This is a genomic window from Pontibacter rufus (assembly GCF_015694705.1).
Classification (GTDB): domain Bacteria; phylum Bacteroidota; class Bacteroidia; order Cytophagales; family Hymenobacteraceae; genus Pontibacter; species Pontibacter rufus.
Map to the genome: position 1 here is coordinate 403,701 of NZ_JADQDR010000001.1, position 115,343 is coordinate 519,043.

Sequence of the window (115,343 nt, forward strand, 5' to 3'; positions counted from 1 at the left end):
AATACTTGCGGATGCTGTAACCCAGGCTGCCCAGCAGCAGTGTATTGTCCTGAAAGTTGTTGGTGGGGGTGGTATGATAATCCGTATCTACCACCCGCAGGCCCGCTATTACCCGGCCCCTGGATTCGTAGCCCAGGTTGTAAGACTTAAACTGAAAGGCCCTGCCCAGCCAGGCGTCGTGACGGGTATAACTGAGATCGCCGTAGCGGGCCACTGTGTCTTCGGCCATAGCGGGCAGCAAGAGGCGTTCTTTAACAGAAATAAACCCGGCAGCACCGGCATACTTGGTGTTGGTCGAGTAAAAGTCGCGGCGCAGAAAAGCGCTTTTCTCTTTATAATAATTTTCGTTTATATAATTGATGTCCGCAGAAATGTAACTTTTGCCGATGTTTTCGATGGCATAGGCGCCGGAAAGTTCCCAGGGCCTTGGCCGGTCCATGTTAAAGCGGTAGGAGGTGCGCAACTGATGTCCCTGACCCAGAAAGTTAAGCTCGCGCAGCGATATCCGGCCTGACCCGGAAGATGCGGAAAAAGAGCCGGAACCGCCCAGCGAAAAGATGTCCTTCGTGATGACGAACACATCCACGCTGTCGTCGGTGGTGGTTTGTTCGTTTACGATAATACGCGCATCGAGCAGGTAACTGGTCTGGCGCAGCAAACGCTCGGATTCTACCAGCGCCAGGGGCTCCAGCGGCTCCATGGCTTCAAAAAGCAGCTTGTTGCGGATAAGGCCGCGTCCGGTTTTTACGTGTAGTGCGTTGCCGGCTTTCTCAAAAAAGTTCTGCGGCACGCGCGCCGTGTCGCTGATAGAGTAGCCGAAAGGATCGAGGCTCAGGATGTCGATGTGGCGGACTATTTTATAGTTGTGCTTTTCATATTCCTGCCGGATAAGCTCGGCGTCCATTCCCTCAAAATTCTCATCTACCCGATCAAACACCAGGATAGCCTTCAGCAGCTTGCCCATAATGGTTTTACGCTCCGACATCTGGCGGAGGTTGTTCATGATGCGCTCATCAAACTTCTGTGTGGTATCGGTGGCGGCAGGCAGCAGGGTGGTGTCGGGTTTAACTTTAGGCGGATTGCTTTCCTGCGCCCGGCACACTCCCGCCCAGAGGCACAGCATGCCGAGAAAGCACACAAAAGTATAGCGGGTGACAGAGGAGTATGAAAGCAACATGAAGTATGGCCGGTATTGGAAGCGCCTGGTTAAGCCTACTAATATAACGGATTAAGCTGACAGATGTGATAAGAGCGCAGGCAAAATAGGTGATACGCAGACAGAGGCTGCATTTTGAATCTGAATTATACTTTTTAGTACTAATATATTTAGCTTATACCAAGATGTTGATAACCTTGTGTATAAATAAATGCTAATTTAGTTGGGTATATTTAGCCAAACACCGTATCTTTAAAGCAATAAAAGTATTCAGACAGTAGAAATGGACAGCAGGATAACAGATAAACTAACTATTTTAGCAGATGCCGCTAAATACGATGTGTCCTGCTCCTCCAGCGGTGGTAAGCGGAAAAACGAGAACAAAGGCTTGGGGAATGCCGAAGGAATGGGCATTTGCCACAGCTATACGGAGGATGGCCGTTGCGTATCGCTGCTTAAAATCCTGCTGACGAACTACTGTATTTACGACTGTGCCTACTGCGTTACCCGCCGCAGCAACGATGTGAAGCGGGCGGCCTTTACGGTGCAGGAAGTGGTGGATCTGACCATTAACTTTTACCGCCGCAACTATATAGAAGGGCTGTTTCTGAGCTCAGGTATTTTTAAGAATTCGGATTATACCATGGAGCGCCTGGTGCGTGTGGCCAAAAAGCTGCGGCAGGAGCATAAGTTTAACGGCTACATACACCTGAAAACGATTCCGGGTGCCAGCGAAGAACTGATAAAGGAAGCAGGCCTGTATGCCGACAGGCTGAGCGTGAACATTGAACTGCCAACGGAGAGAAGCCTGCAGCAACTGGCGCCGGAGAAAAATTACGCAGAGATACTGCTGCCGATGGATACGATTAAACAGCAGGTAGTGCAAGCCATGGAAGAAAAGAAACTGTTTAAATCGGCTCCGGTATTTGCGCCCGCCGGGCAAAGCACCCAGTTGATCGTGGGCGCAAGCGCCGAGAACGATCACCAGATTCTGCAGTTATCGAACCAACTGTACCAGGACTATAACTTAAAGCGCGTGTATTATTCGGGCTATGTGCCGGTGAGCAGCGACAGCCGTATGCCCATCATTACAGCGCCGCCCATTATCCGGGAAAACCGCATTTACCAGGCCGACTGGCTGATGCGCTTCTACGGCTTTAGTGTGCAGGAACTGGTGGATGAACAGCAGCCGAACCTAGAACCCGATATAGACCCAAAGCTGGCATGGGCGCTGCGCAACCGTTTTATCTTTCCGGTGGAGCTGAACACAGCTGATTACGAGCTGATTTTGCGGGTGCCGGGCATCGGAGTGAAATCTGCACAGAAAATTGTGTCGGCGCGCAGGTTTGCACAGCTCAACTTCGACCACCTGCGCCAGATGGGCGTGGTTCTGAAGCGGGCAAAATACTTTATTACCTGCCAGACCAAAAGCATGCTGCGCCAGGAATTCGACTCGCTGCAAATCAGAAATAAGATTTTGTTCGGAGACGGCGCCAAACCAAGCGCTTTGCTCAGGCAGCAGCTCGACCTGTTCCGGCAGGCCGGCTAAGCTGCCCGCATCTTTTGTCTTATATTTTTCTTTAAAGCTATGGCTTCAGCTAAACAGAAAGCAGTTATCGCAAATCATACTTCTTTATCTACCCAACCTAAAAAAGTAACAGTCATGAGAAAGAACCAGAAAGTTGCCCACGTATCGCTTTATTGCAAACTGAACATGCTGGTACCGCAACTGCAACGCCTGCAGGGCGAGAGCATCGACAAAAACCGCAGCAGCAGCCAGAGTAAGCAGTAACACGGGCTGCACGAATGTACTCTTATACTTATGATGGCTCTTTTGAAGGGCTGCTGACGGTGGTGTTTGAGGCTTATGAGCGCAATGCCTGGCCCACCGGCATTGCGCAGGAGCAGTTTGCCCAGCCCGGTATATTCGGCGAAACCATTGCCGTGGTAACTAGCGAGCAGAAGGCAAACCGTGTGTGGCATGGCCTCCGGAAAAAGCTGTCGGTAACGGCACAGCAGGCCTTATACCATACTTACCTGTGGGAGCAACCCGGTTTCGAACAACTTATTTTCGATTATATCCGGCTGGCATTTGCGCAGGAGGCAAGTATAGAGGGCAACTATGCCGCGCCCTGCGTACTGCAGGTGCAGCAGGCCGCCAGGCAGGTGTACCGCGAAAAGCACCGGATGGAAGCCTTTGTGCGCTTCCGGAAAACGGCAGATGACTTATTTTACGCCACTATCTCGCCCGACTATAATGTATTGCCGCTTATTGTACAACATTTCGAAAAGCGTTATGCAGATCAGCGCTGGGCCATTTACGATACCCGACGCCGCTATGGCGCCTATTATGACCTTACAGCCACATCCCTGATAGAGCTGGAATTGCCGCACCAGCGGCATGCCACATTGCACGCAGCAGCTCTGCATGGCGAAGAGGATAAATACAGGCAACTATGGCAGGTATACTTTGATCAGGTGAACATACCCGAGCGCCGCAACCCAAAGCTGCACTTGCGCCACATACCCCGGCGTTATTGGAAATATCTCTCCGAAAAGCAGCCGCGTACCGCACATTAACAGCGTGTTTTATACCAGTATACAACGCAACCGCTTAGATACGCGGAAAAATCATTTTAATATGAAACTTTTTCCTGTTTAAATACGTTAAAAACTGTATATATAGCTTTTTTAGTGTTTCAAAAAGCACTGCCATAAAGTTAAAATCATCAGGCAAGATAATTTATTATAGAAAAACTCTTATGAACACACGCGTACGGAAAAAACTGATACAAGTAGCTCGCGGAAGAGCGCATCTGATGACATTCCAGAACCTGATTTATGAGGCTGAGCTGGGACTTAACCTTGAAAATCCTTATGAGAAATCGAGATTAACCGAAGTAATTGATGAAATATCGGAGCAGGAGCATTCTGCCGGTCGCCCGTTGCTGAGTGCGCTTGTGCGGGTAAAAGGCCAGAAAAACCAGGGAGATAACTTTTTCAGGCTCTGCGAGCGCCTGGGTTATGGCCCTTGGAAAGACCTGAAACGCGATAACAAATTTATAGAAGACCAGCGCGAAGCCTGTCGTGAGTTCTGGCAGGATACCAGCAACTTTAGTTCTTACCTGTAAGATTTACACTCTGTAACATTGGCCGGAGCGGCACGCTACTTGATTTAGCTGTCGCTCCGTTTTGTTTCCGTTTTATACAACTTTACGCCCGTGGGTTGTACAGGAGGCTTGCCATACTTGTATCCATCAGCCTTGCACTTTCATTTAAATAAAGGCCCATAGTCTCCATTATCACCTTTCATCTATTTACGCCTACCTTGTTCGCTTCATAACTTTTGGTCTCACAATACTATTCTATAGCCTGTTATACTTGCCTGTAGCTATTTTCAGCTTGATCAGCAATCGGCAGCTGGTGCAGGAATTGTTATGGAAGAGCTTCTTATAATTATTTATAAAAAATATTTAATATTTAATTTAATATATAGAAAATTATTGTTTTATTTGTACTTTCGGAACAATAAGAAGATCTAAGTAAATCAGTAACAAGAAGTTGGGTTTAGGAGCATTGCGCGTTGAAGGCAAGGGCAGCGTTTAACATGCCTGCGTGTCTATTTCCGAACCTATCTATAAAGCTATCATGGTAATTCCTCAAAGTGCCGGAACAGGCTGCGCAGGTATAAATTACACGCAACAGCTAAGTCAAACCATTTTGTCAACAACGTAAATTAACAACTAAACAGGTTTTATGAGAACATTAACTTCTACCCTGACATTATTTCTTCTTTTTGCCTGCGCGGTTGGCGCCTCCCGGGTGCAGGGCCAGGCAGCTAAATTTGGGAAGATAAGCGACGAAGAGCTGAAAATGCGTGTGTACGAAAAAGACACCAGTGCCGCAGCCGTTATACTTTCAGATGTAGGTTATTCGCATTTCCAGTATTCAGATGGTTTTAAGCTGGTGTTTGAGCGCGAAATGCGCATCAAAATCCTTAAGAAATCGGGCTACAACTGGGCTGATATAGAGGTGCCCTATTATGAGCGCGGCTCCGACAGAGAAAATGTGACCAGTATAAGAGGTTATACTTACAACCTGGTAGACGGAAAGGTGCAGAAAGATAAGCTCGAATCCAAAGCTGTTTTTGATGAGCAGATGACTGAAAACTGGTCTGCCAAAAAATTTACGATGCCGAACGTAAAAGAAGGTTCTGTAATCGACGTAAAATACACCATCTACTCCGATTTTTTTCAGAACATGCGCGAATGGGAGTTTCAGAAGACAATACCGGTGGCATGGAGCGAATATAAAGTGCAGATTCCGGAATATTTTGACTACAAACTCCTGCAGCAGGGTTATTTGCCCTTTTACAATTCAACAAGCAGCAAAACACAGGATAGTTTTAATGTAAAGCGCAGCGGAAGTACTGAAGGAGGCGGCTTTAACACCAGGCGCGAGCCCGCAAGTGTGGATAAAGTGGATGCCCCAAGTTCAGCCAACAGCTGGGCTATGAAGGATGTGCCGGCCCTGCGCCCCGAAAAATACATTACCACCCTAAGCGACTACCAGGCCAAAATAGAGTTTGAGTTGCAGAAAGTACAGTTTCCGGGACAATCAGCGCAAATAGTGGTAGGAGAGTGGGAGCAGGTAACACGCGACCTGTTGGAGGAAGAAAAATTTGGCGTACAGCTGAACCGTAACGGCTTTTTTAAGGAAGAACTCGCAGCGCTGATGGCCAAGTATAAAACTCCTGAAAGCCAGATGGAAGCCATCCATAGCCTGGTAAAGAACAGGGTTGAGTGGGACGGCAAGTACGGTAAGTTTGCAATGACGCCTATCCGCAAAGTATACGATAACAAAAAGGGCTCTGCTGCCGAAATAAACCTGCTGATGACTTCTATGTTGCTGGAAGCCGGTTTAGATGCTGCGCCTGTGCTGTTAAGCACCCGCGAAAATGGCCGTGTGTACAAAGGCTCTCCTATGCTGAGCAAGTTTAATTACGTAATCTCGCATGTGCGCATCGGAGACACGGAGTATCTGCTGGATGCTACAGAACCGCTGCTGGCGGCAGGTAACCTGCCGGTAAGATGCCTGAACGGCGAAGGCCGCCTGATTAAAAAGGATGATCAACGCTGGGTGGCACTGAAACCGGCCTTTATTTATTCAAAGCTTTTTAGTGGGAACATCAGCATCAGCAGCAACGGCGATATGAAGGGCACAGCCACGGAATCGATAGGAGGCTACAATGCCCTGTACACCCGCAAATCTATACTGGAAGACGGAGAAGATAAGTTTTTAGAGAGCTTTGCCAAGGAAACAGGCGACATGAAGATACTGAAGCCTAAAATTAAAAACCTGAACGACGAAGCCCATCCGCTTGATATTACTTATGAGATAGCCGCTAGCGGAAGCGGACAGGAGAACAGCGTTATCTACCTGGACCCGATGCTGGGCCGTGGGGAGAAAGAAAATCCTTTTAAACTGGAGGAACGTGCCTACCCTGTAGATTTTGCAGCCCCGCAGGACGAAACCTATATCTGTAATTTTACACTTCCGGAAGGATATGAAATGGAGGAAGTGCCCCAGAGCAAAGTGCTGTCGATGCCTGATAATGGTGGTAAATTTATGTATGTGGTGAAGCAGGAAGGAAACGTGGTGCAGATAATGAGTAAAGTTAACATCAACAAGCCTGTATTTTATGCGCCGGAATACGCTTACCTGAAAGAGTTCTTTAATCAGATCATCACAAAGCAATCTGAGCAAATTGTACTCAAAAAAGTAACAGCGGGTAATACACAACAGGAACAGGCTGCAGGCAACGCCGGAAAATAAGAGCTAAACAGCCAGATAATAACTCATATTTATACTTCAGGAAACGCTACTGTAAAGTGCCATACCCTGTATAAAGCTGGAAACGGCCTTTGCAGTAGCGTTATTCCGCTTAAATCATTTATCCGCATTTTAAATTTTCAGATCATGCGTTTTTTATACCTGTTTTATGCCTGGCTTGGCCTTATTGCCTGCCACCAGGTACAGGCGCGCCCAGCCAATGACCTTACCAAGGGGGCAAACGTGCTTATCCGCTCCGAAGAAACCGTGTTCACCGTTAATTCTGTGAGCAGCAGCACCACGTATTTTAAAACCACCATTGCCATCCTGAACGAAAATGGCAGCGACCGGGCCAAACTGTATGTGCCCTACGACAAACTGAAGAAGGTAGATTATATTAATGCTACTTCCTACGACAGCTTCGGCAAGAAGATAAAATCGCTGCGCAAGTCTGATATTGTGGATGTAAGCGCTGTTTCCGACGGGAATCTTTTTCAGGACAACCGTGTGAAGATTGCTGATCTGACGCATTCGGTTTATCCTTACACGGTGGAATTCGAATATCAGGTTACCTCGGGCAACATGTTGTTTTACCCATTATGGATGCCCCTGGATGAGGAAAATCTGGCTGTGGAGAAATCTACTTTCCGGGTATTGTCGCCCTTGGGTATGCCATTGCGCTATCTGGAGAAGAACCTGCCTGTGCCGCTCAAAAAAGAAAAAACCGCTACCCATGAAGTGTATACCTGGCAGGTACAAGATCTGGCGCCGGTGGAGCAGGAACCATTTGGCCCTATGTTTTCGGAGCTGGTGCCGTTTGTGCGCACCGCACCCGGTACATTCGAAGTGGAGGGTTACCAGGGCAGTATGCAAAACTGGAAAGATTACGGCCTGTGGGTAGGCAAACTGAACAGCGGCCGCGATGTGCTGCCGGAGGCTACCAGACAGAAACTGCAAAGCATGGTGGCAGGCGCTAAAACATCCGAAGAAAAAGTACGGAAAATTTATAGTTACCTGCAGGGCAACACCCGCTATGTTTCTATCCAGCTGGGTATCGGCGGCTGGCAGCCCTTTGAAGCTTCTTTTGTGGACGGCAAGGGTTATGGCGATTGCAAAGCGCTGACTAACTATACACAGGCCATGCTGAAAGCTGTAGGCATCAACTCATACCAGGCCCTTATCCGCGCCGGCGACGGTGCATCCGACATCCTGACAGAGTTTCCGAGTCAGCAGTTTAACCATGTGGTGTTGTGCGTGCCATTGGAGCGCGACAGCCTGTGGCTGGAATGCACCAACCAGAATCAGGCTGCTGGGTATGCCGGTAGTTTTACGGGCAACCGCCATGCTTTGCTTATTACGCCCGAGGGAGGCAAACTGGTGAAAACACCCATGTATGGCGCTTCCGACAATACCCAGATCCGAAGTATAAGCGTGCAACTGGACGAAAAAGGCAACGGCACGGCTAGTGTGAGGACGGTTTTTAGCGGAGAGCAATCAGAAGCGCGAAGTATAGCCTTGCACAACGTAAAGCCCGACGAGCAGAAAAAATGGCTTTACGAGCATGTGGAGGTACCAGCCTTCGATATCAACAGCTATACCTGGAAAGAGCAGAAAGATGCCGTGCCTTCTGTTACGGAAGATCTGGAATTGCGCCTGCGGCAGTACGCTACCGTAAGTGGCAAGCGCCTTTTCCTGAAGCCGAACCTGATGAACAAGTGGACGTATTCGCCTGTAGCCAAAGAAAAGCGGCTGACAGACGTAGTAATGCGGGGCATGGCGTTTAAAGATGTGGATACCGTATCGTTTCAGCTGCCGGCAGGATTTGCGCTGGAGTTTCAGCCGCAGGATATGGACCTGCGTACTGCCTTTGGCCAGTACAAAACCACCATTAAGGTAGACGGGCAACAGGTAACCTATATCCGCAGCCTGCAGATGCCCATTGGCCGCTTTAAGCCGGAAACATACGCCCAATTGGTCGAATTTATGAACAAGCTGGTATCGGCCGACAACCAGCAACTGGTGTTCGTGAAAAATATTCCATAATTCATTTTTATACTTAAATGATAGAAGAGGAATTGGTTGCGGGGCTGCCGTTGGTAGAAGAACTGCCTGAACCAACAGGAAAACTGTACCACGCAAAAGCGGTAGCTGCCTGTGCGTTTGTAGGAGGTCCGTTGGGAGCAGCCTATTTGCTGGCTCATAATTATTTCAGCGTCGGAGAAGAAGAAGCCGGTCGCAAAGCCATCTTGTGGGGAATTGCGGCTACTGTTATTTTAATGTTGCTCCTGCTGCTGTTGCCCTTGCAGGTTATAGATAAGCTCCCCACTTATTTGTTGCCGGCAATAGAATCGGGCGCTTGTTATTTATTGGCGCAGCGGCTGCAGGCGGTGTACGTGCAGGACCATGTCGGGCTAAATGGAAAGCTGCAATCGAGGTGGCGGGCAGCCGGTGTAGGCTTAGTAAGTGCTGCTTTAACGATAGTTATTGCTATCGCCTTGCTGCCCTTTCTGCCGTAGCAGGAGGAGCCTGTTCCCTGGATTCGGCGCAGTGTGGAAAGCCCGTAAAGCTGGCGCTGTGCTACCGGAAAGAGGGCAAAGCGCAGCATATCAAAAATATTTATTAAATTTTTTCGGAAACCTGCGTCTTTTCAGAAGTCCTGCCGTCATCAGCGTGTATTTCAAAAACACACTTAAACTGCAAAGCCATGAAAAGATTTCACGTAAACGTACGCGTTAAAAACCTGCAGGAATCTGTTGCCTTTTACAACGCCCTTTTTGCTGCAGCGCCAACTGTCCTGAAAGCGGATTATGCCAAGTGGATGCTGGAAGATCCGCGCATTAACTTTGCCATTTCGCTGCACCCCGAAAACGCCGGCATCGAGCACCTGGGCATACAGGCAGAGAGCGCGGAGGAACTGACAGAAGTATACGGCAACCTGAAAAAGGCAAAGGGCGCTATCCGCGAAGAAGGAAAATGCACCTGCTGCTACGCCAAATCTGAAAAGTCGTGGATTACGGACCCGCAGGGCGTGGACTGGGAAGCTTTTTATACTTTCGGAGAAGCCACTATTTATGGTGAAGGTAACAATGCCCGGTCAGCCAAAGAACAAGCTATTGCCATTTAGTACAAAATAAAAGGCTGATACCCGGGCAGTAGCACTAGTTTGCGCCTGAATGCTTTTCGGACTATAGCTGCCTGAGCGGGAATGTATACAAGATGAGTTGTTGAGAAAATTTTATATTTTCAACGGATGAAAAATAGATCAGCCTTATCGGATTGCAATTCTTTAAATGCGGGTATGCCGGCTGGAGATTGCTGTGCGGCTGTGGCTCCTGTTTTTCTGGCTTATGAGGCGCAATTAAAAGGTTTTGTGCAGAAGCGCATAGCCGATAAAGCCGAAGCTGACGATATGCTGCAGCAGCTCTACCTGAAAGTGTATAAAAACTGTGAGCAGCTGCAAAATGTACAGAACGTTAAAGCTTGGCTTTACCAGATTACACGCAACGCCATCATCGATTTTTACCGCGAGAACAGCCGTCGCAGTAGCATAGAAGTAGCAGGCGAGTTGCCGGAGGAAGAAGCATTTCCGGAGCAGTCCCGGCAAGAGGTAGAGGCGCTGGTAGCGCCACTTATTGCGTTGTTGCCACCAGAGTATGCCGGGCCGCTTCGTTTGAGCGAACTGGAAGGCATCAGCCAGAAAGAGATTGCCACCCGACTAGGGATTTCATACTCCGGTGCTAAATCCCGTATCCAGCGTGGCCGCGAAAAGCTGAAAGCCCTGTTTCTGGAGTGCTGCCACCTCGAATTCAGCCCGGATGGTAGCGTACTGCATGCACAAGTGAAAGATAGTTGTAAGTCGCTGCAAAGTACCTGAGAAATGGTATGCCTGCGGGAGCCGGTAGGCAGCTTCACGCCACCGCGCGAATTGCAAGGACGAGCCCTCGCGGGCCAGAGCGCACCAAAGCCAGAAATGAAACATGCCAAGTATAAAACTGAGCAAGAGCGGATGCTGGTAAGTATAACAGAAAGTATGAGCTGAAAACTAAAGTTACTATCATCCAAAATCAAAACTGATACCGCATCTGCACTGTCGCATCCGACCGGCGGGAGCCTTCAATTAAATCCAGCCCGGAACCAATGGTATCTTGGTGGCGGTAATGCGTGAGGCCATACTTTACCCACACATCCAAATCGCGGAGGGGGCTGACCTGTAGCAAGGCGTACACGCGTGTGCCTGTGCCGCTGAAGGCAGGGATGGAGAAGGCACCCAGCACATCGCGCTCATACACATACTGACGGGTATCGTAATTGTCGGTGTCGAAAATGGCGTAACGGGTGCTGAGCCGTATTCGCCGAAAAATGAAATTAACATCCTGCGCGATAAGGTAGCCTGTGGTTTGAGGCGACTCCTGCGCGTAGCTGCTAAACTGCACCCGCGATTTCAGGGTGAGTGCTTTGGTAGGGACAAACTCATAATAGAACAGGTAGTTCCGGCGGAGCGCCTGGGAAACGTAGTCGATGGGCGTAAGGTTGTTGGCAGCGTTCAGGCCTTTGCTTTCGGTGCGGAACTGGGCGTAGAAGGAAGTTTGCTTGTTGGGTTTAAAGTATAACCGCAGTAAATACTCGTAGCCCTGCGAGGGTGCATCCACGCGGTAGCGCAGCCACGGAAACCGGAACCGGTCGTAGTATGCTGTTAGCTCCCACTTGCGGAAAGGCTTTATCTTGATGCCGGTATACAGGCCGCGTTCGTTGATGCTGCGCGTTGCCTCGCTAAAAGCGCTGCCGTAAAAGCTGTGAAAATTACGGGCATAGGAGCGGTACAACATCGCCAGTTCTACCTTGTTCGAGAGGTTGGCCACGAAGCCATTCACCGTACCCAGTCCGCCGCTCTTGCTAATAGCCGTTTCGCCAAACAGGTATATGTTCTGCCAGGTATAACTATAGTTTGCTCCCAGGTTGTAGTTGTTTTTGCCGCTAAATTCAAAGCGCTGGTATGGCGCGCCTGCTTTCTGAATGGGCGAACCATAGTGCAGCCCCAGCGCCGTAACACCGACCAAAAGCGTTTTAGCACGGCTCTGGTAGGTAGCGTTGGCGCCGTATACCTGCTCCCGCGCACCGCCTCTGTTGTTCAGTTCGGTAGGGGTGCGGTGGAAGCCGGTCGTCTGAATACCGCTGAAGAAATCGCTTTCATTGCGCAAGGTATCGAGCTGCGTTTGCAGGTTGGCATCTACGCGTTTGTTGGAGTAAAAGCCCGTAATATCAACCTTACCCAAAGTATAAGTAGCGGCTGCGCCCCTAAAGTAGGCATACTCCAGTACGGAGCTATACGGCCGGATGCCCAGGTTCGGGCGACTCACGGTCGTGATGGTTTCGCTGCCCTTGCCCACGCTGTAGCCCGACGAGAGCAACAAGCCTTGCCCGAGCTGCAACTGGTAATCACCCAACGCAATTGCTTTAAACTTGCCTTCGTTGTAAAACTGTAGGTGTGCCGTGTAGTAATCGAAACCATAACGGTGCGTGTGGCCATCCCAGGTAAATTGCTCGCCGGCATCTTTCTCGGCGGTAAACCCGAAGCTGTAATCGCGGGCATGGCTGATGCGGTAGCGCAGGTATAGTTTGTCCGGAGAGCCAAGGTAGCGGCTGGTGGCGCGACTGTCGGGAGCCACCGGAGTATAGCCGCGCTGCTGTTGCAGGGTGCGCTCGTACCGAAGTATAAGGGCGTTGTTGTCCTCGCCTGCCATGCGCTGCCACAGCGTGCGCTGGTCGGCCTGCAGGCCAGCATCAGCTACGCGCACAAACGGGACTAACTGGTAAATGGTAGGTAAATCGAAATCAGGGATGGCCTGCAGTTCATAAATACTCAACAAGTCGCCATTCTCCGCTTTATACTTCAGAAACGAGGCAATCTGTGGGCGCGAAAGTATAAACAGCGATGCCAGTTCTTCGGGAGTGGCGCGGTTCAGGTCGAGTGGGCGCTGGTAGTACTGGAACAGCGTTTCGTAGAAATCTTCGTAGGGCACATTCTCGTCTTCCTGCTGCGCGAAAAGCTCCTGCACCAGCAAATCAAAATCGATGTTCTGGCGCGGATACTCCTGCGCGTGCAGCGGCAGCGTTAAACAAAGTATAAACCAGCAAAGCAATAAACTTCGTACCATAGGCAGGTAATTAGTTGGTTGTTCGCTGCTGCCTCTCCTCGGAAGATTTATACATACAAGCGGCAACAAGTACACTACTATATTTTAGCTAAAAATAGTTACATGGAGTTCTTTCATATCTTCTCGGTTATACTTGTTATCTCGGCCATTTTCGCCTACATCAACCACAAGCACTTCCGGCTGCCTACGGCTATTGCGCTGCTATTGGCAGGTTTGCTGGTGTCGGTGCTGGTGCAGGGACTTGGTGCCCTTTCGCCGGACTTTGAAATGTTGGTGGAAGCCCGGCTGCGCGACATTGATTTCTCGGAGGTGTTACTGGAATTTATGCTGAGCTTTCTGCTATTTGCCGGTTCCCTGCACATCGATTTAGATAAACTGGCCGAATCGAAATGGCCAGTCATGATTTTTGCCACTTTGGGCGTACTGATTTCGACCGTGCTGACGGGTACGCTATTTTATTACCTGCTGCAGCTGATCGGCCAACCTATCAACTATACTTATTGCCTGCTTTTCGGTGCGCTTATCTCCCCAACCGACCCGATTGCGGTGCTGGGCATCCTGAAAAAAGCCAACATACCGGAGCAACTCGAAATGAATATTTCGGGCGAGTCGCTGTTTAACGATGGTGTGGGCGTGGTGGTCTTTATTTCGATTTTCGAGATAGCGCAGCGGGGTTTTGGCAACATTGAGGGCTCATTTATACTGGAGTTGTTTGTGAGAGAAGTGGGCGGCGGCATCGGGCTGGGGCTACTGGTCGGCTATATTGCTTATTTCTTTATGAAGCGCATCGACCATTACCAGACGGAGGTGCTGATATCGCTGGCCGTGGTGATGGGCGGTTATAGTATGGCGCACTTCCTGCATTTTTCGGGGCCGCTGGCGATGGTGGCAGCCGGGCTTTTAATCGGAAACCAGGGCACTGAAAAAGCTATGAGCAAGCAAACTGCCGATTACCTGACCAAATTTTGGGAGATGATAGATGAAATACTGAACGCCGCGCTTTTCGTGCTGATTGGTCTGGAACTGATGGTGGTGCCGTTTCACCGCTCTTATATTTTAATCGGTTTGATAACCACGTGCATTGTGCTGGTGGTGCGCTATCTGTCGCTCGCAATACCCTCGTACGGCCTCAGGCTTCACAAAACGTTTGCACCGCACACCCTTTCCATCATGACCTGGGGCGGCCTGCGGGGCGGCATTTCCATTGCGCTGGCCCTGTCCTTAGCCCCTGAAATGCACCGCGATTTTATCGCCGCCATTACGTATGCCGTGGTGTTGCTGTCGCTCACCGTGCAGGGACTCACGATTGAGCCTTTTATTAAACGGCTGAAGAAGAAGAGCAGAGCGTAACCAGGCAAAAGACCTCGCAGCGTGCGCAGCTCCTGCGAGTGTCTGAATCAGGATTTTCAGGATTAAGAAGGATTTTCAGGAAGTTCGAAGTATAGCTTTTTGGATTTGTCCCTCCAATTAATTCAAAGGATAATCAATCCTGCCAATTCAAGAATCCTGTAAATTCTGATTCAGATAACAACCAAACTTACTTCGATTTTTCGAACTGGTAAGAAAGGGAAAGATGGTGGCTCTGGCCAAGTAAGGTGGTGGAGCCGAAGGCATAGTCTACCTGCAATTGCCGGGCGCGAAAACCTATGCCGAAAGTGGCTTTGTTGGTGAGCGTGCTGAAGCCGGTGCGGAGCACCAAATTATCATCCAGCAACGTGTATTCCAGGCCTGCTTTAAAATCTGCATCATAGTCGATGTTCTTTTCTGTTTCAATAGCCAGTAACAGCTTTTTGTAGGGCCGGTAAGCCAGACCGGCTTTCATGATAGTAGGCAGGCGTTCATCTTCAAAGTCAGCTAATTTGGCCTGGTTGAGATTATAGGCGTAAGCGCCAAAGTATAAATCAGGTATCACTTCTGCCTGCAAACCTGCCGAAAGCGTAACAGCCTTGCGGCTGCCGTATCCTTTTACCGCTATCTGCCATACTTCTGCTTTTGCACCCAGGCTAAACTGCCCCAGCTTGTGCGCCACACCCAAACCCACCGATTGCCGGCTATACAACTCATCGCCAAACCTGCTCAGGCTTAGACCATAGCTGCCATACTTGCCCGTGGGGTAAACAGCCTCTAACGCCACAGTGGTAAAAGCCCGCACACCAAAACGGTTCTCCACATAAGCGCCCACTTCTGGTTGCTTCAAATCAGCGATGCCGGCTATGTTGTTGCTCAAAGCCCACAAGTCATGGAGCGTAACGGCGGCGTTACCCAAGGCCGCCGCGCGTGCACCCACCGGCACATCGGCCTGCGCCTGCGCCACGCAGGGGAGGAGTAGAAACAGCAAGTATAAACTGAAGCGTAAAGGTAGCCTCATGCAGCTGGGGTTTGGTTTGTACTTTTAGAAGTATACTTGTACGGAAGCCGCTGATAAAATATACAAATTAATGTATAAGGTACATTGCAGGATTAAGGCGCTTAACTCTAAGCGCTTTAGCACGTTCTTTCAATATCTTCTACCTATAAATCTTATCTATGGAAATTGACCTCAGAAACAAAGTAGCCCTGGTAACCGGCGGCAGTAAAGGCATTGGCAAGGGAGCAGCACAGGCACTGTCAGAGGCCGGGGCCACCGTTATTATCTGTGCCCGCGACCAGAAAGAACTGGAAGAAACCGCCCGTGAGATTTCTGGAAAGACGGGGAACAAAGTGCTGCCGATACCTGCCGATGTAACAAATGCGGAAGAGGTGGAGCAGCTCATCGCAAAAGCTAAAAGCGGAGCAGGTGATATCGACATTCTGGTGAATAATGCAGGCGGCATAGGCGAAACCGGCGACTTTGAGGATATTGCAGAAGAAGTATATATGCGCCTCTACGACCTGAATGTAGTGGCCATGGTGCGGCTGATAAAAGCGGTGCTGCCTGATATGAAAGAAAAGAAGTGGGGCCGCATCATCAATATGTCGTCTGAAAATGGCCTGCAGCCCTACCCCGATATGATTCCGTACGACCTCACCAAAGCGGCTATCCTGAACCTGAGCAAAGCGCTTTCGAAGGCGCTGGGCAAGTATAACATCCTGGTGAATTCCGTGTCGCCGGCTTTTATACTTACTCCCTTGGTCGATGGCATGATGCAGGGGCAGGCGCAGCAGAAAGGCATCTCGAAAGAGAAAGCGGAAAAAGAGTTTCTGGCACAGAACCGCCCGGACATTGTGTTGCAACGGCCGGGTACCATTGCGGAAGTAGGCGCAGCGGTGGTTTTCCTGGCATCGGAGCAGGCGTCGTTTATTACGGGTACTAATTTGCGGGTGGATGGGGGTTCGGTTGCGTCGATTTGATGGTTACCAGTGAAGCCCGTGTATCTGACTTCTCCTTTCTCAAAGGGTATGATTCTAAAACAGGAGCGGGTGCTTGGGTTTGGTTTTATAGCCCAGCATTTGAGGCTTTTGAAGTTCCGGGTCCAACCACCCCTACCCCTCCTTGTCTAAGGAGGGGAGTTCTGGTACTGCTGCTTTAGAAGAATGTGCATTGTAGCTTCTGAGTTTGTGGAACCCACCCCTTGCCCCTCCGAGGAGGGGAATTCGGCTGTTGGAGGATGAGAATAAAAAGGGTTGTAGCGTCTGTGGTTTCGAAACATCCCCCTACGCCTTCAAAGTGGGACTTGGTTCTAGTTGCATAGCAAAGAGCAGCAGCTATCTGAATGATTCCAGTCCTTGGGTTGAGCGCCTGGGGGTAGGGGCCCTCTATTGGTGTGTTGCGGTGCCGCGCATGCGGCAGCCCGCTAGGGCAGCTTCACGCCACAGCGCGATGCCCGAGGACGAGGCCTCCCGGCCTGAGGGCACCAAAGCTAGAGATGAAACAAGCTGCCTGTTACTTCTACAGCATCAAACGCCAACTAGTAAGGATAGCCTTCTTGATAAACAGATGAGCAGCAGCTAAGAGGTAAGCTAAAAGTATAACTATCAAATTTAATGAAACAAAAACGGCGCTGAGGATTTCCCCAGCGCCGTTTCTATACTTTTAAAAAGCGAACTTGCTTAGTCTTTCACCTGAAGTTTTACTTTCACATCGCCTTTTTTCTTCTCAATCTTAAACTCCTCTTTGCCGCTGCGAAGCATTTCTTTGGCTTCCTGCACAGTAGCGTTTAAGAGTTCGGCTTGTGGGGTTTCAGCTTTAGCCTCGGCTGCGTCACCGGCGCCGGGGTTACCGTTGTCTACCAGCGTCATCTCCTGTATCAGGTTGGTAGCACCGGCATACTTGTCGATGATGAACAGCACGTAACGGATGTCTACGTTGATGCAGCGCTTGTATTCCGGGTCGTATACTAAGTCGCCCGTCATGGCTTCCCAGTTGCCGTCGAAAGCAAGGCCCATCAACTCACCACGACCATTGATAACCGGCGAACCGGAGTTACCTCCTGTAATGTCGTTGTCGGTGATGAAGTCGGTGACCAGTTCGCCTTTGGAGTTCGCATAGCGGCCGTAATCTTTGGCCTGGTAGAGTTGCTTCAGTTTAGCCGGCACCACAAATTCTGGGTTGGTCGGGTCTTCTTTGGCCATCACACCATCCAGTGTTGTATAGTAGTTGTACAACACGCCATCCTGCGGGCTATAATCTTTTACCGTTCCGTAGCTCAGGCGCAGCGTAGAGTTAGCATCCGGGTAATATACTTTGTCCGGGTTCATCAGGCGCAGACCGGCTACATACAGGCGGTTGGCCTTATCCAGCTTCGCGTTGCTTTCAGCCATTTTCGGTGCTATGTTATTCACATAGTTCATCAGAATGGAATTTACTATCTGGAAAGCCGGGTCGTTTTCCAGCTTCTTCTGCGACGGATTCTGAAGGAAGTCATTCACTTTCTGCTCTGAAACAAGGAAGGAGTTGCTGTACACATAGTCGGCCAGCTTCTCGAAATTGCCGTTATACTTCTGCACCATATTTTTGAACTCCTCTGGTTGCTGGTCTTTCGGGATGTCCTCGTAGTAGTACTTCATCATGGCCGCAAATACCTTCTTGTCGGTTGGCATGTTGTAGTCTTTGAAGTGGGCATCCACACGGGGTTTCAGGTCTTCGATGGCTTTTTGCGTAGCGGCCGCGTTATTCGCTTTCAGGGTGTTGTAAAGCGGAATAAAGCGGTAGCCCAGCATCATCGATTCGGTTCCTAAAACAGCTTCATTCAGATAAATGCTGCCCAGGTTATACTTCTCGATGTTGGCGTAAGCGTCGGCAATATTACTTAGCACATCGCCATAAGTGGCTTTGCGTTGCGCATCAGCGTTGGCCCAGGCCTGGAACTTGTCTTCGTCGGCAATTTTACCTTCGATGGTGTGCATGCGCTTGATGCCTTCGTTCTGGCCGATAGAGTATTTGTAGTAGTTGGAAGTGGAGGCATACTTAGACGCATACTTGATGCGGGTGGCAGCATCTTTGTCCATGTCTTCTTTCCAGAGGCCCAGCTTTTTATCGCGCAGCTTGATACGGGATTTGTTCAGTTGGTTTACTTCCAGTTTCAGGCCATGCGAGGTCATAAATCGCTTGGTGCGGCCCGGAAAGCCGAATACCATCGAGAAATCGCCCGGTTCTTTGTCGCTCAGCGAGATAGGCAGAAAGTGCTTTGGCTTGTACGGTACGTTGGTTTTGCTGTAGGGAGCGGGTTTGCCGTCCGGCGCCATGTATACACGGAACATAGAGAAGTCGCCGGTGTGGCGTGGCCACATCCAGTTGTCGGTGTCGCCGCCATACTTACCTACTGATGAAGGTGGCGCGCCTACCAGGCGTACGTCGGTGTAGCGGTTGTACACAAACACGTAATACTCGTTTCCGTTAAAGAAATCACGCACATAGCTCACGTATTGGCCATTTTCGCTGGCTTCCTGCGCGATGGCTTTCATGCGCTGCGCTATTTTCTGGGCACGCTCTTCTTCTGAAGTAGCCGGCGTAATACCTTCCAGCACCTTATCGGTTACATCGTCCATGCGCACCAAAATGTCTACGAATAAGCCTTCGTTTGGCAGCTCTTTGTCTTTGGACGTAGCCCAGAAACCATCCGTCAGGTAATCGTGGTCGGGGCTGGAGTGCGACTGAACAGAACTGTAACCGCAGTGGTGGTTGGTAATGAGCAAACCTTCGGGCGAGATGAACTCACCGGTACAGAAACCGCCGAAAGAGACAATGGCATCTTTCAGGCTGGCGTGGTTTACACTGTAAATTTCTTCGGCTGTGAGCTGCAGGCCTTCTTTCTGCATGTCGGTATAATTCAGGCGCTTGATGAGCATCGGCAGCCACATACCTTCGTCGGCCCGCGCTGCAAAAGGCACGCTAAGCGAGGCGATAAGTAAGAGGGAAAGGATTTTTTTAAGCATGAATATTTGTTTAGGTTAGATAAACAGGGGCAAATGTAGCAAAACCGCCGTAAAATGCCTCTTTTTGCAAGCGAGATGCAAATACCGAACCATGATGTGGATTTTTAAAAAGCTGGTGCTCGGGCTCATCTGGGTATACCAGCACATGATTTCGCCGCTTACACCCGCCAGCTGCCGCTACACGCCTACCTGCTCGCAGTATGCCGTGGAGGCCGTGAACAAGTATGGCCCGTTTAAAGGCGGCTGGATGGCCCTGAAACGCATTGGCCGTTGCCACCCCTGGGGCGGCAGCGGGTATGACCCGGTAAAGTAGGGTAGCGGCTCTTTCAGGAACAGAAATATTATATGCTGACAGGTATCTAAGTATAAATCGCTAAGCATAAGTACATGATAGTAGCAATTTATACTATAATTTGCTATACTGCACTTGCTTAAGCACAAGACTTTACCGCCTAAGTTTTTTACATATTTAACGTAGGCAAAATGATTACCATAATACAAGGCCCTATTGGATCCAGCACTACCTCCATACTCCTTTGTGAAATTACCCGCATTGAAGCACATACATTGACTTTCTTTGAAGAGAAAGTTTACAATTTCTATGTGTTTGTAGAGAAGGCTGCGCAGGAGTATTTCTATATGTTCAGCTACAAGCAGCTACAGGATTTCGAACAGGCCCATAAACAGCTTACCTCGCTACTGAAAGATCCACAGGCTCAAGACCATACCATACAAATTGTTCCTTCTTTAATGCCGGCAGCCGAGCCGGGCGGAGCAATTCTGCCCACGATCGCTGTTCCTGAATTCTAAAAACCAGGCAGGTATATACGTGGCTACAGCGTCTTTACGCTTGTCAGGAGTTAATTTATCAGAATACAATCTCTATCGGTTTTGTAGGAAATATTAATTCTCGTTATATTTGATTAAACGTGCTCCTGTAAATGCGGCATTTATGCAAGCGCAGCCTGTGCTTTGCTGGCATTGGCCGCCGTTTAAGGGTAGTAAACAGCCCGGAGCATCGGCATCTTTAACCTATAAACTATCAGAAAAATGTCATTACAATTAAACGATGAGGCTCCCGACTTTACGGCACAGACCACTGAGGGAGAAATAAATTTTCATGAGTGGCTGGGCGACTCCTGGGGCGTATTGTTCTCGCACCCGGCCGATTATACACCGGTTTGCACAACTGAGCTGGGCGCAACCGCCCGCCTGAAAGACGAATTTGCCAGGCGCAACGTAAAGGTGGCCGCGCTGAGCGTAGACGAGGTAGACTCGCATAAAGGCTGGATACAAGACATCAACGAAACACAGAACACACAGGTAGAATTTCCCATCATCGCTGATCCGGACAGGAAGATTGCCGATTTGTATGGTATGATTCACCCCAACGCTTCGGGTAACCTGACAGTGCGGTCGCTGTTCGTTATCGGGCCGGATAAAAAAATTAAGCTGATGATCGTGTACCCAGCTTCTACAGGTCGTAATTTTCAGGAGATTCTGCGCGTAATTGATTCGCTGCAACTGACAGCTAACTATAGCGTTGCCACCCCGGCCGACTGGAAAGAAGGAGAAGACGTGGTGATTTCCGGATCTATAAAGGACGAAGAGATCCCGGCTAAATTCCCGAAAGGCCACCGCATCGTGAAGCCATACCTGCGCATGACGCCGCAGCCGAATAAGTAACAGCTTTGATGGCTGCAGAATAGCGCCGCCTTTATAGTAGCAGAGCGTTTGGTTTTCCTGTTGCCTGCAACAAGGGAACCAAACGCTTATTTTAAGCTGACATGTAAGGTATATACCTGGTACAGCGCATCACCCCTTCATGGCATGCGTTTTATCATGTTCCCTGAACCAACTGAGCGTATCGGCTATAGCCTGCTGCATAGGCGTATTGCGAAAATCTGGTAGCACCTGGCGCAGCTTATTATCATCCAGCAAAAGCGTGTTTCCCCATAAGTAACTCATCTCGTGTATCTCCCGCATGCCGGGTACAAACCAGCCGAGCACTTTAAACAAGACTTTAGGGTATAGTTTATGCTTCGGCCTGGTGCCTGCTGCATCGGCAATAGCTGCCTGCCATTGCTTTATACTCGGCACTACTTCGCCGGCATAGTTGTAAAGCGCATAAGGCTCCTGCGGCTGCAACTGCACAAGTTCATAAAAAGCACGGGCCGCATCGGGCGTGTACACCAGTTGGTGCGGGATGTCGTCGCGGATGAGCCACGGCATCGCTTTGCCCTGCAGGGCGCCTCTGAAAATCGGCACAATGCCTTCGTTCAGCACATTTGGGCCCCAGAAATCGGGGAGCCGCAGGTTGATGACGCGGCACTTACCCTGGCTGGCAGACTCTTGCAGCAACTGCTCCAGCTTTACCCGGATAGCGCCTTTGCGGGTGTTGGGTTGCTCAGAACTTGTTTCTTTAATAAGCGGCGTCAGCCCATAGTTATAAATATTACCCGGAAACAGCACCGTGGCTTCGTTCCGGGCAGCTGCCTCCAGCACATTTTCTGTTGCACGCGCCATGTTGCCGGCCCACTGGGCATAAGGGTAGTTAATGCCATGAAAGATGTGCGTTGCCGGTTCTGCCAGGCGCTTTAGCAGCGATAAATCCTGCACATCGCCTTCTATCAGCTTTAGCGTGGCATGCGGGCCAAATAACTTTTCGGCCTTCGGGAGGTTTCTTACCAGTAGTGTAGCCTGTTCGTTACGGCGGAGCACCTCCTGTGCAAAAGCATAGCCGATGCTGCCGGTGCCGCCAAGTATAAGAAAATGCGCTTTGGGTGGTGTCATGGTTTTAAGGCATTAAGTCTGCATAAATATAAGGACACTTGCGGGATGACAGCCACTGGGTGCTGCAACAAATTGGCCGATCAGGCAAACCCCTGGCCGCAGGCACGTAGAAAAGAATAAGGCATCAGCTGTTTTATAGTATAAAAGAACACATCCCGGCGCATCAGACACCAGCATTTAGAAGTATAAAAGTTTGGTTGTGAGCGGGTTTGTTCCTAAGAAACGGCAACCAAAGTATAAATATGACACTGCGCTTCTCTGGTGGCGAGGCGGCTGAATTTAGAATGACTAGATCAGGCAATTATCTGCCTGTATAGAATTTAAAGTATAAAATGAACACTGAAATCGACAAGAATATAACTAAAGAACAGATGAAAACAACACCAATTACGCCTGCGCATCTGGCAAAAGCAATGACCTATACCCAATACCGGGAGATGATTGACAAGCTGCTGGCAGAAAATAAAACTACCGGCAGCAACCACTCCGAAGAAATGGTGGAATATACGCGTATGAATGCGCACCGCATGCGCCGCGTGGAGAAAACAACCGTGCTCGACGATGAACTGGTACAACTGCTGCTGAGCGTGCAAACCAAAATGGTGTGGGTGGTGCTAACCGAGGCCTGGTGCGGCGATGCAGCCCAGAACCTGCCTGCCATTGTAAAAATAGCAGATGCCTCTCCCCTGATTGAGGTGAAACTACTGCTCCGCGACGAGAATCCGGATATAATGGATGAGTACCTGACCAACGGCGGCCGCTCCATTCCTAAACTGATTGCGTTAAATGCTGATACGATGGAAGAACTGGGTACCTGGGGCCCGCGACCTGAACCGGCACAGCGACTATACTTGGATATGAAGGCGCAGGATGTTCCTTTTAAAGAATTTTCGGAGAAGCTGCATGGCTGGTATGCCAAAGACCGCAGCCAGGCCCTGCAAAATGAATTTAAAACACTCCTGTGCAACTGGTCAGAACTTATTTCGCCAGAGGGCATTCCTGTAGAGCGTTGCTCCTGAAGTATGGCGACAAGGCACGGCTATAGATGAAATATAAAGGCGACACGTGGGTGTCGCCTTTTTTATGTTGCTGCAGCCTACCTGTACCTGCATGGCCGGAGCAGACCCTATAATCAGTAATTGATACTAAGAGATCAGACAAAATAAATGATATACTTTAAATAGCTTATCATTAAGTATAAGTTGCTAATTATCAGGCATAAGAACAATGAAAGTCTTGTTTCTAACGTCCCCGATGATCCACCTGATCTTATTTTTTACTTATACTTATATACTTACCGCAGCACCACATCGATAATCCTGTCGCCCACTTCCAGCTGGTGCACCACATCCATCCCCTCCACCACCTTGGCGAAGATAGTATAGCGGCCATCAAGGTGCGGCGTGGGCGAATGCGTGATAAACCACTGGTTGCTTTCGGTATCTTTGCCGGCGGAAGCCATGCCTACATAGCCTTCTTTATACTTGAGCGGAGCAAATTCGGAGCGGATAGAGTAATCGGAGCTGCCCCAGCCATCGCCGCGCTTGTCGCCGCCCTGCGCCACAAAATTTGGTACCACCCGATGGAAGTATAAACTGTCAAAAAAGTCCTGCCTGGTCAGCGCAACAAAATTGGCTACGGAGCCCGGCGCATCTTCAACAAAAAGCTGCAGCACAATATCGCCTTTCTCTGTATGAATCACTACCTGCTGGTCTGCCGGGATGGCTTGTACCTGCGCCCAGTCGATGGGGTGTGTAAACGGATTTTCAGGTGTTTCGCCTTCGCCTTTCCCGCTCAGGAAGTTGATGGCTTTTTGCAGCTCAATGTTGGTTTCCATGTCGCGGGGCAGTTGTAGCTTTTGCTGGGCCTGCGTCAGGAAAGTAACGTTGCGGTAGTGACCGCGCAGGTTCAGTTTCGGATCGCGGATAGCGGCGGCCGACATACCCACTAGGGCCACATCGCCGGAGCCAATCCCTTTCCTGAAAATTTCTGCAAATTCATCCTCCAGGCCTTTCGGGAAATCAGGTTGCTGGCGCATGGTAAGCAGCGCATCCATAGCCGACGTAGAAATAACAGGCTGGGTGGCCGAAAACATCTCAGCCGCAATAAACGGGTAGTTGTCGTAATTACCGGCAAGGCCTTTCAGCAGGGCGGCTTTGTCGTAAGGGTCGCGGGCATACTGGTACTGCTGCTTGTAGCGCTTGTTCAGGTACAGCTGGTTCTGAGGCTGGCTGTTGTGCAGAATCACCCATATCAGGTTGCCGCGCACCCGGGCATCCTGTAACTGCGGCAGCACCTGCAAAAGCGTATCCGCGTTTATGCCCTCGGGGTGGGCCTGCAGGAATTCAGCGGTGGCTATGGCTGTGTTGATGTTCTTGTCCTGCAGGGCCGCAAGTATGGCAGGCCTGATCTCTTTAAAGTCCAGCCCGGCCATGGCCCGTATGGCACTCAGGCGCACGCGGTAATCAGGGTCGCGCTGCACAATGCCGGAGAGGAAGCGCGCTTTATCCAAAGCTTTAACTTTGCTGAGTGCCTGCGTGGCGGCTATACGTACTTCAGGAGCTTTGTCGGTGGTGGCAGCGCTGAGAATGGCCTGGCGGTAGGGCGTGAGGTCCAGCTGCGCGACGCGCGTAAGGAAGTGTGCGGCTGCCAGCCGGGCCTCGTATGGGTTTTCAGGAGACAACAAACTGATAACCCGCTCCACGGCTTTGTCATTATACTGCTGGCGAAGCCCGGCACGGTAGAGGCCCCAAGCTTGCCCGGCCAGTGCTACCGGGTTTGGCGCCTCATAAGCCGCCAGGAAGCTGACGCCAGCCTGCGTGGCCACCTTGCCGAGGGCTTCCAGTAAGGCGGCCTGTACTGCCGGTTGCTGCTCCTGCTGCAGCCGTTGTATTATCCCGTGTTCAGCTTTGGCGTCACCCACCTGGCCCAGGGCATAGGCAGCGGCCTCCCGCACAACTTTTGCCGAATCGGTGAGCAGGCCCAGCAGCGGCGGTATGGCCAGGGTGTCCTGCACCGAGGCAAAGGCAATGGCCGCTTCGCGCCGGTACTGCGGTTTTGCATTGTTCAGATATGGCAGCAGCTCAGCTGTCTGGCGCTTATCCTGTAAAGTATAAATACGCTGCAGCACAGCATCATCAAATTTATTTACCGGCGGCACCTCCGGGCTTTGCTGCGGCAACTGCCGGCATCCCGCCAGTGCCAGGGCCGTAAACGCTAAAAAGTGGCGTATTTTCATGTATGGGTTTTGTTTTGCCTGTCAATATAAGCAAAAACCGGCATCAAGGCCTTTTTTGCTTAAAGAGCAGCTTATGTTAAAAAAAATCGTGAGGCATTATGTTTGGAAATATACAAGTAATAGTTATATTTCGGACGAATTGGAACAAAAACATAAAAATAGAAGTTTGTATAAATATTTTTAGAATGATGTAGCTTAAAGCATCGTAAAATGAGTTCCTTTTCACCAAGTCCGCGCCTTACATACCTACAACACCGAATACAGCTCCGGCTGCCGGTAAAAAAAGTGAAAAATCAGATTGAGGAAAGATTAACAGACACAGGAGCGCCTGAAAATAAGATTTTAAAAATATCAACACTATAATAAATTAAACGGTATGTATGTATCCCTGTATTCTTCAAAAAAGCTTAGACAAACCAAAAAATTCATGCTGCTTTCAGGTATATTTCTGATAGGAGGAGGGGCATACGCCCTGCTGCGGGAGGTGCTATGGGAAGACCATTTCAGGGCAGGCTGGGCAATTGCCAGTGTGGTAGTGCTGCTGGCAGGCCTGATCTGGACGGCACTGGCTACCGACAAGATTTTGCTAAAGGATGCTTATTTCTCTATGACGCCGGAGCGCATCGCATACAGGGTGGCCTTGTTGGGGCGTGAGCGCGTACTGCCCTGGCAGCAGGTTATGAAAGTATGGATAACGAATTACTTTGTGGTTTTTGAAATGGAAAACAGCAAGCCCGTTATACTGCGGCTGGGCAGCATACAGCAGGAAGATGTGGCCCGCCATGTGGCCGGCAGCCTGCGTTTGGCAGCCTTGGAAAAGAATATTCCTATTAATGGCGTAGTTGGCCAACCACAGTCGGTTGTGGTCTAGGTTTTGCCGTTACATAAAAAGGGCTGCTGCCAGCGTATGGCAGCAGCCCTTTTTGTTTAATCTCCGGATACCAAAGCTGTCATCAGCCACTGGCCCTGCTTGTTTTTGTTGAAGATGGCGCGGTAACCGACGGGGCTGTACAGGTCGCTTTTGTGAAGATAACCTCTCAACTGCCCGTCGGGCGAGGCGACATACCACCATTCTTTTTCGCGCACAGTGTCCTGCTGTGGGTATGATTTGCTGTAATCCACTTTCAGAATTACCCTGCCCAGCGCGCAGACGGCGGCCGCACTGACAGCAGGTTCCGCGCGAAGTATGGCACCATCGTGCACCACAGCGCTGTAGGTAAAAGCATCCAGCGAATCGGGCCAGGCGCTGTACACGTATGGCAGCGCAAAGTTGCTGCTGTCTCCCTGCTGCATAGGAGTGCCGCCCAATTCCAGCATTTGGTGCAACAGCGGCCATAGTTCGGAGCCTTTGGCTGCAGGGTTCCATCGCTCCTTAAAACCTTCTAGGCCCCCGCTGCCGTCAAAGCCGGTGGCAATGTTAGGGTCGAGCAGCGTGAGGAGCTTTGATGCGTCCTGTTGTTGTACCGCCAATTCCAGTTCCCGGAGGTAAGCCTGCAAAGAAGCATCTTTAATAGGTTCTGTGGGTGGTGCAAATATGGGAGCATTGCTTTGGCAGCTATCTGGGTTGTGAAGGCTTGCCGCGGTGGTAATATCTGCCGGTGTAGCAGTTATGGATGCATCCTGTTGCTGTTTGGGATTGCTGGTTTGGGAGCAAGCGGCGAGGTGCAGCAGGAGTATGGCCGCAAAAGCTGTCTTTTTCATAGTGTGTTGGTGAAGTATAGGTTCACTGTTGCCAGGCTTATACGTGGCTGAGGCGGTTTATACCTGTTTCGGCAGTCTTATACTTTCGGGAGGTTTGGAAAAGGTATGGGCCATGAAATAGCGGGCCGGCAATAGCAACCTGTATTCTCAGGTATGCCAGGTATGGAATGTGAGTCAGAATAGCCCATAAACAAAAAAGGCAAAGCTTTACGCTTTGCCTTTGTGGAGAATATCGGAGTCGAACCGATGACCTTCCCGAAAGCATTCGGGACGCTCTAACCAGCTGAGCTAATCAACCATTCGATATACTTCCGGCTCTTTTTCTTCTTGATTCCGATTTCCCGGCTTATAGCGGTTAAGCGTGTTTCAAAAGTTTCAGTGTGTTTTATCTGCCAGGGAATGCCCCCTTTGGTTGATTTGTTTCTGCCGCTATTATGCTGCATTATACGGACCTCCATATCTTCACAACTGCCAATGTAGTAGCGGTCGAGTTTCTCTGAATAGAGGATGTAAGTATAGTAGCCCATAAACAAAAAAGGCAAAGCTTTATGCTTTGCCTTTGTGGAGAATATCGGAGTCGAACCGATGACCTCTTGCATGCCATGCAAGCGCTCTAGCCAGCTGAGCTAATCCCCCAAGTATAAAATAAGAACGTCGAACTGCTGACCTTCCCGAAAGCATTCGGGACACTTTAGCCAGCTGAGCTAATCCCCCAAATGTTAGTGGCACAAAAATAGTATAAATTTCTACAATCCAAAAGCCACGTAATAGATTTTGAAAATAAAAAAGGGACAGCTACTGCTGTCCCTTTTTTGAAGTATAAAGTTCTGCTTAGTTAAAGATATAACGCAGACCCAATTGCATGCTCCAGGTGCTGGAGAGCGAAACATTGTCGCGGTACGGTGTTTCCGGCAGAATCGTGTTGCCTGCGCTGTCACGGACAGTGATCATGTTAAAGGATGGCACACCTTCTGGTGTTACACTGGCAACTTTCAATAAGCCATAGTTATAGATAGAGCCACCGTTCAGCTGCTGGTATACGCCCCAGTCTGAGCTTATCAGGTTGCCCAGGTTGGTTACGTCTACGCTGAATTGAAGCGAATTGCGCTTGCCGCCAATGTTGGTGAACACATCCTGCAATAATCTCAGATCTACGCGGTTGAACCAAGGCATCAAACCATTGTTACGCTCCACATAACCGCCTCTGCTATTTTGTAAGGCTTTGTCGTTGCTAATGAAGTTGTTGAAAGCCTCGCGTTGCTGCGCTGCCGTAAATATTACTTCTCCGTCATCGGTGATATCAACAAAGTTAAGCTCTTCTGAAGTAGAGGGAATGTACAGCAGGTCGCTGCTTACGCCGTCTTTGTTCAAATCGCCGTTGGTGGTGTAAGAGAAGCGTCCTTGCGAAGCACCCTCGTAGAACAACGACAGCGTAGTGGCCAGGTGGTTGGCATACTCAAGGCGGTAAGCAGCATTCGCTACAATACGGTGAGGTATCTCAAACTGAGAGATGCCCATCAGCAATTCATTTGGATCGTTTACGGAATAATTGTTAGCCCATGCAGATCCGGCGCTCGAACCCGGGTTGCCGGTGATGTCTCTGGCGCGGGTATAAGTATAGTATACTGAACCAAAGAAGCCTCTTCTGGCAGGAAGTGAAAGACCAACCGTGGCCGACAGTGAACTTCCTTTGTTGGTGTTGCTCAATACAATGGCGTCGCCGGTAGCGTCAGTATAGTAGGTATCGGCTTTGCCATTCCAGAAATCTCGGTTATCGCCGGCATAGTTCATTTGCTGTGTAGCAGGCTTCCTGTTGGCGTTAAACTGATAAGTGCCAACCAAATCTTTGGTATACAACAGGTCTGCAATAGCTGTCAGCGGCGTGCCAGGGATAGTATAATCGGCGCCTAAGCTGCTTCTCCATACCTGTGGCATTTTAAAGTCACGGTCTACCAGGGCAAAGCTGCCCGGCGCACCGGCATTTGGCGATTTGATAAATACATCGGATGGGCCATTCGCTAACCAGTATAAAGGATCCGGGTTAAACCTGATTTGGTCCAGGGCGCTGGCCGGAACACCTTCCAGCACGTTCTGAATTACACCGGCATTGGTTGGCATGTTGGTAAGCCACACAAATGGCACACGGCCTGAGAAGATACCGGTACCGCCACGCAGCTGCAGCGAACCATCCGGCAATGCATCTAAATTGAAACCAAAGCGTGGAGACAGCAATATTCTGGATTTAGGCCACTCGCCGCTAGCGTATGATTTCTCATTTCCATCCGGATCCAGCAAGGTTAATGCATCAATAGACGGGTTAGACGTAAGATCATTCATGTAAACAGGAAGCTCTGCACGCAGGCCCAGTGTTATGCTCAGGCGCTCGTCTACGGCAAGTTTATCCTGTACATAAAGGCTGGCCATGCCGAAGTTGATGCGCGAGTATGGGTCCTGGCCTTCGTAAGGATAAGTAAGGCCAAACTGTGTTGGTGCAGCGTTGTTCAGGAAATCGTCTACAGAAGCGTATCTGTAATAAGATGTGCCGTAGCGCTGATAGCTGTTGCCAAACTTCTGTATCTCAAAGCTGGCGCCTGCTGTAATGGTGTTTTTGCCGGCAAGGTACGTAAGGTTGTCAATGAAGGAATAATTGTCGTTAATCACATCATTGCCGTAAGTAAACAGCTCATAACCAAAGTTCATGTACTGGTCGCCATCTTTCCAGATATCCACGAAGGGGAAAATCTCGCTTGGCGAAGTACGGGTATCCTGGATGCGGGTATAGCTGGCCAGGAACTGGTTTGATATTTTAGAAGAGAAGTTGCTGTTCAGTTCTGCCGTAAGCGAGCGAACCGTGTTTTCAAAGCCGTAATTCGATTTTGAGAACGACAGCGCGTTATCGCTGATACGGCCTGAAGAAGCGCGTGGGTTTGGTGCAGAACTGGCGTTTACGGTCTGGTCGCTGGTGCCTACTACCTGGTTGTAACGGATAGTAAATTTGTGCTGGTCGCTGATGTTCCAGTCCAAACGGGCCAGGATTTTGGTGTTCGCGTTGTTAAAATCGTTCGCATAATTCTCATAAGTGCCCGGATCGTAACTGTAATTCTTGAGCAGATACTGGCGTACCCTGTCCAGGTCTTCTGCCGTGGTTCTTGATACGTTCGGGCCGCTCACAAGCCGGCGGTTTGCAATTCTGTTGATACCCGGATATGTTTCTGTCTCGTGCTCGTAGTTGGCAAAGAAGAACAGTTTGTTTTTAATGATGGGTCCTCCCAAACGGGCGCCATAAATTACGTTTGACCGGTCGGCCTGCTCCGGCAGTTCCTCGTCGCCTACTTTAGTACCGTTAAAATTCTGATTCCGGTAAAAAGTATACACAGAACCTGAGAACTCGTTTGTGCCGCTACGGGTAACAGCATTGATACCGGCGCCGGTAAAACCAGACTGGCGCACATCATAAGGCGCAATATTTACAGAGATTTCCTCAATGGCATCCAGTGAAATTGGCTGCGAAGAGCCACCCGGAAGCGGGTTGGAGCTTAAGCCAAAAGCATTGTTGAAGTTAGCTCCGTCTACCTGCAGGTTGTTGAAGCGGGCATCGCGGCCGGCAAAACTGTTTCCGTTGGCTTGCGGCGTAATGCGGGTAAAATCCGTAACGCTTCGTGAGATGGTAGGCAGTGTGGTGATCTGCTCGGTGCTTACGTTGGTTGCAGCCCCTGTTTTATTTGCATTAAAAACCGAGGACTGGTCTGCCGAAACTACCACCTCCTGTAAATCGGTGCCGGATTCAGATAAAGTAGCTTCCAGTTCATATGGCACACCTAATTTTAAATTGATGTTGCTATAGGTCTTGGGCTGGTAACCAATATAGCTTACTTCAATTGCATAAGGGCCGCCTGTACGCACGTTAGCAATGTTAAAACGGCCATCGGCGTTGGTTACAGCTCCGTAAGTTGTGCCGGAGGGTTGGTGTGTGGCTCTTACAGTTGCACCAATAAGGGGCGCCCCCTGCTGATCCCTGACGGACCCGTTGATACTACTCGTTGTTACCTGTGCCCAGGCTAACTGCAGCGGCAGCAGCATGACCAGGCACAGAACCAGGCTCTTGTAAATAGTTCTCATAAATACGATTAAGTAATTTTTTGGCAAAATTATTCATAAAGAATTTAAAACACCTTATCTATCTGTTAATTTAAAGTTAAGATAAGTATTTTTTTTATGAGGTACCACTATCTGCCAATAAATCAAATCGTTATGGTCTATAAAGGCGGCCGCACAGCTTTGATAAACAGTTTCTGGAAGTAATCTGAATAGAGGTTATTTTCTGTTACGCCCAGTGAGGTGGAAGCATGTATAAACCGTACTTCCTCATCGCTGATAACCTCTGTTACCATACCCACATGCGTTACCTCATTGCTGAACCTGTTAGCGCCGAAGAAAACCAGGTCGCCCTCACGTATGTTCTTTAACTTTACTTTTTTGCCATAATGGCTTTGCTCTTCGGAGGTGCGGGGTAGCGGAACATCTATACTCTGGAACGAGGTGCAAAGCAGGCCGGAGCAGTCCATGCCCACACGGGTGGTGCCGCCCCATTTGTAAGGCACACCGGTATAAGAGCGGGCTGTTTCGATAACGGTACTGATCTGGGCGCCTGGGTTGCGTGAAACGCGGGCGCGGCGGCTGTGGTCTTTGGACGCGGCAATGCTGCGGCTGTCATCTCTGTTGTGGCGCCCTTTGCGCTGCTGGCGTTTGGCGGCGGCTATTTCGCGGGCTGATCTGTACGTTTCGCCGCGCTTGCTGAAAACCGGCTGTGAGGTCTGGCAGGAAGCCATCAGGACCAGGAAAAAGATTAGCAGGGCTGATGTCGTAAATAGTGTTCTCAAAGCTTACCTTGGCAAAAGTGAAACAAAGTATAATAAGTGGCTAAATTAACGATTCAGATTCTTTTTAAAAATGAAATTCAATCTAGTTATGCCGGTAGCTATTGCAGTGCTTGCATAGCAGGAGGGGAGCACAGCATGCTGCGCTGCACCTACAACGAAACCAAAATCTGCATTACCTGCCGGAAGTGGTGCTTAACCTTGTTAACGCTGAAGAAATAAACTGTATTATGCGCTACTATCACGAAAGTTTTCTGCCGGGGCCACGCTCAGCGCCGGCGCCATGTAGCCCATACCGCAAAAGCGAACGCGTATAAAAGGAGAAGGATATGGTGGTGGCGCAGACAGAACTGTTAGAAAGGGAGAAGGAAAGTGGCCACAGGCATTGACTTTAAGCCGTGTGTTACGGCCATGCCGGCGCGATGGCAACCTGCACCTGAACATCGTAAAAACCGGCATCTGTGACGAGAACTGGAACTATAAACCGCCTGAAGGTATAAAAGAGATGCTTAAACTATGCGCAAGCCTGGGCAGCATTATCTCCGGTGAACATGCCATCAGTCTGGCGCAGCGGCCACACACCGGCATGGCGCTCAACCAGGTATAGTTGTGCCTGGTGCGCGGTATAAAAGACATTTTCGAGCCGCCCGCCATTCTTAATGCGGGCAAAATCTTTTAGACCAGACAGGAGATGGAGGCGCGGGAGCAAGTATATAGCCGGCAAGTATAAACAAGTATAAACTAAAAGCAGGTGCAGAGATTAAATTCTGTGCCTGCTTTTAGTTTATACTTATATACCTGACAGCCGTCGATTTTTTATGATTGTTCGTTCTGCTGTGCCGGTTTATTTCCTGCCGGTATGTCATCATCCTTGTTCTCAGCCAGATCGGCATCCAACTCACCCAACTGCTGATACGACTTTATCCGGTTTTTAGGCGATTCGTTTAACGGATTCTGCGGAGAGTCGCAGGTAGTGCCTTTTATCGTTTGCCCAGGCTGTTGCATGGCCCCGGGGTTACCTTGCTGATGCTGTACATCATTTTTTTGTTGTGGGTGTTTCGCTTTCATAGTTTTGTTGTGGCTAATGGCAATCTGCCGGTTCCTGCTTCTTTTGCTCTTCTTTTACAAAGTTCTCTATGTACCTGGCTACCTCTTCTGCATTCTGCTCCTGCAAAAAGTGGCCTCCGTCTTCAAAATGTATAACGTAGCACTCATGGAAGAAATTTTTCCAGTGCTGCAGCGCTTCAATCTTTATCAGTTTATCACGCTCACCCCAAAGTATAAGTGCAGGGATGTCCTGGATTCTTTTTCGCTGCTGCCACAGCTCCTCGTACCACTTGCCGGCTCCCACTAGCTCGCGGGCGCAGGCAAGTTTTTCTACATGATCTTCGGGCTTGCCCAGCGCCTTCACATAATGCTGCCTGATGGGTTCCGGCACGTTCTCCATTTCCCCGAAAAGCTCATTTACCAGCGTTTTGGTGGACACATTAAGTTTGGAATGCAAAAACTTGCCCAGGGGCCCCACCAGGTACTTGCTGGCTTTGGAAAACGACTGGTGCTTGCTCAGAGACCAGGTCCAGGAGTTAAGCATCACAATGTTTTTCATGTTCTCCGGATGCCTGATGGCGTAGGCCAGGCCAATGGGTGCACCAAAGTCGTGCACCAGCAGCGTAATGTCCCTGAGCTGAAGGTGTTCCATCAACTGCTCGAAGTTATCGGCATGCGCCCGCGGTTTATAACTCCAGTCCTCCGGCTTGTCCGACAGGCCAAAGCCCAGCATGTCCATGGCAATGCAGCGGTAGTGCTTGCTGAGTACCTTTATCAGGTTACGATACAGAAACGACCAGGAAGGCGTACCGTGTACCATCACTATGGGTGTGCCTTCCCCTTCATCAATATAATGCATTCTACCCGCCTTTAATTGCAGGTACCTTGATTTGAAGGGATACTCATTCGTGTCCAGCCAGTCCGGTTTCATAAAAACAACTTAGGGTATACTGTACTAAGCTATACTTTGAATCAGGTGACAGGTTGCTGGTTTTAACGAAAACAGGCAGGCGTGCTGCAAAAAATCAGGCGCTGCGGCGCTACACAAGGAGTTGGGAAGTATAAAGTATACCTTTACGCAAGGGCAGGTATAAGTGCCCCGATAGGATAGATGAAGTATAAACGGATCAAGTATGAGAACAGTGTTAGAGCATGCTATTTAGCCATCCTGAAAGTTAAACAGGCGCAAAACAAGACATTTCTGCAAGTCAATGAGGTTTTTCAGAATGCCAAAGAGCGCGTATTATTTAAGCTGATTGCGTGCTCTTTGCTTAATAAGCTGATCATTCCTGTTAGCCTTCAGCAATTTAACCACTAACAACCAACAAGCTTTCTTTTGCCCTTATACTTATGTGCGGACTAACAGGTGTTTTTGCTTTTACGGAAGGTGGCAGGCTGGCGCTGGTAGGGCTGCGGCAGGCCTCAGAGGCGCTGCGGCACCGTGGTCCTGATGCCGGGGGGCTGTACCTGCACGGGCCCGTGGGACTGGCGCACCGCCGGCTTTCTGTCATCGATCTCTCTTCGGAAGCAAACCAGCCGTTTACGGATGCAGGCGGGCGTTATACCATTATCTTCAACGGCGAGATACTCAACTACAAACAACTGCGGGCAAAACTAGAGCAGGGCGGCATACGGTTCCGCACAAATGCCGACACAGAAGTTTTGCTCCAGCTATACCTGCAACAGGGGCAGGATTGCCTGAAAAAGCTGCGCGGGTTTTTTGCCTTTGCCATTTACGACGCTGCAGACGAAAGTCTCTTTATCGCCCGCGACCGCTTTGGGGAAAAGCCGCTGCTATACTATAAAGATGCTGGCAAGTTTCTGTTTGGATCTGAGATGAGCGCTTTACTGGCGCTGGGCGTTCCACGTGAAGTAGATTATACCTCGTTGCTCCAATATCTACAACTGAGTTATGTGCCCGCTCCGGCCTCTATGTTGCAGGGCGTGAAAAAGCTGCTGCCAGGCCATTCGCTCTTTATCCGCAAGGGCAGGGTGCAGGAGAGAAGCTGGTACCGCTTGCCGTTTAATGCGGAGAAGGCCGCTAACAACCCCTTGCCTTACAAACAACAACAGGTAAAGTTGCAGCAACTGATGGAGCAGGCTGTAGCCGAACGCCTGGTGGCCGACGTGCCGGTAGGTGCTTTTCTCAGCGGCGGCATCGACTCTTCGGTGGTGGTAGCGCTGGCTGCGGGGCTTAACCCGCAACTCAAAACCTTTTCAGTCGGGTTTAAAGACCAGCCATACTTCGATGAAACACACTACGCCCGCTTGGTAGCACAGAAGTATAAAACCGACCATACCGAACTGCTGCTGCGCAACCATGATCTATACGAACACCTATCCGGCATGCTCGATGCTTTGAGCGAACCCTTTGCCGATTCTTCGGCACTGGCAATGTATGCGCTGAGCAGGTATGCTGGCGGGCAGGTAAAAGCGGTGCTCTCAGGAGACGGAGCCGACGAATTATTTGGAGGCTATAACAAGCACTGGGCAGAGTATAAAATTGCGGCAGGCGGTATTACGGCCGGTGCTGTAAAGCAACTCGGGTTCCTGTGGGAGGCCCTGCCTGCTTCCAGAAGTGGCGCCTGGGGCAACAAAGTGCGGCAACTGCAGCGGTTTGCAACAGGTGCGGACATGCCGGCGGCCGCCCGTTACTGGTTCTGGGCCACATGGCAGACAGAAATGGAGGCAATGGCATTGTTGCTACCGGAAAAGCAGGCGCTCACAAACAGGAGGCTTTATAATGCCACAAAAAATCGTATGCTGGAGTGCTTTAATGCAAAACCTTGTACTATAAACAACGTATTGTGTGCCGATTGGCAATTGGTGCTGGCCAATGATATGCTGCCTAAAGCTGACCTGATGGGTATGGCCAATGGACTTGAGATCAGGAGCCCGTTTCTGGATCACCGGCTTGTAAAATATGCGTTCTCGCTGCCAGTTGCCTCTAAAATAGATGCGGGTATCCGGAAGAAGATTTTACGGGAAACATTCCGTGCTGTATTGCCGCCGGAGCTGTTTAAGAGACCGAAAAAAGGCTTCGATATTCCGCTGCAATCTTTTTTGCAGACAGAAGGCCGCAGCCTGCTGCAGGAGTATCTTTCAGATGATTTTGTGGTGGCGCAGGGTATTTTTGATGTACAGCAAACGCGAAACATCCGGCAGGGTATGAACTCATTCTCAGTGCCTTCCGTTCAGACAAAAGCATGGATGCTGCTGGTGTTTCAACATTGGTGGAAAAAATATCTTAAAGTATAGAACTTTTAAAATATTATTAAGTATAACAATTTTTACGTTGTAAAAAGATATAATTTTTTAAATTTGCAATTTAATTTTATTAAACCTTTATGAGAATAGCTGTAGTTGGCACCGGATATGTAGGTCTGGTAACAGGAACCTGTTTTGCCGAGGTTGGTATTGATGTAATCTGTATTGATATCGACGCAAAGAAAATTGAAAACCTGAAGAATGGAATCCTTCCTATTTATGAGCCGGGTTTGGAAGAAATGGTTGTGCGGAATGCGCAGAAAGAACGTCTTACCTTCTCTAACGACCCAGCCTCCAGCATCCAGGGTTGCGATGCTGCTTTTATCGCGGTAGGTACACCTCCCGGCGAAGACGGCAGCGCTGACCTGAAGCACGTATTGGCAGTTGCGAAAAGTATAGGCCAGAACATGAACGACTACCTGGTGGTAGTTACCAAAAGTACGGTACCGGTAGGCACCGCTAACAAAGTGCGTAATGCTATAGCACAGGAACTGGAGGCGCGTGGCGTTGATATCCCGTTTGATGTGGCCTCTAATCCAGAGTTCCTGAAGGAAGGCGCTGCCATTGAGGACTTCCTGAAGCCGGACCGTATTGTGGTGGGCGTGGCCTCTGACAGAGCCGAAAAGGTGATGCGCAAGCTTTACAAGCCTTTCCTGATGAACGGTCATCCGCTTATCTGCATGGACATCCCTTCAGCTGAAATGACCAAGTATGCCGCAAACGCGATGCTGGCCACCAAAATCAGCTTTATGAACGACATCGCCAACCTCTGCGAAATTATGGGCGCTGACGTGAACATGGTGCGCAAAGGTATTGGCAGCGATGCCCGTATTGGTAACAAGTTTATTTATCCTGGTATCGGCTACGGTGGCTCCTGCTTCCCGAAAGATGTGAAAGCACTTATCAAAACAGCCTCTCAGAATGGCTACGAGATGCGTGTGCTCAAGTCGGTAGAGGAAGTGAATGAGAACCAGAAGTCAGTTCTTTTCAATAAAATCAACAAGCATTTTAACAGCGACATAGCTGGCAAAACGTTTGCTGTCTGGGGACTCTCCTTTAAGCCGAAAACAGACGATATGCGCGAAGCGCCGTCGCTCGTTATCATTCAGAAATTACTGGAGCAGGGTGCCAAAGTAAAAGCTTACGACCCGGTAGCGATGAACGAAGCCAAGCATACTTTGGGCGACAGCATTGAGTATGGCAAAGATGAATATGAAACGCTGATTGATGCCGATGCTTTGCTGCTGGTAACAGAATGGCCGGAGTTCAGGGCGCCAAACTTTAACGTGGTGAGCAAGCTGATGAAGGGCAAAGTGGTGTTCGATGGCCGAAACATCTACGATGCTGCCGACATGCGTGACAAAGGCTTTACCTACTATGGTATTGGGCTGCAGCAGGTGGTGCAGGAAGAAAAAGCAGCCGTATAAAATAAATAAGTAGACGGAATTAGCTTAAATTATATTATTTTGCCCTTCTGACAGGTTTTTGTAATAAAGAGCCCGTTAGAAGGGCAAAATAATATATACCAGTTCTGTTTCTATACTTTGTTTATGTCTCAAAAAAGAGTGTTGATAACGGGCGGTGCGGGTTTCCTGGGCTCTCACCTCTGCGATAGATTTATCAGGGAAGGCTACCACGTCATTGCCATGGACAACCTGATTACGGGCAGTCTGGCCAACATAGAGCACCTGTTCGGACTGAAGGAATTTGAGTTCTACCACCACGATGTATCTAAATTTGTGTACGTGCCGGACCACCTGGACTATATCCTGCACTTTGCATCGCCGGCAAGCCCGATAGATTACCTCAAAATTCCGATTCAGACATTAAAGGTTGGCTCTTTGGGAACGCACAATCTGCTGGGTTTAGCCAAAGCCAAAAATGCGCGTATGCTGATAGCTTCTACTTCCGAAGTATACGGCGATCCGCTGGTGCACCCGCAGGCAGAGGATTACTGGGGCAACGTGAACCCGGTAGGTCCCAGAGGCTGCTACGATGAGGCCAAGCGCTTTCAGGAGGCTATGACCATGGCTTACCACATGCACCACGGTATGGAAACCCGTATTGTACGCATCTTTAATACCTATGGCCCCCGCATGCGCCTGAACGACGGCCGCGTACTGCCTGCTTTCCTGAGCCAGGCACTGCGGGGCGAGCCGCTCAGCATTTTCGGCGACGGCAGCCAGACGCGCTCTTTTTGCTATGTGGATGATTTGGTGGAAGGCATTTACCGCCTGCTGCTCAGCGATTACGCCATGCCAGTGAACATCGGTAATCCGTCTGAAATCACCATCAGAGAATTTGCAGAGGAAATTTGCAAGCTAACCGGTGTAGAACTGAAGATAGAATACCAGCCACTGCCAAAAGACGATCCGCAAAAGCGCCAGCCCGATATTACCAAAGCAAAGGAACTGCTGGGCTGGGAGCCGCAGGTAGATCGTGCCGAGGGACTGCAAAAAACCCTCATCTATTTTAAAGACAAAATACAGGCGCCCACTACAGAGAAGGCATAAAGTATAAATAAAACAGGCTGCTCCGGAGCAGCCTGTTTTATTTATAAATCATTACGCAGTAGGATTTCCCGCAAGCGTTCGCCGCTTTTCCCGTCAAATTTATACATCCACGCTTCCGTAAATTTTATTTTGTTAGGCAGTTGCTGCTGATGGAGTTGCGCTATGTCAGGCAAAATGGCATGTAGTTCTTGTAAATCATATATAGGATGTGCCACGCCTGCTTCTACAAATGGCCTGGAAACAAGGAAACCGCCAGCCGGATGGTTTTCATAAGTTATTAGTGTGGTGTGTTTAAAGGAAGCAAAAGGCATTAAATAAGTTGAGTAAAAGCCTAATACAAGAGGAATAGTTGGAGTAAGTTCGCCTAATTGTTTATCGTCTATCATATAGCACAAGCTTAGTTGTTGCGCCTGCCTCCATATTTCTAAATCCTGCCTGGGATGAGGCTTTACGTATAATTTATAGTTGTATTGCCTGCAAATCCGGGTAAGGATGTGAACAAAATCTGCTTTATATTTTTTATCCCACTTCAGCAGCCCGTGCTCGGCAAGGGGCTGGTCTATTAATAATATAGCTCTTGATGTCGTTGGGGTAGCTTTGACATGCGCAAGATGATCAAAATAGGGAACACCTGTAAAGTATACCTTTTGATCTGGAGGTAATATATCATTGTGCTGATGCACAGCAAATATGTTGGGGCTAAAGGAAATATGAAACCGGGCTTGCCTTTTAGGAGAAGTTATTTTCCGTGCGGTGGCTGCAAACGTATGGGTTCGTCTTATACTTATAAAGTGTTTAACAAATGCTGCATCTTCTGGAGAGAACTTTTTTATGCTGTTTAAGAGAAAAAGCCTGTTCCGGATTCTGGCCTTCAGGCTCGCAGCGAAGTGGAAGAGCTTTTGAAATCTTTTTCCATAACCAGGGGCAGGCGGCTGGCGAATGGCAGGATCAGAACCGGGCACGTAATCGGCACGCAAGCCGTGTTCCATGTGGAAGGTTGGTATGTCCTTTTCCTTACAGGCAAGGTTTAAAGCCACATGATTGTATGCTTCGATATAGAAGAAAATAACTTTTTTAGGCGATATTTCATCCAGCAAAGTATAAGCATCAGAAAAATCTCCCCAAAATATGGCTTTGCCATACGTCAGGTAATAATCAGAAGTAACTTCCTTTGGAAAGGCGTACTCTAAGAAGTAAAAATTAAAGTCGTTCCGGCAGGCCTTAAATAAGTCCAGATAATCTTTTCGGTTGTAGTCGCCGACAATAAGTATATTTGATTTACCTGCCATCAAAATGAGGTTACAGAGAGCTAATTTAGCGGCAGGCATTATAACTTGAAAGCAACTGTACTACATATTATTGAATCATTGGCAGTGGGTGGGGCAGAAGTGCTGCTTACAGAGTCGCTTAAAGGTATTTCGGGCCGCTATAGGCATGTGGTGGTGTATATGAGGCCGCCCGTAACTTTATTGCCTGAGGTGAAGGCTGATAAAGTATACTGCCTTGGTTACAGCGGGAAGCGCAGTATCCTGTTATCTGTTTACAGGCTAAGGAAAATAATAAATAAGGAACGTGTTGCCCTCATACATGCGCATCATTACTGGCCTGCTAATATAGCACGTTTGGCCAAACCTGCCTCCGTACCGCTCGTGTTCTCAGTCCATAATCCGTTGAGCCAGGACGCATTTACCCTGAATCGCCTGAGCTTTTACATGGAGAAGCTGACGTACCGCAGTAGGCATCATGCCATATTTGTATCAGCGGCTGTGGGGAAAGACTATAACGAAAGTATAGGTATAAAAGGAAACGCAACAGTTCTGTATAATTTCGCAGCAGACCGGTTTTATAGTGCCAGGTATGCAAAGCCGGTGGCGCAGCCAGGCAAAGGTTTGCGTATGGTGGCGGTGGGCACCTTAAAAAGACAGAAAAATTACCAGTTCCTGCTAAACGTGATGGCGTTAGTGAAGCAAAGGGAGGTATACTTAGATATTATCGGCGATGGGCCCATGATGGAAGAGTTGCAAGCATCTATAAAGGAGAAAGGCTTGAAAAATGTGAAGCTGAAGGGAAGCTGCAATAAGGTACATGAAATTCTGCACAACTACGATGCCTTTATACTTGCATCTGCTTACGAGGGCTTTGGAATAGCCATGGCCGAGGCAATGGCAATAGGTTTGCCCTGTATCCTTTCTGACATTGAAGTGCATAGAGAAGTTACCGGTGGGAATGCGCTTTTCTTTAACCTGAACTCGCCGGAAGATTGTGCTGCTGAAATAATGGAGCTAAAAGAGAACCCGGAGCTTAGAATGAACCTGTCGGTGGCCGGTAAAAAAAGAGCAATGGCGTTTCAGCAGCAAAACTACCTGAGCCAGTTGGAAACCTTGTACAAGCTATACTTGCCTTAACCTGCCGTGAATATTGCATCGCTTTGTCGCTGGAAATTAGAAGATGTGCTTACGACCTCTACCGTAGTGCCTCAGCTCCAGGCTTTAATACAGCTTCAGGACATCAGCAAAATCGTATTTATAACCCTTGAAGACATTATTGATGAAAGCGCTTCCAGGCTTACACTACATCCCGTTCTCCTACATAATAAAGTAAAATGGTTTCCGGTTTCATCCTTCCAGACAAAAAGCAGGCTTGGAAACCAGGTTGCTGATTTCATCATGGGTTGTAAAAAGCTGAGGCAGATTGTAAGAGAAGAAAATATTCAGATGGTGATAGCACATGGAGCTCCGGCTGGTGCAGTGGCTGAGAAAGCGCTGAAAGGAATAAAGCTGCCATATTATGTAACATCTTTGGAACCTCATGCCAATTACATGCTACAGTCAAAAGTATGGAGCAGACACGGATTAAAGTATAAGTTCCAGAAGCGCTGGGAAAATCTGCAGAAGAAAAATGCGGCTGGTCTGATGCCTGTTTCCGGGAAGTACAAAGCTGCACTGATAAGAGAAGGGGTGACTGCAGAAAACATCTTTGTAGTGCCCTGTTCTGTCGATGCGGATATGTTTAGGTTTAATAAACAGCAGAGAAATAGTTTGCGCCAGCAGTTAGGTTGGCAAGATGCTGTTATTGGCATTTACGTGGGCAAGTATGGCGGCTTATACTATAAAGAAGAGGCTTTCGCCATCTATAAACAATGTTTCAGCATCATACCTGGTTTCCGGCTGATTATACTTTCGCCGCATCCGCAGGCAGAAATCATCCAGCTATTAAACCAACAGCAAATAGACATCTCCAAAGTATACATCGCTTCCGTGGCACACGGGCAGGTGCCGCCATACCTTTCCGCCGCTGACTTCGCTTTTGCTACCATCAAATCATACCCTTCCGCCCGCTTTTGTTCTCCCGTCAAAATTGGCGAATACTGGGCCAATGGCTTGCCCGTTTTACTAACAGCAGGCGTCGGCGATGACAGTGATATTATCCAAAACGAAGGCGGCGGCGCGCTGTTTAACTTGCAGCAGGAGGGAAGCGTGGAACGGGCGTTGGAGAAAATTCAGGCAATCATCAGCAATCCCGAACACAGACGCGAAATCCCGAAGCTGGCAGCGAAGTATAGGTCGCCGAGAAAGATAAAGGAAGCCTACACATATTTCTTTAGCCGGATGGAGAAACAAGTATGAAAGTGCTGTTTGTGGTTCCTTATCCGGCGGGCGTGGCGGCCTCGCAGCGGTTCCGGGTAGAGCAATGGCTGCCGGTGCTCCGTCAGCAGGGCATCAGGTATAAACTGGCTCCTTTCTGGAATGCAGAAACGTGGGCTATACTTTATAAACCTGGCCATACTTTACAAAAAGCCTGGGGCCTGACTTTGGGCTTGATGAGGCGGCTCTTGCTGTTGCTGACTTTGCCCTGGTATGATTACGTTTTTATTCACCGCGAAGCAACGCCCCTGGGGCCGCCCTGGTTTGAATGGCTGGCAGCAAACATCTTCCGGAAAAAACTCATATATGATTTTGACGACGCCACCTGGCTGCCAAATACAACCGCTGGAAACCAGGTTGTCGCCAAGTATAAACAGCACGGAAAAGTATCGGAAATCTGCCGTTGGAGTTATAAGGTAAGCTGCGGCAACCACTATCTCCTAGCATTTGCGCAGCAGTATAATACCGCGGCGACATACCTGCCCACTTGCATCGACACCGGGAATTACCACAACCAGCTAAAGCAGCAGCACACGCAGCGGATCGTTATCGGCTGGACGGGCTCACACACCACTTTGCCATACTTACAGCTCATTGAGCCGGTACTGCAACGGCTGGAGCAGCAGTATGACTTTGATTTTCTGGTAATAGCAGACAGGGAACCTGCGCTGCAATTACGCTCATTAAGATTTATACTTTGGCGGCAGCAGACGGAAATAGAAGATTTATTGCAAATCAATATCGGGCTGATGCCCTTGCCTGATACGGAATGGGCCAAAGGGAAATGTGCTTTTAAAGCGCTGCAGTATATGGCGCTGGGCATCCCGGCAGTGGTGTCGGCAGTTGGAGCCAACGTGGTGGTGATGCCGGATAGCGAAGCGGGATTTACCTGTACTACGCAGCAGGAGTGGTATGCGCGGCTGGAGCAATTATTACTACAACCAACGCTTCGGGCAGAAATGGGGCAAAACGGACGGACCTGGGTGGAAGCGCATTATTCGATGAAAGCGCAGCGCGGGGCTTTCCTGGGCCTGTTTACTTAGATTTTCTGCTGCGTTTTTTACTGGCTTTCAGGAAATCTTTAGCCTCTTTGTAGCTGTCAGACTTCTTTTCGCTCGCCTCCAAAACTACAGTATAATAACGTTTGGCCAAGGGCAGGTCTTTTTGCTGCTTTGCAATGCGGGCCAGGTTGAGGTATGAATTAATGAAGTAACCCGAATCGCGCTCGCCGGTCATTTCGGCATACATAATGGCGTTCTGGTAATATTGCTTCGCCTTGTCTAAATCCCTGTACTTGTTCTGGTTGATATATGCCAGGATGTAGGAAGCATAGCGGCCACTCACGGGCTCATAGCCCGGCATGTGCTGCTCCAGTTTGCTCAGTATGTCCAGCGACACGCGCTCGGCCATGGTAAAATGCCCCTGCACAAACAGCAGGCGCGCATAAAACCGCTCAAAGTAAGCATTGTCAGGATACTTTGTGGCCAGCGACTGCGCTACCTTAAGGGCATCCTCCTGGTTGCTTTCTTCGTTGGCGTAAATCTTCATCAGGAAAACCTTCGCCTCATTGCCCGTATAAAAGCCACTGTTGGCCACGTAGCGCAATTGCTTTAACCCCAGGCGTTTGTCGCCATCCGGGAAAAAGATGAGCACGGGGCGCAGCATGGGGTAATTTTCATGTATCCAGACGGAGTAATAGTTAAAAAGCGCTTCGCCAAACAGAAACTCGGGGCTGAGGCCGTTGCCGGCTTTGGCTTTTTCCATAAATTCCAGCGCACGTTTGCTGGCCACTGTTGCCTTGCGCCAGTTGCTGCGTTCGGAGTTTAGCCGTGCCTCAAAGCCATAGGCTGCTGCCAGAAAAAAAGCAGCTTCTACGTTCTGCTCGTCAGCGTCATACAGCGCTTCAGCTTTCTGGATGGTGGTATCCATGTAGGCAAAAAACAGGTCGTCGTACTGGCGGGTTTCGATGTTGGTAGGCAAAATCTTCCACCACTGGCTTAGCCCCATCAGGAAGTATGGCAGCGGATGGTCAGGGTAACGGCGGCGCAGCGATTTAAATTGTTTCTCAGCAATTGCGTACTTAAAGTTGTACATGTTGTCCACGGCGCCCTCCAACTCGTATTGAATATCCTTGTTGAGCAGCAGCATGCCCTTGATCCGGGTTGCCTCCGGCATTACCTCGATGGACTCGATGGTGACGTTGCGCATAGCGGTTGTGTCGGATTGCTGTGCCGCTGCCAGGGCAGGTAATATAAAGGAGAAGAGGATGAATAATAACTTCTTCATGTATAATAAGACTATTCGATGCTTTTGGGTGCTGCAGACTTCGGATATGCCCGGAAGTTCTAAAAGTACAACAATAATATTTAATTTGGATTCCCTGAAAAGAAAATAACCTATGAAGTTACTGGAGCAACTTTGTAACATACATGCCCCGTCCGGCAACGAAAAAAGCCTTTCTGATTTCCTGCTAAACTATGTGGAAGCGCATAAAGTTCACTGGAAAACCGAGCCGAAGGTGCTGTACGGCGAGCAGTTTCAGGATTGTATCCTGCTGGTATTCGGCAAACCCCGGAGTGCAATTTTCGCCCATATGGATTCTATCGGTTTTACGGTGCGCTACGGCAACCAGCTGGTTAAAATTGGCGGACCAGACATAGAAACCGGCTATAAACTGGTAGGCCACGATGCAGCGGGAGACATAGAATGCACTCTGCAGTATAACGAAGAAGCGCATGAATTAGCGTATGCTTATGACCGGGAAATTGCGCGCGGCACGGAGCTGGTTTTTAAGTGTGACTTCCGGGAGACGGACGATACCGTGCAATCCTGCTACCTCGATAACCGGCTTGGCGTATGGGCTGCCCTGCAGGTGGCCGAAACGCTCACGGACGGCATTATCGCGTTCAGTTGCTGGGAGGAGCACGGCGGTGGCTCGGTGGCTTACCTGGCCCGCTACATTTACAAAAATTACTGTGTCAAGCAAGGCCTTATCTGTGATATTACCTGGATAACCGAGGGCGTGCACGCCGGCAAGGGTGTGGCCATTTCGATGCGCGACAGCCTGATTCCGCGCCGCGCGTACGTGCAGAAAATCATCCAGATTGCGGAAGCATCAGGGATTCCATACCAACTGGAAGTAGAAGGTGCTGGCGGCAGCGATGCCAAAGAGTTACAGCACAGCGCCTTTCCCTGGGACTGGTGCTTTGTGGGCGCACCCGAGGACAACGTGCACACGCCTGACGAAATCGTGCATAAAAAAGACATCGAAAGTATGGTAGCCTTGTACAAGGTGCTAATGGAGCAGTTGTAAAGCTGGGCATACCTTTAGTTTTCGCTGCACGCAGGCCATACTTTGCATGAGAATCAGGTTTGGTGTTGCAACTTCTTTATCACTTGCCGTATAGCCTATCTGTTATGTGCAGCAGATATTGTAATGTATTTGGAAAAGTCAGCAGAACCCCTTTTCTTTAATCGCTACAGACATCTATACTTTAAACCTTAATCATACTGAATGGAACCTATTCTTTACGCAATTCCTGCATTAGGCGTGGCGGCCCTTATCTACACCTGGATACGCTCGCTATGGGTAGCAAAGCAACCGGCCGGCAACGAGCGCATGAGCACCATTGCCCGCTATATTGCCGAAGGGGCTATGGCCTTTCTGAAAGCTGAATACAAGGTGCTGGCTATTTTCGCGGTCATTGCCTCACTTTTTTTATTTTACCTGGGCTACACCGGCGAAAAGTCGAGCCCGCTGATTGTAGTGGCTTTCCTGATTGGCGCCTTCTTCTCGGCAACAGCTGGTTTTATCGGGATGCGGATTGCTACCAAAGCAAACGTGCGCACCGCCGAAGCGGCCCGCAGCAGCCTTTCCAGAGCCCTTAATGTATCGTTTGCCGGTGGTTCGGTGATGGGTATGGGCGTAGCCGGACTGGCGGTGCTTGGCTTAGGATCGCTGTTCATCATTTTCTACTACCTGTATGTGGAAAGCACCGGTGCTGATGTAAACGGAATTGAAATGGAGCGTGCCCTGGAAGTGCTCACCGGCTTCTCGCTGGGTGCTGAAAGTATCGCTTTGTTTGCGCGCGTAGGCGGCGGTATCTATACCAAAGCAGCCGACGTAGGCGCTGACCTGGTAGGTAAGGTAGAGGCAGGCATCCCCGAAGATGACCCCCGCAACCCCGCCACCATTGCCGACAACGTAGGCGACAACGTAGGCGACGTGGCCGGTATGGGTGCCGACCTTTTCGGCTCTTATGTGGCAACTATACTGGCCACGATGGTGCTGGGCCGCGAAGTAACGGTGCAGGATGATTTTGGCGGCATTTCACCGGTTATACTTCCCATGCTGATAGCAGCACTGGGTATCATCTTCTCTCTGATTGGGATGTTCTTCGTGCGCGTGAAAGAAGGGGGCGATGTACAGGCTGCTCTCAACCGCGGCAACTGGATTTCCGTAGTACTGACAGCCATTGCCACTTATTTTATCATCCACTGGCTTCTGCCTGATAACCTGAACCTCCGCAACTTCGACTTTACAGCAAATGGCGTTTACCTGGCGGTGCTGGTGGGCCTGGTAGTAGGCGCTTTGATGAGCATCATCACAGAGTATTACACGGCTATGGGCAAACGGCCGGTTAATTCCATTATACAGCAGTCATCCACGGGCCACGCCACCAACATTATTGCCGGCCTGGCGGTAGGCATGCACTCCACGGTGCTCCCGATTATTGTGCTGGCAGCCGGTATTGTGCTTTCTTATGCGTCGGCGGGTTTGTACGGCGTGGCAATCGCGGCAGCAGGTATGATGGCGACAACAGCCATGCAGCTGGCCATTGATGCCTTTGGCCCTATCGCAGACAACGCCGGAGGAATCGCCGAAATGAGCGAGCTGCCCAAAGAGGTACGCGAGCGCACCGATATTCTGGATGCTGTGGGCAACACCACGGCGGCAACTGGCAAAGGGTTTGCCATTGCGTCTGCGGCTCTTACCTCGCTTGCGCTTTTTGCGGCATTTGTAGGTATAGCCGGTATCCCAAGTATAGATTTGTACAAAGCGCCGGTGCTGGCAGGCTTGTTCATCGGCGCCATGATTCCGTTTATCTTCTCAGCGCTGGCTATTTCAGCAGTAGGCCGTGCGGCCATGGCCATGGTACACGAGGTGCGCCGCCAGTTCCGCGAAATTCCGGGTATTATGGAAGGCACCGGTAAACCGGAGTATGATAAGTGTGTGGCTATCTCAACAAAAGCCGCGCTGCGCGAAATGATGCTGCCGGGAGCCATTGCCCTGATTGTGCCGCTTATAATTGGCTTTGGCTTCAGAGGGGTATTTCCTGATACTTCGTCTGCCGAGATATTGGGCGGTTTGCTGGCCGGTGTTACCGTGTCGGGTGTATTGATGGCGATGTTCCAATCCAACGCCGGTGGCGCCTGGGACAATGCTAAAAAGTCTTTTGAAAAAGGCGTGATGATTAATGGCGTGATGGAGTACAAAGGGTCTGAGCCCCACAAAGCTTCTGTAACCGGCGACACCGTAGGCGATCCGTTTAAAGATACCTCGGGCCCGAGTATGAACATTCTCATCAAGCTGATGTCTATTGTGTCGCTGGTAATTGCGCCGCACATCGCCCTGGATCGTGAGCCGCCCATCCCGGAAGCGCCTATCAAGATTAACAGAGAGCTGAAAGAAATAAACCTGGATGCTACCCGGGCAGTACCGGCAACGGCCGCCAACAGTTCTGGGAACACCATCCTGGTGGCAGGTATCGCCGCAAAATAATTAAAAGCTACCCTGCATAAGTGATAAGCCCGGCCTTTGCGTTGGGCTTATTTTTTATTTATACTTATCTTTGTCTGGTCATCAACAAATAAGCTCATGAATCCCCGTACCATTACACTGCACGATTGCAGCTTTAGCACCTACATTTACGAAGAGGAAATAATCGCGCGCATCCTGATGCTGGCTGAGCAGTTGGATCAGGAATATGCAGATAAAAAACCACTCTTTCTGGCAGTGCTTAATGGCTCATTCATGTTTGCCGCCGACCTGATGAAGCGCATCACCATCCCCTGCGAGATTTCATTTATCCGCCTGGCCTCTTACCAGGATATGCAGAGTACCGGAAAGGTAAAGGAAATCCTGGGCCTGAACGAAGACATACAGGGGCGCCATGTAATTGTACTGGAAGATATTGTGGATACCGGCCACACGGTGCATGGCCTGCTGCAGCAACTGGGCGACCGCGGGGCAGCCTCGGTGGAGGTGGCTACCCTGCTGATGAAGCCCGAGTGTGTGCAGCACCCGCTGGATATAAAGTATGTGGCCAAAGCTATTCCTAATGACTTTGTAGTAGGCTATGGGCTGGATTACAACGGTTTTGGCCGGAACCTGCGCGATATTTATAAGATTGTGTCGTAGCCTGGGAAGGAGGCACGCGTTAGCACGCTTTTATGCCACTGTGTTAACAAAAACGTACAAAAAGCCTGCATTTTGCGTTTTTAATCATAGAGTTTAAAAGGTTTCTTACTAATTTTAATTGTTAAGAAAGTCTTGTGCCTGATGTCCTGATATTTTTGCCCGCTTACTTACACCGATTTATACTTACATTTGCCTTTTATTTTTAGCGAACAGATATGCTCAACATCGTTTTATTTGGTCCTCCGGGAGCCGGTAAAGGTACCCAGAGTCAAAAGCTGATTGACAAATACAACCTGATTCACCTTTCTACGGGCGATTTGCTTCGTTCCGAGATTGCTGCGGGCACTGTGCTGGGCTTGGAAGCCAAGAAATTAATGGATGCCGGCCTGCTGGTGCCCGACGAAGTGGTAATTGGTATGATTGAAAGCAAGGTGAAAACGCACCGGCATGCAGCCGGATTTATTTTTGACGGCTTTCCGCGTACGGTACCGCAGGCGCAGGGGCTCGATAAACTGCTGCACGAAAACGGTACTGAAATATCCTGCATGATTGCACTGCGCGTAGACGACGAGGAACTAACCAAACGCCTGCTGCTGCGTGGCAAAACGTCCGGCCGGCCCGATGACCAGAATGAGGCGCTTATCCGCAAGCGTGTGCAGGAGTACAATACCAAAACCACGCCAGTAGCCGACTATTATGCCGGACAGGGAAAATATTGTGCAGTAGACGGTATTGGCGATATTGAAGAGATATTTAAAAGCCTTTGCCAGCACATTGATGCGCTAAAGGAGAAACAGGAAGAGAAGAAATAGGTACAATTTGGCATCATCTAACTTTATTGATTACGTAAAAATCTGCTCGCGCTCCGGTCACGGAGGCGCCGGCTCGGCACACCTGCACCGCGACAAACTCACGGCTAAGGGCGGGCCTGATGGTGGCGATGGCGGCCGGGGCGGACATATTATACTTCGTGGCAACTCCCAGCTATGGACATTGCTGCACCTGCAATACCGCAAGCACATTATTGCTGAAAACGGACAGTCCGGCGGCCCGAGTCACTCTTTCGGGGCACAGGGCAAAGACGACGTGCTGGAAGTGCCGCTGGGTACTATTGCCCGGAATGCGGAAACCGGCGAGGTGATGTGCGAGGTGACAGAGGACGGACAGGAAATTATACTTACGCCCGGTGGCCGCGGCGGCCTGGGCAACGCACATTTTAAATCAGCAACCAACCAGACGCCGCGCCATGCCCAGCCCGGTGAGCCCGGCATAGAAGAGTGGGTAGTGCTGGAACTGAAACTGCTGGCAGATGTGGGGCTGGTTGGCTTCCCGAATGCCGGTAAATCTACGCTGCTTTCCGTCGTTTCGGCAGCGAAGCCTAAAATTGCCAATTATCCCTTTACCACCCTCGAGCCAAACCTGGGCGTAGTTGCTTACCGCGACTATAAGTCGTTTGTGATGGCCGATATCCCGGGTATTATTGAGGGCGCCTCAGAAGGCAAAGGCCTGGGGTTACGCTTCCTGCGCCATATCGAACGGAACTCGATGCTGTTGTTTATGGTTTCCTGTGAGAGCGCCGACATTGCCGAGGAATATCGCGTACTGCTAAACGAGCTGCAGATTTTTAATCCGGAACTACTGGATAAAAAGCGTATACTGGCTGTCACCAAATCAGATATGCTGGACGAGGAATTGGAAGAGGAAATGCGGAAAACGCTGCCTGCAGATTTGCCGGCCGTATTTATCTCCAGCATCTCGGGCAAGAACATCATGCAGTTAAAAGATATGATCTGGCAGGCGCTGAACAGCTAAACCCGGCCCGACAAAGTATAAACCTGCCAATCGGTGGAGGCTGCAAAGCTGTCTGCCGATTTTTTTTATACTTGCGGCAAAGTATAGCTTTGTAATTTTAAACGAGTGAATAATCAAATGCGTGAATAATTAGATAGTAAAAGGTTAACGTAAAGTATAACTGTGACCTTTAGAAAAATTCAGTTATTCAAAATTCAGTTATTCAAAATTAAAATGTCAGATTGTCACGGAAGTGGATTTGGCAGACTAATTGCCAACACAACACAGACTTATAAACCTAAAATTTAAGGCATTATGTCAGATAAAGATATTAAGAAAGACCAGGAAAACGAGGACTTACAGGAAAATACTACCTACGCCGAAACTGACGGACAGGAGCAGGATACAGATCAGGCTGGTGCTGACCAGCAGGATGGTAGCGCAGCAGAACTGGCAGAAATGAAAGACAAGTATGTACGCCTGATGGCCGAGTTTGAGAACTTCCGCCGCCGTACAGCCCGGGAGCGTATCGAGTTAAGCAAAACGGCTACACAGGATGTGATGGAAAGCCTGCTGCCCGTGCTGGATGACATGGAGCGTGCCCGTCAGTCGATAGAAACGACCAGTAACGTGGACGCTGTAATCCAGGGTTTGGAACTGGTTTTCCAGAAGTTGAAGAATGTAACCCAGCAAAAGGGCCTGAAGCCCATTGAAATTAATGCCGGCGACGACTTCGACAGTGATTTTCAGGAGGCGATTACGCAGGCTCCGGCGCCCTCGGATGAACTGAAAGGCAAAGTAATTGATGTAGTGGAGAAAGGTTATACTTTAAACGACAAGGTTATCCGCTTTGCAAAAGTTGTAATAGGAGCATAGGTAATGGCTAAGAGAGATTATTACGAGGTATTAGGCGTAAGTAAAGGCGCAGCGCAGGAGGAAATCAAAAAATCTTACCGCAAAATAGCGATCAAATATCACCCGGACAAGAACCCCGACGATCCTACTGCAGAAGACAAGTTTAAAGAGGCAGCCGAGGCTTACGAAGTGCTCAGCGATGAACAGAAGCGCCGCCGTTACGACCAGTTTGGACATCAGGGGATGAACGGCGGCTTCGGTGGCGGCATGAACATGGAAGACATCTTCTCGCAGTTCGGCGATATTTTTGGCGGCGGTGGTAGCCCCTTCGAGAGTTTCTTCGGTGGCGCCCGCTCTGGTGGCGGACGCCGCGTGCGCAAAGGCAGTAATCTGCGCATCAAGCTAAAACTGAACCTGGAAGAAATAGCCAACGGTGTAGAGAAAAAAATTAAAGTAAAACGCTATGTAGCCTGCGAGGCCTGCGGCGGTAATGGCGCCAAGAACGGCACCGACATGCAGACCTGTGGCAGTTGCCAGGGGTCGGGCCAGGTGCGCCAGGTAGTAAATACCATGCTGGGCCAGATGGTGTCCACGGCTACCTGTCCTACCTGCCACGGCGAGGGCCGCATTGTAACCAATAACTGTAATGTATGCCACGGCTCAGGCCGCAAGCAGCAGGAAGAAGTTATCAGCATTAATGTACCTGCCGGTGTGATGGATGGCATGCAGCTTTCGATGAGCGGCAAAGGCAATGTGCCCGAGCGCGGCGGCGTGCCCGGCGATCTGCTGATTCAGATAGAAGAAGAGCCGCATCCGACCCTGAAGCGCGATGGCAACAACGTGATCTACGACCAGTATATCAGCTTTATGGATGCTGCCTTGGGGGCGGAGATAGAGGTGCCGGCTATTACGGGCAAGGTAAAAGTGAGTATAAAGCCGGGTACGCAAAGCGGTGAGATTTTTAAGCTGCGTGGCAAAGGCATCAAAGATATAAACGGATACGGCAAAGGCGACCAGCTGATACATATTAATGTATGGACACCAAAATCGCTGAGTAAAGACGAACGCGCCCTGCTGGAAGGCCTGCGGGAGTCCGATAATTTTGTGCCGAATCCGGGTAAAAACGACAAAGGCTTCTTCGAAAAAGTGAAAGATTATTTACAATAAGGAAGAACTGCTGACACAAGTATAAAAAGACTTGTTTTCCGCAAGTATAAATCAATATGCCGCTTTCTTAGCAATAAGAAAGCGGCATATTGATTTATAAACTTGTTCGATTCTTCTGCCTGCCGTGGTCCTGAACGGATTTAATCACCTGCCACTTAGCTGTTGATAAAGTATGACCGGCGGGCGCAAACACCTGAAGCCCGGCGCTTGCTTTATGCTGTGCAATTTCGCTTTCATCCGGTTTATGTTGTGTTCTGTCAGGTCAAATCCCGGCTTGGTCGATAAAGTATATCACGGGCGAAATATATTTGTCTGATGATCAGGATAAAGCTATTTTTGATAGAACCAAACAGTCATCAGCTTTGAGTATCCTAAAGATAGACGGCGTATCAAAAACCTATGCCAGCCACACAGCGCTCGACAACGTCAGCTTCGAAATTCCGGCAGGCTGCATCTTTGGCCTGCTGGGGCCCAACGGCGCCGGCAAAACATCGCTCATCCGCATCATCACCCAAATTACGGGAGCTGATACCGGCGAAATATACTTTAAGGGCGAGCGCCTGAAACCCGGTCACATCAAAGATATCGGCTACCTGCCCGAGGAGCGTGGCCTGTATAAAAAGATGAAGGTAGGGGAGCAACTGTTATACCTGGCGCAACTCAAGGGCCTGAGCAGGCAGGACGCCACGACGCGCCTCAAGGCCTGGATCAGCCGTTTCGAGCTGAAGGAATGGGTAGGGAAAAATATCGAGGATCTGTCTAAAGGGATGCAGCAGAAAGTGCAGTTTATCGCCACCGTGCTGCACGAACCCGCTCTGATTATACTTGATGAGCCTTTCTCCGGCTTCGATCCCATTAATGCCAACCTGATTAAAGACGAAATCCTGAGCTTGCGGGAGCGCGGCGCCACCATCATCTTTTCTACCCACCGCATGGAATCGGTGGAGGAGTTGTGCGACAACATTGCCCTGATAAACCGTGCGCGTAAAGTGCTGGACGGCCCAGTGAAGGAAATTAAAAATACCTATAAAACAGATACATTTCAGATAATCGGCAACGGCCGTTTACTTATCACCTCACCCGACTACGAGGTGCTGGAGCAGCATGAGAACCATGGCACCTTCCGGGCTAATGTAAAGCTGCTGAACGGCTCCAGGCCCAACGACCTGCTGCGTTACCTAATCGAGCGGGTGGAAATACACTCGTTTGTGGAACTGGTACCAAGTATAAATGATATTTTCATCCAAAAAGTAACGGAAACACATCATGTCTAAAATCTGGCTGATTATCCAACGTGAGTATCTGACACGCGTGCGCAAGAAGAGCTTCATTATTATGACGTTGCTGACGCCGGTGCTGCTGGCAGCCTTTATGGTGTTGCCAGGCCTGCTGATGACCATGTCTGACAGCGCAGAAACAGTGATGGTGCTGGACGAAAGCGGCCTGTTTGCCGGCAAACTGGAGGGCAAAGATGACCTGAAACTGGTGCCGCTTGGCGGTTCGCTGGAGCAGGCCAAGGAAGTATACCGCCAGACCGACAACACGGCGCTGCTCTACATCCCCAACATTACACTCGATAACCCAACGGGTATCAAGGTGTTCTCGAAGAAGAATACCAGCCTGCAAACCAAAATACGGCTGGAGAATATGCTGGAAAAAGAGGTGGAGAACCAGCGCCTGATTGCCTCCGGCCTAGATCGGGAAGTGCTTAAGAACATGAAAGCCGATATTTCAGTATCCTCGGTAAACCTGAGCGACGAAGGCGAAAAAGACAACAATGCTTTCGTAACCTCCGGCGCAGGCATTATGGGCGCTTTTGTCATCTACTTTTTCATCTTTTTGTACGGCGTGCAAATTATGCGCGGCATTATAGAGGAGAAAACGAGCCGCATTGTAGAGGTTATCATATCCTCTGTAAAGCCTTTCCAGTTGATGATGGGCAAGATTATAGGCATTGCTGCCGTAGGCCTGACGCAATTCCTGCTTTGGGTTATACTTTCGTTTGTGGTGGTTTCGGGTGTGCAGGCGGCTTTTGGCATAGAACCGGCACCTACGCCGGCCCAGCAAATTGTATCGGGGCAGGCAGCAGCCGGAGCGGAAGTAGACAACGAAACGACAGCGCAGGAAAAAAATGAAGCTTCGCAGATAATGACGGATACTTTTAACGCCATCGGCAACCTGAACATACCGCTTATTGTAGGTTGCTTTCTTTTCTACTTCCTGGGAGGCTACCTGCTCTACGGTTCCCTGTTCGGGGCCATTGGTGCAGCTGTAGACAACGAAACGGATACGCAGCAGTTCATGTTTCCGATCACAATACCGCTCATCATTTCGTTTATCCTGTCTTACAGCGTTGTCCTCAAAAACCCGGACGGGCCGGTAGCTTTCTGGATGTCCATTATCCCGTTTACCTCGCCTATCGTGATGATGGTTCGCGTACCTTTCGGTGTGCCTGCCTGGCAACTGCTGCTGTCGATGGCGCTGCTTATACTTGGCTTTATTTTTACGACCTGGCTTGCCGGCCGTATTTACCGCGTCGGCATCCTGATGTATGGCAAGAAAGTGAACTATAAAGAACTGTCGAAGTGGCTGTTCTACAGGGTATAAACGGCTAAGTAATGTGCTGATTGATTAATGTGTACTCATGTGATCTATCGTATGAGTACATATTGATTATGCCTGGTTGATTTTTATAAAACTGTTGAGAAGCGGCAAAAATAGCATTTGATATACTTTCGGTAAAGCGAAGCTGAAATGCCTGCCGGTAAATCTTTTCAGGAAACACAACGTAGCCTTATTTACTTAATCAAAGTTATGACATCTCTTTTACGGACAGGGTAGTGATAAGGTCTGCTGCCCGGACATCGTCGTAGCTTTGAAGGCATTCATTCTCTCATCTATGATAAACTTATACATGAATTACAACAAGATTGCCCTGGCCTTGCTCATGTCGCTGTGCTTTTTCAGCGGCCAGGCCCAAAATCAGCCGCAAAGTACGTCTACCTACGATCAGCACGAGGTTTTTGATCCCTTGTTTTATCCTGCTACCTCCGATATGTACCGATCGGCTGGCGGTGTGCCGGGCCCTAAATACTGGCAAAACGAGGCAGATTACAAGCTGAATGTTGTTCTGGATACGGCCCAGCATCGCATAAGCGGCACTTCCCTCATTACTTATACCAACAACAGCCCTGATCAACTGCCTTTCCTGTGGCTGCAGGTAGACCAGAATATTTACCGCGAAGACTCCAGAGCCGAAGCGACCAGCCCCGTAACCGGCGGGCGTTATGCAAATAAGTCCTATACCAATGGAAACGAGATTAAGTCAGTTTCCATCGTGAACAGGCGGAAATCAGAAAAAGTGGACTACGTGGTGACGGATACACGCCTGCAAATAAAGCTGAAAGAAGCCTTAGAGCCCGGCGATAAAATCACCATCAGCATAGAGTATGCTTTTACTGTGCCTGAGTATGGTACCGATCGCATGGGCCGGCTGAAGACAAAGAATGGCTGGATCTATGAAATCGCCCAATGGTACCCGCGCATGGAAGTATACGATGATGTGTCGGGCTGGAACACGCTTCCATACCTGGGCGCCGGGGAATTTTACCTGGAGTATGGCGATTTCGATTATACCATTACGGCGCCTGCAAACCTGGTGGTGGTTGGCTCCGGAGAACTGGTTAATCCGAAAGACGTGCTGACGCCCACAGCCCTCGACCGGCTGGAGACAGCGAGGCAGAGTGAAAAAACAGTTTTCATCAAGAATTCGGCAGATGCAGCGGGCCAGGTGTTGCGCACAGACAAGGGAATGCTGACCTGGCATTTTAAATGCAAGAATTCGCGCGATGTGGCCTGGGCTGCTTCTAAAGCCTTTTTATGGGATGCTGCCCGCATTAACCTGCCGGGTGGCAAACAGGCGCTGGCACAATCGGTATACCCTGTCGAAAGCGCGGGAGACAGTGCTTGGGGACGTTCCACGGAGTATGTAAAACGGGCCATTGAGCTGTATTCCGATAAATGGTATGTTTACTCTTATCCTGTGGCGACCAACGTGGCCGGCATTGTGGGCGGCATGGAATATCCGGGCATCGTATTTTGCAGTTATAAAAGCCAGGGCAGCCGCTTGTGGGGCGTTACCAACCATGAGTTCGGGCATAACTGGTTCCCGATGATTGTGGGTTCCAACGAGCGCAAGTATGCCTGGATGGACGAAGGCTTCAATACGTTCATCAACGATGGGGCTACCGAAGCTTTCAACAATGGCGAATATTACGAGGCGGAAGACGTGCAGGAGGGGGCCAGGCAAATGTTCGGCGCCGGGGCCGATGCCATCATGAACATTCCGGATGTAATACAAGCCGACTACCTGGGCTATGCGGCCTACAACAAGCCTGCCCTAGGCCTGACTATTCTGCGCGAGCAAATACTGGGTGAAGAGCGCTTTGATTATGCTTTCCGGAATTACATAGACCATTGGGCATTCAAGCATCCGACACCCTGGGACTTCTTTCATGCAATGGACAATGCTGCCGGGGAGGATCTGAGCTGGTTCTGGAACGAATGGTTTATGAACACCTGGAAACTGGATCAGGCTGTTACAGATATTGCGTATGTGGCCGGCGATCCGGCCAAAGGCGCTCTGATAACGGTTGAGAATCTTGGCAAAATGGCGCTGCAGGTAACGGCGCTGGTACAGGAAGAGAATGGGAAATCAGATACAGTCAGGCTGCCTGTAGAGATATGGCAGCACGGCAGTACGCGGACCTTCCCCTACAAATCATCTTCTAAGATAACGTACGTTACCCTCGATCCCGGCCATCGCCTGCCGGACATCAATCCGGGTAACAATTCTTTAAGCGCCATTCCTGTAGAAAAGGGCATTACAGCCAGTACCGTCATAAAATCATACCTGGACGCGATAGGTGGTGCTGCTAAATTAAAAAATGTACAGGATGTAAGTATAACTGCTGCCGGTAAGGTGCAGGGTGCAGATTTAGTGTTAGAGAAAAAGTACATCATGCCCGATAAATTTTTCGAAAGCATCACCATACCTGCCTATAACATGAGTTTAGTGCAGGTACTGGTTAACGGAGACAGTGTTAACTTTCAGACAAGGAACATGAGCATTCCGCTGGACGAAGAAACAAAAAACCAGCTGAAGCTGACCAACAAGCTTTTTCCTGAACTGGACTATACGCAGAAAGGGTACAGCTTACAATTGGCTCCCGTGCTTCAGGTGGTGGATAAAAAACTGGCTTACCTGGTTACCGTTACAACACCCCAGGGCCTGGAAGTGAAGAATTATTATGATGCGGAAACAGGTTTAAAGATAAAACAGACAGCAGAAACTCCCGATGGGCTAGCCGTTACAGAGTGGAGCGACTACCAGCCTGTTGCTACAGGTATTAAAATACCGTTTACTGAAACAAGCTCCGGGTTTGAGTTCAAAGTAAAAGATGTAAAGATAAACAGCGGGCTTTCAGCGGCTTCTTTAAAATAGAGATTCTCCTTTTGGCAGAAATATACTTGCTGATAGCAAAAGGCCGACCTTAACAGGGCGGCCTTTTGCAATTCAGTTAAGTAAGCAAATGGTAAGGTATTGGTCTTTCGGAGACGTGGCAAACCACAACGTTTAAGGTATAAAAACAACAAAGCCCGGCATAACTGCCGGGCTTTGCATATCTAAAGAGAAAGAAGTTGCTCTTTAAGCGGAGAAAGAACTGCCACAACCACAGGTACTTTTCGCCTGCGGGTTGGTAAACGTGAAGCCGCGGGCGTTCAGACCATCCTGAAAATCAACCTGCATGCCCAGTACATACATGGCGTGCTTCTTGTCCATAATCAGGTCTACGCCTCCTTCTAAATGGAAGATTTCATCTGTTTCCTTTGGTTTGTCGAAGCCAAGCAGGTACGACATACCGGAGCAGCCACCGCCCTGCACGCCTACGCGCAAGCCGTATTCTTCGGGCACATTCTTTTCCTGCATTATATTTCTAACCTCAACCAAAGCTTTTTCTGTCAGGGTAATAGGAGCGGTTTTAGTTTCTGTTGCCATCATTATGCTGTTCATTATTTGTAGCCACAAATTTACACATTTCTCAGGAAATATACGTGTGTGGCCGTCTTTTGTACTTCTTAAACAGCTGGTATGCGTAAATGATTCATGCACCGGAAATTAATTTTTTGCGATATTTATACTTTCAAAGCACAACTATGGAGCAACTCCTCATTTTTATCATAGACCTTTTAAAGATTGCCCTGCCTGCCCTGATTGTGGCCGCAGCGATGTATTACCTTGTAAAAAAGCATTATGAGCGCGATTACCAGATGCGCCTGCTGGAACTGCGCCAGAAAAATACAGAAGTGGTACTACCGATACGCCTGCAGGCCTACGAGCGCGTGGTTTTGTTGCTGGAGCGCATTACGCCCAGCAACCTGCTGCTGCGCGTGAGCGCCGCAGGCCATACTGCTGCCGACTATCACCGGGTGCTGCTCTCCGAAATACGCAACGAGTTTAACCACAACATGTCGCAGCAGGTATACATGACGGAGCAGGCCTGGCAGCAGGTAAAACACGCCCGCGAAGACATGGTGAGCCTCATCAACAAAACTTACCAGGAACTGCCCGAAGGCGCCCGGGGCACCGACCTGGCCAAGCGAATTCTGGAAACGGTGCTTGCCACAGAGCAGGACCCGACAGCCCGTGCCATCAGTTTTGTAAAGCAGGAAATAGGACAGGTGTTTTGAGTTGGAGAGTTAAAGAGTTAGAAAGTTAAAGATTTGAAGAGTTAGAGAGTTATTTGCGGTCTATCACCTCAAATTTTCAGTCTGATTTAGGAGCATCGTGAAGTATATGCATTTCCATCTTTCCGCGCGTTCAGGTTTATTGAAAATGGGGAAGAACAAGGCTTCAACTTTTATCTTCCCCATACTTCTTCAACCCTTTAACTCTTCAAATCTTTAACTTTCTAACTCTTTAACTCTCTAACTCAAAGTTACCCAAACAGTTCTTCCAGCTTCTCTACCAGCTTTTGCATCTGTTCGGGGCTGTGGGCCGGGAAATTGGCGATGCGAATCTGGCTTTCCTTATACTTGCCGTAACCGCTGCCCAGTGCCAAATCATACTTTGCCAGCTGTTTGTTTACTTCTGAGGCGGGCACCGTGGTGTTCGCTACAATGGTAGTAGCAGAACGGTGCTGCGGGTTTTGCACAGCAGCATCGAAAACCTTGCTGCGTTGCAGGTAAGTATAAACCTGCGCGGCTTTCTCTTCTGTTTCTTTCCTGATTTGGGCAACACCTTTGCGGTTCATGTCTGCCAGCACCTTGCCCAGCAGGTAAATGTTCAGCACATTAGGCGTTTCGGCAGTCTGGTTTTCTCGGGATTTCTGCACCATACCTGGCAGGCTGTGGTACGAGCCAATGGAGTCGCCGTCCGCAAGTATGGCTTCGGCTTTTGCCACGCAGCGGTCGTTTACAAGCCATACGCCCAAACCGGCCGGCAGGCCAAAGCATTTCTGCACCGAAAAGTATACCGCGTCTACCTTGGTAAAATCAAAAGCCGGATGCGGCAGCGACGATACGGCATCTACAAAAATCAGGGCATCCGCGGGCGCTTTTTCCCGGAACCGGTTAATTTCTGCCACTGGCATGCTGGTGCCCGAGCTGGTTTCATTCTGGATAAGGGCTACCAGTTCTGCCGTTTCCGGCACTGTTATACTTTGCACGTCAAAACCCTCGCCAAACGGCGCTTCATACTTGGTAGCTGTGCGGCCCAATTCCTTTGCCACCTCATAAAAGCGCTTCGAGAATGAACCGTTTACCAGATGAAAGCTCTCCTGCCGCACTGTATTCTGAATAGCCCGCTCCCAGATTTCGGTGGCTGAGCCCAGAAACAGCACCTCAAAGTTATCGGGCAGTTGCAGCAACTGGCGCAGTCCTGACACAGCATGGGCGTAAATATCCTTAAACTGCTGGCTACGGTGCGAGATGCTGCCAATCTTTTCATCGAGGGCCGTTTGCATATGCTGTGGCACGGTGGCGTATAATTCTGACGGGCCGGGGGTGAAGTATACTTTGTTGTTCATGCTTTATGATGATAAGGCTGTCATTCAGACGAAAAGAGAAATCTATTTCAGATTAATTTAGGAAAGGCTAAAAGTACCAACTGCTCTTTCGGATTGCAAATCCAAAAGAGCAGTTGGTTCCTGTTTAATGAGACTGCCCCTTATACTACCGGGGCAAGAGCACATCAATCATCAAACCATCAAAATTAATAAAGTATGCGGAACTTAATGGTATGAGCCACCTGTCGCATGTCGTTGATTACCTGCTTGTCGTATGCCTTGTCGATGTCGGTGATGACGTAGCCTACGCGCTCGTTGGTTTTAAGGTACTGTCCCAGAATGTTAACATGGTTGTTGGCCAGCACCTGGTTGATGTTTGCCAGCACGCCCGGCACATTGGCATGTATGTGGATGAGGCGGTGTGCATTTTTGAGTTCCGGCAGCTGGATGTTCGGGAAATTAACACTCTGGTATGTATTGCCTGAGTTGATATAATCCATGATGCGGTTGGGCACAAAGTTGGCAATGTTTACCTGTGCTTCGGATGTGCTGCCGCCAATGTGCGGCGTAAGTATCACGTTGGGCAGATTACGGAGCTCGCTTACAAATTCCTCTTTGTTAGTAGCCGGTTCCTGCGGAAACACATCTACAGCGGCGCCCCGTATTTTTCCGGATTTCAGATTTTCCACCAGTGCTTCAATGTCTACCACGTGGCCACGGCTCAGGTTCAGGAAAAGAGCGCCTGGCTTCATGGCGGCAAACTGTTCTGCGCCAAACATATTTTTGTTTTCCGGGCGGCCATCTACGTGCAGCGTTACCATATCCACTTTCTCAAGCAGCTCGTGCAGGGTATCGCATTTGCGGGCATTGCCCAGTTGCAGCTTCTCTACTACATCGTAATAGTATACTTCCATGCCCATCGCCTCGGCCAGCACCGACAGTTGCGCTCCGATGTTGCCATAGCCTACAATGCCGAGTTTCTTATCGCGTACTTCGTAGCTGCCCGTGGCTGATTTGTCCCACTTGCCCTGGTGCATCTTAATGCTCTTGTCAAAGATATTACGGCTCAGCATAATAATTTCGCCTATAGCCAGCTCCACCACGCTGCGGGTATTGCTGTAAGGGGCATTAAATACCGTGATGCCGGCTTCCAGGCAGGCATTCAGGTCAATCTGGTTGGTGCCGATGCAGAAGGCGCTCACGCTCATGAGGCGGGTGGCATGCTCCAGCACTCTGCGCGTTACGTGCGTTTTGCTGCGGATGCCCAGTATGGATACTTTCTGAATCTGCTCACATAATTCATCTTCGCTCAGGGCGCCCGGCAATGCGGTTACCTGGTAGCCTTCGCGCTGGAACAGCTCAACGGCTTTGGGGTGTATGTTTTCCAGCAGCAGTACGCTGATGCGGTTTTTGGGATAGGAGATAGACATAGGTAGTTTGTTCTGGTATAAAAATTCATCAAAGCTGGGGGCTATGTGCTCGGCCTTGGCAATTACCTTTTCGCGCGCTATGTTTTCGGTGAACGCGTAGAACTTGTTGGCCAGGCCTGCCTCTTTAATTTCATAGTCAGTATAACCATCGCCCAATACGTATACATCACCGGACAGCGCTAACTGCTCCAGCAGCTTTATCTTGCCTTTGTCCAGGCTCAGCACATTTTCCTCGTCAAAGCCAACGATGTTGCCCTGTTCATCAAACCGGAAAGTATTGGCATATACGTTTTCTGCCTTAATGCCATACTCTGTTACGATAGGCGTAATAAATTCTTTGAAACCGCTGGACACAATAAAAATCTGATCGGAGAATTCCGTCAGGAATTCTTTGTTGCGGCGGATGGACTCGGATACCTTGTTATGGAGGTGACTGATAAGCTGCGGCAAATGATGCTGGTGTGCTTTAAGCAGGCGCAGGCGTTGGGCAAGCCCTTCGGAGAAGGAGCTCTCACCGGCCATGGCGCTGTCAGTTAACTTTTTAACCTGTTGCAGCGCCTGCTCTTTGTTGGGGTCACCTTGTAATGAAATATCCCCGAGTTCGTCCAGGGCCTCTACCTGTGTAAATGTACTGTCAAAATCAATGATAAAGTATTTGTCTTTGCTCATGGTCTAAAATTAGTGAAATATCGCGGAAGCTATACCTATCTCTTTGTAACTCAGTCCAGAGAAATATGGCATGCCAGGCTGCCGGCCTACAGTTGCAAAAAACTAACCGCGTAAAGTTACCGCTAAAGTAAGATTATACTTTTAAAATGTAAGCTTTTAAAAGCTATCTTTATTGCCAGTTTAGTAAAAAACAACCTGTAGTTTTATTGTAGTAATGAAATTGCCCGCTCTGAAGAAGAAATTTACTATAAATAAGGCAGGAAAGAAGACCGGAAGATTTCTCTTACAGAACGCTGCAATGGTGGGAGAATGATGAACAACGGATTTGCGACGCCTGATGGCATTGGTGTAGGGCGTGGTTGGATGAAAGCTTCTGAACGACATTAACGATTAACCCAGGTTATAGAAAGCATACTTCCTGACAGGCATCAGGAAGTATGGAATCGGATTGCCAGGAGCCTTTGTATCCTGATTACCTGCTATAGCAGGACGGGTTGCGCATCGATGGTTTTGATGTAGAGTGCCTCGTAGCGCGGAACAATTTTATCCACATCAAACTCGCGGGCGCGCTTCAGGGCATTCTCCTTAAAGACGGGGAGGTTAGCGTCATCGAGCACAAACAATGCATTTTTCACCATCTCGTCCACCGCGCCTATCGGACTCACAAAACCGGTTACGCCATCGATGTTGAGCTCAGGTATACCGCCGGCATTGGTAGAAATAACGGGCACCTCGCAGGCCATCGCCTCCAGGGCAGCCAGGCCAAAGCTTTCTTTCTCTGACGGCATCAGGAACAGATCGGCAATAGAAAGCACCTCTTCCACGGCTTCCATTTTACCCAGAAAGCGCACATCCTGGCAAATCTCCAGCTGGCGGCACAGTTTCTCCATTTTGGGGCGTTCGGGGCCGTCGCCTACCAGCAGCAGTTTGCTGGGGATATGCTCGCGCACTTTGGCAAATATCCGGATCACGTCCTGCACGCGCTTTACTGTCCGGAAGTTAGAAGTATGTACCAGCAGCTTCTCGTTGTTGGGGCTGATAGCCATCCGGAAATGCTCCTTTTTCTGTCGCTTAAACTTTTCGAGGTTGATAAAGTTGGGAATTACTTCAATGTCTTTCTCTATCTGGAAGTATTCATACGTTTCCTGCCGCAGGCTTTCTGAAACCGCCGTTACGCCGTCCGACTGGTTGATGCTGAACGTAACTACGGGCTCAAACGAAGCGTCTTTGCCTACCAGCGTAATATCGGTGCCGTGCAGCGTGGTGATGATGGGGATGTTGATGCCCTTGGTGCGCAGGATCTGCTTGGCCATGTAAGCTGCCGAGGCGTGCGGGATGGCATAATGTACGTGCAGCACATCCAGCTTCTCAAACCGCACAATGTCTACCATTTTGCTGGCCAGCGCCAGCTCATAAGGCGGATACTGAAACAGCGGATAGGAGGGGATGTATACTTCGTGGTAAAAGAGGTTCTCGTTGAAAAAATCAAGGCGCGCAGGCTGGCTGTAAGTAATAAAATGCACTTTGTGGCCTTTCAGCGCCAGGGCCTTGCCCAGCTCCGTAGCCACTACGCCGCTCCCCCCGAAAGTAGGGTAACATACTATACCGATTCTCATAGTTATGATTCTGTGTAAACAACAAGTGCAGCCCATTGTGGCGGCTGCACCTGCTAAACTACTAATTATGTTTTATGTTTTAGGAATAATGGCTTTATACACTACGTCGTGTATCCGAGTGCGGATGTTATACTTTACAAGTTTGTTATTGCCTGCATCCGGGTACACCCTGTTGGAGAGGAAGATATAGATGAGTTTGTTGTCGGGATCTACCCAGGCGCCGGTGCCGGTAAAGCCGGAGTGGCCGAAAGTGCTCATAGGCGCCAGCGCAGATGTCGGGCCGCCTGTTTCCGGCTCCGGTTTGTCCCAGCCCAGGCCACGGCGGCTGCCCTTAAACTGCTTTTTCGAAAACTCTGTTACTACATCAGTGCTGAAGTAGTCGTGGCCGCCATAGTTGCCGTTCTGTAGGTTCATTTGCAAAAGTATGGCCAGGTCGTTGGCGTTGGAGAACAGGCCGGCGTGGCCTGCTACGCCGCCCAGCATGGCCGCGCCCGGGTCGTGCACGGTGCCCCGGATCAGGTTATGCCGGAAGTAGGTGTCTTCTTCTGTGGGTGCTATGGCCTCAATTGGGTGGCTCAGCAGGGGTTTATAGCCCATGGTACGCAGGCCCAGCGGCTCATAAAAGTTCTGATCCATAAACTCATCCAACGGCTGATTCAGTAGTTTTTCAGCCACGCGCTTCAGCACATAAAAATCAAGGTCGCTGTAAGTATAAGGATAGCCTTTGCCGCCTTTGTTGTGTGGCAGCATTCTGGATTTCACCGTCCAGGCCCATACCGAGTCCTCCATTGTTTTTGTAGAGAAAATTTCGGGCGTTACCTCGTTGGGGAAATAATCTGTCTGGGTACTGGCATAATACATAGTTTTTGTTTTAACCGATGCCAGCGTTTTTTGCCAGTTAGGCAGCCCAGGCAGCAGGCCGGCCTGGTGCGTGAGCACATCGCGCATAACGAGTCCCGCCTTGTTGGTGCCTTTCAGTTCCGGTAAATAAGTGGCTACTTTGGCGTCAAGGTCAATCTTGCCCTGATCTTTCAGGAACATAATGGCCTGCAGCGTGGCTGCTACTTTGGTAATAGAAGCAATGTCGTAGATGGTGTTGTTGGTAACAGGCTTTTCCTTGTCGTAGGCATAATAGCCGTAAGATTTATTGAAAATCACGGTGCCATCCTTTACCACCAGCACCTGGCAGCCGGGGGTAGCGGCATATGCAATGGCCTCCAGGGCAATGTTGTCAATCTGCTCTAATATTTTGGAGTTCATGCCTACGCTTTCGGGAGTGCCATACTTCAGCCGATCCAGAGCCGGTGTTGTGAGCCCCATACCTGCTTTATACCTGGCAGAGGCGGTGACGGGCAACTTCCCTCTGGCAGCGCGTGCGCCAAAAAGCGCCTGCGGCACCAGTTCCTGCGATACAGGGTTATCTTCGTAGCCGCACACCAGCCACTTGCTGTCCTCAAAAAACTTCAGGCTATACGCATTGCCCATCACCACTACCACTACTTTCTTGTCTGTGCGCTCCTGCAGGTACTTTATAAAAGCTAGTGTGCCCACCCCTATGCCAAAATCTCTGGAAGGTGTCAGGTTCATGTTGTGGATGCTTACTACAACCACATCGTTATTTTTCAGCTGCGGAATGATTTCGAAAAATGCAGAATCCGGGGCAAAACGGTTGGGAATGGTAAATTTATCTACAGGTGCATAGTTACGAAGCGTCTCCTGGAAGGTGTTCTCAGCCGGCACACCAATAGCGACGGAAGCTATATGCAGCGTGTCAAGGTTGCGGAAGGGCAGCAGGCTGTCACTGTTTTCCACTACCGTAACGGAGTGCTCATACAGTTCTTCCTGAATGACGTTGCTGATAGGCCTGTCCAGATCCTCCTTCAGTCCGGTTAAATCGATAGGTTTATACTTGCTCAGGCCGGCCCAGTACTTGGCATGTAGTATTTTCCGCACATGCTGCTCTATCTCCTCCTTGCTTACCAGCCCTTTGGCAATGCCCTGCTTTATTTTAGTTATAGCCGTTGGTACATCTTCCGGAAAGAGCAGCACATCATTACCGGCTTTCAGTGCCAGCATATCGGCCTCTCCCGTTGGATAAAAGTTGGTAACACTTTTCATGTTCAGGGCATCGGTGAAAATGAGGCCTTTATACTTCATCTTCTCTTTAAGAAGGCCGGTTACCAAGGGGCGGGAGAGGGTAGTAGCCAGATTTTTTGTCGAGTCGATGGAAGGAATGTACAGATGCGCTACGATTACGCCCATCACGCCGGCCTCAAACGCTTTCTTAAAGGGGTATAGCTCTACATCAGTGAGGCGCTTGAGGCTGTGTTTTACCACCGGCAACGCCAAGTGCGAGTCGGTATCGGTGTCGCCGTGGCCGGGGAAGTGCTTGGTAACGGCAATAATGCCATGATCCTGCAGGCCTTTGATATAAGCGATGCCGCGCCTGGTTACTTCTTCTTTAGACTCGCCAAAAGAGCGGCTGCCGATAACGGGGTTAGCGGGGTTCACATTCACGTCCATCACCGGCGAAAAACTAACGCTGATGCCCAGGCGCTTCATCTTCAGGGCTATCTCGCGGCCCATCAGGTAAATGTATTTTTCATCATCCAGCGCACCCAATGTCATCTGGCGGGCAAAGTGCGTGCTGCTGTCCAGGCGCATATCCAGGCCCCACTCGGCATCCATGGCAATCAGCAGTGGTACTTTGGCGCCGGCCTGGTAGCGGTTGGTGAGTTTGGCCTGGCGCACAGGCCCGCCCTGCATAAACATCAGGCCGCCAATGCCGTAGCGCTGCACCAGTGTATCCAGCTCCTGGTAATGATTTTCGTCTTTGTTGGAATAAGCGGCCACCATAAACAGCTGGCCCAAGCGCTGATCCGGGCTAAGGGAAGCATACACACTGTCTACCCAGCTTTTCTCCTTTTCATTCACGACCACCTCATCCGATGACTTTAAAGACATCAGTGGTCCCATCGAGAAAATCACTGCTAGCAACAACCCTAAAGTAAAACGCTTCAACATCCTGGCGCTGGTATTTTATAATTGGAACAACCCGAAATTAAGCCTAATTTTGTGAAAGGCAATACGGCAAAACAGCCTGATTTTAGATGCTGCCGTGCAGCCTCTGCAGACCGGAAATAAAGCTGGGCACCCCCTGACACCTGCCCGGAAACGAATGTGGCACCAGGTATAGCAGCTTTTTAGCAATTGCCGCCAGTACCAGCATCCAGCATACTTTTCCGCAACTTTCCGGCGAAGCAATCAAACAGATACTTCACCGGAATGCCAGCTTCTTTTCGGAACGGGTCTGTAAATTAATAATAAATTTAATTCTGAAAGAGTTCTGTTTTGATAAATTAAAATTAGCAAAAACAGATATTTTGCTGCCTTTAAGTATAAAGGCTGTATCAGAAGAAAAGTATATTTTAAAGCATTTAAAAATCGGATGCCCGACATCATACATTTATTACCTGACTTCCTGGCCAACCAGATAGCTGCCGGCGAGGTGGTACAGCGCCCCGCTTCGGTGGTGAAGGAACTGCTGGAAAATGCCATCGATGCCAGGGCCACCAGTGTGCAGCTTATCGTGAAAGAAGCCGGCAAGCAGCTGCTGCAGGTGGTGGACAACGGCATCGGCATGTCCGAAACCGATGCCCGCATGTGTTTTGAGCGCCACGCCACTTCCAAAATCAGTACCACCGAAGACCTGTTTCGCATCCAGACAATGGGCTTCCGGGGCGAGGCCATGGCTTCCATTGCAGCCGTAGCGCAGGTAGAGATGAAGACCAAACCGCATAAGGCCGAAGTTGGAACAAAATTGATCGTGGAGGGCTCAGCCATTATACTTCAGGAACCGGCCGTAATGCCTGCCGGCACATCTGTTTGTGTAAAGAACCTGTTTTTCAACGTACCCGCCCGGCGCAACTTCCTTAAAACCAATGCAGTGGAAATGCGCCACATCCTGGATGAGTTTCAGCGGGTGGCGCTGGCCAACCCGGAGATTGCCTTTACGCTGCACCACAACGACCTGGAAGTGTTCAACCTGCCCGCCTCCAAACTGAGCCAGCGCATTGTGAACCTGTTTGGCAGCAACTATAAAGAGCAGATGGCCTCCTGCGACGAAGATACCACTTTCCTGGCGGTACATGGCTACATCGGCAAGCCGGAGTTTGCCCGTAAAACGCGCGGCGAGCAGTTCTTTTTCGTGAACAACCGTTTTGTGAAGAGCGGCTACCTGAATCATGCCGTCATTACTGCTTTCGAAGGCCTGCTGCCCAAGGACAGCCACCCGTTTTATGTGCTCTTTATTGAGTTGGAGCCTGAGAAAATTGACATTAACGTGCACCCTACCAAAACCGAGGTTAAGTTTGAGGATGAGAAAACAGTGTATGCCATTGTGCATGCTGCCGTGAAGAAAGCCCTCGGTACACACAACATTGCACCGTCGCTGGACTTTGAGGGCGACGTGAACTTCGCTCCGCTACAGCCTATCCGCATACAGGGCGGCTACAACGAGTTCGATGATGAGAAGCGGCATAGCGGCGGCGGGAACAGCTTCGCAGGATTTACAGCCCCGGCGGCATCTCCGAAACGCGCTACATCCAAAGGCTGGGAGCAATTGTACGAGCCCATACGCCAGCAGTCCGGCCAGGAGGAACGTTATACTTCGGCCTCGTCGGGCATGGGCCTGCTGGACGAAGCCTTTGCCACTGAAACGGCTGCTGCCTCTAAAAAAGCCATCCAGATACACCAGAAGTATTTGCTGGTGCAGGTAAAGTCCGGGGTGATGATGATTGACCAGCAGGCGGCGCAGGAGCGCATCCTGTACGAGCAGTATGCGGCCTCCCTGCAAAAGAAAAACGTAATTTCGCAGGCGCTGCTTTTTCCGCAAACCCTGCACCTGTCAGCGGGCGATGCGGCGCTGGTGAAAGAACTGGCGCCGGAATTTCGGGACATGGGCTTCCAGTTCGAGGATTTTGGCGGCAACAGCATCATCCTGAATGGTATACCTGCGGACATACAGGCGGCCAACGAGAAAGAGCTGCTGGAAGAGCTGATGGAACAATACAAAAACAATGCGGTTACGTTAAAGCTTGATAAGCGCGAAAACCTGGCCCGCGCCATGGCCAAACGCCTGTCTTCGCGCCTGCAGCCCCGCATGACGGATCTGGAGATGAACGCACTCGTAGACAAACTCTTTGCCTGCCAGGTACCTAATTACACACCCGGCGGACAGAAAACGCTCGTTATCATGGAGCTCAGCCAGTTGCAGGAGCTTTTTCTGAAGGGTTGAGTTTAATTGTTGTTATCGGGAATATAAGTATAAAATCGGACAGAATTAATCAGGTGTCCTGACTTTCATAATTCTGTCGTCCTGAAAGAATCTTGTGCATGGTTAGCAGGAAACTAAATAAGATCCTTTCAGGATGACAGAATGTAAAAATCTTCGCTTTATTTTTGTCTGCTCACTTACACGCACAAAAAGTATAAATACTGTTGATAGCAGCGATATTATACTTTAACAAACGATAAAAAGCATGTTCAACATCACCCCTATGGTCCGGAATATCCTGATCATAAACGTAGTTGTCTTTCTGTTGCAGGGTTCCCTGATTCCGGTGGGGCAGTTTGCGCTGTATCATTTCGGCTCCGAGTTTTTCAGGCCGTACCAGTTCCTCACACACATGTTTATGCATGGCAGCTGGGGGCACCTGTTCAGTAACATGTTTAGCTTTTTTATATTCGGGCCGCTGCTCGAGCGCTACTGGGGTGCTGAAAAGTTTCTGATGTTTTACCTGATTTGTGGCTTGGGAGCCAGCGTGTTGTACTCCGGTGTACGCGCTTACGAGTTACATGACCTGCGGCAGGAAACGGCGCAATACATGGCCAACCCCTCGCCGGCAGCTTTCAGTAATTACATGGACGAGCACGTGCAGCCCGGCTATGGCCGCGAACTGGCCGTCGCTTTCCAGCGAAATGAGGACAACCCGCAGTACGTGCAGGCTACCAAAGAAGAAGTAAGCGAGGTATATAATGCCGTTTTCAACAGCCCGATGCTGGGCGCGTCCGGCGCAGTGTTTGCCATCCTGATGGCTTTTGGTATGCTGTTCCCGAACCTGGAACTGATGCTGCTGTTTTTACCTATTCCTATCAAAGCCAAATACTTTGTGCTGCTCTACGGGGGCTTTGAACTATACTCCGGCTTTAACCGCATGCCCGGCGATAACGTAGCACATTTTGCACACCTTGGCGGCATGTTGTTTGCGTATATACTTGTAAAATCGTGGCAACGAAATAATTTTCAGCAACACTAGCAGATCATAATGAGCATTTTTGAAGATATAAAGGATTCTTTCCGGCAACCCAATAATACGCTTAAACAGCTTATACTGATCAACGTGATCGTGTTTGTGGTGCTGATTGTGCTGCGGACAATCCTGTTTATTTCAGAGAACTCCGGCCTGTACAATGTACTGATGCGTTACCTGGCCCTGAACTCGGAACCTACATACTTTTTTACACACCCCTGGACGCTTTTTACTTACTTCTTCACCCACGAAGGCTTTCTGCACATTCTCTTCAACATGCTGAACCTGTACTGGTTCGGGCAGCTGGTGCGCGAATACCTGGGCGATAAAAAATTGCTGAGCCTGTACATACTCGGCGGTATTGCCGGTGGCGTGTTATACATGCTGTGCTATAACTTTATACCCTACTTTGCCGACAGGGCGGCGGTTTCGCTGATGATTGGGGCCTCGGCCAGCGTGCTGGCGGTGGTGGTAGGCGCAGCCACGCTGCTGCCAAACTTCTCCTTCAATCTCATCCTCATCGGGCCAATCAAAATAAAGTATATTGCTGCCTTTCTGGTGCTGCTTTCCATATCCGGGGCTGTGGGCGACAATGCAGGCGGTAACCTGGCGCACCTGGGTGGCGCGTTGGTGGGCTGGATTTTTGTGAAACAACTGCAGCGCGGCAATGATATTGGCAGGCCGGTACATGCCGTCACCGGTTTTTTCAGCAGGCTGTTTACGCGCCGGCCCAGGCTGAAAGTGACCCATCGGCAAACCGCGTATTCAAGAACAGGTAGCAGCGGCAGCGCTTCCTCTTCTGCCGGTTATCCGGGCAAACCCAGCCAGAGCGAGATAGACCGCATCCTTGATAAAATCTCTACCTCCGGTTACGAAAGCCTCTCTAAAGAAGAAAAACAGAAGCTGTTCCAGGCCAGCCAGAAGGACTAACAAGTATGGCTGCTTTCAAAAACGAGCCGGAAGAATGGCAACGGCCGGACTGGATGATCCTCCGCAACGGCTGGGTCAGCCTCTATTCCAAACCTGAGTTTTTGCTCATAGACATGAGCTGGTTCCGGAACCAACGGTACAGGGTAATGGAGTTCGATTGCGCCACCTGGAAAGATGATGAAGCGCTTCATGCAGATCTGAAGCGCAGGTTCCGCTTCCCCGATGCTTATGGCAATAATTTGAACGCGCTGAAAGACAGCCTGGCGGAAGTATCAGTGCCGGGTGCCGGCCTGGTTGTGGTGCTGCATCACTTCGATGCGGTTGAAAAGAAAACGGCCCAGGCTATACTTGAGGTGTTCGCTGAAAATGCCCGTTTCCACCTGCTGCTCGCAGAGAGAATCATAACGTTGGTTCAGGTAGATGATGCGCAGGTAAAGTATGATGCCGTGGGTGCCACGCCTGTATTCTGGAACAGGTATGAGCTGTTGCCACTGCCCGGAGAAAAAGCATAAGTATAGCGGACCTCGTGGTGTGCGCAGCTCCCGCGAGCGTCTGGGGTATTAGCATCAGTGTTTACAGGATTAAACGATTTTTAAGATAGCTATACTTTAGAATAAGAATCCAGCTTTAGTATTTCAAAGATTTATACTTCATGCATCCTGAAATCCTGTGAAATATCTAAAATTCAGACACACGCGGGAGCTGCGCACGCCACGAGGTCTTGTGTAAACCAACAGCGGCGCTCCCTTTTGGGAGCGCCGCTGTTGCATAATCAATAAGTATAAAGCTTAGGCTTTGCTGGCGTTGATGTTGTCCAGCGCATCCATTACTTCTTTTACGTGGCCGCGCGAAGTCTCCAGCAGTTGCTTTTCCTCGTCGTTCAACTGCAGCTCGATAACTTTCTCGATACCGTTTTTGCCAAGTATAACCGGCACGCCCAGGTATACGCCGTCCATGCCGTACTCGCCTTCCAGCTTTACGCAAACGGGGAATACGCGACGCTGATCGCGCACAATGGCTTCCACCATCTGGGCAGCCGCAGCACCCGGTGCATACCAGGCCGACGTACCCATCAGTTTCACCAGTTCGCCGCCGCCTGTTTTGGTACGCTCGATAATGGCATTCAGTTTATCTTCTTCAATCAGTTCAGTTACCGGGATGCCGCCCACGGTAGTATAGCGGGGCAGCGGCACCATCGTATCGCCGTGGCCACCCATCAACACGGCCTGAATATCTTTTGGAGACACATTCAGGGCTTCTGCCAGAAAGGCTCTGTAACGGGCAGTATCCAGGATACCGGCCATGCCTATTACCTTGTTGCGCGGGAGCTTGGAGGCCAGGTGCGCCTGGTACGTCATCACATCCAGCGGGTTAGATACCACGATGATGATGGCGTCCGGCGAATATTTTACCACATTCTCCGTTACAGACTTCACGATGCCGGCGTTGGTCGAAATAAGGTCGTCGCGGCTCATGCCTGGTTTGCGGGGCAGGCCGGAGGTAATTACCACCACATCAGAGCCGGCAGTGCGGGAATAATCGTTTGTGACGCCAGTGGTGCGGGTATCATATAAGTTGATGGGTGCTTTTTGCCAGATATCAAGCGCTTTGCCTTCAGCAAAACCTTCTTTAATATCCACTAAAACTACTTCGTTCGCGATTTCGCGGTAAGCCAGCACATCAGCGCAAGTTGCGCCAACATTACCTGCTCCAACTACAGTTACTTTCATTGTCGGATATGCTTTATTTTGGTTTGAAAATCGGTTATCTGCGGTAAATTTAGGAAAATTCTGTTGTGATAAGACAGATGTTAGACATTAGATGTCAGATACTAGACTATAAATATCAAGACACTTACAATACACAAAGTCTAACATCTAATGGCTAGCGTCTGTGTAAAGTTATCTCCACCACCTGCTGCGTTTTGTCGGTAACTTTGTAGCGGTTATCCAGGCGCTGGCCCACCACCCAGGCTACCGACTGGTCAGATACCAGCACCAGGGTCTGGGGTTTCAGGTTGGCAGGTACTTTCTTATCTATCAGGAAATCGCTTATTTTCTTTTTGCCGTTCATGCCCAGGGGCACAAACCAGTCGCCTTCCTGCCAGGCACGCAGCTTCAGCGGAAATTTCAGCTGCTCCGCATCCAGTGCGGCCACATGGGGCTTGGTGTTGAGCTTGTACGCATCAGCGGCCACATACTTTATCGTGAAGTATAAATTGCCCGCTTCGGCTTCTGTGTCGCCCTCCTGTATAAGTATACTTCCAAAGCTGTTCAGGTCGCGCGGCGTGAGAACGAGCTGGTCGCGGTCTTTTACCAAAGTATGGGTAGGCGAGAGAAATTCTTTACCTGAAATGCCCTCCAGCGCTGCTACCAATTCCAGCACCACCGTGTAGCTAAAATTAAACGGCCGCAGCAACTCGTGCAGCACCACCGGCAAACCCGTAGCATTGCGCAGTGGTAGTAGCGAGATGTAAACGGCATTTTCTGCTTCTTTTATACTTTGTTCCCGCAGGTTTTCGATGTATGCGTCCACAATGGCTTCGGCATGGCTCACGCGTTCGGCTGTGTGCAGCATTGTTTCCTCCAGGCTGGGATTTATCTCTTTAAGTACCGGAATCACCTCATGCCGGATTTTGTTGCGCTGGTATTTGGTGGTTTCATTGGAGCTGTCTTCGCGCCAGATAAGCTTTTGGGTTGTTACCAGCTCGTAAATATCATCTTTGGTGACAGACAGCATGGGGCGGATGATGTGCCCGTTTTTAGCCGGGATGCCGTGCAGGCCTGCAATGCCGGTGCCTTTGGTGAGGTGCAGCAATATGGTTTCGGTTGTGTCGTTGCTATGGTGGGCGGTAGCGATATAGTCGTAGCCTTCCTGCTGGCGCACCTGCTCGAACCAGGTATAGCGCAGCGTGCGGGCAGCCATCTGTATCGATAATTTTTCCTGTTCGGCAAAGGCGCGGGTGTTAAAGTTTTCGGTAAAAAAAGGCACCTCATACTTTTTGGCCAGCTTTTTGACAAATAACTGATCCGCCTCGGCATCTTCGGCGCGCAGCCCGAAGTTGCAGTGTGCGATGGCAAAATCATACTTGAGCTGGTGCAGCACTTCGCAAAGCACTACCGAGTCGATGCCGCCGCTAACGGCTGCCAGTATTTTGCTGCCGGGCTGGCAGAGTTGATGGGCTTGTATAAAATCTGAAACTTTCTGTAGCATAGCGGCAGCTGGTATTTTTTTGTAATTTTGAAAGTTTAAAAGACGTTAGATATTGGAAGTTAGACTTTAGATTAACCTTAATCTGCAGGAGGGTTGGCAACTATCATTTTGACAAGCAAATCGATACAACTTCTTCAGAAATGTCTAAAATCTAATATCTAGCTTCTAACATCCAGAAATAAATGAACAGCACAAAACTACTGTTTTCTCTTGTCTTTACCCTGGTTTCGCTGTCGGTTTTCGGGCAGCAGCAACCTGAGCAGCCGCAGCTGCAAACAAACCAGGTAATGCTTTTGCCGGGCAGCGACTCTATTGTGGGCGGTGTTTTTAACGGGGAGAAAGTAAATAAAGTATACGGCAAGGTAGCCTTCAGGCAAAAGGAAACATACTTGTATGCCGATTCGGTGTACCAGTACCGCGACCGCAACGTGCTGGAAGCCTACGGCAACGTACGCATCAACAACCAGGCGGATACGGTGACCATGACGGGTAATCAAGGTACGTATAACGGCACCACGCGCACAGCCAGAATGACCGGTAACGTGGTGATGAAAGATCCGCGTATGACGCTCACCACGCCCAGCCTGGATTACGACATGAACACGCGCACAGCCGTTTATACCGAAGGCGGCACCATCGTAGATCCTGAAAACCGCCTGCAAAGCCAGCGTGGTTCCTATAATACAGCGACTAAGATGTTTACATTTCAGCAGGACGTGAAGGTGTTCACCAAAGACTACAACATCACGGCCGAGAACATGCAGTACAACACCGGCAGCAAGATTGTATACTTTCAGGGGCCTACCGTGATTAAAGGGCAACAGGGCGATTTGTATGCCGAAGAAGGTACCTATAACACACTGACTAAAATTTCCAACTTTGGCCGGAATGCCTACATCCTGACACCCGAATACCGCCTGGGCGGCGACAAGCTATACTACGACCAGAACCTGGGCTATGGCTTTGCGCAACAGAATGTAACGCTCAAATCGCTGAAGGATAATATTACGGTACGAGGGCAGGAGGGCCGCTACTGGCGTGAGCGGGGCGTGGCCAAAGTATACGGCAACCCGGTAATGGAAACCGTAATGGACAACGACACGCTGTACATGGCAGCCGATACGCTGGTGTCACGCGAGGCGAAAACGCCGGGCATGGCAAGTTTGCTGCTTGCTTACCATGATGTCCGGATCTATAAAAAGGATTTGCAGGGGAAATGCGATTCGCTGAGCTATAACCGCACCGACTCAGTGATGTACATGAACCAGAAGCCCGTGCTCTGGAACGATAAAAGCCAACTGGTGGGCGATACCATCCGGATGCACCTGCGCAACAAAACCATCGACAAACTATACCTGTTCAGCAACGCCTTCATCACCTCCGAAGACACCATACAAAACTACAACCAGGTGAAGGGGCGCGACATGGTAGCCAGTTTTCAGGAAGGCGATATCCGGCGTGTGGATGTGAACGGCAATGGCGAAAGCATCTACTTTGCGCTGGAAGGCGATACCGTTGTTACGGGCATGAACAAAGCCATTTGCAGCAACATGGTGCTTAAATTCGGGGATAATAAGTTGAAGACAATCTCGTTTCTGATACAGCCCGATGCCAGCTTTATTCCGCCGCACGAACTGCAGGAGGACCAAAAACGGCTGGAAGGGTTTAGCTGGCTGGCCGACCTGCGGCCTACCAAAGCCGCTGTGCTTGGCAAGCGGCCCCCGGCCGAAGCCAAACCGGCCACCGCCGCAGCCAAGACTCCTACCGAGGGCGAAGCGCCCGCCAAGGCTGAAAAGCCTGAAAAGAATAAAAAGTAGCCTGCCGGGGCCACGGCAGCAAGTATAAAATTACGGTTTGTAAATCACGCAGATATTCCATAATTTTGCCCGTTCATGACTAGAGGCTTAATCCACACTATTGCCCTGATCGGCATGCTGCTTATTGCGGCTGGTTGCAGCAACTTCCAGAAGCTTTTGAAAAGCAACAACGTTGACGAAAAGTACAAGGCTGCCCTGCAGTACTACGAGAAGGGCGACTATTACCGCGCAAACCAACTGTTGGAGCAGGTGTTGCCTTTGATGACGGGCAGACAGGAGGCAGAGCAGGCTAAGTTTTACTTTGCCAACACCTACTTCGAACAGGGCGATTACCTGTTGAGCGCTTTTCATTTCAAGAGCTTTTATGATACTTACCAGCGTAGCCCGCTGGCCGAGGAAGCTTTGTTTATGCAGGCCAAGTCGCTTTATAACCAGGCACCTACGTATGAACAGGATCAGACCAGTACGCTGACCGCGCTGGAGGCACTGCAGGAATTTCAGGTGCGCTACCCGGACAGCAAACTGAATGCTGAGGCAAATAACATGATTGATGCCCTGAACATGAAGCTGGACAGGAAGGCCTTCGATAACGCAAAGCTATACTATCAAATCCGGTATTACCGTTCGGCTGTGGTTGCCTTAAGTAATTTTATACAGGAGCATGCTTCGTCTCCTTACAGCGAGGAAGCTGCCTTTCTGCGACTGGATGCGCAGTATAAGTTTGCGCAGGAGAGTGTAACCAGCAAGCAGGAGGAACGCTATATGGAAGCAATTGCTTATTACCAGAGCTTTGTAGAACAATATCCTGACAGCAAGTACAAACGCGAGGCAGAGCAGATATACGACGATGCCCTGGCAGAGCTGGAGAAAGTTAAAAAACTAAATCAGGCAAATTCTTAAGTATAAGTAGGGAGATACATTAAAACGACGTTCTTCTGTTTAACAAAGGCCTGCATAACAGGGCTTCATCTTTAAATTTTCAAATCTATTTAAATATATGGCAAACGTTCCATCATCTATCGTTACCCGCAACATGGCCGATTTTGCAAAGCAAACCGGCAACGTGTATAAGTCTGTGGCTGTGATTTCTAAAAGAGCAAACCAGATTTCTGTGAAACTGAAGGAGGAGCTTAATTCCAAGCTGGCCGAGTTTGCCACAACCGTGGACAACCTGGAGGAGGTGTTTGAGAACCGCGAGCAGATAGAAATTTCGAAATACTACGAGCGCCTGCCCAAGCCTACCAACCTGGCAATTGAGGAGTTTCTGGATGGCGAAGTTTATTTGCGCACGCCGGACGAAAATCAGCAGGAAGAAATCAACCTGTAACGCTGGCGGATGCTCCGGCAGAAGAGAATCATACTGGGCGTTTGCGGAAGTATAGCCGCTTACAAAGCCGCTTTACTGGTACGCCAGCTCATAAAAGCAGAAGCAGAAGTGCAGGTAATCCTGACTGCTTCTGCTTCTGCTTTTATAACCCCGCTCACGCTGGCCACGCTCTCCAAAAGGCCTGTCCTTAGTGAGTTTGTCAGGGACGAAACCGGCGTTTGGAACAACCACGTGGAACTCGGGCTTTGGGCCGATGCGCTGGTTATCGCGCCGGCCAGTGCCAACACGGTGGCTAAAATGGCCTGCGGCTTTTGCGATAACTTGCTAACGGCTACTTACCTCTCGGCGCGCTGTCCGGTTTTTATCGCACCGGCTATGGATCTGGATATGTACCGGCATCCGGCGGTGCAGGCCAATTTCCGGAAGCTGCAGGGCTACGGGAACCGCATCATTGAAGCAGGTTACGGTGAGTTGGCCAGCGGCCTGACAGGGCAGGGGCGCATGGCCGAGCCGGAAGAAATCATGAAGGTGCTGCAGCATCATTTTTCAGGTGACAAAAAAATCGTTTAAGGGCATAACCGTACTGCTTACTGCCGGCCCCACGTATGAGCCCATTGATCCCGTGCGCTTTATCGGCAATCACTCTACAGGCAAAATGGGCTATGCCCTGGCCGAATGTTTTGCACAGCAGGGCGCCCGGGTGCAGTTGGTATCAGGCCCTACCAATCAAATCGCGCAACATCCCCATATTACTGTAACGCCGGTTACGACAGCCGACCAGATGTACGCCGCTGCAAAAGTGCTGGCGCCCCAGGCGGCCATACTTGTATTTGCCGCTGCCGTAGCCGATTACAAGCCAAAGACTCCTTCCGACAAAAAAATAAAGAAATCAGGGAACGAGCTGACGATTGAGCTGGTTAAGAACGTTGACATAGCAGCGGAACTGGGCAAACAGAAGCGGCCGGGACAGTTTTCGGTCGGTTTTGCGCTGGAAACAGACAACGAAAGCGCCCATGCCCGCGAAAAGCTGCACAAAAAGAACCTGGATATGATTGTGCTGAATTCCCTCAATGATCCGGGGGCAGGCTTCAGACACGATACAAATAAAATTACAGTAATAGAGGAAGATGCGATAACCGCCTTTGCACTGAAACCGAAAAGCGAAGTGGCGCAGGACATCATCAGTTTAATTTGGGAGCGACTATATGGCTAAGAAAATACTTGTTTTGCTGCTGTTATGCTTTGCCGCCTCGGGTGCCCGGGCGCAGGAACTGCAATGCGATGTGGTGGTGAATGGCGAGCAGATACAATCCACGGATCAGCAGTTGTTTACGGACATGCAGACGCGCATTTTCGAGTTTATGAACAACCGCCGCTGGACAAACCAGACTTACGGCCCCGACGAACGCATCAAGTGCCGCCTGCTCATCAGCCTGACGGAAATGCCGGAGATTGGTACTTTTAAAGCCAACGTACAGGTGGTATCGGTACGGCCGGCTTATGGCACCGGCTACGAATCTGTACTCTTCTCGTTTGTAGACAAAGACTGGACTTTCCAGTTCAGCGATGCACAGCCACTGGACTATGCAGAGAACAACTATACTTCCAATTTGTCGTCGCTACTGGCTTTTTACGCCAACATCATTATCGGCATGGACAACGACAGCTTCGGCAAGTTGGGTGGCGCACCCGCATACGACAGAGCCCGCAGCATTGTAAACATGGCCGCCTCGCAGGGTGCTGCTTATCCCGGCTGGAAAGCTTTTGAAAGCAACCGCAACCGTTACTGGCTGCTGGATAACCTGCAGGACCCGCAGTTTCTGCCGTTTCGCGAGGGCATTTATACCATGCACAGGCAAGTCTTGGATCTAATGGCAGAGAAGCCGGAACAGGCCCGCAAAGCCATGTTGGGCGTGTTGCAGGACATCCAGAAGCTACAGCAGCAGAAACCGGGTTCGGCCATACTCCGCTCGTTCTTCGATGCCAAGTCCGACGAACTGGTGAATATGTTCAAAACCGCTGCCCCGGCCGAAAAGCAGCAGGCCTATGCCATCCTTTCGCAGACAGATCCCACCAACAGCAGCAAATACGAACTGCTTATCGCGCGCTAATCACCTTTCCTGATTTCACAAAAAGCACGTATCTTCACGGAGGCAAAAATTGCTGCCCGATTTATACTTGCGTACATGGGAAAACGCCAGATCAGAATTTTCAGAAAAGACATACCGGAACGCCTGCCTGAACTGTTGCAAAGGGCAGTGCAGGTAGTGCTGCGCAGCAGAGTGGTGCTGCATGGTGTGCTGCTGAAGTTAACGCCCGGGCAACTGCAGTTGCAGGATCAGCGGTTTGGCAAACACCTGGTACCGGTGGAGGAGGTAGAGGAGATTATTTACGATGTGGAAGCGGCGTGGTAGAAATCTTCGGTTAGGATAAAAAATCTCTTACCTGATTCAAGTTTTTAACTTGGAGCTATTATGGGGCCAGTTTTCAACTGGCGTGCGCCACGTTCTATACTTGCGTAAGCTGAAAACTTGCCTCATTTCTCATAATCAAAAACAACAAAATTACCGAACTTAGCATAGGCCAAAAGTCTTGTATCTTATGTCTATAGTCTTGTGTCTTAAAGTATGCTGATAGATCTTAAAATAAAGAATTACGCCCTGATTGAGCAGCTGGAGATGAATCCTTCGCCGGTGCTCAACATTATTACGGGCGAAACCGGAGCCGGAAAATCCATTATGCTGGGCGCCATTGGCTTGCTGATGGGCAACCGTGCCGATTCTAAATTCCTGTTCAAGCAGGATGAAAAATGTGTGATAGAAGGTGTGTTCGATATATCCTCTTACAACCTGCAGGAGCTCTTTGCTTCGGAGGATCTGGATTTTGATAACCAGTGCATCCTGCGCCGCGAGATTAGCCCGAGCGGCAAATCGCGCGCTTTTGTGAACGATACGCCCGTAACGCTGGATGTGCTCCGCAATCTGGGCGACAACCTGATGGACATTCATTCGCAGCACGACACGTTCCAACTCGGCGATACGAGTTACCAGCTCAACATCCTGGACGTGTATGCAGGCAATACGTCGCTGGATATTTATGCCGGAAACCTGTCGTACCTGAAAGATTACAACGACACCTACCAGACGTATAAAAAGCTGGAGGCAGCGTATAAAAAGCTAACCGGACAGCTGGCGCAGGCACAGAAGGAATTGGATTATCATACTTTCCTGCTAAATGAACTGGACGAGGCGAACCTGCAGGAAGAAGAGCAGGAGCAACTGGAAAATGAACTAAAGCAACTGGAAAATGCGGAGGATATCAAGCTGAAGCTGACGCAGGCCGTGCAGTACCTTTCTGAGTCTGAGTTTAATATCACCTCTGCGCTTAAAGATACAGCCTACCTGCTGGGCCAATTGGCTGCTTTCTCGCCTAAGTATGAGGAGCTACGCACCCGCACCGAAAGCTGCATGATTGAGCTGAACGACGTGGCAGGAGAACTGGAAGATGCCGAGCGCAAAACTGAAGCCGATCCGGAGCGCGCAGCAGAAGTGCAGGAGCGCCTGAACCTGATTTATACTTTGCAGCGCAAACACCAGGTACTCAGTATAGCCGGCCTGCTGGAGATTCAGCGCGACCTGGAGAGCAAAGTAAGCAGTGTGCTGAACCTGGATAACGCTATCGCCGGTACCGAAAAAGCAATGCAGGCTGCCGAAAAAGAAATGCTGGAGAAAGCCGCCATACTTTCAGAGCGCCGCAAATCATCGTTCAATAAGTTTGAGCAGGAGTTGTATAGTTTGCTGGCGGAACTGGGTATGCCCAATGCCCGCATTGTCATTCAGCATACGGATGCCGCACCGTCGGCTACCGGCACCGACGAAATCAGTATACTTTTCAGCGCCAACAAAGGAGCGCAGCCGCAGACACTGGTAAAAGCGGCCTCGGGTGGTGAGTTTTCGCGCCTGATGCTGAGTGTGAAGTATATGCTGGCCGATAAAACTGCCCTGCCGACCATTGTGTTTGATGAAATTGATACCGGTATTTCGGGCGAAGTGGCCGTGAAAGTAGGCCGGATGATGCAGCAAATGGCGCAAAAGCACCAGATTATCGCTATCTCGCATTTGCCGCAGATTGCCGCGCAGGGCGACGCGCACTATTTTGTGTACAAGGAAGATCGCGAAGACCGTACCATCAGCCGCGTGAAAAGGCTGAACGAGGAAGAGCGTGTGAACGAGATTGCGCACATGATTGCGGGCGCCAACCCAAGCGCCAACGCCTATCAAAGTGCGAAAGAGTTGCTCTCCTTATAATTGTAATTGCTATATTGCTGCATCAATAATTAAAATATTATTGTATAATAACTGGTGCTATGCAAAAGAATGAATGTTTGTAAAGAGTAATGTAGAAGTCCCTCTTTGAAGGGAGTAGGGGGATGACTGCTACATGAGGTATATTTGCGTGAGCCACATTTTATACTTGCTCTGTACTTATACATTTAAAGAATGAAGTATAAATTACTGGTTTGCAGAAGTAAATCATCCCCTGTCTTTTCAAAGGGGGACAAGATCTAAACTTGCGTAAGATCAATTTTATAAAATATTATTGTATATAAACTGAAACCATTAGCAACTAACAATCAACGATAAAAAGACATGTCCTACAATCTGCTAAAAGGAAAGAAAGGAATCATCTTCGGCGCTTTGGACGAGAAATCCATTGCCTGGAAGGTGGCCAAACGTGCCAAGGAAGAAGGCGCTGAATTTGTGCTGACAAACGCGCCGCTGGCCATGCGCATGGGCGAAATCAACAAGCTGGCGGAAGAGACAAACGCACAAATCATTCCTGCTGATGCTACATCAGTAGAAGATTTGGAAAACCTCTTTAACAAGGCGCAGGAGATCCTGGGCGGCAAAGTTGACTTCGTGCTGCACTCGATTGGCATGAGCCCGAACATCCGCAAAGGCAAATCTTATGGCGACATGAATTACGACTGGTTCCAGAAAACACTGGACGTGTCGGCGCTCTCTTTCCACAAAATACTGCAGGTAGCCGAAAAACTGGATGCCATTAACGAGTGGGGTTCTGTGGTGGCGCTGTCGTACATTGCGGCGCAGCGCGTGTTCCCGGATTATACCGACATGTCGCAGGCCAAGGCTGTGCTGGAATCTATTGCCCGCAACTATGGCTACCGCTACGGCAAGCTAAAGAACGTGCGCGTAAATACCGTATCGCAGTCGCCGACCAAAACAACAGCCGGTACAGGTGTAGGTGGTTTCGACGTGTTCTATGAATATGCCGATAAAATGTCGCCGCTGGGCAACGCTTCTGCCGAGGATTGCGCCAACTACTGCATCACCCTCTTCTCCGACCTGACTCGTAAAGTAACGATGCAGAACCTGATGCACGATGGCGGCTTCAGCAGCATGGGTATTTCGGAGGACATTGTTGAGATGATCAACAAGTAAGATTTGGAAATTTGAGGATGTGAAGATTTGAAAATAGTTTTCGCATTCTGAAGTATAAACAGAGCGGCCTTTGCTATACCAGCAAAGGCCGCTTTTGGTTTTAGTTATACCTGTTCATGCCACAAGTTTAAGCGAAGCATGATGGTATGATGCTTCCGCCAGTCTGCAACCGGCGGAAGTATAGTTGGTGGTGATATGGCAGTTACAAACTGGCCTCATGCACAGCCGCAAGTTGCGCTGTCGCTAAACTTGCGGCATGTTTAAAGCTATCTCTTACCTGACAGCTATTATTTCTCTTATAGTATATGGGTTAATATAGCCTACATTTGTAACCTGAGCTTCATCACACCGGATAATCAATTTGTCATCATTTAACCTTAAGATAGAATATCTTCCAATCCAGTCTTTAGCCCTGTAATTATAAGCTTCTGAACTGTCTTGCGGGATGTTGTTTGGAAAAGCATAGATAGATAATCCTTTATTTCCATTAGCATGAAAGACCACATAGCTAAAGGGAGTGCTTACATCATCTTCTTGCAGAGAGACAAAGCAGTTGTTAATGCTTTTACCTTCTTTTGTAGCGCATTTATCAAACACCAAGAACTTATTCTGATAGGCCACAATAGAATCGCGCTTCAGTTCTCCGCCGCTGTATCTGACACTCGTAATACGCCAGGTGCCGTCAATATGACTGAATACACTGCGCTCATAACAGCCTGTCAGGAGAAATATAGAAAGGAGTAGAAAGTATTTTAAATTAAAATTTCCATTGTGATGGAAATTTTAATTTAAAGAAACTAATATCCTTTAAATATAAGAATAACTCACCAATACCATAATAGTTTTCACCATCATGCCGCAAATTCAAACTAGCCACAGAAGTATAACCTTTATACTTACCGCTCCAGCTTAAATCCGGGATCTACAGCGGGGCGCTGCGGTGTTTGCGATATAGTCCAGCCGGTGGCGTACATCCAGCGCGTCATGCGGGCCAGCTTTTCAATGTTGATGCCTTCAGCTTCATCTTTGGGCGTGTGATAATCGGGGTGGAGCAAAGTCGTAAAAAAGATGGCCGGAATGCCGGCGCGGGCGTAGGGCAGGTGATCGCTTCGGAAGTACCAGCCTTCCGGGTGTTTCGGATCATCCCAGGACGTATCGACTATGAAGTTCGTATATTGGTCGTTTGCCTGCATGGCCATATCCACTAAGGCAGCAGAATTACGATGCGGCAGCGTAGCGCCCAGCAGGGCAGCCGAGTCAGGCGCGTTCCGGCCAATCATATCGGCGTTCAGCACGGCCACAATAGCTTCTTTATCTACGGTAGGATGTTCTACAAACCAGCGGGAGCCCAGCAGACCGCGTTCTTCGGCGCCATGCCACACAAACAGGGCGGAGCGTTTGCCGGGATTTTGTACCCAGGCCCGGCCAATGGCCAGCAATGCCACACTTACGCTGGCATTATCGTCGGCCCCGTTCCAGATAGAATCCCCGGCTATCGGGGTGCCAATGCCATCGTGGTCGTGGTGGCCACTGAAGAGTACATACTCCTGCTTAAGTTCAGGATCTGTGCCCGGCGCCATGGCTACTACATTAACGGACGGGTAAACGTAACTATTCACATTAATGTCGGCTGTCAGGCTGGCCTTTGCTTGTTTTAAGCCCGCAACGCTGTTCTGCTTTACCAGTATGAGTGGCGTGTTGCTTTTTGGTGATTGTGTTGCGGCAGCATCTTCCAGTATGTACTGGCCTTCTTCAAAACCATGGCCGGCAAAGGCAAGACTGGCTTCCGCCATTTCATCGGCAACCAATACTATAGCGGCGGCCTGCTGATTTCTGAGCACATTGCTTTGCTGGCGCAATGCCGAAAGTGTATAGCGGTAACCTCTGAGGCTGATGCCCGGAACAGGCAGGGGATCCGGCGCCTGAAGCGGCATGGCGATAACTTTTCCTTTCAAATTATACTTTGCTGTATCAGCCAGAGAATTCAGCCATATAATCGGGGCATTTATGCGTGCCTGCACGGGCGTGGCAATCCAGGTGTCCTTCCACAAAGTGAGTGGCTTGTCATTTACTTTAAGCTGGCTGTTATCGCTTACCTGCACACGTCGGATGGGGAAAAACTGGAAGTAAGTACTGTCTTCACCGGCGGGTTTCAAACCGGCTTGGCGGGCCTGTCCGGCTATCCAGGCGGCGGCACGCAGTTCATCGGCTGAGCCGGCTCGTCGCCCGCGCATATCATCGCTGGCCAGGTAGAACAAATCTGCACGCAGTTCATCCTCCTTTATAGCAGAAAATGCCGGTGCATTGTTGGTAGTTTCCGGCGCCGATGTAACAGGGGCTTGGGTATTACATGCGGTAGCGAGCAAGGCAGCAAAAAGTAGGAGCGTATATGTTCTTTTCATGTATGTAATTAAAAGAGTTGATACTTCAGGTTGATAGTGTCATAATCTATATAATGCCATCCGGCAGGTAAATTATCAGGTGTAATAACTTTCCCAATGGCACATCTTCAGATTTCCTAAACACTTATTCATCCTCCCGGTGAACGGTATTAATGTCGAAAGCGGGCACACAGACCGACCAGTATTCGGTTTCCTCATCATATGGATTGGAATACTGAATGCGCGCACCTGCTTTGATAAGGATGGTTTCGCCTGCCGAAAGCTCCACTGCTTCGCCATCAATTTCAATTAACTGGCGGCCACGCAGCATAATGGTCACTTCATCGAATTCCGGTTTCTGGTGTGGCTCGCTCCAGTGCGGCGGGGCGATCATGTGGGCAATGCTTACGCCGGAGGTGCGGGTAGAGGCATGTCCAAAATGCTCCTCAATCATCTTTCCGTCGGTGGTGGGCACCCGGAAAGGCTTGGTCTGTTTAAAATATTTTTTGTCGCTCATAGTAAAAGATCCAGGTATAGAGACACTAGATATAAGACGCTTCGATTGATGTATACTTGCTCATCGGTTCTTAAACCTGATGATAGAATGTTAGCGGTGTATGGTTTATTTCGCTGATCAGCATAAAGCACCTGGCAAGTATACGGCCGGACCAGATATGAATGGTAATACCATGCGTCTGCTAAAAAGATTAATAAAACGATTTATACAGTAGCAGGACATGGTAAGCAGTTTATACGTGTATCACAACATATAGTAGCACGATAGCCTGTGTTTGAACTTACTGATACCTTTGCCGTATGTATCTTGAAACACAAATTAGTGCTACTACGGCAGCATCAGGCTCTTTGCAGCGGCAGGAGGCACGTAACAAGCTTTTTTAACAGAAATTTAAATGAAATTGACCATGAACGAAGACAAAGGAAAGATACTACTGGCTACCCTGGCGGGTATTGGCGGAGGTATTCTGGCAGGTATATTACTTGCCCCTGACAATGGACGCGCCACCCGCGATACCCTGAAACGCAGCTTGTCAAAAGTAAGCGAAGATATGGAGCGCACCATTAAAAACTGGATGGACAGCCTGGAGAACAGTGGCACTACAGAGCCGGGCAGCAGCCTGGTGATGCGCGGCTCCTGGGATGACGTGAAGGGACAGCTGAAACAAAACTACGCCGAGCTGACGGATGAAGATTTGACGTATGCTGAAGGCAAAGAAGATGAACTGTTCGGCCGTTTGCAGCGCAAACTGGGTAAAACAAAAGACGAGATTGTAAAGCTGCTCTCTGATTTCTAATCTTTGTTTTATACCAAACTATAAGAAGTTCTGCCCCTTGTTGAACTTCTTATTCATGCGTTTACGCTCTTTATAATTAACTTTTCAAGTATAGGTATAACTTAATGCTATACTTGAACGTTATAAAACCACAAGTAGAATATAAACGAATATCATACATTATAAAATCAGAGACTATGAAAGACAATAGCGGAAAAGTATTACTAGCTCTTTTGGCCGGTGCTAGTGCCGGTGTAATTGCAGGGTTGTTGATGGCGCCGGATACAGGCGAAGCTACCCGCGGCAGTGTAAAAAAATGGGCTGGCAAGCTTAGCAAAGATCTGGAGTCCAACCTGCAGGCAGGTTTAGACGAAATAAAGAACATGAGCACTGATGCTTACAACAAAGTAAGCAGTGCTGCTGGTGTAGGTTCTTCTGGCGGCAGTAGCAACACATCGGGCCGTAGTTCTGCTGCAAGTAGTTCTGGCTCAGGTAGCGGAGCTTCTTCAACTGGTGCCGGCTCTACCACAGGCGGTGGCTCTACGGGAGGTGGCAGCACTTCAGCTGGCGGCAATAGCCCAAGAGTATAAAACATTATTAAGTAATATACAGCTTTCCGGGGCGGGTGCAGGGTTTGCCTGCTATCGCGCTGAAATGAAGGCGTGATTGAAAAACATAAAAGGCCGGCTCGTATTTGAGCCGGCCTTTTATGTTTTACCGGCAGCTGTGCTTAACCTTCGGCCTGTGTGCCCGTTATAAAGTATAGGCTTTGTTTATCAGAGCGATGTATGATTTTTTAACTGATATAAGAAAATAAATTTATGAGAACAGATATGGAATGCAGATCATTGGGAGAGGAGAAAGGCAATTATACCAACGCACACGTACGGCAGATAAAGCAGAAAGATACGGGCACAAGTAGGCATGAAAGCAGTAGTGGCAATAGCAAACTGGCTGTCGGGCTACTGGCAGGCGCGGGTGTAGGCGTACTGGCAGGTATGCTGTTGGCTCCTGAAAATGGAAAAGCATTGCGCCGGCAGGTAATGAATTCGGCCTCAAAAGTAAGCGATCAGGTAACCAAAAGCTTTAGTGCCGCAAAAGACAAAGTAAGCAGCTGGACAAGCCAGAGTACCTCTGGCGAAACTTCTGCAAAGGAAGCTTTTTATCCATCCAACAGTGGTAATGTGCATAAAAGCCCCTACACAGACGAAAACAAGTGGAGTGACGAGGAAGTAAAAAGCATGACAGGCACGCCAAGGCCGGCACCCGGCGTGTAGCCGTGTAAAGTATAGTATAAGTAAACAAAAGCGCCCCGCAATACTGCGGGGCGCTTTTGTTTAATAGCAGCAAGTATAAAGCCTATTCTTCCTGCTTCTCCTGTTTTTCAGGCTTCATTTGTGGGAAGAACAGCACATCCTGGATGGAATGTGCGTTGGTCATAATCATGCTCAGTCGGTCGATGCCGATACCGAGACCTGCTGTTGGCGGCATGCCATACTCCAGCGCCCGCAGGAAATCTTCATCCAATACCATTGCCTCTGTATCACCACGCTTGCCCAGCTCCAGCTGTTCTTCAAAACGGGCGCGCTGGTCTATCGGATCATTGAGTTCTGAGAAAGCATTGCAGATTTCTTTGCCGTTGCAGATAGCTTCAAAACGTTCTACCAGCCCGGGTTTGCTGCGGTGCTTTTTGGCCAGGGGGCTCATCTCTACAGGATAATCGGTGATAAACGTTGGCTGGATTAAGTATGGCTCGCAGGTTTCTCCAAAAATCTCGTCTATAATCTTGCCTTTGCCCAGTGTCGGATCTATGTTGATATCCAGTTGCTTTGCTGTCTGGCGCAGTTCTGGTTCCTCCATTTCCGAAATGTCAATTTTGGTGAAGTGCTCGATAGCTTCGAACATGGTGTAGCGTTTCCAGGGCCGCTGAAAGTTGATGATGTTTTCGCCTACTTTTACTTCGGTGGTGCCGTGCAGGTCCAAGGCTACTTTCTCCACCATTTCCTCCACCAGGTCCATCATCCAGTTGTAATCTTTGTAGGCCACGTACAGCTCTACCTGCGTAAATTCGGGGTTGTGGAAACGGCTCATCCCTTCGTTGCGGAAGTCTTTGGCAAACTCAAACACGCCATCAAAACCACCCACAATCAGGCGCTTTAAGTATAACTCGTTGGCAATGCGCAGGTACAGCGTCATGTCCAGCGTGTTGTGGTGCGTTTTAAACGGGCGTGCCGCCGCGCCGCCGTACAGAGGCTGCAGGATAGGCGTTTCTACCTCCAGGTAGCCTTTGTCGCCCAGGAAATGGCGCATAGAGTTTACCAGTTGCGAGCGCTTTTTAAAAGCTTCGCGCACTTCCGGGTTCACAATCAGATCGACGTAGCGCTGACGGTAGCGCAGTTCGGGATCGCTGAAAGCGTCGTGTACGTGCTCCACGCCGTGCTCGTCTACCTCGCGCTTTACGATGGGCAGCGGCCTCAGCGATTTGGTCAGAATTCTGAGCTCTGTAACGTGCACCGAAATTTCACCTACCTGCGTTATAAAAGCATAGCCCTTAATGCCGATAAAATCACCAATATCGAGCATCTTTTTGAACACCATGTTGTACAGGTCTTTGTTCTCGCCGGGGGCAATGTCGTCGCGCGACACATAGATCTGGATGCGACCGGTGCTGTCCATGAGTTCCGCAAACGAGGCTTTACCCATAATGCGGCGGCTCATCAGGCGGCCGGCCAGGCTTACTTCCTGGTAGTTGTTCTTCTCCTTATCAAAATTTTCCTTTATCTCTTTGGCAGTGGCAGTAACTTCAAATGTCTCGGAAGGGTAGGGATTGATGCCCATTTTTTCCAGTTCTTCGCGCTCGTGGCGCCTGCGTAGTTCCTGTTCGCTCAGTTGCATGTGGTCTATGCTAATAGTGTTGGTTGTATAAACTGTAAAATTCGTAAATATCTGGCAGCTTTTAAAAGGTTAATTGCTGATTGTTGAGAGGATGGACAGTTAAGTTGTTGAATGGTTGTGTCACACAACGAAATTATAAAAAAAGGCTCCTGCAAGTATAAACCTGCAGGAGCCCGAAGTATAGCTATAAACTGCTTAAGCAGCGGCGCCCATCCCATATGTGTTGCCTTGCAGCAGCGGCCTGATTTGGTTTTCCAGTCTTGCTGACACAAAGGAGCCCTGCAGGTGTGCCGGTAATTCCAGCACAAAAGCCTCGTACTGCTCCAGGCCCATTGCCTGCGCAATGTAGCACTCGTGTATGCCGTTCAGGTAACTTACCAGTTGCAGCAGCGACTCATGAAATAGCTTAAAGTCGATATCAGCTTCCACAAAACGCTCAATTTCGCGGTGCGTGGAAGAAATGCGCAAGCGTGCCATCAGGTCGAACAGGGTGGTATAGCCCAATCGCCAGGTAAGCTGCTGCCAGTGCTGCGAACTGAATTTCTGCAACACATCGCCTGTTTTGCCACTTCGGATGGCAGTAGCGGGGTTGGCCTGCACCTGTTGCCGCACTGACCTTGCTGCCATACGGCGCGTAGTTTTAAGAAACTGCCCGATTTGCGACTGTGCCTCTAACTCTTTGCCTGCAATCTGTAAACCCGGCTTGTAGTATGCCAGCGGCAAACGGCGTATGGTAAAATCGCCGTAATGGCCGGCGGCGTAAAAGCTCATTGCCCTTGGGTAAGCATTCTTTACCACTAGACGGCCTGCCTCACGGAGCACCCAGGCTTCATTGTTGGTCTTTACGCCGCGCGTATGCAGAAATGCCTGCAAACCAGCAAACACAGCATAATAGGCCTGCGGAAATGTCCAGTGCAATGCGTTGCGCATATAGGCTTCATCGCCCAGTTCGGCTGTTGAGCGCAAAGCATACTCGGTGCTCCAACTGTTGAGCAGCAGGCGCTTGATACGTTCTGTGTCCTGCGCGCCTAACTCCGGCTTCGCCTCACGGAAGAACGCCAGGCTGTCCAGTCCGTTGTCGCCGGAGTGCTCCAGGTGATAACTTATCGCGAAAAAGTAGTTTAAAAAGATCTGTGCCGGAATGGATTTATGCCACTCCTGGTCAGCCTGCTTTTCCTCTTCCGGATACAATGAATATACGTTTTCTTCTTCTTTCTCTTTCATGCATAACTAACAAAATTAGCACATGGTGAGTTTCAAAAGCTGGCATTTTCTTGGGGTATTATTAATTCATAAATTGCTGTATATTAGACATTTGTGGCTATTCAAAAATAAATTTAGTAATTTACTTTTGAATAGCCATATTAGATGATTAAGCTAATTTAATTAGCAATAAAAGACGCGATGATTATAATGTAGGGCGGCATAACTCAGAGGGTGATTTTAAAGTAAACATATCAACAGAAAGCATCAACTATGGACATATCCTACATCATTAACCAATTGGGAGAAGACAGGGAGCAATATTTTAATGCTGTGTCGCCGCCTGTTTTTCAGACCAGCAATTTTGCCAGCAGAACCATAGCCGAGATGCGCTTTAAGTTACAGCACGAGGAGGAAAGTTATTTGTACACGCGCGGTAACAATCCTACAGTAACTATTTTTGAAAAGAAAGTAGCGGCCCTGGAAGGCGCGGAACATGCCATTGCTTTCGGCAGCGGCATTGCGGCTGTGGCGGCTGCTATACTGTCGCAGGTAAAGGCCGGCGACCATGTGGTGTGCACGCAGCATCCTTACAGCTGGACGAACACGCTGCTGAATAAATTTCTGCCCCGCTTCGGCGTAGAAGCCACCATGGTAAACGGTACCGATGCGGAAAACTACAGGCGCGCCATCCGGCCCAACACCACATTGCTATACCTGGAGAGTCCCACTTCTTTTACCTTCGAGTTGCAGGATATCGCGGCTGTAACAGCGATCGCCAAAGAACATAACTGCACTACCATCATCGACAACAGCTATGCCAGCCCGCTGCACCAGCATCCTATCAAAATGGGGGTGGACCTGGTCGTGCATTCCTGCACCAAGTATATCGGGGGCCATTCGGATGTGATGGGTGGCGTTGTATGCGGGCCACAGCAAAGTATAAAACGAATATTTGAGCAGGATTATATGACGCTGGGCGCTATACTTGCGCCGCACGATGCCTGGCTGCTTATACGCGGCCTGCGCACGCTACCGGTACGTATGGCCCGCGTGGCCGCCTCTACACGGCAGGTGGTAGATTATCTGGTACGGCACCCGAAAGTTGAGAAAGTGCTGTTCCCGTTCCTCCCCTCGCACCCGCAGTATGAACTGGCTCAGAAACAGATGCGTAACAATTCCGGACAATTCTCGATCCTGCTGAAAACGCAAAGTATAGAGAAGGTTGATTTGTTTTGTAACAGTTTGCAACACTTCTTAATGGCGGCCAGTTGGGGTGGTCATGAGTCGCTTATTTTCCCGGTGGCCGCTAATTATACAGATGACAGGCCAAAACCCGATCTACCTTTTAACCTTATCCGCTTTTATGTCGGTCTCGAAGACCCGGAATACCTGATACAGGACCTGGCGCAGGGGCTGGAAAAGGTATAGATGATCTGACGTAGAAATTTGATGAGGCATTAATTTGAAAATGGAATCTGCTATAGGTCTATAGCACCTGCTGCACAGACTTCAGACTTGCTATGTCTGCGATTTTGAAGTATAACCTCAAACCCTTCCCGGTAGTAAAACAGATAACACAAGTATAAAATACAATGAACATCATAGAAAGACCTGACATAGCCAATACGGCCACCGCCGCCATACTTGTCGGAGGCGGCCTGACAAGTTTTTTCCTGAATGAGAACCGCCCCAAAACGGCCCTGATCCCACTTGTGGCCGGCGGGGCACTGCTTCTGCTGAATCCTGGCGTGAAGGCTGGCGACAAAACCGCAGCTCATGCAGCTGTAGGGCTTACCTCCGCGCTAAGTATAATGACGGGCCTGCTGTTTGCCAAATCGGTGGCGCCGGCGGCACAGCTCAGGTATACCAGAGAGGTGCGTACCCGCCGGGCCGCCACTTTCGGCCTGATGACGCTGAGCGGCCTGGCTGCGGCAGGCGTGTATGTGGCCGGCTTCATCCAAAAGCGGCGCAATAAGCAGGTATAGTACTAAAATCCTGCTGCTGCATCGTCGCCACGCGGGTCAGCACCGGCTTCCAGTTTTCCGTTGGGCAGCACCAGAATGGCATCCACACGTCCGTAGGGGCTTCGCTCTTCCAGTTTATACCCTTTGCTGATAAGTATGGCACGCACGTCGGCAGGTATGGCTTCGGGTTCATGTTGTATCTCGTCGGGCAGCCACTGGTGATGGAAGCGCGGGGCAGCCACTGCCTGCTGCATCGTCATGCCATGCTCCACTACATTTAATATCGCCTGAAAAACAGACGTGATAATGGTAGAGCCGCCCGGCGTACCGACCACCATGTATAGCTTGCCGTCTTTTTCCAGAATAGTTGGTGTCATGGAACTGAGCATGCGTTTGTTTGGTGCAATAGCGTTGGCTTTGCCGCCTACCAGCCCGAACATGTTTGGTACGCCCGGTTTCACGCTGAAATCGTCCATCTCGTTGTTGAGCAGGAAGCCTGCGCCTTCAACCATTACTTTTGAGCCGTAAGCACCGTTTAGCGTGGTGGTAACAGATACTGCGTTGCCATACTGATCTACGATGCTGAAGTGCGTGGTCTGGTCTGATTCATGCATGGGCAGTGCACCGGCTTTAACGGAGGCGGATGGGGTAGCCTTTGCCAAATCCACAGTAGCCATACGGCTTTTCAGGTAAGCCTCGTCCAGGAGTTGCTGCACAGGCGTTTGCACAAAATCAGGATCGCCGAGGTAGGTGGCACGGTCGGCATACACGCGGCGCTCTGCTTCTGTCATCAGCTGCACCGACTTAGCGCTTTGCCAGCCATACTTGCCCAAATCGTAGGGCTCCATCATAGTCAGGAGTTGCACCAGGGCAATGCCGCCGCTGGAGGGCGGCCCCATCGAAATGACTTTGTACCCTTTATACTTGCCCATTATCGGCTCGCGCCAGGTAGCGTTATAATTTTGTAAATCCTGTTTGGTAATGATGCCGCCGCCACGCTCCATTTCCCGCGCAATCAGATCGGCTGTCTGGCCTGCGTAAAAACCTTCGCGCCCATTGTCGCGGATGCGCTCCAGCGTTTGTGCCAGCTCGGGGTGCCGCAGGGTATCACCTGCCTGCCATGCCTGTTCGCGTGCCAGGTAGGGTATATGTTTGTTATTCCTGAGGAAAGCTTCTTTGGTGTTGTTTAAATATTGCGCCTCTTTCTCTGTCAGCACCACGCCTTGTTTGGCTAAATCTATGGCTGGTTGCACCAGCACGGCCCATGGTAATTTGCCTAATTTCTGATGCAGTTTCACCATGCCGTCTACGCTGCCCGGCACACCGGCAGCCAGGTGGCCGTCGGTGCTCAGTCCTTCTATTACATTGCCGGCACTATCCTGGTACATGGTTTCGGAGGCGGCAGCCGGTGCTTTTTCGCGGTAATCGAGGGTGCCGGTCTGCCCGTTATGGTCGCGGTAAACCAGAAAACCACCACCGCCAATGTTGCCGGCTACCGGGAAAGCAACGGCCAGCGCAAACTGTGTGGCTACGGTGGCATCGTAGGCATTGCCGCCCTTACGCAGAATTTCCATGCCGATGCGTGATGCCTCCGGGTGCGCCGATACAACCATGGCCTTTTCGGACGTGAATCCGCGGGCAGCAGCTTCCGCAGGCGTTTTAACGCTGCCGGAAGTGCAGCCGCTGTATAAAAAAGGCGACAGCAACAGCAACCAGGCATAAATGATTGTTGGGAAAGATCGCCTCTGGAAGTATAAAGTATGATTTGCCATGTATGTTTTTTTGAGATGGTAAGATAAAAAGCGCCGGCTATGAATCATAACCGGCGCTTAAACTAATGCTTGTACTTCGTGTTATATATCCCACACGAATACTTTGCGTTAAAGCAAGCTGTTTTCTATTACTGATACGGCCTCTTCCACATAAATGTCTTTCTGCAGGCTCTTCAGGAACTCTTTGTTACGGGCTAGCTGGGCAGTATCTGTACCTATGGCTTTCACATCCTGCGGCAGGCGCACGACATCCAATACAGGTACGTCTTTCTGCGCCTCTTCGTAGCGCTTGGCTTCAGCCTCGTTTTGCCTTTCTTCAGCCATATATTTGGTCAGCTGCAACGAGCGAACCGTATTGTCTGACTGCTTTTTCAGGCGCTCCGCACTCTCCTTTATCAGGTTAAAGCTATCGTTCTGCGCAATATGGGCGCGGCTTTCAGCTTTTATCTGCGGTATGTTAAGCTTGGTAACAGGCCAGGGCTTATAATTGGCCGGTGTTATTTCATCAAACGGAAGCGGATAATCCTGCTCCTTTTCACCGAACTCCAACTGGCTATACAGGTCAGGCAAAATTATGTCAGGTGTTACGCCGCGCAACTGGGTAGTGCCGCCATTAATGCGGTAGAACTTCTGCGTGGTTAGTTTCAGCGCACCAAAAGGCTTGTAAGCATCAAACTGCGATGGCAATGCATCATCGAGTTCGAAGAACTGCTGCACAGTGCCTTTGCCATAAGTAGGCGTACCCATAATCACGGCACGGTTATAATCCTGCATGGCAGCTGCCAGAATTTCGGAGGCAGAGGCGCTGTTTGAGTTTACCAGGATTACGAGCGGGCCGCCATACTGCACCTGCGGGTCGCGGTCGTCGAGCACAATGGCTTTGCCGGCTGCAGTTTTTACCTGCACAACCGGTCCTTTATCTATAAACAGGCCGCCCATCTCTATGGCATCCGCCAGCGAACCGCCGCCATTGTTACGTAAGTCGAGCACAAGGCCCTGCATGCCGGCAGTCTTCAGTTTTGCTATTTCGCGCTTCACATCTTCAGCGCTGCTTGGCGCGCCGTTGTTCTCAAAATCGGCATAAAAGCCTGGTAATTTGATATAGCCAATTTTAGCTTTATCATCTATCATGGCAGACTGTGCATAGGTGTCTTCAAGCACAATCACGTCGCGGATAATCGGAATAACTTTGGTAGAACCATCGGGTTTTTTCACGGTCAGGCGTACTTCTGTACCTTTTTTACCGCGTATCAACTGGATGGCATCATCTATACGCATACCTTCTATCAGCACCGGCTCGTTATCGCCCTGGGCAACTTTCTGAATAGCGTCGCCGGGTTTCAGATCGCCCTGCAGGTAGGAGGGGCTGCCGGGTACAATTTCCATCACCTTTATCTGCCCGTCTTTTTCCTGCAGCGAGGCGCCTATACCTTCCAGGCGGCCGGTAAAGGCAATATCAAAGTTATCTTTGTCTTTGGGCGGGAAATAGCCGGTATGTGGATCGTATACATTCGTGATGGAGTTGATAAAAATAGAGCGGCGATCGTCACGGTTTACTTTGCTCAGGCGTTCATAAAGCTCGTCGTAAGATTTCAGCACTTTCGCGCGCGCCTCTTTCTCCATCTCCTCTAATGTCTTTTTCTCTGCTGTGCTGTCTTTGGCAAGCGCTTTTTCCTGCTCTTCTTTGATGTCGGCCAGGCGCGTCAGGGTCTGATATTTGAGTTGCTTGCGCCATTCTTCTTTCAGGGCGGGTACATCTTTGGCAAAGGTCAGCTTTTCGCCATCCAGTTCCACGGTTTCATCTTTCGTGAAATCAAAAGGCTTCGCCAGAATCTCTTTATAGTAGGCCTGCGATTCTTCCATGCGCTTGTCGATCAGGTCAGCCGACAGGTTAAAAAACTCGTAAGAACCTTCGCGCAGCTCATCATCAAGAGCAGTTTCATACTTGCGCAGCTTCTGTACGTCAGAGGCCAGCAAAAATTTCTTGTTGTAATCCAGACGGTCAAGGTATAAATTAAATACCTTCTTGGAAAAAGCATCATCAACCTTTTCGGGCTTGTAATGCCCGGTACTCAGGCCCTGCATCAAAGCCTTGAGCAGAATCTCGTTCTTATCATCAGGTGTACCTGCGCTTCTGTTGTAGAGAATAAAAGAACCCGTAAGCAGCACTACGGCGAGAACGGATAATATAATTTTGAATCGGGTTGTCAAGGATAGCATCTAAATAAGTATGTTGAACTATTGATTTAATACGCAAAAGTAATGCCGTAGATTGTGCGTGGCAGTGATTATCTGTAAGATTCTGTAATGTAATACAAAAGTTGCCGAAACACAATCAACTGCAAAAGCCCGTTTAATATGTGGCTGCGGCTGTTTTAAAAAGGTATCGTTTTGCGGAAGAAGTTTCAGGTATTTGCAACTATTAAAATAACAATAAAAAAGCAACGGATGTTCTATAAGCGGGCACCATTTTGTAAATAATAATTGTACTCGCCGTGACAAACAAGCTCTCTAAGCCGGCGGCACTTACCTCCGGACTGGTTTATAAGGAAACTCTTTTGCGGTGTGTCAGGTAAGCTAAAAGGCTTTAAATTTATCAGGTATGAAAACAATTTTATTCTTTGGCGACAGTCTGACAGCGGGCTACGGCCTGCCGGCTGCGCAGGCTTATCCTTCCCTTATTGAGCAGCGCTTAAAAGAAAAAGGACATAACTACCGCATACTGAACGGCGGCCTGAGCGGCGACACCACGGCCGGCGGCGTGCAGCGCATTGAACGCTGGCTAAACCAGCCAATTGATATTTTTGTACTTGCCCTGGGCGCCAACGACGGACTGCGGGGAATACCTGCCCGCGAAACAAGCCAGAATTTGCAAACAATTATAGACAAAGTGCGGCTACGTAACCCTGATGTGAAAATCATACTATCGGGTATGGAGATACCGGACATTGTACCCGGACGCTACGCAGCCGAATTCAGGAAACTTTTCAGGGAGCTGGCGCTATCAAACAACATTGCCTTTATTCCTTTTTTGCTGGAGGGCGTGGCAGGCATGCGCCAGCTTAACCTGGCCGACGGCGTGCACCCCAATGCCGAAGGGCAGAAGCTGCTGGCAAACCATACATGGGCGGTACTAGAGGGTATTTTGTAGCCATTCGGCCATGAAGGAGTTGGCTAAAAGAAGTATAACAAAATATTTCGGGGTAACTTAAAAGAAATACCTTGCCGGTTGAATACAATCCCTAGTTATACCAGCACCATACTTAAAGTATAGCTCAGCACCAGGCGCTCAATTGTAAGTATAGACTGCGCATTATAGCAGCATCATACTTAAAGTATAGCTATCAAAATAAAGATAAACAGGCCGGGCAGCCTTTGTTTATTACGGCTTGATGATAAAAGCGTAAGACGGGGCACTGCTGCTGGCGCAGCCTTATCTGACTGGTAAAATCCAGAATAAAAATAAAAGCCGGGTATCTTGCTAACAGATACCCGGCTTTTATGTGGTTAAGCTAAGAGCTTAGTAATAAATGTGCTCTCCTCTGTTTTTCTGGAAGTGCGTCTCAAAGTAGCGGGCGTCTTCAGCGCTTTCTGGTTTAAAGCCAATCACGATGTTTCCTTCCTTGATGCCAGTTTCGTATACTTTGGCGCGCTCTTCGGGTATACCGGCACCCACCAGGGCGCCAATCAAACCACCCGTTAAGCCACCGGCTCCGGCACCGGCCAGACCAGCTGCTAAAGGACCTGCTACTATCAGGCCAAGGCCCGGAATTGCTACAGAAGTACCAATAGCTGCAATGGCACCCACAATGGCACCCAGGGTGCCACCAATCGCTGAACCTGCACCGGCGCCTTCAAGCGACTTATTGCCTAATTCTGTTGTGTCGTCTTTGTCATCATCGCCGAAATGCCTTTTACGGCCTTCATCCGACATAACGACGTTTATATCGTCTTTATCATACCCGCGGGCGCGAAGCTCTTCGAAGGCACGTTCTGCACTTTCTCTGTCTCTAAACATAGCGGTCATCATGCCCGCATTATCAGTTCTGTTCATCATAGTTTTATAGTTATGTGTTGTTATGTGTAAACCAACGCTTCTTACAGGTATTGGCTGTTTTCTGCGTTATAGGTATACTAACGGCAACAGCAAGGTATGGTTACGGCAGGCGGTTCCGGCCTGGAGCTGATGTGCGCCTATGCTGTTGTTTAGCTATTTCAGGCAACCCAAAGCTTGGGTTATTCCTGCGGAGGGAGCAGTACCTTGTTAATAATGTGCACAACGCCGTTCGATGCTTTTATATCGGGTGTGACAATCTGGGCGCCGCCTACCACAAAGCCCCTGTCATCTACCTGTACCACTACTTCATCGCCCTGGGCAGTTTGCATTTGCATGTTGTCCTTCAGCTCATAAGACATTACGCGATTAGGTAGCACATGTGCCTGCAGAATGCGGGTAAGTTCCAGCTTGTTATCACCCAGCATCAGGGTCTCTACCGTACCTTCCGGTAATGCAGCAAAAGCTTCATCGGTAGGGGCAAACAGAGTATATTCAGCAGGGCTGTCCAGTATCGTTACCATGTCGGCCGCGCGTACAAGCTTTGTGAGCGTGGAGAGATCAGGATTGCTCTGGATAAGTGCAAAAATGTTCCGTGCCTTTCCAACAGGGTTGTCGGCTGATACAGTCTCATCTTCGTTATCGGCAGTCATGTTGGTATCCATCGTTGTGGTATCATCAACTGCTGCACTGTCGGTTGTTGCTGCTACGCCTGTTTCGGTCGCCTCTGTTTCAGCACTGCTGTTTACCACATCTGTGCTGTCGCTTACACTGGCACAGCCCAGCAGCACCGCCGCTGTGGCTGCCATGCATATTGTTGTTATCTTGTTTCTCATCCGTTTTAGGTTTATATGCTCTTTATTAGTTATTCATACGCACCCCGGGCTTAAAAGCTACCTGTGCATTTTTTGTCTCTGCGCTATAAACAGTAAGCCCCTCGGTTGAGAGGGGCTTACTGTTTATAATATCATACTTTACTTGTCGTTTACCTCAACATCTTCTGGTATAATTACATTGTTAACCACTTGTATAATGCCGTTTGAAGCTATTACATCGGGTTTAACAATGGTGGCACCTCCTACTGTAACAAGGCTACCTACATTATCAACACTAACATCCACGTATTGGCCTTCTGCAGTTTCCAGGCGTTGTGTTGTATTAAACTGAGATGACAGCACTCTGGAGGGGATGATGTGTGCCTGGATAACTTTAGCCAGGGCAATCTGGTTTGTCGGATCTATGAGGTAGTTATACTGTTCTCTGGACAATTCCTCAAAAGCTTCGTTGGTGGGCATAAGCACGGTTAAGGGGCCTGCTGCATTAAAAGCAGTTGTCAGGTTGGCTGCTTCTACGAGCTTTACAAATGTAGAAAGGTGCTCGTTTTTCCGGGCCAGGTCCAGGATAGTATATTGCTCGGTGTTGTCTATATCCTCAAACATGTCGTAGTAAGAGGCATTGGCGTTATCAGCAGCTACACCGTCCGTCAGGCCAGGCTGTACGCTTGTATCGCTACCTGATGCCATAGGCTGATCTGTAGCCTGCGATGCATCCATAGCGGCAGCATCGTCTGTTGTATCTGTGGTGCTGGCACACCCAAACAGTGTCATGGCCATTGTTGCCATAGCTGCCAGCGGGGTAATTAGTTTCTTTTTCATAGTATAGTTTTGGTGTTGTAAAGCGGTTTTATTGCTGCATACCTGCCGGGTTATGAAAATAAAAACCCTCTTTTATTGCTAAAGAGGGTTTAACTTTCATCTCAACGGGAGATATTAATAGATGCCAAACTCATCCTTAACGGCATCTTCGCTGGGAACGATTACACCGTCAACAACATGTATTATGCCGTCAGATGCTTCTATATCACCTTTCACGATGGTTGCGCCGCCTATGGTAACCATTGTGCCGCCCATACTTACGTCTACAGGAATATGGCGATCTTCTGAAAGCGCGATCTGCTGGGAAGTGTTAAACTGCATAGAAGGCACTTTAGAGGGAAGTACGTGCGCCTGTATTACCCGCATCAGACTGGCTTTATTTTCCGGATTGAGCAACATTTCAAGTTTCTCTTTAGGCACCTTGGCAAAAGCCTCATTTGTTGGTGCAAAAAGGGTAAAACCATCTATACGCTCCAAATCAGACTCCATATCTGCCAGGTCAACCAGTGTTGCAAAGGTGGACAGGTTAGGGCTCTTTTTTATCAGGGTAAGTGCGTCGTACTGTTCTGTATTGTCGATGTCTTCAAACATTTCGCCAACCGGAACAGGGTTCTCTAAAGACAGAGATGCGATAGGAATTACTGCTACAGGAACTGATGCAACGGCAGCCACATCTAATGTATTGTCATCAGTTGCGGCGGCATCATTCATGCTTTCAGAACCAGCACATCCGGCCAGTAAAAATGTTGAAACTGCTAAGGCAGTAAAAGTTTTAAAAATGTTCTTTCTCATAGCTTTAGTTCAATTAAGTTAAACGTTGTATGCACAAGCATACCTACTTATTTAACTCTTGTTTATGAGAAATTGTTGAGACAGGAAGGGCATAAAAGCAGGCATAGAGAAAAATTTTCTTTACGTTCGCTAATAAAAAAAGGCCGTTCGCTTATTAATTATAGACCTTTACTACAAAAACGTAGTCTTTTAGCTTCTTAAGCTGCTGTGGCCTCGGATTACCCGCTAAGGTATTGTTTTTTGGCAACGACATAGGCGCCAGCGAAGTAGTTTCCGGCAGTTCCTCTACCATCTGCATCAGGTAAGCCGACTTGATAGCAAAGGCTGCTCCCTCCTGGCCTGCCTGCTTGCCGCTGATAACGCCGATAAGATTGCCTTTGTCGTCAAACAGCGGGCCGCCGCTATTGCCGGGGTTCAGCGGAATAGAGATTTGATAGGAAGTAGTATCGCCTTCAAACCCGGAGGTAGAACTGAGGGAACCCTCGCCAAACACAATATCCTCGCGCGGATAACCCAGCGTGTATACATGTTCGCCCAAGTCAGACTCTGCTGTTTTAAAAGTATAGGGCAGTTTGCCGAAGCCAGAAAAAGAGGGGTCTTCTATTTTCAGGATGGAAAGATCATGGATTTGATCGCGGTATATTTCATTGACTTTATACTTTAGACCGGATTTGTTTTCAATGTAAATAGAGTCGCCGCCTTCTATCACATGCGAGTTGGTTACCAGATAGCCGTCGGCGCTGATGGCAAAACCTGTACCGCTGAAAGTGGCAGAACGGGGAGTTGCCGGCTTGGAGGCGTCGTTGATACCATTGATAATTTCTGTCTGTGCTTTCTTTAAACGTTCAACTTCCCGGCGAAGCTCCACATAGCGAACTGTCTGCTGCTGCACAGGCGCTTTCAGTTGCTGCACACTCCAGAGGGTGCCAAATATCGAGAGCAGTGAAACGCTTGCTGCCACGGCCATTGTTTGGGCATGTTGGTTAATGAACACGCGCCAGCCGGCTGTAGCTGTCTCACGCGTTGCAGGCACAGTTTCGGATTGCATGTCCGCATGCAGGCGGTTAAGCTTATTTTTGAGCAACTGGCGCTGGCCGTATTTCTGCAGTGTCTGCAGCAGCTGCCTGTGTTCAAGCACCTGCCTGTTCAGGCGCGCATCATTATGGAGCAGGGCTTCGAAAGATGCCTGCTCCTCGGGAGCCATGTTGCCGTTGAGGTAACGCTCTATTTGTTCGTAAGCACGGTATTCTAACATCGTAATCTTCTCCAAGGCCTCACCGAAGCCAGACTGTTGAGCAGCCCTGTTACACCTCGGGCTTATAGGTAGAAAAAAACAGCTTTTTCAGGCGCTGCAGGCATTTATACTTCTGGTTTTTGGCGGTGTCCGTATTTACATAGCCAAACTTATCTGTAATATCCTGCATGTTCTGCAGGCGGATGTAAAAATCTTCAAGTAAACTCCGGCAAGGTTCGCCAACCTGTTCCAGGGCTTCTGTCATCACGTTAAACTGGTGTTCCTGTTCTTCGTGATAGGGGATGTCTTCCTCTACACTTACAAAATTCTCCGAGTCATCCAGTTTGCTGGCAAAGCGCCCTTTTTCAGCCAGGCGCTTCAGCCAGAGCCGGCGGCACACCGAGTAGAGGTATGTTTTAATCTGGCAGCTCAGCTCCAGCCGGCCCGCTTTAATTTTCTCGTAAAAAACGATGACAGCTTCCTGGTAAATGTCTTTTGCCTCGTCATCAGTTCCACTGTTGCTCAGAATAAAGTAAGAGATCACCGGAAAGTAAAGCCTGTACAGTTGCGCCAGGGCAGCATCTTCATCATTCCGGATACCCTCCACAATCGCTTCATCCGTCTCATACAAACGTTTCTTCATTCCGTTCAATATTTATACCTGTTTCTGCTGTTTGTAACCCAATAAAAATTATTTTTTATTTTTTCTGAAAAGGCGGGTTACCTAAAGCTGTGTTCCTGTATGAAGTGAAAATCGAAACCAAACACTTAATCACAAAACACAAAATGAAAAATCTATTTAAATTCGCTTTCGTTGCTTTTGCTCTTACTGCTTTCACTGCTTGTGGCGACCAAGGAGCTGCTACTGAAACTGAAGGCGTTGAAACTACTGAAGAAGCTACTGACGCTACTTTAGAGGAGGCTACTCCAGCTGATGCTGACATGGATGCTACCATGCCAGCTGATACAACTGTTGCGGTTGACTCTGCTACTGTAGTTGAGTAATTATAACGGAACGAAGGCATTAAGCTTCTAGTTCTAAATTTACAGCGGGCTCCGTGCATTAGTGCGGAGCCCGCTGCTTTTTACCGCTATTACAATAAAGCTTACCTGAGCCTGAAACAGTAAACCGGCCTGATGGGGTGACTTCTCTTCTTAGCAGTTTCAGCTACTTTTTTCGCGTCGGCGGCGTGCTATTTCCTTCTGAATGAGCACAAGCTCCCGGCTGCTTTGCCCGGCTATGGCTGTGTTCTCGTTGGCGCGGCGCAGCAGGTAAGGCATCACAGCATCTACCGGACCATAAGGCACATACTTGGCTACATTATAACCCGCTTTGGCCAGGTTGTACGACAGGTTATCACTCATGCCATAAAGCTGGGCAAAGTATACGCGCTCATCATCCGGAGCAATATGATGCTCCTGCATCAGTTCCATCAACAGTGAGCAGCTTGCCTCGTTGTGTGTACCGGCACAGAAAGAAATATGGTTGATGTGCGCCACACAAAATGCAAGCGCTGCATTATACAAATCATCAGATGCCTGTTTGGTCGGGTTAATGGGGCTTTGATAGCCTTGCTCCTGTGCGCGTTTACGCTCCTTTTCCATGTAGGCGCCCCGTACCGGTTTGGCACCTAATATATAGCCGCCAGCCACCGCCTGCGCATAATCACGCTTAATTACATCCAGCCTGTCGAGGCGGTAGAGTTGGTAAGTGTTGTATACAATGGCTCTTTCTTTGTTGTAAAGCGCCATCATCTCGTACGTCAGGTTGTCTACTGTTTCCTGAAACCAGCTTTCCTCGGCATCCACAAAAACACGCACACCGGCTTCGTAGCAGCGCTGGCAAATAGCGTTTACACGGTCGCGGCCCCGCTCAAAAGCGCCGCGTTCATCGGCTGTCAGTTCCTGGCGTGCCTGTACTTTCTCCAGCAGACCGGTATCCACCAATCCGGTAACTTTAAACACCGAAAACGGGATGTGCGGGTTGTTACGTGCTTTTTCTATGGTTCTGAGGATCTCGTCGCGTGTGGCGTCGAAGCTTTTCTCGTTGCCTTCGCCTTCTACCGAGTAATCCAGGATGGCGCCAATGTTATAGTCGCCTAGTTCCTGTATCGCCCTTTCAACCTCGTGCAGGTTTTCGCCGCCGCAGAAATGCCGGAAAATAGTAGGCTTCACAATAAATTTAACCGGCAGGTGTAAATGAAGCGCGGTATTCAGCAAACCGCCGCCAATTTTAACAAGCGCGTTGCTGTTCATTGCTTTAAACAGCAGGTACATCTTATAAAGCTCAGCATTTGACTTGGAAGCAAATGCAGTGGCTGTATTATCAAAAGATACGTTGGTAACGGGGCTCATGAAGTATAAATTTCCCTGCAAAGATAGCGCATCAGGCCCATTTCAACATCATACTTCCGGATAGTTGTACTACTGGTTTAAGCCCGGAAGGCGGCTGTGCCGGATTATGGGCAATGCTTCGTGCTTTACTTTTTTATTTGGTTATATTTGCCACAAGGCTTACCGGGCATGATGTTTAAGCCGGGTAAGTTGTTGTAGTGCTGAATTGCTAAATGGTTAATTGCTGATTGTTATGTTTGAAACATACAGGCCTCAACTCTTTAACTTTTTAAATAGCCGGGCCCAGTTAAATATATACGATTTATGTATAATATTTTGGTAATTAACATATTGGCACATTAATGAATTAGCACATTTACTTAACTCTCTGACGCAGAATGACAGAAACCATACATATTGGCGACAGTGTATTGCAGGAACTAACAACGCTGCTGCAAAACCGGGCTTTCAGCAAAGTAGCGGTGCTGGCAGATGAAAATACCCTGGTGCATTGTTACCCCGCTATAAAGCCATACTTGCCGGCCCACGAACTTATTCAGGTAAAAAGCGGCGAAGAGCATAAAACGCTGCAAACCTGCGAGCATATCTGGCAACGCATGACGGAACTGCACCTGGATCGCTGGTCGGTGCTCGTGAACCTGGGTGGCGGCGTAATCGGCGACATGGGCGGTTTCTGTGCGGCTGTGTTTAAGCGCGGTTTATACTTTGTGCAGGTGCCTACCACGCTGCTGGCGCAGGTAGATGCCAGTGTAGGCGGCAAAACCGGCATAGATTTTCATGGGCTCAAAAATCACATCGGGGTATACCAGGAGCCGCAGGCGGTTTTTATTGATCCAGCCTTTTTGCAGACGCTTCCGCCCCGGCAAATTAAATCCGGTTATGCCGAAATTATCAAGCATTGGCTGATTGCTGATGGGCCAGCTTTTGAAGAACAACGCTACGTTGGCCTGTTTGTAGAAAATTGGGAAGAAATTATCCGGCAATCAGTAAGTATAAAAGCCCGGGTAGTGGAGGCCGATCCGCTGGAAGGCGGTTACCGCAAAGTGCTGAACTTTGGCCATACCGTAGGGCACGCTATAGAAAGCTACCTGCTGGAGCAGCCAGGCCGGGCATTGCTGCACGGCGAAGCCATTGCTATAGGTATGCTTTGCGAGGCCTGGCTGTCAGTAAAACATAAGTTGCTGACGCAGGAAGAACTGGAAAAGATAGAAACTTTCCTGATTTCAATTTATGAGAAAATTTCGCTGGCAGGGGCAGACATCCAAAGTATAGCACAGCTGGCCTTACAGGATAAAAAAAATACAAACGCCACCATTAACTGTACCTTGCTGAACGGCATCGGGAAAGCCGTTTACGACCAGCCTGTTACATTGCAGGAGATCCGGGAATCATTGCATTACTATACGTCACTATGAGCCAAAGCATTACCCTTAGTCACCCCAACAACATTCTGAAAGGAAGTATAAAGTTGCCAGCTTCTAAAAGTGAGGCCAACCGCGCGCTCATTATTGCGGCGCTATCAGGAGAACAGGCTGAATTGGAGAACTTATCGGAAGCCAACGATACGCAACTGCTGCAGCGCCTGCTGAAGAGCCGTGAAGAAACGATTGATGCCGAAGATGCCGGTACGGTAATGCGCTTTCTGACTGCTTATTATGCTGTAACAGGCCAGCAAAAAATACTGACCGGTACGCCACGCATGTGCCAACGGCCCATAAAGGTGCTGGTTGAGGCGCTGCGTACGCTGGGAGCAAGTATAGATTATCTGGGTGAGGAAGGATATCCGCCTATGAAAATAAACGGTTTCAGTGGCAATGGAAATAAGCACCTGAAGATACGCAGCGACATCAGCAGCCAGTACATTTCTGCCCTGCTGATGGTAGGGCCGCTGCTGCCGGAAGGATTGGAACTGGAGCTGGAAGGCAAGATTGGCTCACGGCCATACATTGAAATGACGCTTTCGCTGATGCATCATTTTGGCGTGTCGGCTGATTTTACAGAGAATACCATTACTGTGCCGCATCAGCCATATAAAGCTGCCCGTTTCATGGTAGAGTCAGACTGGTCGGCAGCGAGTTACTGGTATAGCCTGGTGGCTTTGGCAAAAGAGGCGGAGATTACGCTGCTGGGTCTAAAAGAGCAGTCTTTTCAGGGCGACCGCGCCATTGTGGACATTATGTATAAACTGGGTGTGTATACTTCGTTTACCGCGCAAGGCGTACAACTAACCAAAAAGCACCACGAAAAACAAGTAGCTTTAGACTTCTCGGACTGCCCTGATCTGGCCCAGACGGTTGTTGCACTTTGTGCAGCACTTGGCGTTACGCTGGAGATGACAGGCCTGGAAAGCCTGCGCATCAAAGAAACAGACCGCATCCAGGCGCTGCAGATTGAAGTGCTGGAAACCGGCGCCTCGTTGCAGGAGATTACGCCGGGCGTATTCCGCTTAGAACCGGGTATCCTTGCCAAAAAGGAACTTTCGTTCCGCACGTACCAGGACCACCGCATGGCCATGGCTTTTGCGCCACTTGCCTTGCTGGAGCCCGTGCATATTCAGGGACCCAGCGTCGTCCGTAAATCCTACCCCCGGTTCTGGGAAGATTTGGAGAAAGTGGGGTTTGTGGTGAACCAAGCGTAGATGGCTGAGCGGCACCTGTATGGCGATGGGGCTAAAATAGAAGAGCTGCTTCGGGAAATGGAGTTGGTAGAATTGGCTGCAGGGGGCTGGGCTGCGGTTTATAAGCATAATGCTACCGGTGCATTTTGGATGAAGTATCATACTATGTCCGGAAGTCAGGGCGGAGGCTATGTACAGCTTATCAGATTGCCTCTACCTTCAACTGAACAGCTCATAAGCATAGCTTTATATTCCCAGTTTGAGGATGAAGCGCTTGCCGCTATACTACGCCTTGTAGACGAGGAGGCAATTGAGCAGAAGGATTTCCGGCATCAGCTATTAAATCAGCTGGAAGAGCAAAACCTGTCCGGCTTAAGTAGCAGTCAGAAACTGCGGATACAAAGAATAATTAAACTATCGGCGCTGGATAATCCGATGAATAGGTGGGAAGTGCTGAATAAAAGTGCAGCTCAGGTGCAACAGGAGGCTTTATATTTTAAGACAGCTGCCGACAGGGCAAAACTTCTGCTCAAAAGGGTGCTATAATTAAAGGTAAAACAGCTTCTCCACTTCGTATACCAACTGCTGCAAATACGCCGGTGCGTGCAGCAACCGGCTGCCGTACCAACTGAACATTTCCCCGTCAACTACTTTTACCAGCGCCTGCGGACATAGCTTCTGAAACTCAGCAATATGTTTTTCTTTAAACGGATACGGCTCCGAAGATAAAAATATAAGCTGCGGATTAGCCTTTTGCAGTTGTTCCGTTGTAATCTCAGGATAACGTGGCAGATCGGCAAATGCATTGCTAAAGCCGCAGCGTTGCAGCATATGGTTGATAATGTTATGACTGCCTGCGATCATGTATGGTTTTCGCCAGATAAAGTAAGCGGTTTTAATACCTGGCTGAAGCGGCTCTAACTCCTTAAAACTTGTGTTTATACTTTGTGCAAGTTTCTGCGCCTTTGCCCTGGTGCCTGCCAGCTGCCCCACCTGCTGCATCATGTCCAGCGCATCTTCCAAAGTATAAATATCGCTCATCCATACTTTATACTTGCGCTGCAAAGCTTCAATCCCTTCTTTGTAGTTCTCTTCCCTGTTGCCGATAATCAAATCAGGTTGCAGGGCATCAATTTTATCGAAGTGGAAATTCTTGGTGCCGCCAATAATGGTTTTATACTTGATGGCGGCTGCCGGGTGAATGCAGAATTTGGTAACACCCACGATGCGATCAGCCAGGCCTAAATCAAACAGCAACTCCGTTTGTGAAGGCACGAGTGATACAATGCGTTGCGGCAAGTAAGGCATTGTAAGCTGCTGGCCCATCTGGTCAGTAAAAATCATAAGCTTGTAAAATTAAAAACCCGGCAGGTTTTTAAGTCTGCCGGGTTTACCATAAAGTATAAATCTTAGCTCAGATAGCGGAAATCCTGCCCGTCCTGAATCTTTAGTATTGTTTCGTAAATCATTTTAATCACATTCTCCACATCGTCTTTGTGTACTGTTTCTACAGTAGTGTGCATGTATTTGAGTGGAAGTGAAATAAGGGCAGCGGCCACGCCCGAACTGGAGTAAGCAAAGGCATCGGTATCGGTGCCGGTGGCCCGCGAAACAGCAGAGCGCTGGAACGGAATATCCTTTTCTTTGGCCGTATTGATGATGAGGTCGCGCACGTTGTTCTGCACAGCCGGCCCATAAGCAATCACCGGGCCTTTGCCGCAATGAATGTCGCCGCTCAGTTTTTTCTCATACATCGGCGACTGTGTGTCGTGCGTTACGTCGGTGATGATGGCTACATCGGGGTTAATGCGGTGGGCGATCATCTCGGCGCCGCGCAGGCCTATTTCTTCCTGCACTGCGTTTACTATGTATAAGCCAAAAGGCAGCTGGTTGTTGTTTTCTTTCAGCAGGCGTGCCACTTCAGCTATCATAAAGCCGCCGATACGGTTGTCGAGGGCGCGGCCAACATAGAATTTGTCGTTCAGTACGGTAAATTCATCTTCAAAAGTAGCTACGCAGCCTACGTGTACGCCCATTTCCTCTACTTCTTCGCGGTTGCTGCCGCCGCAGTCCAGGAAAATGGTTTCCATGTTTGGCGCTTTGTCGTTTTCAGTCTTGCGCACATGTATGGCCGGCCAGCCGAAAACCGCTTTTACAATACCTTTGGATGTATAAATATTCACCCGCTTGGATGGCGCAATGAGGGCATCGGAGCCGCCGTTGCGTTTCAGGTAAATGTAACCTTCGGGGGTGATGTAGTTCACGAACCAGGAGATTTCATCAGCATGCGCTTCGATTACCACTTTATACTTCGCCTCCGGGTTGATAACGCCGACCACAGTGCCATAAGTATCTACAAAATAATCGTCGACGTAAGGTTTTACGTAAGTGAGCCATAGTTTCTGGCCTTCTGCCTCAAAGCCGGTCGGAGAGGAGTTATTCAGGTATTTTTGAAGGAAATCGAAGGATTCTTGTCTCATAGTTGATATAATTAAAAATTAGAAATAGTCAGAAAGTAGATTTTGAACCGGTATGTACATACGATGCATTTCTAATTTCTAATTTTGAATTTATAATTTGATTAAAGCGGAATGTTGCCATGCTTCTTACGTGGCAGCTGTACGGCTTTGTTTTCCAGCATCTTAAACGCTTTAATTAGTTTTGCCCTTGTTTCAGATGGCATTATCACCTCATCAATAAAACCACGGTGTGCGGCGCGGTAAGGGGTGGCAAACTTCTCTCTGTACTCCTGTACTTTTTCGGCCAGTTTGGCTTCCGGATCGTCAGCGGCAGCAATTTCACGCTTAAAGATAATCTCGGCAGCACCCTGTGCGCCCATCACGGCAATCTCTGCTGAGGGCCAGGCAAAATTCATATCTGCGCCAATGTGCTTGGAGTTCATGACGTCGTAAGCGCCGCCGTAAGCTTTGCGGGTAATAACAGTAATGCGCGGAACGGTTGCTTCACAGAAGGCAAACAGCAGCTTAGCGCCATTGGTGATGATGCCGCGCCACTCCTGGTCGGTGCCCGGCAGAAAGCCCGGCACGTCTTCCAATACCAGCAGCGGTACGTTAAAACTATCACAGAAGCGCACAAAGCGGGCAGCTTTGGTACTGGCGTTAATATCTAATACACCAGCCAGCACGGCAGGTTGGTTGCCTACAATGCCGATGCTGCGGCCAGCTATTCGGGCAAAGCCTACGACAATGTTCTCTCCAAAATTTTTATGTACTTCAAAGAAAGAATCTGTGTCAATAATCCCTTCAATCACCTCTCGGATATCGTAAGGCTGGTTCGGGTTTTCCGGTAAAATGGTATCAAGTATGGCGCGCGCTTCGTCACCCCCGGACTCATAGGGAAGGAAAGGCGGTAACTCTTCGCAATTCTGCGGAATGTAGCTGAGCAGTGTTTTGATATTGGAGATGCACTCTACCTCGTTGGCGCAGGAGAAATGTGTTACGCCGCTTTTGGTGCTGTGGGTGCTTGCGCCACCAAGCTCTTCAGAAGTTACCTCCTCGTGTGTTACTGTTTTTACCACGTTAGGGCCGGTTACAAACATGTAGGAGGTATCCTGCACCATCAGGATAAAATCGGTGATAGCCGGTGAGTACACTGCGCCGCCTGCGCAGGGCCCCATAATAGCTGAGATTTGCGGTACAACGCCCGAAGCCAGTGTGTTGCGGTAAAAGATATCAGCATAACCTCCCAGCGATACCACGCCCTCTTGTATGCGGGCGCCGCCAGAGTCGTTGAGGCCGATAACGGGAGCGCCGTTTTTCATGGCCAGCTCCATAATTTTCACAATCTTTTCGGCGTGCGTCTCAGAAAGCGAACCGCCCAGCACCGTAAAGTCCTGCGAAAAGACGTATACCAGCCGGCCATTAATTATGCCGTAGCCCGTCACCACGCCATCGCCTAAATAATATTGCTTGTCGAGGCCGAAATCTTTGGAGCGGTGCATCACAAATTTACCGGTTTCTTCAAACGAGCCTTCATCCATCAACAGGCTGATGCGCTCACGTGCGGTAAGTTTGCCCTTTTTGTGCTGTGCTTTTATCCGATCTTCGCCGCCGCCCAGCAATGCTTCAGCATTTTTGCGGTTCAGTGTCTGTATCTGGCCTTGTCTGATTTCTCCTGGCATTTAAATAGGGGATAGCGTATTAAGTGTTAATAAATCATTAATTCTCAAATTTAGAAATTCTGCACCGATTTCGGGTATACTTGTGGCTTTTTTAGATCTGATGGTAGCTAAGGGACAGCAAGATAGATAAACGGCATAAGGGTAGAATAAAAAAAGGCTATCCAATTTGGATAGCCTTTGCTTTAACTTTAATTTATACTTTATTCCTGTGTTTTGTCTGTGGATTTAGTTGGCTCAGTTTCCTCTTCGTCAGAAGCTCCCTTTGCTTTTTTGCTGTTGCTCTTCTTCGACGTAAAAGTCAGCTTTTCTTCGCCTTCCTTGTGATCTACCAGAATGGTGTCTCCCTGGTTCACTTCCGCTTTCAGAATTTCCTCGGCAATCGGATCTTCGATATACTTCTGGATAGCACGGTTCAGCGGGCGGGCGCCATACTTCGGATCGTATCCTTTCTCGGCCACATAGTCCTTGGCTTTATCGGTTAGTTCGATAGTATAGCCAAGCGCTTCTACGCGCGTGAACAGCTTACTCAGCGACAGCTCAATAATCTTGTGCATGTCTTCACGGCCAAGCGAATTAAACACAATCACATCGTCCAGACGGTTCAGGAACTCCGGTGAGAATGTTTTCTTCAGCGCACTGGCAATCGTACTTTGCATCACATCATCCACGTTCTCCTGCTTGGATTTAGACATAAAGCCTATACCGGCACCAAAGTCCTGCAGGTCACGGGCACCAATGTTGGAGGTCATGATGATAATGGTGTTACGGAAGTCTACCTTGCGGCCCAGTCCGTCCGTCAGAATACCATCGTCGAGCACCTGCAGCAGCAGGTTATACACGTCCGGGTGCGCTTTCTCAATCTCGTCGAGCAACACCACAGAGTATGGCTTGCGTCGGATTTTCTCCGTCAGCTGGCCACCTTCTTCGTAACCCACATATCCCGGAGGCGCTCCTACCAGGCGCGATACGCTGAATTTCTCCATGTACTCGCTCATATCGATGCGCACCAGCGAATCTTCCTTATCGAACAGGTAGGTAGCCAGTACTTTGGCAAGCTCGGTTTTACCCACACCTGTCGGGCCGAGGAACACGAAGGAGCCGATTGGCTTTTTCGGATCTTTCAGGCCTACACGCGTGCGCTGTATGGCTTTTACCAGTTGGCCAATGGCCTTGTCCTGACCAATTACTTTGCCTCTGAGCTCTTCGCCCATGTTCAGGAGTTTTACGCCCTCTTTCTGGGCAATACGCTTCACCGGTATACCTGTCATCATGGCAATAACTTCTGCCACATTTTCCTCTTTTACCGTATAGCGCTTTTTCTTGGTTTCTTCTTCCCAGTTCTTTTTAGCCTGCTCCAGCTGATCAAGAAGTTTTTTCTCCTTATCCCGTAACTGCGCAGCTTCCTCGTACTTCTGGCTCTTTACTACCCGGTTTTTCTCAACCTTGATGTTCTCAATCTGCTCTTCCAGCTTCAGAATATCTTCCGGCACAATAATGTTGTTGATGTGCACGCGTGCACCTGCCTCATCCAGCACGTCAATGGCTTTGTCTGGCAGGAAACGGTCGCTCATGTAGCGGTCGCTCAGCTTCACACAAGCCTCAATGGCCTTATCGGTATAGTTTACGTGGTGGTGGTCCTGGTACTTGTCTTTGATGTTGTTCAGGATTTCCACGGTTTCCTCCGGCGTAGTCGGGTCTACCATCACAATCTGGAAACGACGGGCCAAGGCGCCGTCTTTCTCGATGTACTGGCGGTATTCGTCCAGGGTAGTAGCGCCGATGCATTGTATTTCGCCGCGGGCAAGCGCCGGCTTAAACATGTTGGAGGCATCCAAAGAGCCGGAAGCGCCACCTGCACCTACAATCGTGTGCAGCTCGTCAATGAACAGGATAACGTCCGGAGACTTTTCCAACTCGTTCATCACGGCCTTCATACGCTCTTCAAACTGGCCTCTATACTTGGTGCCGGCCACTAAAGATGCCAGATCCAGCGTAACCACGCGCTTGTTAAAGAGCACGCGACTTACTTTTTTCTGGATAATGCGCAGGGCCAGGCCTTCGGCAATGGCTGTTTTACCTACCCCAGGCTCACCTATAAGTATAGGGTTGTTTTTTTTGCGTCGGCTCAGTACCTGCGCCACACGTTCAATCTCTTTTTCACGGCCCACAATCGGGTCCAGTTTGTCTTCTTCGGCTAGTTTGGTCAGGTCGCGGCCAAAATTATCGAGCACCGGAGTGCGTGATTTTTCACCGCCTTTTTTAGCGGCGCTGCTGCCGGAACGCGACGAACTGCCGAATAATTTGTCTGAATCGTCAGAATCATCTGTGTCTGACGAGGCCAGTGGATTATTGCTGTGATAATCCAGGGAGTCTCTTATAGCTTCGTAGTTCACGTTAAATTTCGCTAAGATTTGTGAAGAAATATTGTCTTCATCCCGCAGGATGGATAATAAGAGGTGCTCAGTGCCAATAATATCACTCTTAAAGATTTTGGCCTCTAAGTAGGTAATTTTGAGCACCTTTTCGGTTTGTTTGGTAAGCGGGATACTGCCGGTAATGTTGCTGCTTTGCGAAGCTGTATTTCGGGTAGCCTGTTCTAAAGCGTACTTTAACTCATCTATCGAAACGCCGAGCTTTTTGAGCAGGGCTATGGCGGTACCTTCTCCTTCCCGTATCATGCCCAGCACCAGGTGTTCGGTACCAATGTAATCATGACCAAGACGGATAGCTTCCTCACGGCTGAGCGATATAACCTCTTTCACTCGGTTTGAGAATTTAGCTTCCATGTATACTTATATTGTTCTAAATAAAATCTGAATTTGATAACTGGCTGAGGCTTACAGAAGATGCCTGTATTTCCTGTATTTAAACAAGTTTTACCGCATAAATGTTCAGCATTGGACTGGCCTTTACTGTAAGTATGATACCGATGCGGGCCCCTGCGTAAACAACAAGTCAATTATACTTAGCTCTGGTGCAAAATGTTTGCCAAACACTTGTTTGTAGGGCTTTACGTGCAAATTGTCAGGATAGATTTTAGGATGGATGCTGTTTCGTAGATCCAGCACAGCATCAGAGTATCCGGCCCGGTAATCGTCCGTAAAGTTGAGCGGCTTGTCAAGTTTTAGTAATTTAAGATAAAGCCGCAACAAATCCACGTTCAGGTCAAATAAAAATTTTGGCTGCCGGTCATACACCGCCCGGATATAGTCGCTGTAAAACTCGAAGTATGGCGCGCGGCCATAGGCTGCCTGCAAGGTACGCCAGTGCACGTTGCACCACTTCTGGCTGTAGTCTATTTCTATTTCTGTGATGCGGGTTTTGTGACGGCTG

98 protein-coding genes and 2 tRNA genes (2 of these 100 cut by a window edge) are annotated in these 115,343 nt (G+C 49.4%); 58 read left to right on the plus strand and 42 right to left on the minus strand.

Features of this window, described 5'->3' with window-relative positions; translation table 11 throughout:
- Positions 1 to 1,177, minus strand: the 5' portion of a protein-coding gene (locus I2I11_RS01815) for a BamA/TamA family outer membrane protein (RefSeq protein WP_196265950.1). The gene continues 728 nt to the left of window position 1, outside the view; 1,177 of the gene's 1,905 nt are visible here — the first part of the coding sequence; its start codon is at positions 1,175 to 1,177; its stop codon lies beyond the left edge, outside the window.
- Positions 1,178 to 1,439: 262 nt separating this feature from the next.
- Between I2I11_RS01815 and I2I11_RS01820 the strand changes: the two genes are divergently transcribed.
- The 10 genes from I2I11_RS01820 to I2I11_RS01860 all read left to right on the plus strand — a co-directional run bounded on the left by I2I11_RS01820 (position 1,440) and on the right by I2I11_RS01860 (position 11,027).
- Positions 1,440 to 2,705, plus strand: a complete 1,266-nt coding sequence (locus tag I2I11_RS01820) for a putative DNA modification/repair radical SAM protein (RefSeq protein ID WP_196265951.1) — start codon at positions 1,440 to 1,442, stop codon at positions 2,703 to 2,705.
- Positions 2,706 to 2,819: 114 nt separating this feature from the next.
- The gene (locus I2I11_RS21395) at positions 2,820 to 2,948 is read left to right on the plus strand and encodes a hypothetical protein (RefSeq protein WP_255531332.1); all 129 of its coding nucleotides are present in this window, start codon (positions 2,820 to 2,822) and stop codon (positions 2,946 to 2,948) included.
- 14 nt (positions 2,949 to 2,962) lie between these two features.
- Positions 2,963 to 3,736 (plus strand): TIGR03915 family putative DNA repair protein, encoded by a 774-nt coding sequence (locus tag I2I11_RS01825; protein WP_196265952.1) that lies wholly within the window; start codon positions 2,963 to 2,965, stop codon positions 3,734 to 3,736.
- Positions 3,737 to 3,918: 182 nt separating this feature from the next.
- Positions 3,919 to 4,287, plus strand: a complete 369-nt coding sequence (locus I2I11_RS01830) for a hypothetical protein (protein ID WP_230679827.1) — start codon at positions 3,919 to 3,921, stop codon at positions 4,285 to 4,287.
- 625 nt (positions 4,288 to 4,912) lie between these two features.
- Positions 4,913 to 6,991, plus strand: coding sequence for a DUF3857 domain-containing protein (locus I2I11_RS01835; protein ID WP_196265953.1), 2,079 nt, complete (start codon positions 4,913 to 4,915; stop codon positions 6,989 to 6,991).
- Positions 6,992 to 7,135: 144 nt separating this feature from the next.
- A complete protein-coding gene (locus I2I11_RS01840; protein ID WP_196265954.1) occupies positions 7,136 to 9,031 on the plus strand; it encodes a DUF3857 domain-containing protein in 1,896 nt (631 codons plus the stop codon).
- Between the two features lie 17 nt (positions 9,032 to 9,048).
- Positions 9,049 to 9,504, plus strand: a complete 456-nt coding sequence (locus I2I11_RS01845; protein WP_196265955.1) for a hypothetical protein — start codon at positions 9,049 to 9,051, stop codon at positions 9,502 to 9,504.
- A 188-nt stretch (positions 9,505 to 9,692) separates the two neighbouring features.
- On the plus strand, positions 9,693 to 10,112 hold the full coding sequence (locus I2I11_RS01850; RefSeq protein WP_196265956.1) for an ArsI/CadI family heavy metal resistance metalloenzyme: 420 nt from the start codon (positions 9,693 to 9,695) through the stop codon (positions 10,110 to 10,112).
- Between the two features lie 174 nt (positions 10,113 to 10,286).
- The gene (gene sigZ / locus I2I11_RS01855; protein WP_230679828.1) at positions 10,287 to 10,862 is read left to right on the plus strand and encodes an RNA polymerase sigma factor SigZ; all 576 of its coding nucleotides are present in this window, start codon (positions 10,287 to 10,289) and stop codon (positions 10,860 to 10,862) included.
- 3 nt (positions 10,863 to 10,865) lie between these two features.
- Complete coding sequence (locus I2I11_RS01860; protein WP_196265958.1) at positions 10,866 to 11,027, plus strand: hypothetical protein; 162 nt, start codon at positions 10,866 to 10,868, stop codon at positions 11,025 to 11,027.
- Positions 11,028 to 11,052: 25 nt separating this feature from the next.
- Here the strand turns inward: I2I11_RS01860 and I2I11_RS01865 are convergent, their stop codons facing one another.
- Positions 11,053 to 13,143, minus strand: a complete 2,091-nt coding sequence (locus I2I11_RS01865; protein ID WP_196265959.1) for a ComEA family DNA-binding protein — start codon at positions 13,141 to 13,143, stop codon at positions 11,053 to 11,055.
- Positions 13,144 to 13,245: 102 nt separating this feature from the next.
- Between I2I11_RS01865 and I2I11_RS01870 the strand changes: the two genes are divergently transcribed.
- On the plus strand, positions 13,246 to 14,493 hold the full coding sequence (locus tag I2I11_RS01870; RefSeq protein ID WP_196265960.1) for a cation:proton antiporter: 1,248 nt from the start codon (positions 13,246 to 13,248) through the stop codon (positions 14,491 to 14,493).
- Between the two features lie 187 nt (positions 14,494 to 14,680).
- On the opposite strand, the gene I2I11_RS01875 is transcribed toward I2I11_RS01870, so the two are convergent.
- On the minus strand, positions 14,681 to 15,511 hold the full coding sequence (locus tag I2I11_RS01875; protein ID WP_196265961.1) for a PorV/PorQ family protein: 831 nt from the start codon (positions 15,509 to 15,511) through the stop codon (positions 14,681 to 14,683).
- 158 nt (positions 15,512 to 15,669) lie between these two features.
- On the opposite strand from I2I11_RS01875, the gene I2I11_RS01880 reads away from it, so the two are divergent.
- On the plus strand, positions 15,670 to 16,473 hold the full coding sequence (locus tag I2I11_RS01880) for an SDR family NAD(P)-dependent oxidoreductase (protein WP_196265962.1): 804 nt from the start codon (positions 15,670 to 15,672) through the stop codon (positions 16,471 to 16,473).
- Positions 16,474 to 17,172: 699 nt separating this feature from the next.
- Here the strand turns inward: I2I11_RS01880 and I2I11_RS01885 are convergent.
- Complete coding sequence (locus I2I11_RS01885) at positions 17,173 to 19,497, minus strand: S46 family peptidase (protein ID WP_196265963.1); 2,325 nt, start codon at positions 19,495 to 19,497, stop codon at positions 17,173 to 17,175.
- Between the two features lie 94 nt (positions 19,498 to 19,591).
- Here I2I11_RS01885 and yidD point away from each other — a divergent pair, with 94 nt between their 5' ends.
- The 3 genes from yidD to I2I11_RS01900 all read left to right on the plus strand — a co-directional run bounded on the left by yidD (position 19,592) and on the right by I2I11_RS01900 (position 21,183).
- A complete protein-coding gene (gene yidD, locus I2I11_RS01890; protein ID WP_370582913.1) occupies positions 19,592 to 19,810 on the plus strand; it encodes a membrane protein insertion efficiency factor YidD in 219 nt (72 codons plus the stop codon).
- 170 nt (positions 19,811 to 19,980) lie between these two features.
- Entirely contained in the window at positions 19,981 to 20,307 is a 327-nt protein-coding gene (locus I2I11_RS01895; RefSeq protein WP_196265965.1) for a hypothetical protein, read from the plus strand.
- 240 nt (positions 20,308 to 20,547) lie between these two features.
- The gene (locus I2I11_RS01900; protein WP_196265966.1) at positions 20,548 to 21,183 is read left to right on the plus strand and encodes a peroxiredoxin; all 636 of its coding nucleotides are present in this window, start codon (positions 20,548 to 20,550) and stop codon (positions 21,181 to 21,183) included.
- Positions 21,184 to 21,312: 129 nt separating this feature from the next.
- Here the strand turns inward: I2I11_RS01900 and I2I11_RS01905 are convergent, their stop codons facing one another.
- On the minus strand, positions 21,313 to 22,290 hold the full coding sequence (locus I2I11_RS01905) for an NAD-dependent epimerase/dehydratase family protein (RefSeq protein ID WP_196265967.1): 978 nt from the start codon (positions 22,288 to 22,290) through the stop codon (positions 21,313 to 21,315).
- 371 nt (positions 22,291 to 22,661) lie between these two features.
- Between I2I11_RS01905 and I2I11_RS01910 the strand changes: the two genes are divergently transcribed.
- Positions 22,662 to 23,309 (plus strand): thioredoxin family protein, encoded by a 648-nt coding sequence (locus I2I11_RS01910; protein ID WP_196265968.1) that lies wholly within the window; start codon positions 22,662 to 22,664, stop codon positions 23,307 to 23,309.
- Positions 23,310 to 23,584: 275 nt separating this feature from the next.
- Here the strand turns inward: I2I11_RS01910 and I2I11_RS01915 are convergent, their stop codons facing one another.
- On the minus strand, positions 23,585 to 25,528 hold the full coding sequence (locus I2I11_RS01915; RefSeq protein ID WP_196265969.1) for a peptidylprolyl isomerase: 1,944 nt from the start codon (positions 25,526 to 25,528) through the stop codon (positions 23,585 to 23,587).
- A 427-nt stretch (positions 25,529 to 25,955) separates the two neighbouring features.
- Between I2I11_RS01915 and I2I11_RS01920 the strand changes: the two genes are divergently transcribed.
- Entirely contained in the window at positions 25,956 to 26,399 is a 444-nt protein-coding gene (locus tag I2I11_RS01920) for a hypothetical protein (protein WP_196265970.1), read from the plus strand.
- Between the two features lie 56 nt (positions 26,400 to 26,455).
- Here the strand turns inward: I2I11_RS01920 and I2I11_RS01925 are convergent, their stop codons facing one another.
- The 6 genes from I2I11_RS01925 to I2I11_RS01950 form a co-directional block, all read right to left on the minus strand.
- Positions 26,456 to 27,229, minus strand: a complete 774-nt coding sequence (locus I2I11_RS01925; RefSeq protein ID WP_196265971.1) for a hypothetical protein — start codon at positions 27,227 to 27,229, stop codon at positions 26,456 to 26,458.
- A 223-nt stretch (positions 27,230 to 27,452) separates the two neighbouring features.
- Positions 27,453 to 27,522: transfer RNA gene (locus I2I11_RS01930), tRNA-His, on the minus strand.
- Complete coding sequence (locus I2I11_RS01935; RefSeq protein WP_370582914.1) at positions 27,505 to 27,828, minus strand: GIY-YIG nuclease family protein; 324 nt, start codon at positions 27,826 to 27,828, stop codon at positions 27,505 to 27,507. The genes I2I11_RS01930 and I2I11_RS01935 overlap by 18 nt, the downstream gene beginning before the upstream one ends.
- A tRNA-Ala gene (locus I2I11_RS01940) sits at positions 27,792 to 27,865 on the minus strand. Before I2I11_RS01940 ends, I2I11_RS01935 begins: the two co-directional genes overlap by 37 nt.
- Positions 27,866 to 28,060: 195 nt before the next feature.
- The gene (locus tag I2I11_RS01945) at positions 28,061 to 31,348 is read right to left on the minus strand and encodes a TonB-dependent receptor (protein ID WP_230679829.1); all 3,288 of its coding nucleotides are present in this window, start codon (positions 31,346 to 31,348) and stop codon (positions 28,061 to 28,063) included.
- Between the two features lie 137 nt (positions 31,349 to 31,485).
- Positions 31,486 to 32,109 (minus strand): C40 family peptidase, encoded by a 624-nt coding sequence (locus tag I2I11_RS01950; RefSeq protein WP_230679830.1) that lies wholly within the window; start codon positions 32,107 to 32,109, stop codon positions 31,486 to 31,488.
- A 397-nt stretch (positions 32,110 to 32,506) separates the two neighbouring features.
- On the opposite strand from I2I11_RS01950, the gene I2I11_RS01955 reads away from it, so the two are divergent.
- Entirely contained in the window at positions 32,507 to 32,713 is a 207-nt protein-coding gene (locus I2I11_RS01955; protein ID WP_196265973.1) for a hypothetical protein, read from the plus strand.
- Between the two features lie 209 nt (positions 32,714 to 32,922).
- On the opposite strand, the gene I2I11_RS01960 is transcribed toward I2I11_RS01955, so the two are convergent.
- A complete protein-coding gene (locus tag I2I11_RS01960; protein ID WP_196265974.1) occupies positions 32,923 to 33,174 on the minus strand; it encodes a hypothetical protein in 252 nt (83 codons plus the stop codon).
- Positions 33,175 to 33,187: 13 nt separating this feature from the next.
- Positions 33,188 to 34,084 (minus strand): alpha/beta fold hydrolase, encoded by an 897-nt coding sequence (locus I2I11_RS01965; RefSeq protein WP_196265975.1) that lies wholly within the window; start codon positions 34,082 to 34,084, stop codon positions 33,188 to 33,190.
- A gap of 419 nt (positions 34,085 to 34,503) precedes the next feature.
- On the opposite strand from I2I11_RS01965, the gene asnB reads away from it, so the two are divergent.
- The 3 genes from asnB to I2I11_RS01980 all read left to right on the plus strand — a co-directional run bounded on the left by asnB (position 34,504) and on the right by I2I11_RS01980 (position 38,933).
- On the plus strand, positions 34,504 to 36,411 hold the full coding sequence (asnB, locus tag I2I11_RS01970; RefSeq protein ID WP_196265976.1) for an asparagine synthase (glutamine-hydrolyzing): 1,908 nt from the start codon (positions 34,504 to 34,506) through the stop codon (positions 36,409 to 36,411).
- Positions 36,412 to 36,500: 89 nt separating this feature from the next.
- The gene (locus I2I11_RS01975; protein ID WP_196265977.1) at positions 36,501 to 37,847 is read left to right on the plus strand and encodes a UDP-glucose dehydrogenase family protein; all 1,347 of its coding nucleotides are present in this window, start codon (positions 36,501 to 36,503) and stop codon (positions 37,845 to 37,847) included.
- Positions 37,848 to 37,970: 123 nt separating this feature from the next.
- Positions 37,971 to 38,933: a UDP-glucuronic acid decarboxylase family protein gene (locus tag I2I11_RS01980; RefSeq protein ID WP_196265978.1), complete on the plus strand. Its 963-nt coding sequence runs from the start codon at positions 37,971 to 37,973 to the stop codon at positions 38,931 to 38,933.
- 41 nt (positions 38,934 to 38,974) lie between these two features.
- Here I2I11_RS01980 and I2I11_RS01985 read toward each other — a convergent pair whose 3' ends face one another.
- Complete coding sequence (locus tag I2I11_RS01985; RefSeq protein WP_196265979.1) at positions 38,975 to 40,222, minus strand: glycosyltransferase family 52; 1,248 nt, start codon at positions 40,220 to 40,222, stop codon at positions 38,975 to 38,977.
- Between the two features lie 45 nt (positions 40,223 to 40,267).
- Between I2I11_RS01985 and I2I11_RS01990 the strand changes: the two genes are divergently transcribed.
- From I2I11_RS01990 to I2I11_RS02000, 3 genes are read left to right on the plus strand one after another with little or no spacing between them, the layout of a single operon-like run.
- Positions 40,268 to 41,338 carry a glycosyltransferase gene (locus I2I11_RS01990; protein WP_196265980.1) on the plus strand — a complete coding sequence of 357 codons (1,071 nt, stop codon included), beginning with the start codon at positions 40,268 to 40,270 and terminating at the stop codon, positions 41,336 to 41,338.
- A 6-nt stretch (positions 41,339 to 41,344) separates the two neighbouring features.
- On the plus strand, positions 41,345 to 42,559 hold the full coding sequence (locus I2I11_RS01995; protein WP_196265981.1) for a glycosyltransferase: 1,215 nt from the start codon (positions 41,345 to 41,347) through the stop codon (positions 42,557 to 42,559).
- A complete protein-coding gene (locus tag I2I11_RS02000) occupies positions 42,556 to 43,620 on the plus strand; it encodes a glycosyltransferase (RefSeq protein WP_196265982.1) in 1,065 nt (354 codons plus the stop codon). The genes I2I11_RS01995 and I2I11_RS02000 overlap by 4 nt, the downstream gene beginning before the upstream one ends.
- Here I2I11_RS02000 and I2I11_RS02005 read toward each other — a convergent pair.
- Positions 43,613 to 44,863, minus strand: coding sequence for a tetratricopeptide repeat protein (locus tag I2I11_RS02005; protein WP_196265983.1), 1,251 nt, complete (start codon positions 44,861 to 44,863; stop codon positions 43,613 to 43,615). The two genes, I2I11_RS02000 and I2I11_RS02005, sit on opposite strands and share 8 nt — an antisense overlap.
- 112 nt (positions 44,864 to 44,975) lie before the next feature.
- On the opposite strand from I2I11_RS02005, the gene I2I11_RS02010 reads away from it, so the two are divergent.
- From I2I11_RS02010 to I2I11_RS02055, 10 genes are all read left to right on the plus strand, one after another.
- A complete protein-coding gene (locus I2I11_RS02010) occupies positions 44,976 to 45,890 on the plus strand; it encodes a M20/M25/M40 family metallo-hydrolase (RefSeq protein WP_196265984.1) in 915 nt (304 codons plus the stop codon).
- 201 nt (positions 45,891 to 46,091) lie between these two features.
- Positions 46,092 to 48,359, plus strand: coding sequence for a sodium-translocating pyrophosphatase (locus tag I2I11_RS02015; RefSeq protein ID WP_196265985.1), 2,268 nt, complete (start codon positions 46,092 to 46,094; stop codon positions 48,357 to 48,359).
- Between the two features lie 96 nt (positions 48,360 to 48,455).
- Positions 48,456 to 48,998 carry a hypoxanthine phosphoribosyltransferase gene (gene hpt, locus I2I11_RS02020; RefSeq protein ID WP_196265986.1) on the plus strand — a complete coding sequence of 181 codons (543 nt, stop codon included), beginning with the start codon at positions 48,456 to 48,458 and terminating at the stop codon, positions 48,996 to 48,998.
- Between the two features lie 215 nt (positions 48,999 to 49,213).
- Positions 49,214 to 49,810 carry an adenylate kinase gene (locus tag I2I11_RS02025; RefSeq protein WP_196265987.1) on the plus strand — a complete coding sequence of 199 codons (597 nt, stop codon included), beginning with the start codon at positions 49,214 to 49,216 and terminating at the stop codon, positions 49,808 to 49,810.
- Positions 49,811 to 49,817: 7 nt separating this feature from the next.
- Complete coding sequence (obgE, locus tag I2I11_RS02030; RefSeq protein WP_196265988.1) at positions 49,818 to 50,810, plus strand: GTPase ObgE; 993 nt, start codon at positions 49,818 to 49,820, stop codon at positions 50,808 to 50,810.
- A 294-nt stretch (positions 50,811 to 51,104) separates the two neighbouring features.
- On the plus strand, positions 51,105 to 51,665 hold the full coding sequence (locus I2I11_RS02035) for a nucleotide exchange factor GrpE (RefSeq protein ID WP_196265989.1): 561 nt from the start codon (positions 51,105 to 51,107) through the stop codon (positions 51,663 to 51,665).
- Positions 51,666 to 51,668: 3 nt separating this feature from the next.
- A complete protein-coding gene (gene dnaJ / locus I2I11_RS02040; RefSeq protein ID WP_196265990.1) occupies positions 51,669 to 52,811 on the plus strand; it encodes a molecular chaperone DnaJ in 1,143 nt (380 codons plus the stop codon).
- A 362-nt stretch (positions 52,812 to 53,173) separates the two neighbouring features.
- Positions 53,174 to 54,085 (plus strand): ABC transporter ATP-binding protein, encoded by a 912-nt coding sequence (locus I2I11_RS02045; RefSeq protein ID WP_196265991.1) that lies wholly within the window; start codon positions 53,174 to 53,176, stop codon positions 54,083 to 54,085.
- Complete coding sequence (locus I2I11_RS02050; protein ID WP_196265992.1) at positions 54,078 to 55,418, plus strand: ABC transporter permease; 1,341 nt, start codon at positions 54,078 to 54,080, stop codon at positions 55,416 to 55,418. Before I2I11_RS02045 ends, I2I11_RS02050 begins: the two co-directional genes overlap by 8 nt.
- Positions 55,419 to 55,710: 292 nt before the next feature.
- Complete coding sequence (locus tag I2I11_RS02055; RefSeq protein ID WP_230679831.1) at positions 55,711 to 58,314, plus strand: M1 family metallopeptidase; 2,604 nt, start codon at positions 55,711 to 55,713, stop codon at positions 58,312 to 58,314.
- Between the two features lie 204 nt (positions 58,315 to 58,518).
- Here the strand turns inward: I2I11_RS02055 and I2I11_RS02060 are convergent, their stop codons facing one another.
- Positions 58,519 to 58,869, minus strand: coding sequence for a HesB/IscA family protein (locus tag I2I11_RS02060; protein ID WP_196266453.1), 351 nt, complete (start codon positions 58,867 to 58,869; stop codon positions 58,519 to 58,521).
- Positions 58,870 to 59,027: 158 nt separating this feature from the next.
- Between I2I11_RS02060 and I2I11_RS02065 the strand changes: the two genes are divergently transcribed.
- Complete coding sequence (locus I2I11_RS02065) at positions 59,028 to 59,561, plus strand: DUF7935 family protein (RefSeq protein WP_196265993.1); 534 nt, start codon at positions 59,028 to 59,030, stop codon at positions 59,559 to 59,561.
- A gap of 248 nt (positions 59,562 to 59,809) precedes the next feature.
- Here the strand turns inward: I2I11_RS02065 and I2I11_RS02070 are convergent, their stop codons facing one another.
- From I2I11_RS02070 to I2I11_RS02085, 4 genes are all read right to left on the minus strand, one after another.
- On the minus strand, positions 59,810 to 60,898 hold the full coding sequence (locus tag I2I11_RS02070) for an aminotransferase class V-fold PLP-dependent enzyme (protein ID WP_196265994.1): 1,089 nt from the start codon (positions 60,896 to 60,898) through the stop codon (positions 59,810 to 59,812).
- 185 nt (positions 60,899 to 61,083) lie between these two features.
- Positions 61,084 to 62,976 (minus strand): phosphoglycerate dehydrogenase, encoded by a 1,893-nt coding sequence (gene serA / locus I2I11_RS02075; RefSeq protein WP_196265995.1) that lies wholly within the window; start codon positions 62,974 to 62,976, stop codon positions 61,084 to 61,086.
- A 479-nt stretch (positions 62,977 to 63,455) separates the two neighbouring features.
- On the minus strand, positions 63,456 to 64,592 hold the full coding sequence (bshA, locus tag I2I11_RS02080) for an N-acetyl-alpha-D-glucosaminyl L-malate synthase BshA (protein ID WP_196265996.1): 1,137 nt from the start codon (positions 64,590 to 64,592) through the stop codon (positions 63,456 to 63,458).
- Positions 64,593 to 64,664: 72 nt separating this feature from the next.
- Positions 64,665 to 67,556 (minus strand): serine hydrolase domain-containing protein, encoded by a 2,892-nt coding sequence (locus tag I2I11_RS02085; RefSeq protein WP_230679832.1) that lies wholly within the window; start codon positions 67,554 to 67,556, stop codon positions 64,665 to 64,667.
- A gap of 484 nt (positions 67,557 to 68,040) precedes the next feature.
- Here I2I11_RS02085 and mutL point away from each other — a divergent pair, with 484 nt between their 5' ends.
- The 4 genes from mutL (at position 68,041) to I2I11_RS02105 (ending at position 72,345) form a co-directional block, all read left to right on the plus strand.
- The gene (gene mutL / locus I2I11_RS02090; protein ID WP_196265997.1) at positions 68,041 to 69,888 is read left to right on the plus strand and encodes a DNA mismatch repair endonuclease MutL; all 1,848 of its coding nucleotides are present in this window, start codon (positions 68,041 to 68,043) and stop codon (positions 69,886 to 69,888) included.
- Between the two features lie 244 nt (positions 69,889 to 70,132).
- Positions 70,133 to 70,909 carry a rhomboid family intramembrane serine protease gene (locus I2I11_RS02095; RefSeq protein WP_196265998.1) on the plus strand — a complete coding sequence of 259 codons (777 nt, stop codon included), beginning with the start codon at positions 70,133 to 70,135 and terminating at the stop codon, positions 70,907 to 70,909.
- Positions 70,910 to 70,918: 9 nt separating this feature from the next.
- A complete protein-coding gene (locus I2I11_RS02100; RefSeq protein ID WP_196265999.1) occupies positions 70,919 to 71,833 on the plus strand; it encodes a rhomboid family protein in 915 nt (304 codons plus the stop codon).
- Positions 71,834 to 71,838: 5 nt separating this feature from the next.
- Positions 71,839 to 72,345, plus strand: a complete 507-nt coding sequence (locus I2I11_RS02105) for a barstar family protein (RefSeq protein ID WP_196266000.1) — start codon at positions 71,839 to 71,841, stop codon at positions 72,343 to 72,345.
- Positions 72,346 to 72,621: 276 nt separating this feature from the next.
- Here the strand turns inward: I2I11_RS02105 and mdh are convergent, their stop codons facing one another.
- Complete coding sequence (mdh, locus tag I2I11_RS02110) at positions 72,622 to 73,563, minus strand: malate dehydrogenase (RefSeq protein ID WP_196266001.1); 942 nt, start codon at positions 73,561 to 73,563, stop codon at positions 72,622 to 72,624.
- Between the two features lie 154 nt (positions 73,564 to 73,717).
- Complete coding sequence (gene tilS, locus I2I11_RS02115; protein WP_196266002.1) at positions 73,718 to 75,046, minus strand: tRNA lysidine(34) synthetase TilS; 1,329 nt, start codon at positions 75,044 to 75,046, stop codon at positions 73,718 to 73,720.
- Between the two features lie 182 nt (positions 75,047 to 75,228).
- Between tilS and I2I11_RS02120 the strand changes: the two genes are divergently transcribed.
- The 9 genes from I2I11_RS02120 to I2I11_RS02155 all read left to right on the plus strand — a co-directional run bounded on the left by I2I11_RS02120 (position 75,229) and on the right by I2I11_RS02155 (position 83,652).
- A complete protein-coding gene (locus I2I11_RS02120; protein ID WP_196266003.1) occupies positions 75,229 to 76,863 on the plus strand; it encodes an OstA-like protein in 1,635 nt (544 codons plus the stop codon).
- A gap of 75 nt (positions 76,864 to 76,938) precedes the next feature.
- Entirely contained in the window at positions 76,939 to 77,763 is an 825-nt protein-coding gene (locus I2I11_RS02125; RefSeq protein ID WP_230679833.1) for an outer membrane protein assembly factor BamD, read from the plus strand.
- Between the two features lie 97 nt (positions 77,764 to 77,860).
- Complete coding sequence (locus tag I2I11_RS02130; protein WP_196266004.1) at positions 77,861 to 78,190, plus strand: DNA-directed RNA polymerase subunit omega; 330 nt, start codon at positions 77,861 to 77,863, stop codon at positions 78,188 to 78,190.
- A gap of 9 nt (positions 78,191 to 78,199) precedes the next feature.
- Complete coding sequence (locus I2I11_RS21500; RefSeq protein WP_370582903.1) at positions 78,200 to 78,760, plus strand: flavoprotein; 561 nt, start codon at positions 78,200 to 78,202, stop codon at positions 78,758 to 78,760.
- A complete protein-coding gene (locus I2I11_RS21505; protein ID WP_370582904.1) occupies positions 78,741 to 79,403 on the plus strand; it encodes a phosphopantothenoylcysteine decarboxylase domain-containing protein in 663 nt (220 codons plus the stop codon). Before I2I11_RS21500 ends, I2I11_RS21505 begins: the two co-directional genes overlap by 20 nt.
- Positions 79,396 to 80,301, plus strand: coding sequence for a type IX secretion system protein PorD (gene porD / locus I2I11_RS02140; RefSeq protein WP_196266005.1), 906 nt, complete (start codon positions 79,396 to 79,398; stop codon positions 80,299 to 80,301). Before I2I11_RS21505 ends, porD begins: the two co-directional genes overlap by 8 nt.
- A 75-nt stretch (positions 80,302 to 80,376) precedes the next feature.
- On the plus strand, positions 80,377 to 80,604 hold the full coding sequence (locus I2I11_RS02145; RefSeq protein ID WP_196266006.1) for a hypothetical protein: 228 nt from the start codon (positions 80,377 to 80,379) through the stop codon (positions 80,602 to 80,604).
- A gap of 213 nt (positions 80,605 to 80,817) precedes the next feature.
- Positions 80,818 to 82,497, plus strand: a complete 1,680-nt coding sequence (recN, locus tag I2I11_RS02150) for a DNA repair protein RecN (RefSeq protein WP_196266007.1) — start codon at positions 80,818 to 80,820, stop codon at positions 82,495 to 82,497.
- A 342-nt stretch (positions 82,498 to 82,839) separates the two neighbouring features.
- Positions 82,840 to 83,652 (plus strand): enoyl-ACP reductase FabI, encoded by an 813-nt coding sequence (locus I2I11_RS02155; protein WP_196266008.1) that lies wholly within the window; start codon positions 82,840 to 82,842, stop codon positions 83,650 to 83,652.
- Between the two features lie 273 nt (positions 83,653 to 83,925).
- On the opposite strand, the gene I2I11_RS02160 is transcribed toward I2I11_RS02155, so the two are convergent.
- The 3 genes from I2I11_RS02160 to I2I11_RS02170 all read right to left on the minus strand — a co-directional run bounded on the left by I2I11_RS02160 (position 83,926) and on the right by I2I11_RS02170 (position 86,550).
- Complete coding sequence (locus I2I11_RS02160) at positions 83,926 to 84,273, minus strand: hypothetical protein (RefSeq protein WP_196266009.1); 348 nt, start codon at positions 84,271 to 84,273, stop codon at positions 83,926 to 83,928.
- 275 nt (positions 84,274 to 84,548) lie between these two features.
- A complete protein-coding gene (locus I2I11_RS02165; RefSeq protein ID WP_196266010.1) occupies positions 84,549 to 86,054 on the minus strand; it encodes a M28 family metallopeptidase in 1,506 nt (501 codons plus the stop codon).
- Positions 86,055 to 86,178: 124 nt separating this feature from the next.
- A complete protein-coding gene (locus tag I2I11_RS02170; RefSeq protein ID WP_196266011.1) occupies positions 86,179 to 86,550 on the minus strand; it encodes a cupin domain-containing protein in 372 nt (123 codons plus the stop codon).
- A gap of 406 nt (positions 86,551 to 86,956) precedes the next feature.
- On the opposite strand from I2I11_RS02170, the gene I2I11_RS02175 reads away from it, so the two are divergent.
- The 3 genes from I2I11_RS02175 (at position 86,957) to I2I11_RS02185 (ending at position 88,602) form a co-directional block, all read left to right on the plus strand.
- Positions 86,957 to 87,346 (plus strand): CsbD family protein, encoded by a 390-nt coding sequence (locus tag I2I11_RS02175; RefSeq protein WP_230679834.1) that lies wholly within the window; start codon positions 86,957 to 86,959, stop codon positions 87,344 to 87,346.
- Positions 87,347 to 87,522: 176 nt separating this feature from the next.
- Complete coding sequence (locus I2I11_RS02180) at positions 87,523 to 87,915, plus strand: YtxH domain-containing protein (RefSeq protein WP_196266013.1); 393 nt, start codon at positions 87,523 to 87,525, stop codon at positions 87,913 to 87,915.
- 243 nt (positions 87,916 to 88,158) lie between these two features.
- Positions 88,159 to 88,602 (plus strand): YtxH domain-containing protein, encoded by a 444-nt coding sequence (locus I2I11_RS02185; RefSeq protein ID WP_196266014.1) that lies wholly within the window; start codon positions 88,159 to 88,161, stop codon positions 88,600 to 88,602.
- 82 nt (positions 88,603 to 88,684) lie between these two features.
- Here I2I11_RS02185 and lysS read toward each other — a convergent pair whose 3' ends face one another.
- On the minus strand, positions 88,685 to 90,220 hold the full coding sequence (gene lysS / locus I2I11_RS02190) for a lysine--tRNA ligase (protein WP_196266015.1): 1,536 nt from the start codon (positions 90,218 to 90,220) through the stop codon (positions 88,685 to 88,687).
- A 195-nt stretch (positions 90,221 to 90,415) separates the two neighbouring features.
- A complete protein-coding gene (locus tag I2I11_RS02195) occupies positions 90,416 to 91,444 on the minus strand; it encodes a hypothetical protein (RefSeq protein WP_196266016.1) in 1,029 nt (342 codons plus the stop codon).
- A gap of 252 nt (positions 91,445 to 91,696) precedes the next feature.
- On the opposite strand from I2I11_RS02195, the gene I2I11_RS02200 reads away from it, so the two are divergent.
- Together I2I11_RS02200 and I2I11_RS02205 are read left to right on the plus strand one after the other, a co-directional pair.
- Positions 91,697 to 92,854, plus strand: coding sequence for a trans-sulfuration enzyme family protein (locus tag I2I11_RS02200; protein ID WP_196266017.1), 1,158 nt, complete (start codon positions 91,697 to 91,699; stop codon positions 92,852 to 92,854).
- Positions 92,855 to 93,018: 164 nt separating this feature from the next.
- Positions 93,019 to 93,411 (plus strand): hypothetical protein, encoded by a 393-nt coding sequence (locus I2I11_RS02205; RefSeq protein WP_196266018.1) that lies wholly within the window; start codon positions 93,019 to 93,021, stop codon positions 93,409 to 93,411.
- Between the two features lie 2 nt (positions 93,412 to 93,413).
- Here the strand turns inward: I2I11_RS02205 and ggt are convergent, their stop codons facing one another.
- On the minus strand, positions 93,414 to 95,003 hold the full coding sequence (gene ggt / locus I2I11_RS02210) for a gamma-glutamyltransferase (protein WP_196266456.1): 1,590 nt from the start codon (positions 95,001 to 95,003) through the stop codon (positions 93,414 to 93,416).
- A gap of 267 nt (positions 95,004 to 95,270) precedes the next feature.
- Positions 95,271 to 97,382, minus strand: a complete 2,112-nt coding sequence (locus I2I11_RS02215; RefSeq protein WP_196266019.1) for a carboxy terminal-processing peptidase — start codon at positions 97,380 to 97,382, stop codon at positions 95,271 to 95,273.
- Between the two features lie 382 nt (positions 97,383 to 97,764).
- Here I2I11_RS02215 and I2I11_RS02220 point away from each other — a divergent pair, with 382 nt between their 5' ends.
- Entirely contained in the window at positions 97,765 to 98,313 is a 549-nt protein-coding gene (locus I2I11_RS02220; RefSeq protein WP_196266020.1) for an arylesterase, read from the plus strand.
- A 369-nt stretch (positions 98,314 to 98,682) separates the two neighbouring features.
- On the opposite strand, the gene I2I11_RS02225 is transcribed toward I2I11_RS02220, so the two are convergent.
- The 6 genes from I2I11_RS02225 to I2I11_RS02250 form a co-directional block, all read right to left on the minus strand.
- Positions 98,683 to 99,216, minus strand: coding sequence for a hypothetical protein (locus tag I2I11_RS02225; protein ID WP_196266457.1), 534 nt, complete (start codon positions 99,214 to 99,216; stop codon positions 98,683 to 98,685).
- 182 nt (positions 99,217 to 99,398) lie between these two features.
- The gene (locus I2I11_RS02230; RefSeq protein ID WP_196266021.1) at positions 99,399 to 100,052 is read right to left on the minus strand and encodes a fasciclin domain-containing protein; all 654 of its coding nucleotides are present in this window, start codon (positions 100,050 to 100,052) and stop codon (positions 99,399 to 99,401) included.
- A gap of 138 nt (positions 100,053 to 100,190) precedes the next feature.
- Positions 100,191 to 100,871 (minus strand): fasciclin domain-containing protein, encoded by a 681-nt coding sequence (locus I2I11_RS02235; RefSeq protein ID WP_196266022.1) that lies wholly within the window; start codon positions 100,869 to 100,871, stop codon positions 100,191 to 100,193.
- A gap of 114 nt (positions 100,872 to 100,985) precedes the next feature.
- Complete coding sequence (locus I2I11_RS02240; protein WP_196266023.1) at positions 100,986 to 101,663, minus strand: fasciclin domain-containing protein; 678 nt, start codon at positions 101,661 to 101,663, stop codon at positions 100,986 to 100,988.
- A 154-nt stretch (positions 101,664 to 101,817) separates the two neighbouring features.
- Positions 101,818 to 102,918 (minus strand): trypsin-like peptidase domain-containing protein, encoded by a 1,101-nt coding sequence (locus I2I11_RS02245; RefSeq protein WP_196266024.1) that lies wholly within the window; start codon positions 102,916 to 102,918, stop codon positions 101,818 to 101,820.
- A 49-nt stretch (positions 102,919 to 102,967) separates the two neighbouring features.
- Positions 102,968 to 103,540, minus strand: coding sequence for an RNA polymerase sigma factor (locus I2I11_RS02250; RefSeq protein WP_196266025.1), 573 nt, complete (start codon positions 103,538 to 103,540; stop codon positions 102,968 to 102,970).
- Between the two features lie 143 nt (positions 103,541 to 103,683).
- On the opposite strand from I2I11_RS02250, the gene I2I11_RS02255 reads away from it, so the two are divergent.
- On the plus strand, positions 103,684 to 103,902 hold the full coding sequence (locus tag I2I11_RS02255; RefSeq protein ID WP_196266026.1) for a hypothetical protein: 219 nt from the start codon (positions 103,684 to 103,686) through the stop codon (positions 103,900 to 103,902).
- Positions 103,903 to 104,061: 159 nt separating this feature from the next.
- Here I2I11_RS02255 and I2I11_RS02260 read toward each other — a convergent pair whose 3' ends face one another.
- Positions 104,062 to 105,252, minus strand: coding sequence for a proline dehydrogenase family protein (locus I2I11_RS02260; protein ID WP_196266027.1), 1,191 nt, complete (start codon positions 105,250 to 105,252; stop codon positions 104,062 to 104,064).
- A 377-nt stretch (positions 105,253 to 105,629) separates the two neighbouring features.
- Between I2I11_RS02260 and aroB the strand changes: the two genes are divergently transcribed.
- From aroB to I2I11_RS02275, 3 genes are read left to right on the plus strand one after another with little or no spacing between them, the layout of a single operon-like run.
- Complete coding sequence (gene aroB, locus I2I11_RS02265; RefSeq protein ID WP_196266028.1) at positions 105,630 to 106,667, plus strand: 3-dehydroquinate synthase; 1,038 nt, start codon at positions 105,630 to 105,632, stop codon at positions 106,665 to 106,667.
- On the plus strand, positions 106,664 to 107,890 hold the full coding sequence (locus tag I2I11_RS02270) for a 3-phosphoshikimate 1-carboxyvinyltransferase (RefSeq protein ID WP_196266029.1): 1,227 nt from the start codon (positions 106,664 to 106,666) through the stop codon (positions 107,888 to 107,890). The genes aroB and I2I11_RS02270 overlap by 4 nt, the downstream gene beginning before the upstream one ends.
- Positions 107,891 to 108,415, plus strand: a complete 525-nt coding sequence (locus I2I11_RS02275; RefSeq protein WP_196266030.1) for a hypothetical protein — start codon at positions 107,891 to 107,893, stop codon at positions 108,413 to 108,415.
- Here the strand turns inward: I2I11_RS02275 and I2I11_RS02280 are convergent, their stop codons facing one another.
- The 5 genes from I2I11_RS02280 to I2I11_RS02300 form a co-directional block, all read right to left on the minus strand.
- Complete coding sequence (locus I2I11_RS02280) at positions 108,416 to 109,213, minus strand: ABC transporter substrate-binding protein (protein WP_230679835.1); 798 nt, start codon at positions 109,211 to 109,213, stop codon at positions 108,416 to 108,418. It lies immediately after the preceding gene.
- 65 nt (positions 109,214 to 109,278) lie between these two features.
- Entirely contained in the window at positions 109,279 to 110,349 is a 1,071-nt protein-coding gene (locus I2I11_RS02285) for a M42 family metallopeptidase (RefSeq protein ID WP_196266031.1), read from the minus strand.
- A gap of 101 nt (positions 110,350 to 110,450) precedes the next feature.
- Positions 110,451 to 112,010, minus strand: a complete 1,560-nt coding sequence (locus I2I11_RS02290) for an acyl-CoA carboxylase subunit beta (protein WP_196266032.1) — start codon at positions 112,008 to 112,010, stop codon at positions 110,451 to 110,453.
- 200 nt (positions 112,011 to 112,210) lie between these two features.
- Complete coding sequence (locus tag I2I11_RS02295) at positions 112,211 to 114,796, minus strand: ATP-dependent Clp protease ATP-binding subunit (RefSeq protein WP_196266033.1); 2,586 nt, start codon at positions 114,794 to 114,796, stop codon at positions 112,211 to 112,213.
- A 123-nt stretch (positions 114,797 to 114,919) separates the two neighbouring features.
- Positions 114,920 to 115,343, minus strand: the 3' portion of a protein-coding gene (locus tag I2I11_RS02300; protein WP_230679836.1) for a WbqC family protein. Its footprint extends 182 nt past the window's final position; the window shows 424 of its 606 coding nt (coding positions 183–606); its start codon lies off the right edge, out of view; the stop codon is at positions 114,920 to 114,922.

What these genes read in the sequence shown, in the direction of transcription:
- I2I11_RS02235 (WP_196266022.1), bottom strand. Translation starts at nt 100,871, where the DNA reads ATGAAAAAGAAACTAATTACCCCGCTGGCAGCTATGGCAACAATGGCC.
- I2I11_RS02120 (WP_196266003.1), top strand. Translation starts at nt 75,229, where the DNA reads ATGAACAGCACAAAACTACTGTTTTCTCTTGTCTTTACCCTGGTTTCG.
- I2I11_RS02180 (WP_196266013.1), top strand. Translation starts at nt 87,523, where the DNA reads ATGAAAGACAATAGCGGAAAAGTATTACTAGCTCTTTTGGCCGGTGCT.
- I2I11_RS01975 (WP_196265977.1), top strand. Translation starts at nt 36,501, where the DNA reads ATGAGAATAGCTGTAGTTGGCACCGGATATGTAGGTCTGGTAACAGGA.
- mdh (WP_196266001.1), bottom strand. Translation starts at nt 73,563, where the DNA reads ATGAAAGTAACTGTAGTTGGAGCAGGTAATGTTGGCGCAACTTGCGCT.
- I2I11_RS02070 (WP_196265994.1), bottom strand. Translation starts at nt 60,898, where the DNA reads ATGAACAACAAAGTATACTTCACCCCCGGCCCGTCAGAATTATACGCC.
- I2I11_RS02290 (WP_196266032.1), bottom strand. Translation starts at nt 112,010, where the DNA reads ATGCCAGGAGAAATCAGACAAGGCCAGATACAGACACTGAACCGCAAA.
- I2I11_RS01960 (WP_196265974.1), bottom strand. Translation starts at nt 33,174, where the DNA reads ATGAAAGCGAAACACCCACAACAAAAAAATGATGTACAGCATCAGCAA.
- I2I11_RS02035 (WP_196265989.1), top strand. Translation starts at nt 51,105, where the DNA reads ATGTCAGATAAAGATATTAAGAAAGACCAGGAAAACGAGGACTTACAG.
- I2I11_RS02260 (WP_196266027.1), bottom strand. Translation starts at nt 105,252, where the DNA reads ATGAGCCCCGTTACCAACGTATCTTTTGATAATACAGCCACTGCATTT.
- I2I11_RS01885 (WP_196265963.1), bottom strand. Translation starts at nt 19,497, where the DNA reads ATGCTTAAAAAAATCCTTTCCCTCTTACTTATCGCCTCGCTTAGCGTG.
- recN (WP_196266007.1), top strand. Translation starts at nt 80,818, where the DNA reads ATGCTGATAGATCTTAAAATAAAGAATTACGCCCTGATTGAGCAGCTG.
- I2I11_RS01825 (WP_196265952.1), top strand. Translation starts at nt 2,963, where the DNA reads ATGTACTCTTATACTTATGATGGCTCTTTTGAAGGGCTGCTGACGGTG.
- I2I11_RS02155 (WP_196266008.1), top strand. Translation starts at nt 82,840, where the DNA reads ATGTCCTACAATCTGCTAAAAGGAAAGAAAGGAATCATCTTCGGCGCT.
- I2I11_RS01820 (WP_196265951.1), top strand. Translation starts at nt 1,440, where the DNA reads ATGGACAGCAGGATAACAGATAAACTAACTATTTTAGCAGATGCCGCT.
- I2I11_RS01835 (WP_196265953.1), top strand. Translation starts at nt 4,913, where the DNA reads ATGAGAACATTAACTTCTACCCTGACATTATTTCTTCTTTTTGCCTGC.
- I2I11_RS02280 (WP_230679835.1), bottom strand. Translation starts at nt 109,213, where the DNA reads ATGATTTTTACTGACCAGATGGGCCAGCAGCTTACAATGCCTTACTTG.
- I2I11_RS02220 (WP_196266020.1), top strand. Translation starts at nt 97,765, where the DNA reads ATGAAAACAATTTTATTCTTTGGCGACAGTCTGACAGCGGGCTACGGC.
- I2I11_RS02010 (WP_196265984.1), top strand. Translation starts at nt 44,976, where the DNA reads ATGAAGTTACTGGAGCAACTTTGTAACATACATGCCCCGTCCGGCAAC.
- I2I11_RS02285 (WP_196266031.1), bottom strand. Translation starts at nt 110,349, where the DNA reads ATGAGACAAGAATCCTTCGATTTCCTTCAAAAATACCTGAATAACTCC.
- I2I11_RS02015 (WP_196265985.1), top strand. Translation starts at nt 46,092, where the DNA reads ATGGAACCTATTCTTTACGCAATTCCTGCATTAGGCGTGGCGGCCCTT.
- I2I11_RS02055 (WP_230679831.1), top strand. Translation starts at nt 55,711, where the DNA reads ATGATAAACTTATACATGAATTACAACAAGATTGCCCTGGCCTTGCTC.
- I2I11_RS02025 (WP_196265987.1), top strand. Translation starts at nt 49,214, where the DNA reads ATGCTCAACATCGTTTTATTTGGTCCTCCGGGAGCCGGTAAAGGTACC.
- I2I11_RS01865 (WP_196265959.1), bottom strand. Translation starts at nt 13,143, where the DNA reads ATGGTACGAAGTTTATTGCTTTGCTGGTTTATACTTTGTTTAACGCTG.
- I2I11_RS01965 (WP_196265975.1), bottom strand. Translation starts at nt 34,084, where the DNA reads ATGAAACCGGACTGGCTGGACACGAATGAGTATCCCTTCAAATCAAGG.
- I2I11_RS02170 (WP_196266011.1), bottom strand. Translation starts at nt 86,550, where the DNA reads ATGAGCGACAAAAAATATTTTAAACAGACCAAGCCTTTCCGGGTGCCC.
- I2I11_RS01920 (WP_196265970.1), top strand. Translation starts at nt 25,956, where the DNA reads ATGCTGCTTTCAGGTATATTTCTGATAGGAGGAGGGGCATACGCCCTG.
- I2I11_RS01875 (WP_196265961.1), bottom strand. Translation starts at nt 15,511, where the DNA reads ATGAGGCTACCTTTACGCTTCAGTTTATACTTGCTGTTTCTACTCCTC.
- I2I11_RS02185 (WP_196266014.1), top strand. Translation starts at nt 88,159, where the DNA reads ATGGAATGCAGATCATTGGGAGAGGAGAAAGGCAATTATACCAACGCA.
- I2I11_RS02095 (WP_196265998.1), top strand. Translation starts at nt 70,133, where the DNA reads ATGTTCAACATCACCCCTATGGTCCGGAATATCCTGATCATAAACGTA.
- I2I11_RS01840 (WP_196265954.1), top strand. Translation starts at nt 7,136, where the DNA reads ATGCGTTTTTTATACCTGTTTTATGCCTGGCTTGGCCTTATTGCCTGC.
- I2I11_RS01985 (WP_196265979.1), bottom strand. Translation starts at nt 40,222, where the DNA reads ATGGCAGGTAAATCAAATATACTTATTGTCGGCGACTACAACCGAAAA.
- hpt (WP_196265986.1), top strand. Translation starts at nt 48,456, where the DNA reads ATGAATCCCCGTACCATTACACTGCACGATTGCAGCTTTAGCACCTAC.
- I2I11_RS02200 (WP_196266017.1), top strand. Translation starts at nt 91,697, where the DNA reads ATGGACATATCCTACATCATTAACCAATTGGGAGAAGACAGGGAGCAA.
- I2I11_RS02195 (WP_196266016.1), bottom strand. Translation starts at nt 91,444, where the DNA reads ATGAAAGAGAAAGAAGAAGAAAACGTATATTCATTGTATCCGGAAGAG.
- ggt (WP_196266456.1), bottom strand. Translation starts at nt 95,003, where the DNA reads ATGGTTGTATCGGCGCACCCGGAGGCATCACGCATCGGCATGGAAATT.
- aroB (WP_196266028.1), top strand. Translation starts at nt 105,630, where the DNA reads ATGACAGAAACCATACATATTGGCGACAGTGTATTGCAGGAACTAACA.
- I2I11_RS01915 (WP_196265969.1), bottom strand. Translation starts at nt 25,528, where the DNA reads ATGAAAATACGCCACTTTTTAGCGTTTACGGCCCTGGCACTGGCGGGA.
- I2I11_RS02215 (WP_196266019.1), bottom strand. Translation starts at nt 97,382, where the DNA reads ATGCTATCCTTGACAACCCGATTCAAAATTATATTATCCGTTCTCGCC.
- lysS (WP_196266015.1), bottom strand. Translation starts at nt 90,220, where the DNA reads ATGCAACTGAGCGAACAGGAACTACGCAGGCGCCACGAGCGCGAAGAA.
- I2I11_RS01945 (WP_230679829.1), bottom strand. Translation starts at nt 31,348, where the DNA reads ATGAGAACTATTTACAAGAGCCTGGTTCTGTGCCTGGTCATGCTGCTG.
- I2I11_RS01860 (WP_196265958.1), top strand. Translation starts at nt 10,866, where the DNA reads ATGGTATGCCTGCGGGAGCCGGTAGGCAGCTTCACGCCACCGCGCGAA.
- I2I11_RS02255 (WP_196266026.1), top strand. Translation starts at nt 103,684, where the DNA reads ATGAAAAATCTATTTAAATTCGCTTTCGTTGCTTTTGCTCTTACTGCT.
- I2I11_RS02225 (WP_196266457.1), bottom strand. Translation starts at nt 99,216, where the DNA reads ATGAACAGAACTGATAATGCGGGCATGATGACCGCTATGTTTAGAGAC.
- I2I11_RS02175 (WP_230679834.1), top strand. Translation starts at nt 86,957, where the DNA reads ATGAACGAAGACAAAGGAAAGATACTACTGGCTACCCTGGCGGGTATT.
- I2I11_RS02275 (WP_196266030.1), top strand. Translation starts at nt 107,891, where the DNA reads ATGGCTGAGCGGCACCTGTATGGCGATGGGGCTAAAATAGAAGAGCTG.
- I2I11_RS21395 (WP_255531332.1), top strand. Translation starts at nt 2,820, where the DNA reads ATGAGAAAGAACCAGAAAGTTGCCCACGTATCGCTTTATTGCAAACTG.
- I2I11_RS01910 (WP_196265968.1), top strand. Translation starts at nt 22,662, where the DNA reads ATGAAAACAACACCAATTACGCCTGCGCATCTGGCAAAAGCAATGACC.
- I2I11_RS02130 (WP_196266004.1), top strand. Translation starts at nt 77,861, where the DNA reads ATGGCAAACGTTCCATCATCTATCGTTACCCGCAACATGGCCGATTTT.
- tilS (WP_196266002.1), bottom strand. Translation starts at nt 75,046, where the DNA reads ATGCTACAGAAAGTTTCAGATTTTATACAAGCCCATCAACTCTGCCAG.
- I2I11_RS01935 (WP_370582914.1), bottom strand. Translation starts at nt 27,828, where the DNA reads ATGCAAGAGGTCATCGGTTCGACTCCGATATTCTCCACAAAGGCAAAG.
- I2I11_RS02145 (WP_196266006.1), top strand. Translation starts at nt 80,377, where the DNA reads ATGGGAAAACGCCAGATCAGAATTTTCAGAAAAGACATACCGGAACGC.
- I2I11_RS21500 (WP_370582903.1), top strand. Translation starts at nt 78,200, where the DNA reads ATGCTCCGGCAGAAGAGAATCATACTGGGCGTTTGCGGAAGTATAGCC.
- sigZ (WP_230679828.1), top strand. Translation starts at nt 10,287, where the DNA reads ATGCCGGCTGGAGATTGCTGTGCGGCTGTGGCTCCTGTTTTTCTGGCT.
- I2I11_RS02245 (WP_196266024.1), bottom strand. Translation starts at nt 102,918, where the DNA reads ATGTTAGAATACCGTGCTTACGAACAAATAGAGCGTTACCTCAACGGC.
- I2I11_RS02205 (WP_196266018.1), top strand. Translation starts at nt 93,019, where the DNA reads ATGAACATCATAGAAAGACCTGACATAGCCAATACGGCCACCGCCGCC.
- I2I11_RS02230 (WP_196266021.1), bottom strand. Translation starts at nt 100,052, where the DNA reads ATGAGAAACAAGATAACAACAATATGCATGGCAGCCACAGCGGCGGTG.
- mutL (WP_196265997.1), top strand. Translation starts at nt 68,041, where the DNA reads ATGCCCGACATCATACATTTATTACCTGACTTCCTGGCCAACCAGATA.
- I2I11_RS02000 (WP_196265982.1), top strand. Translation starts at nt 42,556, where the DNA reads ATGAAAGTGCTGTTTGTGGTTCCTTATCCGGCGGGCGTGGCGGCCTCG.
- I2I11_RS01850 (WP_196265956.1), top strand. Translation starts at nt 9,693, where the DNA reads ATGAAAAGATTTCACGTAAACGTACGCGTTAAAAACCTGCAGGAATCT.
- I2I11_RS01845 (WP_196265955.1), top strand. Translation starts at nt 9,049, where the DNA reads ATGATAGAAGAGGAATTGGTTGCGGGGCTGCCGTTGGTAGAAGAACTG.
- I2I11_RS01925 (WP_196265971.1), bottom strand. Translation starts at nt 27,229, where the DNA reads ATGAAAAAGACAGCTTTTGCGGCCATACTCCTGCTGCACCTCGCCGCT.
- I2I11_RS02240 (WP_196266023.1), bottom strand. Translation starts at nt 101,663, where the DNA reads ATGAGAAAGAACATTTTTAAAACTTTTACTGCCTTAGCAGTTTCAACA.
- I2I11_RS02125 (WP_230679833.1), top strand. Translation starts at nt 76,939, where the DNA reads ATGACTAGAGGCTTAATCCACACTATTGCCCTGATCGGCATGCTGCTT.
- I2I11_RS01900 (WP_196265966.1), top strand. Translation starts at nt 20,548, where the DNA reads ATGTCATTACAATTAAACGATGAGGCTCCCGACTTTACGGCACAGACC.
- I2I11_RS01895 (WP_196265965.1), top strand. Translation starts at nt 19,981, where the DNA reads ATGATTACCATAATACAAGGCCCTATTGGATCCAGCACTACCTCCATA.
- I2I11_RS01880 (WP_196265962.1), top strand. Translation starts at nt 15,670, where the DNA reads ATGGAAATTGACCTCAGAAACAAAGTAGCCCTGGTAACCGGCGGCAGT.
- I2I11_RS02105 (WP_196266000.1), top strand. Translation starts at nt 71,839, where the DNA reads ATGGCTGCTTTCAAAAACGAGCCGGAAGAATGGCAACGGCCGGACTGG.
- dnaJ (WP_196265990.1), top strand. Translation starts at nt 51,669, where the DNA reads ATGGCTAAGAGAGATTATTACGAGGTATTAGGCGTAAGTAAAGGCGCA.
- I2I11_RS02295 (WP_196266033.1), bottom strand. Translation starts at nt 114,796, where the DNA reads ATGGAAGCTAAATTCTCAAACCGAGTGAAAGAGGTTATATCGCTCAGC.
- I2I11_RS01905 (WP_196265967.1), bottom strand. Translation starts at nt 22,290, where the DNA reads ATGACACCACCCAAAGCGCATTTTCTTATACTTGGCGGCACCGGCAGC.
- serA (WP_196265995.1), bottom strand. Translation starts at nt 62,976, where the DNA reads ATGAGCAAAGACAAATACTTTATCATTGATTTTGACAGTACATTTACA.
- bshA (WP_196265996.1), bottom strand. Translation starts at nt 64,592, where the DNA reads ATGAGAATCGGTATAGTATGTTACCCTACTTTCGGGGGGAGCGGCGTA.
- porD (WP_196266005.1), top strand. Translation starts at nt 79,396, where the DNA reads ATGGCTAAGAAAATACTTGTTTTGCTGCTGTTATGCTTTGCCGCCTCG.
- I2I11_RS01870 (WP_196265960.1), top strand. Translation starts at nt 13,246, where the DNA reads ATGGAGTTCTTTCATATCTTCTCGGTTATACTTGTTATCTCGGCCATT.
- I2I11_RS01980 (WP_196265978.1), top strand. Translation starts at nt 37,971, where the DNA reads ATGTCTCAAAAAAGAGTGTTGATAACGGGCGGTGCGGGTTTCCTGGGC.
- I2I11_RS02165 (WP_196266010.1), bottom strand. Translation starts at nt 86,054, where the DNA reads ATGAAAAGAACATATACGCTCCTACTTTTTGCTGCCTTGCTCGCTACC.
- I2I11_RS01830 (WP_230679827.1), top strand. Translation starts at nt 3,919, where the DNA reads ATGAACACACGCGTACGGAAAAAACTGATACAAGTAGCTCGCGGAAGA.
- asnB (WP_196265976.1), top strand. Translation starts at nt 34,504, where the DNA reads ATGTGCGGACTAACAGGTGTTTTTGCTTTTACGGAAGGTGGCAGGCTG.
- yidD (WP_370582913.1), top strand. Translation starts at nt 19,592, where the DNA reads ATGTGGATTTTTAAAAAGCTGGTGCTCGGGCTCATCTGGGTATACCAG.
- I2I11_RS02060 (WP_196266453.1), bottom strand. Translation starts at nt 58,869, where the DNA reads ATGGCAACAGAAACTAAAACCGCTCCTATTACCCTGACAGAAAAAGCT.
- I2I11_RS02065 (WP_196265993.1), top strand. Translation starts at nt 59,028, where the DNA reads ATGGAGCAACTCCTCATTTTTATCATAGACCTTTTAAAGATTGCCCTG.
- I2I11_RS02050 (WP_196265992.1), top strand. Translation starts at nt 54,078, where the DNA reads ATGTCTAAAATCTGGCTGATTATCCAACGTGAGTATCTGACACGCGTG.
- I2I11_RS02005 (WP_196265983.1), bottom strand. Translation starts at nt 44,863, where the DNA reads ATGAAGAAGTTATTATTCATCCTCTTCTCCTTTATATTACCTGCCCTG.
- I2I11_RS02100 (WP_196265999.1), top strand. Translation starts at nt 70,919, where the DNA reads ATGAGCATTTTTGAAGATATAAAGGATTCTTTCCGGCAACCCAATAAT.
- I2I11_RS02085 (WP_230679832.1), bottom strand. Translation starts at nt 67,556, where the DNA reads ATGTCTTTAAAGTCATCGGATGAGGTGGTCGTGAATGAAAAGGAGAAA.
- I2I11_RS02250 (WP_196266025.1), bottom strand. Translation starts at nt 103,540, where the DNA reads ATGAAGAAACGTTTGTATGAGACGGATGAAGCGATTGTGGAGGGTATC.
- I2I11_RS02270 (WP_196266029.1), top strand. Translation starts at nt 106,664, where the DNA reads ATGAGCCAAAGCATTACCCTTAGTCACCCCAACAACATTCTGAAAGGA.